This is a genomic window from Bradyrhizobium sp. USDA 3397 (assembly GCF_054060965.1).
On record NZ_JBSSDS010000001.1, the window covers coordinates 6020880 to 6133623 of the forward strand.

At 64.5% G+C, this 112744-nt stretch carries 100 protein-coding genes, 1 tRNA gene and 3 pseudogenes (2 of these 104 only partly in view); 47 read left to right on the forward strand and 57 right to left on the reverse strand.

The window, feature by feature from the left end:
• A protein-coding gene (locus ACVWYQ_RS27825; RefSeq protein ID WP_275497831.1) for an alpha/beta fold hydrolase crosses the window boundary here: on the forward strand, positions 1-729 show its 3' portion. Its footprint begins 219 nt before the window's first position; the window shows 729 of its 948 coding nt (coding positions 220-948); its start codon lies off the left edge, out of view; the stop codon is at positions 727-729.
• A gap of 133 nt (positions 730-862) precedes the next feature.
• Here ACVWYQ_RS27825 and ACVWYQ_RS27830 read toward each other — a convergent pair whose 3' ends face one another.
• A complete protein-coding gene (locus tag ACVWYQ_RS27830; protein WP_404545817.1) occupies positions 863-3628 on the reverse strand; it encodes a di-heme-cytochrome C peroxidase in 2766 nt (921 codons plus the stop codon).
• 182 nt (positions 3629-3810) lie between these two features.
• Entirely contained in the window at positions 3811-5607 is a 1797-nt protein-coding gene (locus ACVWYQ_RS27835; protein ID WP_456726576.1) for an adenylate/guanylate cyclase domain-containing protein, read from the reverse strand.
• Positions 5608-5828: 221 nt separating this feature from the next.
• Here ACVWYQ_RS27835 and ACVWYQ_RS27840 point away from each other — a divergent pair, with 221 nt between their 5' ends.
• Positions 5829-6461 (forward strand): LysE family translocator, encoded by a 633-nt coding sequence (locus tag ACVWYQ_RS27840; RefSeq protein WP_271545699.1) that lies wholly within the window; start codon positions 5829-5831, stop codon positions 6459-6461.
• Between the two features lie 5 nt (positions 6462-6466).
• On the opposite strand, the gene ACVWYQ_RS27845 is transcribed toward ACVWYQ_RS27840, so the two are convergent.
• Positions 6467-7219, reverse strand: a complete 753-nt coding sequence (locus ACVWYQ_RS27845) for a sulfite exporter TauE/SafE family protein (protein ID WP_271545697.1) — start codon at positions 7217-7219, stop codon at positions 6467-6469.
• A 99-nt stretch (positions 7220-7318) separates the two neighbouring features.
• Between ACVWYQ_RS27845 and ACVWYQ_RS27850 the strand changes: the two genes are divergently transcribed.
• Positions 7319-8209, forward strand: a complete 891-nt coding sequence (locus tag ACVWYQ_RS27850; protein ID WP_456726577.1) for a LysR substrate-binding domain-containing protein — start codon at positions 7319-7321, stop codon at positions 8207-8209.
• A gap of 55 nt (positions 8210-8264) precedes the next feature.
• Here the strand turns inward: ACVWYQ_RS27850 and hisN are convergent, their stop codons facing one another.
• The gene (hisN, locus tag ACVWYQ_RS27855) at positions 8265-9047 is read right to left on the reverse strand and encodes a histidinol-phosphatase (protein ID WP_271545692.1); all 783 of its coding nucleotides are present in this window, start codon (positions 9045-9047) and stop codon (positions 8265-8267) included.
• 540 nt (positions 9048-9587) lie between these two features.
• The gene (locus ACVWYQ_RS27860; RefSeq protein ID WP_036021434.1) at positions 9588-10478 is read right to left on the reverse strand and encodes an N-formylglutamate amidohydrolase; all 891 of its coding nucleotides are present in this window, start codon (positions 10476-10478) and stop codon (positions 9588-9590) included.
• Positions 10479-10811: 333 nt separating this feature from the next.
• Between ACVWYQ_RS27860 and cpdR the strand changes: the two genes are divergently transcribed.
• The 3 genes and pseudogenes from cpdR to ACVWYQ_RS27875 form a co-directional block, all read left to right on the forward strand.
• On the forward strand, positions 10812-11171 hold the full coding sequence (cpdR, locus tag ACVWYQ_RS27865) for a cell cycle two-component system response regulator CpdR (RefSeq protein ID WP_007597092.1): 360 nt from the start codon (positions 10812-10814) through the stop codon (positions 11169-11171).
• A gap of 72 nt (positions 11172-11243) precedes the next feature.
• Positions 11244-11318 (forward strand) — tRNA-Val (locus ACVWYQ_RS27870).
• 58 nt (positions 11319-11376) lie between these two features.
• A pseudogene (locus ACVWYQ_RS27875) lies at positions 11377-11592 on the forward strand (L-2-amino-thiazoline-4-carboxylic acid hydrolase); the annotation flags it as partial.
• Positions 11593-11764: 172 nt separating this feature from the next.
• Here the strand turns inward: ACVWYQ_RS27875 and ACVWYQ_RS27880 are convergent.
• Both ACVWYQ_RS27880 and ACVWYQ_RS27885 read right to left on the reverse strand, forming a co-directional pair.
• Complete coding sequence (locus tag ACVWYQ_RS27880) at positions 11765-12238, reverse strand: NUDIX hydrolase (RefSeq protein WP_404545822.1); 474 nt, start codon at positions 12236-12238, stop codon at positions 11765-11767.
• An 80-nt stretch (positions 12239-12318) separates the two neighbouring features.
• Positions 12319-13410 carry an enolase C-terminal domain-like protein gene (locus tag ACVWYQ_RS27885; protein WP_404545824.1) on the reverse strand — a complete coding sequence of 364 codons (1092 nt, stop codon included), beginning with the start codon at positions 13408-13410 and terminating at the stop codon, positions 12319-12321.
• A 192-nt stretch (positions 13411-13602) separates the two neighbouring features.
• Between ACVWYQ_RS27885 and ACVWYQ_RS27890 the strand changes: the two are divergent.
• A pseudogene (locus ACVWYQ_RS27890) lies at positions 13603-15164 on the forward strand (adenylate/guanylate cyclase domain-containing protein).
• A 195-nt stretch (positions 15165-15359) separates the two neighbouring features.
• On the opposite strand, the gene ACVWYQ_RS27895 reads toward ACVWYQ_RS27890, so the two are convergent.
• From ACVWYQ_RS27895 to ACVWYQ_RS27905, 3 genes are all read right to left on the reverse strand, one after another.
• Entirely contained in the window at positions 15360-16586 is a 1227-nt protein-coding gene (locus ACVWYQ_RS27895) for an ABC transporter substrate-binding protein (protein ID WP_271543080.1), read from the reverse strand.
• Between the two features lie 485 nt (positions 16587-17071).
• Positions 17072-17998 carry an alpha/beta hydrolase gene (locus ACVWYQ_RS27900; RefSeq protein WP_404545828.1) on the reverse strand — a complete coding sequence of 309 codons (927 nt, stop codon included), beginning with the start codon at positions 17996-17998 and terminating at the stop codon, positions 17072-17074.
• Between the two features lie 228 nt (positions 17999-18226).
• Complete coding sequence (locus ACVWYQ_RS27905; protein ID WP_157282815.1) at positions 18227-18796, reverse strand: alpha-ketoglutarate-dependent dioxygenase AlkB; 570 nt, start codon at positions 18794-18796, stop codon at positions 18227-18229.
• Between the two features lie 79 nt (positions 18797-18875).
• On the opposite strand from ACVWYQ_RS27905, the gene ACVWYQ_RS27910 reads away from it, so the two are divergent.
• Positions 18876-19016 carry a hypothetical protein gene (locus ACVWYQ_RS27910; protein ID WP_167361649.1) on the forward strand — a complete coding sequence of 47 codons (141 nt, stop codon included), beginning with the start codon at positions 18876-18878 and terminating at the stop codon, positions 19014-19016.
• On the opposite strand, the gene ACVWYQ_RS27915 is transcribed toward ACVWYQ_RS27910, so the two are convergent.
• From ACVWYQ_RS27915 to ACVWYQ_RS27925, 3 genes are read right to left on the reverse strand one after another with little or no spacing between them, the layout of a single operon-like run.
• The gene (locus tag ACVWYQ_RS27915) at positions 19013-20599 is read right to left on the reverse strand and encodes an ATP-binding protein (protein ID WP_404545830.1); all 1587 of its coding nucleotides are present in this window, start codon (positions 20597-20599) and stop codon (positions 19013-19015) included. The two genes, ACVWYQ_RS27910 and ACVWYQ_RS27915, sit on opposite strands and share 4 nt — an antisense overlap.
• The gene (locus tag ACVWYQ_RS27920; RefSeq protein ID WP_109142397.1) at positions 20596-21300 is read right to left on the reverse strand and encodes a response regulator transcription factor; all 705 of its coding nucleotides are present in this window, start codon (positions 21298-21300) and stop codon (positions 20596-20598) included. The genes ACVWYQ_RS27915 and ACVWYQ_RS27920 overlap by 4 nt, the downstream gene beginning before the upstream one ends.
• Positions 21301-21319: 19 nt before the next feature.
• A complete protein-coding gene (locus ACVWYQ_RS27925) occupies positions 21320-22822 on the reverse strand; it encodes a DUF4153 domain-containing protein (RefSeq protein WP_404545832.1) in 1503 nt (500 codons plus the stop codon).
• A 191-nt stretch (positions 22823-23013) separates the two neighbouring features.
• On the opposite strand from ACVWYQ_RS27925, the gene ACVWYQ_RS27930 reads away from it, so the two are divergent.
• The gene (locus tag ACVWYQ_RS27930) at positions 23014-24357 is read left to right on the forward strand and encodes a glycoside hydrolase family 3 N-terminal domain-containing protein (protein WP_404546434.1); all 1344 of its coding nucleotides are present in this window, start codon (positions 23014-23016) and stop codon (positions 24355-24357) included.
• Here ACVWYQ_RS27930 and ACVWYQ_RS27935 read toward each other — a convergent pair.
• From ACVWYQ_RS27935 to ACVWYQ_RS27950, 4 genes are all read right to left on the reverse strand, one after another.
• On the reverse strand, positions 24354-25976 hold the full coding sequence (locus tag ACVWYQ_RS27935; protein ID WP_404545834.1) for an ABC transporter substrate-binding protein: 1623 nt from the start codon (positions 25974-25976) through the stop codon (positions 24354-24356). The genes ACVWYQ_RS27930 and ACVWYQ_RS27935 overlap by 4 nt on opposite strands.
• A gap of 125 nt (positions 25977-26101) precedes the next feature.
• Positions 26102-27373, reverse strand: coding sequence for a DUF892 family protein (locus tag ACVWYQ_RS27940; RefSeq protein WP_157282801.1), 1272 nt, complete (start codon positions 27371-27373; stop codon positions 26102-26104).
• Between the two features lie 118 nt (positions 27374-27491).
• The gene (hydA, locus tag ACVWYQ_RS27945) at positions 27492-28946 is read right to left on the reverse strand and encodes a dihydropyrimidinase (protein ID WP_271542804.1); all 1455 of its coding nucleotides are present in this window, start codon (positions 28944-28946) and stop codon (positions 27492-27494) included.
• Positions 28947-29015: 69 nt separating this feature from the next.
• Entirely contained in the window at positions 29016-29645 is a 630-nt protein-coding gene (locus tag ACVWYQ_RS27950; protein ID WP_271542805.1) for a TetR/AcrR family transcriptional regulator, read from the reverse strand.
• Positions 29646-29748: 103 nt separating this feature from the next.
• Here ACVWYQ_RS27950 and ACVWYQ_RS27955 point away from each other — a divergent pair, with 103 nt between their 5' ends.
• The 3 genes from ACVWYQ_RS27955 to ACVWYQ_RS27965 all read left to right on the forward strand — a co-directional run bounded on the left by ACVWYQ_RS27955 (position 29749) and on the right by ACVWYQ_RS27965 (position 31098).
• On the forward strand, positions 29749-30444 hold the full coding sequence (locus ACVWYQ_RS27955; protein ID WP_404545837.1) for a PspA/IM30 family protein: 696 nt from the start codon (positions 29749-29751) through the stop codon (positions 30442-30444).
• Positions 30445-30496: 52 nt separating this feature from the next.
• Positions 30497-30772, forward strand: a complete 276-nt coding sequence (locus tag ACVWYQ_RS27960; protein ID WP_035997898.1) for a YiaA/YiaB family inner membrane protein — start codon at positions 30497-30499, stop codon at positions 30770-30772.
• 119 nt (positions 30773-30891) lie between these two features.
• Positions 30892-31098 carry a hypothetical protein gene (locus ACVWYQ_RS27965; protein WP_025033895.1) on the forward strand — a complete coding sequence of 69 codons (207 nt, stop codon included), beginning with the start codon at positions 30892-30894 and terminating at the stop codon, positions 31096-31098.
• 83 nt (positions 31099-31181) lie between these two features.
• Here the strand turns inward: ACVWYQ_RS27965 and ACVWYQ_RS27970 are convergent, their stop codons facing one another.
• The 4 genes from ACVWYQ_RS27970 to ACVWYQ_RS27985 form a co-directional block, all read right to left on the reverse strand.
• Positions 31182-31643 (reverse strand): DUF3237 domain-containing protein, encoded by a 462-nt coding sequence (locus ACVWYQ_RS27970; RefSeq protein WP_275497871.1) that lies wholly within the window; start codon positions 31641-31643, stop codon positions 31182-31184.
• A gap of 204 nt (positions 31644-31847) precedes the next feature.
• Complete coding sequence (locus ACVWYQ_RS27975) at positions 31848-33167, reverse strand: TRAP transporter large permease (RefSeq protein ID WP_157283672.1); 1320 nt, start codon at positions 33165-33167, stop codon at positions 31848-31850.
• Between the two features lie 2 nt (positions 33168-33169).
• Positions 33170-33679 carry a TRAP transporter small permease gene (locus ACVWYQ_RS27980; RefSeq protein ID WP_035997911.1) on the reverse strand — a complete coding sequence of 170 codons (510 nt, stop codon included), beginning with the start codon at positions 33677-33679 and terminating at the stop codon, positions 33170-33172.
• 210 nt (positions 33680-33889) lie between these two features.
• Positions 33890-34906: a TRAP transporter substrate-binding protein gene (locus ACVWYQ_RS27985; RefSeq protein WP_157283823.1), complete on the reverse strand. Its 1017-nt coding sequence runs from the start codon at positions 34904-34906 to the stop codon at positions 33890-33892.
• Between the two features lie 414 nt (positions 34907-35320).
• On the opposite strand from ACVWYQ_RS27985, the gene ACVWYQ_RS27990 reads away from it, so the two are divergent.
• Positions 35321-35740, forward strand: a complete 420-nt coding sequence (locus tag ACVWYQ_RS27990) for a PaaI family thioesterase (RefSeq protein WP_035997915.1) — start codon at positions 35321-35323, stop codon at positions 35738-35740.
• Positions 35741-35854: 114 nt separating this feature from the next.
• Here the strand turns inward: ACVWYQ_RS27990 and ACVWYQ_RS27995 are convergent, their stop codons facing one another.
• Positions 35855-36739, reverse strand: coding sequence for a LysR family transcriptional regulator (locus tag ACVWYQ_RS27995; RefSeq protein WP_404546436.1), 885 nt, complete (start codon positions 36737-36739; stop codon positions 35855-35857).
• Positions 36740-36860: 121 nt separating this feature from the next.
• Here ACVWYQ_RS27995 and ACVWYQ_RS28000 point away from each other — a divergent pair, with 121 nt between their 5' ends.
• Complete coding sequence (locus tag ACVWYQ_RS28000) at positions 36861-37493, forward strand: pyridoxamine 5'-phosphate oxidase family protein (RefSeq protein WP_271542809.1); 633 nt, start codon at positions 36861-36863, stop codon at positions 37491-37493.
• A gap of 181 nt (positions 37494-37674) precedes the next feature.
• Here the strand turns inward: ACVWYQ_RS28000 and ACVWYQ_RS28005 are convergent, their stop codons facing one another.
• From ACVWYQ_RS28005 to ACVWYQ_RS28015, 3 genes are read right to left on the reverse strand one after another with little or no spacing between them, the layout of a single operon-like run.
• Complete coding sequence (locus ACVWYQ_RS28005) at positions 37675-38406, reverse strand: ABC transporter ATP-binding protein (protein ID WP_225111652.1); 732 nt, start codon at positions 38404-38406, stop codon at positions 37675-37677.
• Entirely contained in the window at positions 38403-40172 is a 1770-nt protein-coding gene (locus ACVWYQ_RS28010; protein ID WP_404545843.1) for a branched-chain amino acid ABC transporter ATP-binding protein/permease, read from the reverse strand. The genes ACVWYQ_RS28005 and ACVWYQ_RS28010 overlap by 4 nt, the downstream gene beginning before the upstream one ends.
• A 5-nt stretch (positions 40173-40177) precedes the next feature.
• Positions 40178-41218, reverse strand: coding sequence for a branched-chain amino acid ABC transporter permease (locus ACVWYQ_RS28015; RefSeq protein WP_271542811.1), 1041 nt, complete (start codon positions 41216-41218; stop codon positions 40178-40180).
• A 173-nt stretch (positions 41219-41391) separates the two neighbouring features.
• Between ACVWYQ_RS28015 and ACVWYQ_RS28020 the strand changes: the two are divergent.
• Positions 41392-41912 (forward strand): annotated as a pseudogene (locus tag ACVWYQ_RS28020) (MarR family winged helix-turn-helix transcriptional regulator).
• Positions 41913-41943: 31 nt separating this feature from the next.
• Here ACVWYQ_RS28020 and ACVWYQ_RS28025 read toward each other — a convergent pair.
• The 10 genes from ACVWYQ_RS28025 to ACVWYQ_RS28070 all read right to left on the reverse strand — a co-directional run bounded on the left by ACVWYQ_RS28025 (position 41944) and on the right by ACVWYQ_RS28070 (position 53263).
• Complete coding sequence (locus tag ACVWYQ_RS28025; RefSeq protein WP_456726578.1) at positions 41944-43227, reverse strand: glycerate kinase type-2 family protein; 1284 nt, start codon at positions 43225-43227, stop codon at positions 41944-41946.
• Between the two features lie 190 nt (positions 43228-43417).
• The gene (locus tag ACVWYQ_RS28030; protein ID WP_035997932.1) at positions 43418-44647 is read right to left on the reverse strand and encodes an ABC transporter substrate-binding protein; all 1230 of its coding nucleotides are present in this window, start codon (positions 44645-44647) and stop codon (positions 43418-43420) included.
• A gap of 178 nt (positions 44648-44825) precedes the next feature.
• On the reverse strand, positions 44826-46055 hold the full coding sequence (locus ACVWYQ_RS28035; protein ID WP_275497882.1) for an ABC transporter substrate-binding protein: 1230 nt from the start codon (positions 46053-46055) through the stop codon (positions 44826-44828).
• Positions 46056-46299: 244 nt separating this feature from the next.
• On the reverse strand, positions 46300-47526 hold the full coding sequence (locus ACVWYQ_RS28040) for an ABC transporter substrate-binding protein (RefSeq protein ID WP_456726579.1): 1227 nt from the start codon (positions 47524-47526) through the stop codon (positions 46300-46302).
• A gap of 116 nt (positions 47527-47642) precedes the next feature.
• The gene (locus ACVWYQ_RS28045) at positions 47643-48878 is read right to left on the reverse strand and encodes an ABC transporter substrate-binding protein (RefSeq protein ID WP_035997943.1); all 1236 of its coding nucleotides are present in this window, start codon (positions 48876-48878) and stop codon (positions 47643-47645) included.
• Positions 48879-48908: 30 nt separating this feature from the next.
• The gene (locus ACVWYQ_RS28050) at positions 48909-49928 is read right to left on the reverse strand and encodes a branched-chain amino acid ABC transporter permease (protein WP_036021517.1); all 1020 of its coding nucleotides are present in this window, start codon (positions 49926-49928) and stop codon (positions 48909-48911) included.
• 2 nt (positions 49929-49930) lie between these two features.
• On the reverse strand, positions 49931-50809 hold the full coding sequence (locus tag ACVWYQ_RS28055) for a branched-chain amino acid ABC transporter permease (RefSeq protein ID WP_035997949.1): 879 nt from the start codon (positions 50807-50809) through the stop codon (positions 49931-49933).
• 13 nt (positions 50810-50822) lie between these two features.
• Positions 50823-51536, reverse strand: coding sequence for an ABC transporter ATP-binding protein (locus tag ACVWYQ_RS28060; RefSeq protein WP_035997952.1), 714 nt, complete (start codon positions 51534-51536; stop codon positions 50823-50825).
• Complete coding sequence (locus tag ACVWYQ_RS28065) at positions 51533-52330, reverse strand: ABC transporter ATP-binding protein (RefSeq protein ID WP_157283681.1); 798 nt, start codon at positions 52328-52330, stop codon at positions 51533-51535. Before ACVWYQ_RS28065 ends, ACVWYQ_RS28060 begins: the two co-directional genes overlap by 4 nt.
• A 66-nt stretch (positions 52331-52396) precedes the next feature.
• A complete protein-coding gene (locus ACVWYQ_RS28070) occupies positions 52397-53263 on the reverse strand; it encodes an IclR family transcriptional regulator (protein WP_271543085.1) in 867 nt (288 codons plus the stop codon).
• 131 nt (positions 53264-53394) lie between these two features.
• Here ACVWYQ_RS28070 and ACVWYQ_RS28075 point away from each other — a divergent pair, with 131 nt between their 5' ends.
• The 7 genes from ACVWYQ_RS28075 (at position 53395) to ACVWYQ_RS28105 (ending at position 63332) form a co-directional block, all read left to right on the forward strand.
• Complete coding sequence (locus ACVWYQ_RS28075; RefSeq protein ID WP_456726580.1) at positions 53395-55491, forward strand: 3-hydroxyacyl-CoA dehydrogenase NAD-binding domain-containing protein; 2097 nt, start codon at positions 53395-53397, stop codon at positions 55489-55491.
• A gap of 146 nt (positions 55492-55637) precedes the next feature.
• Positions 55638-57332: a dicarboxylate--CoA ligase PimA gene (gene pimA / locus ACVWYQ_RS28080; protein WP_456726581.1), complete on the forward strand. Its 1695-nt coding sequence runs from the start codon at positions 55638-55640 to the stop codon at positions 57330-57332.
• Between the two features lie 19 nt (positions 57333-57351).
• Entirely contained in the window at positions 57352-58542 is a 1191-nt protein-coding gene (pimC, locus tag ACVWYQ_RS28085) for a pimeloyl-CoA dehydrogenase large subunit (protein ID WP_404654835.1), read from the forward strand.
• Between the two features lie 184 nt (positions 58543-58726).
• Positions 58727-59869, forward strand: coding sequence for a pimeloyl-CoA dehydrogenase small subunit (gene pimD, locus ACVWYQ_RS28090; protein ID WP_404654836.1), 1143 nt, complete (start codon positions 58727-58729; stop codon positions 59867-59869).
• A gap of 137 nt (positions 59870-60006) precedes the next feature.
• Entirely contained in the window at positions 60007-60780 is a 774-nt protein-coding gene (locus ACVWYQ_RS28095; RefSeq protein ID WP_456726582.1) for an SDR family NAD(P)-dependent oxidoreductase, read from the forward strand.
• Positions 60781-61029: 249 nt separating this feature from the next.
• A complete protein-coding gene (glpK, locus tag ACVWYQ_RS28100) occupies positions 61030-62535 on the forward strand; it encodes a glycerol kinase GlpK (protein WP_404654838.1) in 1506 nt (501 codons plus the stop codon).
• 203 nt (positions 62536-62738) lie between these two features.
• Positions 62739-63332, forward strand: a complete 594-nt coding sequence (locus ACVWYQ_RS28105; RefSeq protein WP_456726583.1) for a GNAT family N-acetyltransferase — start codon at positions 62739-62741, stop codon at positions 63330-63332.
• 189 nt (positions 63333-63521) lie between these two features.
• Here the strand turns inward: ACVWYQ_RS28105 and ACVWYQ_RS28110 are convergent, their stop codons facing one another.
• From ACVWYQ_RS28110 to ACVWYQ_RS28120, 3 genes are read right to left on the reverse strand one after another with little or no spacing between them, the layout of a single operon-like run.
• Positions 63522-64118, reverse strand: a complete 597-nt coding sequence (locus ACVWYQ_RS28110) for a hypothetical protein (RefSeq protein ID WP_404654839.1) — start codon at positions 64116-64118, stop codon at positions 63522-63524.
• A gap of 2 nt (positions 64119-64120) precedes the next feature.
• Positions 64121-64540: a DUF6636 domain-containing protein gene (locus ACVWYQ_RS28115; protein ID WP_404654840.1), complete on the reverse strand. Its 420-nt coding sequence runs from the start codon at positions 64538-64540 to the stop codon at positions 64121-64123.
• A gap of 12 nt (positions 64541-64552) precedes the next feature.
• Complete coding sequence (locus tag ACVWYQ_RS28120; RefSeq protein WP_404545863.1) at positions 64553-65536, reverse strand: threonine/serine dehydratase; 984 nt, start codon at positions 65534-65536, stop codon at positions 64553-64555.
• A gap of 27 nt (positions 65537-65563) precedes the next feature.
• Between ACVWYQ_RS28120 and ACVWYQ_RS28125 the strand changes: the two genes are divergently transcribed.
• Both ACVWYQ_RS28125 and ACVWYQ_RS28130 read left to right on the forward strand, forming a co-directional pair.
• Positions 65564-65866, forward strand: coding sequence for an ArsR/SmtB family transcription factor (locus ACVWYQ_RS28125; RefSeq protein ID WP_456726584.1), 303 nt, complete (start codon positions 65564-65566; stop codon positions 65864-65866).
• A 142-nt stretch (positions 65867-66008) separates the two neighbouring features.
• Entirely contained in the window at positions 66009-66638 is a 630-nt protein-coding gene (locus ACVWYQ_RS28130) for a glutathione S-transferase family protein (protein WP_456726585.1), read from the forward strand.
• Positions 66639-66999: 361 nt separating this feature from the next.
• Here the strand turns inward: ACVWYQ_RS28130 and metH are convergent, their stop codons facing one another.
• Positions 67000-70842 carry a methionine synthase gene (gene metH / locus ACVWYQ_RS28135; protein WP_456726586.1) on the reverse strand — a complete coding sequence of 1281 codons (3843 nt, stop codon included), beginning with the start codon at positions 70840-70842 and terminating at the stop codon, positions 67000-67002.
• Positions 70843-70848: 6 nt separating this feature from the next.
• Positions 70849-71769 (reverse strand): methylenetetrahydrofolate reductase [NAD(P)H], encoded by a 921-nt coding sequence (metF, locus tag ACVWYQ_RS28140; RefSeq protein WP_404545869.1) that lies wholly within the window; start codon positions 71767-71769, stop codon positions 70849-70851.
• Positions 71770-72141: 372 nt separating this feature from the next.
• On the opposite strand from metF, the gene ACVWYQ_RS28145 reads away from it, so the two are divergent.
• Entirely contained in the window at positions 72142-73161 is a 1020-nt protein-coding gene (locus ACVWYQ_RS28145) for an LLM class flavin-dependent oxidoreductase (RefSeq protein ID WP_404545871.1), read from the forward strand.
• Positions 73162-73318: 157 nt separating this feature from the next.
• Here ACVWYQ_RS28145 and ACVWYQ_RS28150 read toward each other — a convergent pair whose 3' ends face one another.
• Together ACVWYQ_RS28150 and ACVWYQ_RS28155 are read right to left on the reverse strand one after the other, a co-directional pair.
• Entirely contained in the window at positions 73319-74176 is an 858-nt protein-coding gene (locus ACVWYQ_RS28150; RefSeq protein WP_404545873.1) for a prephenate dehydratase, read from the reverse strand.
• 21 nt (positions 74177-74197) lie between these two features.
• Positions 74198-74938: a 3-deoxy-manno-octulosonate cytidylyltransferase gene (locus tag ACVWYQ_RS28155; RefSeq protein ID WP_035998024.1), complete on the reverse strand. Its 741-nt coding sequence runs from the start codon at positions 74936-74938 to the stop codon at positions 74198-74200.
• Between the two features lie 231 nt (positions 74939-75169).
• Here ACVWYQ_RS28155 and ACVWYQ_RS28160 point away from each other — a divergent pair, with 231 nt between their 5' ends.
• The 6 genes from ACVWYQ_RS28160 to ACVWYQ_RS28185 all read left to right on the forward strand — a co-directional run bounded on the left by ACVWYQ_RS28160 (position 75170) and on the right by ACVWYQ_RS28185 (position 83680).
• A complete protein-coding gene (locus ACVWYQ_RS28160; RefSeq protein ID WP_109142421.1) occupies positions 75170-75724 on the forward strand; it encodes a c-type cytochrome in 555 nt (184 codons plus the stop codon).
• Positions 75725-75933: 209 nt separating this feature from the next.
• Complete coding sequence (locus ACVWYQ_RS28165) at positions 75934-77847, forward strand: extracellular solute-binding protein (RefSeq protein WP_271542829.1); 1914 nt, start codon at positions 75934-75936, stop codon at positions 77845-77847.
• Between the two features lie 14 nt (positions 77848-77861).
• Positions 77862-79748 carry an extracellular solute-binding protein gene (locus ACVWYQ_RS28170; RefSeq protein WP_404545876.1) on the forward strand — a complete coding sequence of 629 codons (1887 nt, stop codon included), beginning with the start codon at positions 77862-77864 and terminating at the stop codon, positions 79746-79748.
• Between the two features lie 2 nt (positions 79749-79750).
• Positions 79751-80860 carry a microcin C ABC transporter permease YejB gene (locus ACVWYQ_RS28175; RefSeq protein WP_035998032.1) on the forward strand — a complete coding sequence of 370 codons (1110 nt, stop codon included), beginning with the start codon at positions 79751-79753 and terminating at the stop codon, positions 80858-80860.
• The gene (locus ACVWYQ_RS28180; protein ID WP_271542831.1) at positions 80860-82038 is read left to right on the forward strand and encodes an ABC transporter permease; all 1179 of its coding nucleotides are present in this window, start codon (positions 80860-80862) and stop codon (positions 82036-82038) included. The genes ACVWYQ_RS28175 and ACVWYQ_RS28180 overlap by 1 nt, the downstream gene beginning before the upstream one ends.
• A gap of 4 nt (positions 82039-82042) precedes the next feature.
• Positions 82043-83680: an ABC transporter ATP-binding protein gene (locus ACVWYQ_RS28185; RefSeq protein ID WP_404545878.1), complete on the forward strand. Its 1638-nt coding sequence runs from the start codon at positions 82043-82045 to the stop codon at positions 83678-83680.
• Positions 83681-83687: 7 nt separating this feature from the next.
• Here the strand turns inward: ACVWYQ_RS28185 and ACVWYQ_RS28190 are convergent, their stop codons facing one another.
• Both ACVWYQ_RS28190 and ACVWYQ_RS28195 read right to left on the reverse strand, forming a co-directional pair.
• Positions 83688-84542 (reverse strand): C40 family peptidase, encoded by an 855-nt coding sequence (locus ACVWYQ_RS28190; protein WP_404545880.1) that lies wholly within the window; start codon positions 84540-84542, stop codon positions 83688-83690.
• Positions 84535-85908 carry a leucyl aminopeptidase family protein gene (locus tag ACVWYQ_RS28195; RefSeq protein ID WP_404545882.1) on the reverse strand — a complete coding sequence of 458 codons (1374 nt, stop codon included), beginning with the start codon at positions 85906-85908 and terminating at the stop codon, positions 84535-84537. The genes ACVWYQ_RS28190 and ACVWYQ_RS28195 overlap by 8 nt, the downstream gene beginning before the upstream one ends.
• Positions 85909-86358: 450 nt before the next feature.
• On the opposite strand from ACVWYQ_RS28195, the gene ACVWYQ_RS28200 reads away from it, so the two are divergent.
• Positions 86359-87858 (forward strand): metallophosphoesterase family protein, encoded by a 1500-nt coding sequence (locus ACVWYQ_RS28200; RefSeq protein WP_404545884.1) that lies wholly within the window; start codon positions 86359-86361, stop codon positions 87856-87858.
• 96 nt (positions 87859-87954) lie between these two features.
• Positions 87955-88782: a tetratricopeptide repeat protein gene (locus tag ACVWYQ_RS28205; protein ID WP_271542835.1), complete on the forward strand. Its 828-nt coding sequence runs from the start codon at positions 87955-87957 to the stop codon at positions 88780-88782.
• Positions 88783-88830: 48 nt separating this feature from the next.
• On the opposite strand, the gene ACVWYQ_RS28210 is transcribed toward ACVWYQ_RS28205, so the two are convergent.
• The 10 genes from ACVWYQ_RS28210 to ACVWYQ_RS28255 form a co-directional block, all read right to left on the reverse strand.
• A complete protein-coding gene (locus tag ACVWYQ_RS28210) occupies positions 88831-89805 on the reverse strand; it encodes a type II secretion system F family protein (RefSeq protein ID WP_271542836.1) in 975 nt (324 codons plus the stop codon).
• A 9-nt stretch (positions 89806-89814) separates the two neighbouring features.
• Positions 89815-90792 (reverse strand): type II secretion system F family protein, encoded by a 978-nt coding sequence (locus tag ACVWYQ_RS28215; RefSeq protein WP_057028159.1) that lies wholly within the window; start codon positions 90790-90792, stop codon positions 89815-89817.
• A 16-nt stretch (positions 90793-90808) separates the two neighbouring features.
• Positions 90809-92278, reverse strand: a complete 1470-nt coding sequence (locus ACVWYQ_RS28220) for a CpaF family protein (RefSeq protein WP_128264290.1) — start codon at positions 92276-92278, stop codon at positions 90809-90811.
• Positions 92279-92299: 21 nt separating this feature from the next.
• Positions 92300-93568: an AAA family ATPase gene (locus tag ACVWYQ_RS28225; protein ID WP_036036832.1), complete on the reverse strand. Its 1269-nt coding sequence runs from the start codon at positions 93566-93568 to the stop codon at positions 92300-92302.
• Positions 93565-94299 carry a CpaD family pilus assembly protein gene (locus ACVWYQ_RS28230; protein ID WP_035998073.1) on the reverse strand — a complete coding sequence of 245 codons (735 nt, stop codon included), beginning with the start codon at positions 94297-94299 and terminating at the stop codon, positions 93565-93567. The genes ACVWYQ_RS28225 and ACVWYQ_RS28230 overlap by 4 nt, the downstream gene beginning before the upstream one ends.
• 20 nt (positions 94300-94319) lie before the next feature.
• Positions 94320-95810, reverse strand: coding sequence for a type II and III secretion system protein family protein (locus tag ACVWYQ_RS28235; protein WP_271542837.1), 1491 nt, complete (start codon positions 95808-95810; stop codon positions 94320-94322).
• Entirely contained in the window at positions 95807-96604 is a 798-nt protein-coding gene (gene cpaB, locus ACVWYQ_RS28240; protein ID WP_193760478.1) for a Flp pilus assembly protein CpaB, read from the reverse strand. The genes ACVWYQ_RS28235 and cpaB overlap by 4 nt, the downstream gene beginning before the upstream one ends.
• A gap of 129 nt (positions 96605-96733) precedes the next feature.
• Positions 96734-97258, reverse strand: a complete 525-nt coding sequence (locus ACVWYQ_RS28245) for an A24 family peptidase (RefSeq protein ID WP_271542838.1) — start codon at positions 97256-97258, stop codon at positions 96734-96736.
• 122 nt (positions 97259-97380) lie between these two features.
• Positions 97381-97521, reverse strand: coding sequence for a hypothetical protein (locus ACVWYQ_RS28250; RefSeq protein ID WP_193760509.1), 141 nt, complete (start codon positions 97519-97521; stop codon positions 97381-97383).
• A gap of 77 nt (positions 97522-97598) precedes the next feature.
• Positions 97599-97763 carry a Flp family type IVb pilin gene (locus tag ACVWYQ_RS28255; RefSeq protein WP_025033956.1) on the reverse strand — a complete coding sequence of 55 codons (165 nt, stop codon included), beginning with the start codon at positions 97761-97763 and terminating at the stop codon, positions 97599-97601.
• 272 nt (positions 97764-98035) lie between these two features.
• Between ACVWYQ_RS28255 and ACVWYQ_RS28260 the strand changes: the two genes are divergently transcribed.
• The 4 genes from ACVWYQ_RS28260 to ACVWYQ_RS28275 all read left to right on the forward strand — a co-directional run bounded on the left by ACVWYQ_RS28260 (position 98036) and on the right by ACVWYQ_RS28275 (position 101044).
• Entirely contained in the window at positions 98036-98863 is an 828-nt protein-coding gene (locus ACVWYQ_RS28260) for a sterol desaturase family protein (RefSeq protein WP_271542839.1), read from the forward strand.
• A 249-nt stretch (positions 98864-99112) separates the two neighbouring features.
• Positions 99113-99616, forward strand: a complete 504-nt coding sequence (locus tag ACVWYQ_RS28265) for a pilus assembly protein N-terminal domain-containing protein (RefSeq protein ID WP_036036842.1) — start codon at positions 99113-99115, stop codon at positions 99614-99616.
• A gap of 208 nt (positions 99617-99824) precedes the next feature.
• Positions 99825-100406, forward strand: a complete 582-nt coding sequence (locus tag ACVWYQ_RS28270; RefSeq protein ID WP_035998094.1) for a TadE/TadG family type IV pilus assembly protein — start codon at positions 99825-99827, stop codon at positions 100404-100406.
• Between the two features lie 23 nt (positions 100407-100429).
• The gene (locus ACVWYQ_RS28275; RefSeq protein WP_036036873.1) at positions 100430-101044 is read left to right on the forward strand and encodes a TadE/TadG family type IV pilus assembly protein; all 615 of its coding nucleotides are present in this window, start codon (positions 100430-100432) and stop codon (positions 101042-101044) included.
• Between the two features lie 93 nt (positions 101045-101137).
• On the opposite strand, the gene ACVWYQ_RS28280 is transcribed toward ACVWYQ_RS28275, so the two are convergent.
• The 3 genes from ACVWYQ_RS28280 to ACVWYQ_RS28290 all read right to left on the reverse strand — a co-directional run bounded on the left by ACVWYQ_RS28280 (position 101138) and on the right by ACVWYQ_RS28290 (position 103504).
• Positions 101138-101350, reverse strand: coding sequence for a cold-shock protein (locus ACVWYQ_RS28280; protein WP_027573722.1), 213 nt, complete (start codon positions 101348-101350; stop codon positions 101138-101140).
• A gap of 259 nt (positions 101351-101609) precedes the next feature.
• Entirely contained in the window at positions 101610-101897 is a 288-nt protein-coding gene (gene infA, locus ACVWYQ_RS28285; RefSeq protein WP_035998101.1) for a translation initiation factor IF-1, read from the reverse strand.
• A 23-nt stretch (positions 101898-101920) separates the two neighbouring features.
• Positions 101921-103504, reverse strand: a complete 1584-nt coding sequence (locus ACVWYQ_RS28290) for a DEAD/DEAH box helicase (RefSeq protein ID WP_271542840.1) — start codon at positions 103502-103504, stop codon at positions 101921-101923.
• A gap of 480 nt (positions 103505-103984) precedes the next feature.
• On the opposite strand from ACVWYQ_RS28290, the gene urtA reads away from it, so the two are divergent.
• From urtA to ureC, 10 genes are all read left to right on the forward strand, one after another.
• Positions 103985-105307 carry an urea ABC transporter substrate-binding protein gene (urtA, locus tag ACVWYQ_RS28295; protein WP_035998103.1) on the forward strand — a complete coding sequence of 441 codons (1323 nt, stop codon included), beginning with the start codon at positions 103985-103987 and terminating at the stop codon, positions 105305-105307.
• An 84-nt stretch (positions 105308-105391) separates the two neighbouring features.
• The gene (gene urtB, locus ACVWYQ_RS28300; RefSeq protein WP_271542841.1) at positions 105392-106999 is read left to right on the forward strand and encodes an urea ABC transporter permease subunit UrtB; all 1608 of its coding nucleotides are present in this window, start codon (positions 105392-105394) and stop codon (positions 106997-106999) included.
• Positions 106996-108165, forward strand: a complete 1170-nt coding sequence (gene urtC, locus ACVWYQ_RS28305; protein WP_404545892.1) for an urea ABC transporter permease subunit UrtC — start codon at positions 106996-106998, stop codon at positions 108163-108165. The genes urtB and urtC overlap by 4 nt, the downstream gene beginning before the upstream one ends.
• A 6-nt stretch (positions 108166-108171) precedes the next feature.
• Positions 108172-108933, forward strand: coding sequence for an urea ABC transporter ATP-binding protein UrtD (gene urtD, locus ACVWYQ_RS28310; RefSeq protein WP_018646608.1), 762 nt, complete (start codon positions 108172-108174; stop codon positions 108931-108933).
• Between the two features lie 88 nt (positions 108934-109021).
• Complete coding sequence (gene urtE / locus ACVWYQ_RS28315; RefSeq protein WP_271542843.1) at positions 109022-109717, forward strand: urea ABC transporter ATP-binding subunit UrtE; 696 nt, start codon at positions 109022-109024, stop codon at positions 109715-109717.
• A 32-nt stretch (positions 109718-109749) separates the two neighbouring features.
• Positions 109750-110580, forward strand: coding sequence for an urease accessory protein UreD (locus tag ACVWYQ_RS28320; RefSeq protein WP_271542844.1), 831 nt, complete (start codon positions 109750-109752; stop codon positions 110578-110580).
• Positions 110581-110618: 38 nt separating this feature from the next.
• The gene (locus ACVWYQ_RS28325) at positions 110619-110921 is read left to right on the forward strand and encodes an urease subunit gamma (RefSeq protein WP_007605424.1); all 303 of its coding nucleotides are present in this window, start codon (positions 110619-110621) and stop codon (positions 110919-110921) included.
• 131 nt (positions 110922-111052) lie between these two features.
• A complete protein-coding gene (locus ACVWYQ_RS28330) occupies positions 111053-111358 on the forward strand; it encodes an urease subunit beta (protein WP_026202067.1) in 306 nt (101 codons plus the stop codon).
• 56 nt (positions 111359-111414) lie between these two features.
• Complete coding sequence (locus ACVWYQ_RS28335) at positions 111415-111954, forward strand: HD domain-containing protein (RefSeq protein ID WP_157283712.1); 540 nt, start codon at positions 111415-111417, stop codon at positions 111952-111954.
• Between the two features lie 34 nt (positions 111955-111988).
• On the forward strand, positions 111989-112744 hold the start of the coding sequence (gene ureC / locus ACVWYQ_RS28340; protein ID WP_271542845.1) for an urease subunit alpha. 960 nt of this gene lie beyond the right edge of the window; only the first 756 of its 1716 coding nucleotides appear in the window; the start codon lies at positions 111989-111991; its stop codon lies off the right edge, out of view.

Sequence of the window (112744 nt, forward strand, 5' to 3'; positions counted from 1 at the left end):
GATTGGCGCGGGCAGGGCCATTCGTCGCGCCGCCTGCGCGATCCGCGCAAAGGCTATGTGCGTGACTTCGCCGATTTCGAGATCGACGTCGAGACCTTCGTGCAGCAGGTGGTGCTGCCGGATTGCCCGCCGCCCTTCTTCGCGCTGGCCCATTCCATGGGCGGCACGGTGCTGCTGCGCGTGGCGCATGCCGGCAAGCGCTGGTTCGACCGCATGGTGCTGTCTGCGCCGATGATCGACCTGCCCGGGCGCACCACCTCGTTGCCGGTGCGTGCGCTGCTCAAGACGATGCGCCTCTTCGGACAGGGCGGCCGCTACGTTCCCGGCGGCAGCGACCGCCTCACCGGGCTCGAACCCTTCATCAACAATCCCCTGACCAGCGATCCGGTCCGCTATGCGCGCAACGCCGCGATCCTGGAGGAAGACCCGACGCTTGGCCTAGCCTCGCCGACGGTCGCCTGGGCCGATACCGCCTTCCGCGCGATGCACACCTTCAAGCGCGTGAACTACCCCTCACAGATCCGCCAACCGATCCTGATGCTGGCGGCCTCCAACGATACCGTGGTCTCGACCGCGGCGATCGAGGAATTCGCCTATCATTTGCGCGCCGGCTCCCATCTCGTGATCGCCGGTGCCAAGCACGAGATCCTCCAGGAGCAGGACCGCTACCGCGCGCAGTTCTGGGCCGCCTTCGACGCCTTCGTGCCGGGCACGCCACTGTTCAAGTGAGGGCGGCGACGAGGGGGAGAGTCCTCGTTCTCCAGTCATTGCGAGGAGCTCTTGCGACGAAGCAATCCAGGCTGTTTCCGCGGAGACAGTCTGGATTGCTTCGCTTCGCTCGCAATGACGAGGTACGGGTGCGTTACAGCGTCTTCAGATACTCGATCAGGTCGTAGCGTTCGGCGTCGTCCTTGAACATGCGGCCGATGACGCCGGGGCGCTTCGGCTCGCCGTCCTTGCGCTCGAAGGAATGGCCGAGCACGCTGTTGCCCTGGATCGGCTTGCCGTCGGAGCCGGTCGCGGAGAACTCCGTTTCACCGGTCTTGCAGCGCTCGTTGGCGGCGACTGCGAAACCGACGGTGTCGGGGTCGTAGTCGCGGCGGCCCATGCAGAATTTTTGCGGGCGCTCGTTCTGCGGCTTCAGCAGCCAGTACAGCGAAGGCACCGAGCCGTTGTGCAGGTAAGGCGCGGTGGCCCAGATGCCGTTCAAGGGCCTCGCGCGATAGCGCGGATCGGGCGCCGGATTGAGACAGTTCTTGCGCGCGAGATTCCACATCTGCGCCCGTTCGGCCTCCGGGATCTTCTCGTCGTCCATCCATTTGCGGGCGACGAGATCGACCACCGTCATGAGGCCCAGCGCATAGACCATCTCGTTGGGCGAAGCGCTCGCCGTCGGGATCTCGCATTGCCACCATTTTTGCAGGTCGGCCGTGTCGACCTTCAGAAAGCCGGGCACGTCGACGGTCCGCTTGCTGAGAACCAGGGACTGCTCGGGATCGGTCTTGATCTCGTCGAGCGGGATCGTGACCGCATTCAGCACCTTGCTGTCGCCGCTCGGCTCCCAGCGCTTCGACGACCAGAAGGCCGGGGTGTTGATGTCAGGCAGATGGCATCCGGAGCACATCTCCGCGTAGATGGCACGGCCGCGCTCGACGCGGTCGGGCTTCAGCTTCCAGGCATCGCCGAGGATGTGCGAGGGCCATTTCGGTGCGAGCAGGCCGCCGAACTTCGGACCATCAGCCGCCTTGAATGGATCGGGGCCTCTCAGCATGTCCTCGATCCAGCCGAGCGTCCTGATGTTCACCGAGGAGCGCCACAGCCTGTCCTGCGGATAGGCATCGGACAAATTGAGCAGCGCCGTCACGCCGAGGGCTTCGCCGGCGTTGCGGATCAGCGGCTGCTCGATCGAGGCGTCGTACTGGGCGAACTTGAACCAGGGCACCGTCCAGATCGCGGGATAGCTGACCGGCGCGTCCTGAGCGTGCAGGTTCTTCTCGAATCCCTTGACCCCGCTCATTGCGAGGTCCTGCGAAAACACCTGGTTGCCGATGCGGTTGAGGGCATCGAGCCGGCCGAACCCTTCCTCGGTGTCCTGCTGCTGCTTGCCGTCCCAGGTCGTCTTGCCTTCGATCGTCTTCTCGTAGGTCTTGGCCCAGTCGATCAGGAAGCTGCCGATCGTGCTCAGCTTCTGCTTGAGCGCCGCGCGGTCCGCCGTGCTGGCGTCGGGGCCGAGCACGCGATCGGCGAAACGCTGGAAGCGGAACGGGACGTATAGCGTATAGGCGATCGACAGGCCGGTCGCGAGCTCGAGCTTCTTCAGGTCGGTCATCGCCGGGCCGCCGTCGAAGCGGACGTCGATGCCCTGGTAATGGATCTGGCCGGTATGACAGGCGGCGCAGGTCAGTCCGATCATGTCGTCCTCGCGGCGGCTCGTCGCGGGATCGACCACGCCGGTCATGCGCGCGAAGCCGACCGGCAGGCCGTCGACGTTCTCCGCCGGCGTCCAGCGCGTCGACCAGTCCGACGCTTGCGTGGTCTCGTAGACATTGGCGTAGCCGAAGCGGCGCAGCGTCGCCGTGTCGGTCTGGATCGTCTGCGGGCTGGGGATGAAGCCGAAGCGTTCGAGATAGGCGCTGTCCTTGATCAGACCCGGCTTGGAGAACAGGTGAAGCCGCGGCTGCTCCAGCGCCACGAACCAGTCATAGGGCACCGGGAACGTCGCGGTGCCCTGGCTGGCGTGGTGGAACCAGTGTCGGTCCTTGAGCGACCAGTTTTGCTCGAGCCAATAGGCAGCCTTGGTTTCGGGCATCGCCGGCAGGGGCGGCGGCAGGAGATTCACCAGCACGCCCTTCTGCGGCAGCATGGCGCGAATCTGGTTGGGGAATTCGGCGACCGCGACCAGGCCGGCGAGGCCAAGGCCGATGACGAGCGCCGTGAGCGCGACCGCCCAGCGAAAGCGGAGCTGGCAGGACGACAGCAGCGGCTGCGATACGATGCGCTGGTTGATGCGGTCGGGGAATTGGCGCTGTTCGAACAGCGTGCGCACGTCGGCCACGCTGAGATAGCGCTCTTCGCCCTGCTTGCCCTTGCCGATGATCTTCAAAAGTATGGGCCATTCGAACTTCATCAGCAGCGGGTAGTACCAGCGAGCGGCGCTGCCGGCGCGCTCGAGGTTGTCGCGCATGAAGGTCTTGATTTCCGCGGCGTTGAGGCCGGGCTCGCTGCTGCCGGTGTTCGGGTCGGTGTAGCTCCGGCCGAAGCTCGCGAGCCGCGCGATCTCGCCCTCGTCGACCTTGCCGTCGACGCCGAGGATGCGCGAGCCGGCGCCGCGCTTGTCCAGCGGGCCGCCGCGCAGCGCGTCGAGCTGCGCGCCCGAAAAGATGCTCTTCAGAATGTGCTTGACGCCGTTGGCGATCATCGCGACGCCGCGGACCTGGATGCGGGCCGAGACCTTCTTCAGCCCCGTCTCACCGGTCGCATTGGCGATGGTCTGCGACAGCGTGTTGAGCGGAACGGTGCCTCCCTCGACGAAGCCCTCGCCGACGAGGCCGCGCAGGAACGGGCAGGGATTGTTCGGCGAGACTGGAATCGAGGGATCGAGGGGCGGCTTCGAAGCGGGGTGATGCATGGCCCAAATCCTGAAAGCAGCGAATCTTGAAAAGCAGGCGCGCTGTTAGAGCGCGGAAAGTCCTAACAAACCGACAGCACGATATACTACTTCAGCGTGTGACGAGTGTGGCCCATTTCACTGTCGTGTCAACACGAGCAGGCGGTCGCACCGGAACCACGTCGGGCCTGCGGCCCTTTCGCTCAGGATTCGGCGGCCCGTCTCACGTCGCTCTGCACCAGCGTCAGCTTGCCGAGCGGTACGCCGGCCTTCAGCAGCCCCTCGCGATAATGGGCGATATCCTCGGGCCGCTTCCAGTGGAAGTTGCGCAAGTGCCTGTCGACGTTCAGCGTTGGATAATTTGCCATCAGCACGCTCACGGCTTCGCTGGCCTCGTCGCTTCGCCCGAGCTGCGCCAGCGCCGCGGCGCGGATCGCCAGCGCCTGCATGTGATTCGGGTTGATGTAGAGCTGCTCGCGCGCCCACGACAGGGTCGCGTCATATTGGCGCAACAAATAATGGCTGAACGCGTTCAGCGCCGCCCATTGGTAGCGCGGGTCGCTGTTGTCGCGCTGCGACGCCATCGAGAACAGCTCGATCGCCTCGCGATGCTCGCCGATCATGAAATGGCAGATGCCAAGCACGCCGCGCGCGCCATTGTCGTAAGGATTGAGCGCGACCGCGCGCTTGGCGGCGTCCATTGCCGCCTCGTGATGCCCCTCCAGCGAATGGGCCCAGGACAGGATCGAGAACGCGAAGGAGGAGCGCGGGTCGAGCCGCACGCTGGTCTCGGCGAGGTTCATCGCCTCGGCCCACATCTCGCGCGTGCCCTTGACCCAGCCGAACTGGATGCTCTGGATCTGGATCGTGGCGAGATAGGCATGCGCGATCGACAGCTTGGGATCGAGCCCGATGGCCTCGCGGAATAGGTCGACCGCGGCGGCCAGATCTTCCTTGGTTTGCCGATAGTAATGCGACAGCCCCTTGAGGAAGCGGTCCCAGGCGCTCACGTCGGTCGAGAGCCGCGCCGGCGCGGAGGCTTCGGCACGGACGATCTCGGTAGCGATGGCGGCGGACAAATTGGTGGTGATCTCGTCCTGCATCGCGAACAAATCGCCGATGTCGCGGTCGTAGCGGCCGGTCCAGAGCTGCTCGCCGGTCTCTGGCGCGATCAGCTCGGCGGTGACGCGGATCTTGGCGCCGGCGCGCCGCACCGAGCCCTGGATCAGATAGGTGGCGTCGATCTCGCGCGCGATCAGCCGGGTGCCCACATTCTTGCCCTTAAAGGCGAAGGTCGAGTTGCGGCTCAGCACCCGATAGAAGGATTGCAGCGATAGCGCGTGGATCAGGTCCTCGGTGAGGCCATCGGAGAAATATTCGTCCTGGGCGTCGCTGAGATTGGCAAAGGGCAGCACGCCGACGATCGCGGTGCGGTACTGCTGCGACAGCGCCGAGGCCTCACGAAGCTCGGGGGCAAGCGCCGGCGCGCCCTCCGGCGTCCAGGTAAAGACCCCGATCGCATCCTTGATGTTCTTGAAGCGATGGTTGCCGGCATCGGTCAGCGGCACGGTGAGATGCTTGCTCGCCTCCCGGTAGGCCTTGGCCGAGATCGCGAAGCCGCCGGGGCTCGCCACCGATTCCAGGCGGACGGCGATGTTGACGTCGTCGCCGAAGACCTCGTCCTCGTCGGCGATGACGTCGCCCATGTGGATGCCGAGCCGGAACTGCATGGCGCGGTCGGCCGGCAGATGGCGGTTGCGTTCGGCCATCAGCGTCTGCATCGCGATCGCCGCCTCGGTGGCGCCGACGATGGAGGCGAATTCCAGCAGGAAGCCGTCGCCGGTGTTCTTCACGACGCGGCCGCCGTGATTGAGGATGATCGGATGGATGGCGGCGCGATGGGCCTTGAAGGCGGCATGGGTGCCGGCCTCGTCGCTGCCCATCATGCGCGAATAGCCGGCGACATCGGCGCAGACGATGGCGGCCAGACGTCTTTCCATATCCTCAAAGCTCCAAGGGATCAGGTGACCGGCCACAGCGTGGCGGTTGCCGCGAATCCTGCATTTCAAGAACCCCGCCTTTATAGAGCAGATGCGCCGCAGCGGAAGCATGATCCGCATTGCAAATTCGAGGTAAATCCTGCGCAATCCCGGCAGTGGACGGGAACGGGCGAACCGACTAAGCGGAACCAGGACCGCCAGGACGGCAGCGGAGGACCTTCATGCTGGGCATTCACGAGATCGGGCTTTTCATCCTCTCGGGCGTGCTGCTCAACATCACGCCAGGGCCGGATTCGGTTTACGTGATCGGCCGCAGCATGCAGATGGGCTGGCGGGGCGGCGCCGCTGCCGCCTTGGGCATCAGTTGCGGCTGCTTCGTCCATGTCGCGGGCGCGGCGATCGGGCTTTCGGCTCTGCTGATGGCCTCGTCCACGGCCTTCTCGATCCTGAAGCTGGTCGGCGCGGCCTATCTCGTCGTGACCGGTCTCCAGATGCTGTGGTCGCGCCCGGCGCTGGCTGCAAGCATCGACGAGCCGGCGCGGAGCTCATTGCAGCGGGTCTTCCTCCAGGGCGTCTTCACCAACGCGCTCAATCCGAAGGTCGCGCTGTTCTTCCTGGCCTTTCTGCCGCAATTCGTCGCAGCCGATGCCCCGCACAAGCCGCTCGCCTTCCTGACGCTCGGCCTGATCTTCATCTTCACGGGGACACTGTGGTGCCTGGTGCTGGCGGCGTTCGCCGCCAGAGCCGCCTACCGGCTGCGGCAGTCCGAGGGCGCGATCGCCTGGGTCAACCGCGCTCTCGGCGGCCTCTTCGTCTATCTCGGCATCCGCGTCGCCATGCTGGAGACACGGTAGCTCGTTCAAGCGAATTCCGTCGCCAGCGCGCTGCCGGCCAGATACAGGCCGAGCAGGATCATCGCGATCAGGAACCAGCGGCGAAACGCCTCCGCCGGCATTCGCGCCCGCACCGATTGGCCGACGAACATGCCGGCGAAGGCCATGGCGAGGCCCACGGCGCCCGGCACGACATTGGCGGGCGTGAGCAGTCCGACCGCGGTCAGGTTGAAGGCGAGCGCCAGCGTCGCGGTGGTGAAAAACACCCCGAGCGCCTGCACCAGCTCGTCCTTTTCCATGCCGATCGCCTGCATGAACGGCATCGACGGAATCACCTGCACGCCTGTGGAGGCCGAGATCACGCCGGTGATGATGCCGACCACGCCGCCGACCCATTTCTCGTTCTCGGGCGCGACGCGGAACTGGAACTTGTTCAGGCCGATCACGGCGTAGACGACGAGCAGGGCGCCGAGCACGATCGTGCCGTAGCGCGCATGCGGCCCGGTCAGCGCGCCGGCGTTGAGCCAGCAGCCGACCACGGTGCCGATCATCAGCGGCCACAGCCGCCGCAGGATATCGCGCAGATAAGGACCAACGAAGGTCTGCCAGATGTTGGTGACGATGGCGGGAACGATGACGATGGCGATGGCGCGGCTCGGCGCCATGCTCACGGCGAGCAGGCCCATCGACACCGTCGGCAGGCCGAGCCCGACCACGCCCTTGACGAATCCGGCGAGCAGGAACACGGCGGCGATGAGGATGAGCAGCGGGTCGATCATGCCAGCACATTGACCGAAGCCGCGCGGGGGCACAATCTGGAGGTTACGGAGAGAGCCTTCGGCCTCAACGAAGGCTCAGGGAGCTCAGGGAGACATCGCATGCGCTTCGACCTGGTCGATCTCCAGCTCTTCATCGCGGTCGCCGACCAGCGAAGCATCACCCGCGGCGCGGAGCGATCACATCTCGCCCTGGCCTCGGCCAGCGCGCGTATCAAGGGGCTCGAGGATGCGCTCAGCGTCGCGCTGCTCAAGCGCGGGCGTCGCGGCGTCGAGTTGACCGCGGCCGGCGAGAGCCTGCTCGATCATGCCAGGCTCGTGATCCATCAGATCGACGCCATGCGCGGCGATCTCGCCGGCTTTGCCAGTGGCGTGCGCGCCAGCGTGCATTTCCTCGCCAACACGTCGGGCCTGTCGGAGCATCTGCCGAGGGCACTGGCCGGCTTCCTGCGCGAACATCGCGACGTCGCCATCGACATCGAGGAGCGCGAGAGCACCGACATCGCGGCGGCGATCACCGCCGGCGCTGCCGATCTCGGCTTCGCCGCCGAGCACGCCCTGCCTGAGCATATCGAGCGTTTCCGCTTCAGCGAGGACCGCCTGACGCTGGTGACGTCGAAACGCGGGCCGTTCGCCGGCCGCCGCCAGATCGACTTTCAGGAGGCAGGGACTTGCGACTTCGTCGGCCTGACCAGCGCCACCGCGCTCCAGATGCACATCTCGAAGCACGCCGCGCGGCTCGGCATGCGGCCGCATTTCCGCGCGCGCCTGCGCGACTTCGACGCGATCTGCCAGATGGTCGCGGCCGATGTCGGCGTGGCGCTGGTGCCCGAAGCCGCGGCCCGCCGCTGCGCCAGGACCATGCCGCTCGCCATGGTCCGCCTGCGCGATGCCTTCGCCAACCGCCGCCTCGTGATCTGCGCGCGCAGCTTCAAGGCGCTGCCAAGGCCGGCCAAGCTGCTGGTGGAGCATCTCAGGGCCGAGGCGGTGTGAGCTGGTTGTACGCTGGCGCGCGCGCTTGATCGGCTTCGTCGAGGCGTGAGAGTCGTTATTGGTTCAAAAGCTTCAACGCTGCCTCGTGCACCCGCGCGTCGCCGGCCGCGACGATGCGGCCGCCGCCCTGGGCCGGCTTGCCTTCCCAGGTGGTGACGACGCCGCCGGCGCCGGTCACGATCGGGATCAGCGCCGCGATGTCGTAGGGCTTCAGCTCGGTCTCGACCACGAGGTCGACGTGGCCCGCGGCAAGCATGCAATAGGAGTAGCAGTCGCCGCCATAGCGCGACAGCCGCGCGCTCTTCTCGATGCGGCCGAAGATGGCGCGGTCGCTCTCGTTCATCAGCAGGGGGCTGGTGGTGTAAGTCGTGGCCTCCGACAGCGAAGCGCAGCGGCGGACCTGGAGCCGGCGCTCGCCCGACGGCCCTTTATAATTGGCCGAACCGTTGTCGCCGGAAAAGCGCTCGCCGATGAAGGGCTGGTGCATCATGCCGAACACCGGCGTGCCCTTGTGCAACAGCGCGATCAGCGTGCCCCAGATTGGAAAGCCGCCGATGAAGGATTTGGTGCCATCGATGGGGTCGAGCACCCAGACGTAGTCGGCGTCCTCGCGCTCGTTGCCGAATTCCTCGCCGACGATGCCGTGCTGGGGGAAGTTGGCCTTGATCAGCCGCCGCATCACCGCCTCCGCGGCGCGGTCGGCCTCCGTCACGGGGTCGAAATCCTTGGTCTTGCTCTTGTCGTCGATCGACAGCGAGGTGCGGAAGAACGGCAGGATGGTTTCGCCGGAGGCGGTGGCGAGCCGACCGATGAAGGCGGAGAAGTCGATCACCGTCACAGGCGAAATCCTCGAAGCGAAGTTGGAGAGCTTGCCTCCTGCCTAGCTCAATTCGCCTGCCGCGTGCAGCGCTGTCTTGGCGTTGCGCCCTGGTATTTTGGATGCCGCGGCGGGCTGCCCCATTCCAGTCATCTGCTGGCCAAATATCGATCATGGAGTTGAAATCTTAGTTCCGACCTTGCCTTGTTCGTATGCAAATGACTATCAACCCATTGAATTTCCTTATCAAAGAAACTGAATCTGGGTTTCCATAGAAGCAACTGAGCCATGTGCGATTTGCATGGGAAACCGCGCAAAAGCCCTTGCACTTTGTGCGGCGCGGTCGCATATTGTTGCGGTGCGGTAGCGCCTCGCGTTACCGCTGCCCTCCTTGGGCGTTTCCTCCCTAGACTTGGGCCGCTTGCGTCATTCGCGAGCGGCCCTTTTTTCTGAGCCCCGCCGTTTTCATTTCGCGCGCGCAAGCTTGCGAAGCGAAAACGCAGTCGCGCGCAAAGCTTCTTCGTCTCAGAAGGCCTCGTCGTTTCGGAGAGAAGCTGCGTCCTATTCCGCCGCGGCCTGGAATGGGCCGAGATCGGCGAACGGAATCGTGGTCGCCAGCACGTCGGCGAGAACGCCGAAGTCGGAGGCCACTTGCGCAAAGCGAGCGCTGCGCTCGCGCCGCCGCTCGTCCATGTAGATCGCGCGGTTGAGCTCGAGCTGCACGGCGTGCAGGCCGCTCGCGGGATTGCCGTAATGCTCGGTGATGAAGCCGCCGGCATAGGGCTTGTTGCGGCCGATCGAATAGCCGAGCCCGCTCATGGTCTCCTCGACGCGATCGGGCAAGAGCGGCGTGCAGCTGGTGCCGTAGCGATCGCCGATCACGACGTCGGGCCGGCGCGGCTCGTCCCTGCTGACGCCGACCGACGGCATCGAGTGGCAGTCGACCAGCACCACCGTGCCGAACATCTGGTGCACCTTGTTGATCAGCCGGCGTAGCGCGCGATGGTAGGGCTTGTACAGCGTCTCGATCCGCCCCAGCGCATCGTCGACCAGGAGGCGGTCGCGGTAGATCTCCTGGCCGTCGCCGACCACGCGGGGAATGGTGCCGAGGCCGCCCGCGACGCGCATCGAGCGGGTGTTGGCGAAGCTCGGAAGCCGGCCGGTGAACATGCGCGGGTCGAGCTCATAGGGCTCGCGGTTGACGTCGACATAGGAGCGGGGAAAGTTGACACGCACCGTCGGAAAGCCGCGCGCGCTCAGATGGCCGATCAGCTCGTCCATGAACGAATCTTCCGACCGCCGCAGCGTGGGCAGGTCGATCCGCGACGCCGCCAGGAATTCCTCAGGATAGGTCGAGCCGGAATGTGGCGAGTTGAAGATGACGGGCGCGCGCCATTCGGCAGGCTCGAAGATCTCGAAGGCTGGCGACATGTCGCCGTCAAAGCGGGTCATCTTCTCAGGCTTCGTCCCTTCGTGCCGTCCGATCCGGACAAGCTCCGGGTCCAATGATTCGGCCGATCTCGCGGCTCTTATGTGTCGTCATTGTCCGGAATCGCAACCATTCTGCCAAGCGAAAAGATGTGATGGCCTCTTGGAACAGATCTTAACCGTGCGGCCAGCGGGAAGGGGACGCGCCGGTCCGGCTCGATTGATTCAGACCTCGTTCCGGTCCACAAAGAGCCGGCGGCGGGGCCGGCGCAGGGTTAAGATTTTCACCCCAAATTTACCCTCTGTCGGGCTTAGTGACCTCTGCTGATATCCTCTGGGGATTCGACGTTTCCTGCCATGCCAAAGATCCTGCTCGCCGAAGACGACAACGACATGCGCCGTTTCCTGGTCAAGGCGCTGGAAAACGCCGGTTTTCAGGTCTCGTCCCACGACAACGGCATGGCCGCCTATCAGCGGCTGCGGGAAGAGCCGTTCGAGATGCTGCTGACCGACATCGTCATGCCCGAAATGGACGGCATCGAACTCGCCCGCCGGGCCTCGGAACTCGACCCCGACATCAAGATCATGTTCATCACCGGCTTTGCTGCGGTTGCCCTGAACTCGGATTCGGACGCCCCCAAGAACGCCAAGGTGCTGTCCAAGCCCGTTCACTTGCGCGAATTGGTCAGCGAAGTGAACAAGATGCTGGCGGCCTAAATCGGCCCCGTTCCGTCCTTGCGCAGGGTCCCGTGAGCCGTTATAGGGACCCCACCGATGAAATGACCTCTAGGGCACGTAGCTCAGCGGGAGAGCACTACCTTGACATGGTAGGGGTCACAGGTTCGATCCCTGTCGTGCCCACCATCCTTCGCTCGCGATAGCAGAGTGAAGGATGCCGCGCCGAAGCGCAACGGGCGCGGCGGACGCGTTCGCCTTCGACGTGACGCGCTGCGCCTATGCCGAATTCTACAAGGCCCTCGGCGAGCCCGAACTCGGCTTCCTGCTGATCTGCACCGCGGACTTTGCCACCGCGGAAGGTTTTGGTCCCGACATCAGGCTCACGCGCACGCAGACTATCATGCAAGGCGCCTCCCATTGCGATTTCCGCTACAAGCGCGATGGAGGCGGATCACAGTGACGGCAACGATGCAGGCATGCTGTCGCCCCACATTCCGTCATTGCGAGCGCAGCGAAGCAATCCAGAGTCTTTCGGCGACGGGATTCTGGACTGCTTCGCGGAGCCTGTGATCGGCCGTGCGTTTCGCGCGGACCCGGTGGCTCGCAATCACGACATGGAGGCAGTGCGCGCCTCAGGATGACGGAACGTCGAGTTTGCTCCCGAGCAGCAAGTCCTTCAGCCCCGTCGGATAGAGCCTCGGCCCGCCCTCCAGGTCGAGATCGGCAAGGTCGAACCAGCGCGCGACGATTTGCTCTCCATTGTCCTCGCGGAAGTCGACGCGCTCCTGGCCGGCGAATGCGCCATCCAGAAACGCGATCTCCGCGATGAACATCACCTCGTGCCCGGTCGATGCCTCGTGCACAAAAATGTTCTCAATCACCAGCGGCTCGCCCACGATGCTGACGTCGATGCCGAGCTCTTCGTTGAATTCCCGCACCAAGGCCGCGCGCCAGCTCTCGCCGAACTCGATCTCGCCGCCGAGCGGGCGCACGCCCTTGATCCGCCCCGCATCGTCGCGCACCTCGGCCGCCAGCAGCCGCCCGCCGCGCCAGTGCAGGCCGATCGCGACGACGCGGATATGGGGATGGGGGCGCCATGTGGTCATGGCGGATCGTTAATCCGTGTCGCATGCTTTCGCAACGAGGGAGGAGATGGTGTGCTTGCAATGGCGAGATGAGAGACCCGTCACTCCACCAGATACTTCCTCACCGCCGCCTCGTCCCACGCGATCCCGTTGCCCGGCTCCTCGCTCGGCAGCGCAAAGCCGTCCTTGATCTGCAGCCGCGTTGCCAGCACCGCATCGGCCCAGTCGACATATTCGAGCCAATGCGCGGTCGGCGTCACGCAGAGCAGATGCGCGCTGACTTCCGAGAACAGGTGCGACGACATCTCGATGCCGGCAGCATGGGCGAGCGACGCGGCGCGGAGCCAGCCGGTGACGCCGCCGATGCGCTGGACATCAGGCATCACGTAGTCGCAGGCCTCCGCCGAGAGCGCGGCTTGCATGGAAAACGCGCTGTCGAAGTTCTCGCCGATCTGGACCGGCGTCTGCAGCGCGTCGGCAACGCGGGCGCAGCCGGCATGATCGTCGTGGCGGATCGGCTCTTCAATCCAGCTGAGGCCCTCGTCGTCGAGCATCTCACCGCGGCGGATCGCTTCGGTGACCGTCAGCGCCTGATTGTAGTCGCACATCAGCGTGACCTCGTCGCCGACGGCCTTGCGCACCGCGCGCACGACGGCGAGATCCTCCCGCGCATCGCTTCGGCCGACGCGGATCTTCGCGGCGTGAAACCCCTCGGCCAGCAGCTTGTGGGCTTCCTCCACCGCGGCGCCCGCCGGCATGATGCCGAGCCCTTTCGAATTGTAGGCGCGCACCGGCTTCGGCGCGCCGCCGAGCAGGCGGGCCAGCGGCAGGCCGCGCGTGCGCGCCAGCGCGTCCCATGCCGCCATGTCGATGCCGGATTGCGCCAGCCGCTGCAGGCCGGCGAGGCCCAGCAGCGTGAAACGCTGGCTCAGCTTGCGTTCGATCTCGAACGGCAGCAGCTCGTCGCCGGTGACGAGGTCCGACATTTCCGTGACCATCGCCGCCAGCGGCTTCAAGGCCGAGGGCGTGAGCGAGAACAGATAGGAATGGCCCACCGCGCCCTGATCGGTCTCGCAGTCGATCAGCACCAGCGGCGCCTTGGCGACCGCCCCGGTCGCGGTCTGGAGCGGCAGGTTCATCGGCACGATCACGGGGCGTGCGACAAAGCGCTTGATGCGGACGGTCTCGGTCATGGCTCTCTCCCGGCGGCGCGGATGCGGGTCGGCGCCGATCTTAAGCATCCGTGATCAAACGAAAAGCCGCTTGCTGCGACCACCATAAAATGGGGTTGCGCCGGCCGGCAATTCTTGGCTCTGTGCCGCCGCATGCTTTGTCTCGGATTCCGGAAGGATTTGCGACAAAATCGCACACAACGGAGCCACGACGTGAAACAAGCGATCTCCGAAGAACAGCGCAAGAGCGGCGTCCTCACGGGTGCTGCGATCGTCTTCCTCCTGCTCGCCCTGCCGGTCGCGGTGTGGCTGGACCTGACCGAGCTCAGCAAGACGGCGCTGCGGCGCCAGGCGATCGATCTCAATTCGGTGATCACGAGCGTGCGCAGCTATTACGCCTCCAACGTGGTCGGGCGCGTGCTCGCCAACCCCAATGGCAGCACCAAGGTCGTGCACAACTACGAATCCGTGCCTGGCGCGATCCCGATCCCCGCGACGCTGTCGCTGGAGCTCGGCCGGGTGATCGGCGCGCAGCAGGAGAACATCACCTACCGCTTCGTCTCGGACTTCCCGTTCCAGAACCGCGCCCCGCACCAGCTCGACAAGTTCGAGAAGGATGCGCTGGAGGCGCTGCGCAAGGATCCCGAGCAGAAGATCGTGGAGACCGAGACCTCGTTGTTCAACGACAAGGTTCGTCTCGTTGCCCCGTAACGATGGGCCCGGCCTGCGTCAGCTGCCACAACAGCCATCCCGAGAGCCCGAAGAAGGACTGGAAGGTCGGCGACGTCAGGGGCATCCAGGAGGTCATTATCGCTCAGCCGATCGCCGCCAACATCTTCTCGTTCAAGTTCCTGCTGGCCTATTTCGTGATCGCCGCCGGGAGCGGGCTGGCGTTCCTGTCGTTGCAGCGCCGTCAGGCGCGCCGCATCAAGAACATGAACAAGGAGCTCGAATCCGCCAACGACTTCCTGGCCTCGCTGTCGATGAAGATCTCGCGCTACATCCCGCCGCAGGTCTACAAGAGCATCTTCTCGGGCCAGAAGGACGTCACCATCCACACCGAGCGCAAGAAGCTCACCATCTTCTTCTCCGACATTCAGAATTTCACGGCGACCGCGGAACGGCTCCAGCCAGAGCAGCTGACACAGTTGCTCAACGAATATTTCACCGAGATGTCGGCCATCGCCCACGAATATGGCGGCACCATCGACAAGTTCATCGGCGATGCCATGCTGATCTTCTTCGGCGACCCCGAGACCAAGGGCGACCGCGCCGATGCACAGGCCTGCCTGCAGATGGCCTGGCGCATGCAGCAGCGGCTTGCCGAGCTGAACGCGAAGTGGCGCGCCTCCGGCATCGAGCAGCCGTTCCGCTCGCGCATGGGCATCAACTCGGGCTATTGCAATGTCGGCAATTTCGGCAGCGCCGACCGGATGGACTACACCATCATCGGTGCGGAGGCGAACCTCGCCGCGCGCCTGCAATCGATCGCCGAGCCCGGCGGCATCGTGCTGAGCTACGAGACCTTCGCCCTCGTTAGCGACATCGTCCGCGCCCATGCGCTCCCGGCGATCACGATGAAGGGCATACGCCGCGAGGTGATCCCCTATTCGGTCGACGCGCTGAACGACAAAGCTGCGGAGAACAGCGGCATCATCACCGAGCGCGCGCCGGGGCTCGAGCTCTATCTCGACCCCGCCGTGGTGAAATCAGGCGACGCCGCGCGCGTCCGCTCGCTCCTGGAGAACGCGCTGGCCTCACTGAAGCCGGCGTGAGGCAGGCACAATAGGTCGTCATGCCCGGGCTTGTCCTGGGCGTCCACGTTCTTGGTGCCGCGAAGAAATACGTGGATGGCCGGGACTAGCCCGGCCATGACGCCCTGGAAGCTTCGGTGCACCAACGGTCACGTGCTTGCTTCTTCTGCGGGAAAGGCCGGGGACGGGTAGCCCTGCAAAGGCACAGGTGGAGGCTCACCTTGCCGCGCCTTCCGTGAACGCCGTCTCGATCACGTCCCCGAACGGCTGCCACGACCGCCCGTCGAATTGCACGAGCCGCATCTGCCGGATCGGCAGGTAGCGATTGGGCGAGGTGTTCATCCTGATGTTGGGCAATGCGACCGAAGGCTGATAGTCCCGGAGCGAAGCTGCCTGGCGCATGATGTTGTCGCGCGAAAAATCGTCGCCGCATTGCTTCAGCACCTGCGTCAGCGCCTCGGCCGCGGCGTAGCCATAGACGGCCGCACTGTTGTTGGTGCTTTCGACCCGATGGTATTTGTCCATGAAAGCGAACCAGTCCTTCATGCCGGGATCGTCCTTCCAGGCCGGATCGCTCGGATCCTTCAAAAAGGCCGCCGAAATCACGCCGGCAGAGTTTTCCAGCCCCGCGGGCGCCATCGCGTTGGCGATCGAGGCGGAGGCATCGTTGACGATGAAGACCGGACGCCAATTCAGGGACGCTGCCAGCTTGATCACCTTGGATGCGGTCGAGGGCACGCCGAGGAAGACGAAGATATCGGCGCCGGCGCGCTTGAGGATCGAGACATGCCCGTCGAGATGCTCGTCGGCCAGATCGAAGGCGATGTCGACGAGGACGTGACGGTTGAGATCGCCGAGGCCCTCCTGGATGCCCTTGTAGAGCATGCGCCCGAACTGGTCGTTCTGCCAGAGCACGACGATCTTCTTCCTGGGGTAAGAGGCCTGGATGTAGTTGGCGTAGATGCGCCCTTCCGACCGGAACGACGGCTGCCAGCCCATGGTCCAGGGAAACGCGCTCGGCTGGCTCAGCTCCTCGTCGCCGGAGGCGACGAACAGTTGCGGGATCTTCTTCTCGTTCAGGTACGAGCGCGTGACGAGATTACCGGGCGTGCCGAACGAGCCGAACATCAGGTGCACGCCGTCCTTCTCGACCAGCTTGCGCGTCAGCTCCAGCGCGGTTGCCGGATCGGAATTGTCGTCGCGGGTGATGAAGCGGATCTTGCGGCCGTTGATGCCGCCGCGCGCGTTGACCATGTCGAAATAGGCCGCTTCCGCCTGGCCGATCGCGCCGAACTCCGACAGCGGCCCCGAATACGGCATGACATTGCCGATGCGGATTTCCTCATGGCTTGCGGGTTGATCCGCGTGCTGCTGCAGCGACATCGCGCCCAGCGATGCGACGGCAATCACGGAAACGAACAGCATCCTGCCGATGAAGCGCATGTTCGACGCCTTGTGGTTGGCCCCCAACGAGGTCGGCTCAATCCCCACCAAGGCCGATTGATCTAGGTCAAGCGTTTGGCAATCGTGTGGCTGTCGCGCTTCGATGCGACGCATGGGCCGGAAGCGAAATGGCAGGCGTGTTGACGCGCTGCTTTGATTTCTGATCGAGAGTGTGTGTCGTGTGGCAACCTGCTCTTACCCTCCCCTGGAGGGGTCCGGGACGAGCGTAGCTCGCCCGTGGTCGATCGCGCGTAGCGCGAGCGGGGTGGGGTGATCTCTCGACCCGGGCAGTGTGCGACGCTGATAGACCGTCACCCCACCCCGTCTCACATTGCGCTTCGCTTCATGTGAGCCGACCCTCCCCCTCCAGGGGCCTGGAGGGGGAGGGTACCGACCGCCCACGACGCGAGAAGTGTGCTCCTGCGGCGGAGGGCGGGGGATTGGCCCAGCAAACGGTCAGAGTAGAAACCGCGCTACCGCAACCCCTACGGCAATCCCCGCGCCTCCAACTGCCGCACCAGCAGCAGCGTCGGCTCCGCGAGGCTGTCGCCGGAGCCGTCGAGGCCGAAGGCGTTCGCGATGCCGTCGCGGCTGCGCAGCAGCGTGCTGCGCGGGCAATGGCCGGCGCCGCACAGCGTCTTCTTCAGCGTCTCGCCCTGCGCCACGAGGCCGGCGGAATCGTCCGCGGCCCAGGCCAGCACGATCGGCACGTCGACATTGAGGATACCGGGGAATACCGAGCGCTTGTCGTACTGGGTGGCATCACCGCCGAGATAGGCCTTCTCGCTGTCGCTTGCGTCCTTGCCGACGCGGTAGATCCCGGACACCAGCACCACGCCCGCGACGTCGGCACCGGCGGTCTGCAGCTCGGGATGCGCCAGCATGGTCGCGACGTGGAAGGCGCCGGCGCCGTAGCCGACCGCGACGATCTCGCGGGCATCGCCGTTGAAGAGGTCGATATTGCCATGAACCCAGGACAGCGCCGCGGCCACATCGGCCGCGCCGGCCGGCCAGGTCGCCGCGGGCGCCAGGCGATAATTGACGCGGACCCCGATCATGCCATTGCGCGCAGCAAAGCACATCGCCTGGTCCTGGATCTGGCGCGACAGCTCCGGCGCTCCGCGGTCGCCGGTGAAGGTATCCCCCGTCACGAACAGCAGCACCGGCCGCGGCGTGTCGGCCTTGGTCGCGCTAGTCGCGACATCGAGCACATTGGCCTCGCTCTCGCCATAGCGCAGGCCGCGCGAGAAGGTGACCTGCTCGCACAGCCGCGCGGTGCCGCCGGCGGTGGTGTCGGAATCGGTGAGGCCTGCTCGCACGAGATCGGAGGGCGGCAGCCGGCCCGGCACGGGTCCGTGTGCGGAGGCCGCAGTCATGGTCAGAAACAGGAAAAATGTCAGACAATTCTTCATGGGCGTGGCGGCCTTGCGGGGCTCATCTTGGCTCGCTGATCTGGCCAGAATTCGCCTCATTAGTCAGCCGGTCTTGAGGCGAATTCGCGGCACCTTGGCGGGCAGGTCGCGCCGCCGCCGCTTTATCCCGATCCGTCATGCGGTTGTCCAGCCCAGCCGAGGCTCGCGCCGGCAACGGCTCGCTACTGTGCATGGGGTTGTTTTCGCGGTTTTGTTTTGGATGGTCCGTCAGGCCCGCTTCATCGTCCGGAAGGTGATGGAATAGCGCCGCGCCGCGACCGGGGGGATGCTGTGCTCCCACTGCGACCGCGCCTCGCCGTCCATCATGTAGAGCGAGCGCGGCAGGGCGGTGAGCGTATGGCGCTCCCACTTGGCGCCGTTGCGGCGGCGGAAGCGGAAGTTGCACGGCGAGCCCAGCGACAGGCCGAGAACCTTGTCGAAATGCGGCTTGTCGCGATGCCAGCCGATGCCGACGCCGACCTCGTATTCAGTGCACAGCACCTGCCGGACGCTGCCCTCCGGCAGCGCCGCCCAGGCCTCGGCCTGCCGCGCGACGGGCCGGACCCAGTCCGGGATCGGATCGGCCTCGGCCAGACGCTGCAGCGTGTAGTCGTAGCGATAGCCGAACGACGCCACCCGGCGGTTGCCCTCGAACGCGCCGAACTGAAAGCGCTGGAGCGGCAATGCTGCGATGCGGCCGATCAGATCCTGCTCGGCGGCGTGATCGATAAAGTCGTCCGTGGTGCGAAGGCCGGCCGGGCCTTCCTGCGGGTCGGCGAACAAACCTAGCTGCGTCATGCCTCGCATTTCCGTGATGGAACCTCTTTGCGGCTGATGCGACTTATCTATGACGCGGGAAGAAACGTGCGAGGCTGTCATGGCAGAGAAGCATACCGCCGATCCGGTTGAGATCATGCGGGCGACCGGTCATCCTGAGTTGGAATACGCCGCCGGTTGGACCATCGCCGGTCTCGCCACCATCGGCACCATCGTCGCCGTCTGGGTCTTTGCGATCTAGGCAACCGGAAACTGGAGCTCGAAGGCTGCGCCCTCGTCGGTCGGCTTAAGCCTGATCGAGCCGCCATGGCTCGCCATCACCGCGCGCGCGATCGCCAGCCCCATCCCGGTGCCGCCCTGGTCGCGGCGGGTGGTGAAGAACGCATCGAAGATCCTGTCGCGGTTCGGCGCCGAGATCGGCTCGCCGTCATTGCTGACCGTCACAAGCACGGTCGTCCGTGCGTCGACCGCCTCCAGCCTGATCGTCCCGGCCTTGTGCCGCACCGCATTGTCGGCGATGTGCGACAGCACGATCAGCGCCTTCTCCGAGGACATTCCGATCGCCCGGTCGAGGCTGCCGCTGGCCTCGATCGAGCTTGCCGGAAACCGCCTCCTGAGATCGGCGATCACGGGCGCCAGCTCGGTGCGCTCGTTCTGCGGCAGGCTCTCGGCGCGGGCGAGCTCCCGCAGCCGCTGCGCCATCGCCTCCAGCCGCTGGGTATCAGACAGGATGTTGGCGATGAAGGTATTCTGCTCGGCCGGCGTCAGGCCCTCGGCCTTGCCTTGCACCGAATCCTGCAACAGCTCGGCTGCGCCCTTGATCGAGGTCAGCGGCGATTTCAGCTCGTGGGTCAGATGGGCCGAGAAGGTTGCGATATAGTCGGAGCGCCGCGCCAGCTGCTCGGCCATGCCGAGAAAGCTGTGCGAGAGCTGGGCGAACTCGCGCGTGCCGTAATGCTTCAGCGGCTGGAACGCCTCCCGGTCGCCGCGGCCGATTCGGGCGGCGCGGTCGATCAGCTCGCGCATCGGCAGCGTGATGGTGCGCGAGAACACGAGGCCGATCGCGATGGTGCCGAGGATCACGGCGAGTCCCGCCAGCACGAACTTGGCGCGTTCCTGATAGAGATGGTCGAAAATGTTGCTCGGCGTCCGCGTCGTGTAGATCACCCCGGCGACGTGGTTGTTGACGATGACGGGCATCGCCGAGAACACGTGCACGCCGAGGCCGCGGCTGAAGGAATAGATCGGCGGCGGCGGCTTGTCCGGCACGCGGTTGCGTAAAGTCGCGCGGTATTGCCCTTGCAGAGCCTCCGCGACTTCCTCGATATGGGCGAGCGACTGCCCGACCTCCTGCCGCCCGGCAATCACCACGCCTTGCGGATCGAGGATGCGAAAGCCGGCCAATGTCACCTTCTGGGTCTCGCGGATGATCGGCGTCAGCCTGGCCCCGATCTCGACATAGGCTGCTTGCGCCTGCCTGGCCGCGGGCAATGCGTCGGGCCGCCGCCGCAACAGGTCGTTCGCGGTGAGGTCGAGCGCGGGGCGGATCGGTGTTACCTGGTCGCCGGGATCGGGCAGCACGCCCGGCGGCACCTCGGCGCCGAGCACGAGGCCGCTGTCGAGCCGGGCCGCGACCTCCTGCGCATAGATCGTCGCCAGCACGCGGCTCTGTGCGATCAGCTCGGCCTGGGTCTGGCGGATCAGCTGGTTGTCGTAGAGACGGAAGAAGAACAGGCCGACCAGCGGCAATATGCCGACCGTCGCCAGCACCGTGAAGATCACGAGGGTGAGCGACGGCCGCCATTTGTCGGGCGCAGCGCTCATGCCTCTTTCTCGCAGCGGCCGAGCTTGAAGCCGACGCCGTGGATGGTCTCGATCACGTTGTCGCAAGCAAGCGCCGCGAGCTTGGCGCGGATGTTGCGGATATGGCTGTCGATGGTGCGGTCGGAGACCTGGATGTTGAGCTGGTAGGCCGCGCGCATCAGCTGCTCGCGGTTGAACACCGATGTCGGCCGGGACAGGAACGCGCGCAGGATGCCGAACTCGATCGCGGTCAGCTTCAGCGGCGTGCCGGCAAAGGACGCGACATGCTGTTCGGGATCGATCAGCAGCCCGCCTTGCGTCAGCGCGGTGGGCCCGGCCTTGGCTTCTCCGTTGCGCGGGCTGAGGCGGCGCAGGATGACATTGACCCGCGCCACCAGCTCGCGCGGGCTGAACGGCTTCGTGACGTAGTCGTCGCCGCCGATCTCAAGGCCCAGGATACGGTCGATCTCCTCGTCGCGCGCCGACAGGAACAGGATCGGCACGTCGGAGCCTTTGCGAATCTCGCGGCAGACGTCGAGGCCGTCGAACTCGGGCATGCCGATGTCCAGCACGATGAGATCGGGCCTGTCGGCGGCAAAGCGGAGAAGCGCCTCCTTGCCGTCGCGGGCCTCGATCACGTCCATGCCGGCCTTCTTCAGGGCGACGCGGATGACCTCGCGGATGTGGCCTTCGTCGTCGACGATGAGAATGCGATGCGCCAAGAAACTCTCCGTGTCCTCGTCAGCTCGCCGGCTGGTTGCCGGCCTGAGCTCTTGCCTGGGCGCCCAGCCTGCGCTGGAGCCGCCAGTCGCGAAAGCTCCAGCTTCGCCAGGCCAGATCCTGACGCAGCTGTTCTACAAGGCGGTCGCGGCGGGGCACAAGGCAGCCCTCCCTGGCGGCGGGCCGCAGCGCGAACGCCTTGTCGATGGCGGGCACCGCCTGCGGTCCGAGCGTCATGAGATAATCGATGTCGATGTGCACGCCTTTTCCCGACACTTCCCGGCTATGGGTGACATTGTAGTCGGCGATGAAGGCGTCGAAGTTCACGAGGGAGCAGCCGTAGAGCACGATCGTCAACGCGGCGAGATTGGCGCCGATCAGCCATTGGTTGGACCTGTCGAGCACGATGCGCGCGACGATCAGGATCAGGCCGAGCGCCACCAGCCCCATCCAGATGAAGGCCGCGATGCGCCAATAGGTCAGCATGTAGATGTCGACATAGAGATCGAGCCGGCGGATGGACGAGCCGACCAGAAGCACGTTCTGTCCTACCCAGAGATAGACCAGCGGCCGGATCACTCTCGACTTTTCGGCTGGCCCGCCCCGGCGCATCGCCACCAGTACGAAAGCGGCCGCAAGCAGCGCGGTTGCGATCAGCGGATATGCGCCGCGATGGGCATAGGCCGCGTAGGTCAAACTGTCGGGCAGCGCCACGTGACCCCAGAGATAAATGCCGTCGAGAATCGATTGCGCCGCAAACAGCAGGTTGAACAGGATCAGCGAGCGCAGGACGATGGAGGGGCCGAGAAATTCCGCCGAGACCATAGGCGACAGCGGCAGTGGCACCGGGCCTTCGGCCACGGGGGCGATGTCTATCGTCTTGCGCCGCCAGCTCACATGGATGAACGGCCAGACCAGAGCCAGCATCAAGGTCCAGAACAGGACGCGCCACATGTTGGTATGGTCGAACATGACCTTGGGATTGAGCAGCGACACCCATTGCTCGATCACCGGATTGGCGGCGGCGAACAGGGCGATGAAGACGGTGCCGAGCGCCGCGGGCATCAGCCAGAGCGCGATGCCACGTGCGAAGGCCGACAGGTTGAACATCTGGGGCGCTTCGAGGAAGAACCTGAAGGGACCGAGCAGGAGGAAATTGCGCAGCGCGCGGGCGCGGTCGGTGAGCCCGGTCGTATCGGGATTGGTCGCAAGCAACAGCGCAATCGTCAGCGACGCGACGAGGATCAGGAAGGACAGCGTGTTGAGCTCTTCCATGGCCGGCACAAGGCCGAGCACAAGGATCGCGCCGCTGATCATCGCCCGCCGCCAGTCCAGGGTCGCGTGATTGAACAGCACCGACACGCAGGCGGTCGCGACCGCAAACAGCGTCAGCGACAGCCCGATCCGCTGACCGTAGAACAGCCAGTCGGCGAGCCCAGCCAGCAGCAGCGCCACTGCGAGCTTGGCCGACAGCGCAGAAGGCCTGATCGGTTGGATGTCCGTCGTCGAAGCCAGGCTCGTCATGTCCAGAGAGTCTCCGTGAATGGTGGTGGCATCACGAATTCTGAACGGCACTTGTGCAGACGGCGGGATCATCGTCTGCACGGCTTCAGGAGTTTTTTGCAGTTTTCGTGCAGGCGCGCTTTTGCCTCTCGCGCAGCGTGATTCGCTTTGCTAGGTGCGAAACATTCATCGCCCATCGCACCTGGTGCATCATGCAATTGCTCAACCGCATCGGTCTCGTCCTGCTCTGGCTCGCCGCGCCGCTCGCTGCATTTGTCGCCGCGAACAAGAACGATCCCTATCTGCTCGTGCTGCGTGGCGCCGGAAACATCTCCCTTGTCGTCGCAAGCATCGCAATCGTCGCTCTTTTGCTGTGGGGAGGTCGCTGGCGCACCATCGCCGGCAAGGCGCTCGTCGTGCTCTGGTGCCTGCCGCCGCTCTTGATGTCGGCTGCGCATCTGAAGTTCGAGCTGCGCAAGCACGACGTTCTCAACGCCAGCGCCGTCGAGGCGCGGCAGCTCGGGCCGCACTTCATGGTCGGCTATTCCTCCTTTCCCGAGGTTGCGCGTCTCGCCGAGCAGGGCCTGATCGGCGGCGTCTATGTTACCCGGCACAATATCCGCGGCCGCGCCATCGAGACGTTGCGGGCGGAGATCGCGGCGCTGCAGGATCTCAGGCGCGCAGCCGGCCTGCCGTCACTGATCGTCGCCGCCGATCAGGAAGGCGGCATCGTCGGGCATCTTGCGCCGCCGCTGACGAAGGTGCCGGCGCTGGCAACGCTGACGGGGCTGGCTTCCGATGAGCAGCAGGCCAAGGCCGAGGAGTTCGGCCGCATCCACGGCCGCGAGCTCGCCCACGTCGGCGTCAACCTCAATCTCGCCCCGGTGCTCGACCTCAAGCCGCCGGCGCGGCGCAACCGTCTCGATTTCCACACGCTGATCGGCAAGCGCGCGATAGCGAGCGATCCCGCCGTCGTCAGCACCATCGCGAGCGCGTATGTGCGCGGGCTGGAAGAGACGGGCGTCGGCGCCACGCTCAAGCATTTTCCCGGCATTGGCCGCGTGCGCGCCGACACGCATCATTTCAGCGCCAATCTCGACACGCCGGTGAAGGAGCTGGAGGCAACCGACTGGCTCCCGTTCCGCGAGGTGCTGTCGCGTTCGCGCAGCGCCCTCATGGTCGGCCACGTCACGCTCACAGCCGTCGATCCCGATCGCGCCGCCTCGCATTCGAAGCGCGTCGTCGAGGGGATCATTCGTGGGACGTGGGGTTACCAGGGCGTGGTGATGACCGACGACCTCATCATGGGCGCGATCTACCAGAACGACGTCTGCAAGGCCGCGGTCGAGGCGATCAATGCCGGCGTCGATCTGCTGCTGGTCGCCTATGACGGCGCGCAGTTCTACCGTGTCTTTGCCTGCGCCTTGGAAGGATCGCGACAGGGTAGGCTCGACGCGGCGATGCTGCATGCGAGCGCCGCGCGCCTGGAGCGCGGCTTTTCGACCATGCAGGCAGGAGCTGCCTCACGCGCCATCAGCGTCGCCCGGCAGAACTAGCCCTTCGCAAACTGGCGGTAGTCCGGTTCACGGTGAAACCAGAATTCGTAGCCGGAGACGCTCTTTTGCATGGCAACGTCGTGGATCGGCTGGTTGAGCGGAACCACGGGGACGTCGCGCATACAGAGCGCGATGAAATCCTTCACGGTCTTGTCGTACTCGGCGGCATCGGTGGTGAAGCGCGCTTTGTCGATCAGGGCGTCCATCTCCTTGTTCTTGTACGAGGAGATGTTGAAGATCGAGTTGTTGCCGTGGAAATTCCAGTAGAAGTAATATTCGGGATAATCAAGCCAGCCGCTGAAGCGGTTGAGCGCGAGCGGCAGCTCTTTCTTGTTCAGCGTCGTACGCCAGTTCGCGCCGGGAATCTTTTCGATTCCCGCCTTGATGCCGATCTTGGCGAGATTCTCCTGGATCAGGATCGCGGTCGGCTCGCCGACGGTGGCGGTACCGGTGTCGAGCGACAACGTCGTCTCCAGGCCGGATTCGAAGCCCGCTTCCTTCAGGAGCGCCTTGGCCTTGTCGAGATCGGTGACGTAAGGAAACGGCTGCGGCCACACCGGCTTTGAGACTTCGGCGGCGCCGCCATACATGGGAACGGCGCGGCCGAAGAAGGCGCTGGTCTGGATCTGCTCGTAGGGCATGGCCCACGCGATGGCCTGACGGAGCCTGACATTGTCGAATGGCGGCTTCGCGGTGTTCAGCGCGACGTACCACAGCGCGTTCGGGATCGGCACGCCCGAGACCTTGACCTTGCCCTCCCTGATGATCTGCTCGAAATCGCGTGGTGCAAAGCCGCTGGAGATATCCGCATCGCCCCGCTCCAGCATGGCACGGCGCGTGCCGGCGGAGGGAACGTCGCGGGCGATCACGCGCTTCACTTTCGGCAGCGGCCCGCTCTTCCAGTCGTCGAAGCGCGTCAGCACGGTCTCGCTGCCCGGCTTCCAGCTCTCGATCTTGTAGGCGCCGCCGCCGGCCTCGTTGTTCTTCAGCCAGGCCAGCGCCCACGGGTCTTCCGGCGTCGCGTTCTTCCTGGCGAGCTCGGAATTGATGATGAAGGGCACGACGACGGCGACGTTGAACAGCAGCATCTTGTCCTTGCGGACATAGTCGATACGGAAAGTGTGGTCGTCGACCACCACGAACTGCTCCGGCTTCTCCAGCGATCCCGCCGACATCTGGAAGGTCGGAAACCCGCCGACCTTCACGGCGCGGTCAAACGACCATTTGACGTCCTTGGCGGTCACAGGCGTGCCGTCGTGGAATTTGGCGTCCCTGCGAAGCTTGAAGGTGCAGGACATGCCGTCGGCGGCGACCTCCCAGCTCTCGGCGAGCTCGGGCGCGAGCTTCTCGCGGTCATACGACAACGTGCCGTCCGGCAGTGTCTTGGAGGCGTAGGTGAGCAGGCGGTCGTAACAGTTCCAGGACAGGCCATTCACGGTCTGGTTGGAGCCGACGCCCTGCATGTCCAGCGAGTTCGGCCCGAGCTCCTGCACCACCAGCAACGTCTCGCTGCGGCCCTGCGCCCGGGCGAGACGTGGAGCAAAGGCTGCCATACCGGCGACACCGAGGCCGCCGAGCACGACGCTGCGGCGGTTCAAATCGAGGGGTGAAATGCTCAAGGGTGCCTCCCGTTCCGGAATTGTCCGGCATCGAGAGGCAAGCTGTATGCCACAGCCAGGAAGCACCAAGCCGCCCCGCGAACGCGAGGCGGCGTGGGTTGATAGGTGTTGCGCGTCGGCGCGGACTACTCGGCCTGCTCCAGCGCGGCGGGCATCTTCGCCACCGACATCAGCGATCGCGCGACCTGGTTGAGCAGGAGGTCGGCATTCTCTTCCTCGGCGAGAGATTTGGAGAGCAGGGCGACGATCGCGCTGTGGCGCAGCTGCTGCGCGAGGTTGCGCGCGGTGGTGTAGCCGGCCATCTCGTAATGCTCGACACGTTGCGCCGCAGAGATCAGCGCGAGGTCGGCGGCTGCATCCTCCTTCTCTTGGCTTTCCTTCATGACCTCCTGGCCTTCCTCGATCAGGCCCATCATGCCCTTGCAAGGCTTGGCGCGCGCGTTCTCGCCGAGCAGCTCGAAGCACTCGTTGATGCGCTCGACCTGGTTTTCGGTCTCGGCCAGATGCTGCTCGAACAGTTCCCGCAACTGGTCGAAGCGGGCGGACTGCGCCATCTTCGGGAGCGCCTTCGTCAGCTGCTTCTCGGCATGGAGGATGTCACGCAGCTCATGGAGCAGCAGATCGGTCAGGCCGGCCTCGTCGACAGGCGGTGAGCTCTCCGCGACGATCGGGGTGGCCGCGCCGGGATCGGCGGATTGCAGCGCAGGCGATTCCGTGAACACCCAGTCCTCGCCCTCGTTCCAGGGGCCGCGGGTATCGATTTCGCCGTGGTCGCCGCTGCCGGTGGAATCGTTGAAGTACTGGTTCACGAGGCCGGGCGTCGGCGCGATCCGGCCGATGCTGAAGGCCGGCTTCGACAGGCTCTCGAGTGCGCGCGCGAACGCCTTCATATGCGTGATCTCGCGCGTCATCAGGAATTGCAGCGCGTCCTTGCTGCCGGCATCGTCGCAAAAATTGATCAGGCGCTCGTAGACGATCTTGGCACGCGCTTCGGCGGCGATGTTGCTGCGGAGATCGACGTCGAGCTCGCCCGTGATCTTGAGATAGTCCGCGGTCCAGGGATTGCCTTGCGAGTTGAACAGATTGACGCCGCCTCCGCCGGCAATCGCGATCAGAGGATCGGCCTCTGCCGCCTGGCGGTCGTTCCGCGAGGGCGCAAGATGCATCCGGGCGAGGCAACCGACGACCTCGAGATGGCTGAGCTCTTCGGTGCCGATATCCATCAAGAGGTCCTTGCGGTCGGGATCCTCGCAATTCAGTCCCTGAATCGAATATTGCATCGCAGCCGCAAGTTCGCCGTTGGCGCCGCCGAACTGCTCGAGGAGCATATTGCCGAAGCGCGGATCGGGCTCGTCGACGCGCACGGTGAACATCAGCTTCTTGACGTGGTGATACATGGGAGACTCGCGTGCTGGAGAGAAACTACGCGACAACGAGGCCTCCAGCCGTTCGTTCCTAAGTCTCTCCGAGATCGAGGCTGTCGTTGCCCGGATGTCTGCCAGGGAGCGCGATGGCTTACGGCGTCACCGCACCGCGTGCGACGGCGCGCGGAGCCGTCAGTTCCTTCCAGGCCGAGTTTGCCACATGCACCGGCGAGAATGCGGGACGTTCGACGTATCGCCCATCGCCGGCCTCGGCGCGCAGATCGCCATCCTTCCAGACGATACGGCCGCGCGATAGCGTCGCGGCCGCACCGCCGGTGCAGGCAAAACCCTCGAACACGTTGTAATCGATCCGGCTCATCTGCCGCTTGGCACTGATGGTCTTGCTCGCCTTGGGATCCCACACCACGATATCGGCATCCGAACCCACGGCGATCGCGCCCTTGCGCGGATAGATGTTGAGGATGCGGGCGATGTTCGCCGAGGTCACCGCGACGAATTCCTCTTTGGTCAGCCGCCCCGTGGCGACGCCCGCGGTCCAGAGCAGCGCCAGGCGATCTTCGAGGCCGCCGGTGCCGTTCGGGATCTTCCTGAAATCGCCGCGCCCGAACCGCTTCTGCTCGGTGGTGAAGGCGCAATGATCGGTCGCAACCACCTGGAGCGAGCCGGCTTGCAGGCCGGCCCAGAGGCTGTCCTGATGCTGTTTGTCGCGGAACGGCGGCGACATCACGCGCTGTGCGGCATGATCCCAGTCCTTGTTCTGATATTCACGCTCGTCCAGCAGCAGATGCTGGATCAGGGGCTCGCCATAGACGCGCTTGCCGGCGGCGCGTGCCCGCGCGATGGCCTCATGCGCCTCGCGGCTGCTGGTATGCACGATATAGACCGGCGTGCCGGTCATGTCGGCGATCATGATGGCGCGGTTGGTGGCTTCGCCCTCGACCTCCGGCGGCCGCGAATAGGCGTGCCCTTCCGGCCCCGTGACGCCGCGCGCGATCAGGGCGTCCTGCATCAGGGCGACGACGTCGCCGTTCTCCGCATGGACAACCGGTATGGCGCCGAGATGGGCGCAACGCGCGAACGAGTTGTAGAGCTCGTCGTCGTTCACCATCAGCGCGCCCTTGTAGGCCATGAAATGCTTGAAGGTGTTGATGCCGTAGGTTTTGACCACAATCTCCATCTCGTCATGGATTTGCTTCGACCATGACGTCACCGCCATGTGGAAGCCGTAATCGCCGGCCGCTTTCTCGGATTTGTGCCGCCACTCCTGATACGCTGCCAGCATGGATTGGCCGGGATCGGGCAGGCAGAAATCCACCACCATGGTGGTGCCGCCGCTCAGCGCCGCCTTGGTTCCGGATTCGAAATCGTCGGCGGTGACGGTGCCCATGAACGGCATTTCGAGATGGGTGTGCGGATCGATCCCGCCCGGGATGACATAGGCGCCCCCTGCATCGATGACCTCGCTACCCGTCGGCGCATCGAGCGCTGCGCCGATCGCGACGATGGTCTCGCCGTCGATCAGCACGTCCGCGCGGCGCGAATGATCGTGATTGACGACGGTGCCGCCGCGGATGAGGAGGGGCATGAGGTGCTCCGAGAGGTGAGGGACGGCTCGAAGGCTAAGCGCGCGACTGGCGATGCGACAGGTGAAATTTTAGTCAGCCGCCGCCGCTCCTTTCACGTCGTGCGCGATCAGCCCGTCGATCATCGCACGCACGAGGCCCGTGATCTCCTTGCGCAGCGCCGGCAGCGGCACGGCCACCAGCTTCTGCTCCAGCCCGAGCGCCACCATGCCATGCACGGCCGAGAACAGGCTGCGTGCGGTGATGCCGAGTTCCTCCGGGCTGCGCCCAGGAAACAGCGCGGCCAGCGGCTGGTAGATATGACGGAACAGCTGCATCTGGTCGTGCACGGACCAGTCCGGCACCAGCTTGCCCGTCTCCATCCGGTGCTCGAACAGCGCGCGCCAGAGCTGGAGGTTTTCGGCGGCGAAATCGCAATAGGCGAGGGCGATGCGGACCAGGGATTCCCGTGGCGATGGCTCGCCGGCATTTGTTGCGAGAGTCAGCGCCTCGTCGAGCCGGAGCAGCGTGCGCGAGCCGACCCGCAGGATCAGTTCGTCGACATCAGCGACGAGATTATAGACCGCGCCATTGGCACAGCCGATCTCGCGGGCCAAATCGCGCGTCTTCAGACCTGCCAACCCCCGCTCGGCGATCATCTGTTCTGCCGCCTGGATCAGGGCGTCGCGCAATTTCTCTCGCCGTTCCAAGGCCTTAGTCATTCTTAATCAAGTTTGTGAGCGCCGCTCAAAATAATATTGAACGATGTTCACGTTTCCTGCTACAAAGCTTTTGTGAGCAACGCTCATAGACAGGGAGCAACCAATGTTCAAGACCGTCGTGACCCTCTTCCGCGGCAGCGTCGCCGCTGCGGGCGAGGAACTGGAAGACCGCACCGCCCTTCTGATCCTGGACCAGCAGATGCGCGATGCGGCCGCAGCCGTCGAGCGCAGCAAGCGCACGCTGGCGCTGGCGATCGCGCAGGACCAGCAGGAAGGCCGCAAGCTCGAGGCCACGAATGCGCGCATCGCCGATCTTGAAACCCGTGCCGTTGCGGCGCTGGATGGCGGCCGCGAGGACCTCGCCAAGGAGGCCGCCGAAGCCATTGCGGCGCTGGAGGCCGATCGCGATGCGGCCATGACGGCGCGCGCGCTGTTCGCGACCGAGATCGCGCGGCTGAAGCGCCACGTCGCCAACGCGCAGGCCCGCATCACCGAGCTCGATCGCGGCCGCCGCATCGCCCGCGCCTCGGAAGCGGTGCGCTCGCTTCGCCGCAGCGGCATCGAGGCCGCGCGCCCCTATGAATCGACATTGCCGGAGGCGGAGGGGACCTTGAAGCGTCTGCGCGAGCGGCAGATGGAGGCGCAAGCGGCCGACGATGCCCTGGTCGAGATCGACGCGGCCACCGGTCCGCTCGCCACCGCCGAACGACTCGCCGAGCAGGGCTTCGGCCCGCGGCTCAAGACGACCGCAGACGACGTGCTGGCGCGGTTGAAGTCCAGGCGCATGCCGGCGGCCTGATCTCAAGTTCGAACCCGAACACCATCATCATTCCAATCGACAGGAGACTATCATGAACCAGAACGGCCAGCCCCACAGCGGTGCCTGGGTGAGCTTCACCTACGCGTCCTTCGCAGCGTCCGCCTTCCTCGTTGCCATCGGCATCTTCTTCCTGCCGATCGACCTCTGGATGAAGGGTTATCTCACCATGGGGATCGTGATGATGATCCAGACCTGCGTCACCCTGACCAAGACCGTGCGCGACAATCATGAGAGCAGCCGCCTCGTGAACCGCATCGAGGATGCCAAGGCCGAGCGGCTGCTGATGGAGGTCTCCAAGGCGGCGTAAGGCGAACGGTCGCAGCGCGCCCTCTGGGGCGACAGGGGCGCGCGCGGCAGGCAGGGTGCATTGTGCTTCGCGTGCAGGTGCGATATGGCTCTCGCGCTTTCCAGAGGCGGAGACTAGCTTTGTCGAAACAATCCCTGCGCGAGGAGGCCGAGCGCCTGATCCGCGAATCGATGGAAAAGAAGACCATCGTGGTCAAGCAGGGCACGACCCGCATCGAGGCCGTCTGCGGCAAGTGCGGAGCGCCGAACCGGGTGCAGGCGGAGAAGGGCCAGACCCGCGTCAAGTTCGCCTGCAAGAACTGCGGGCATAAGCAAGAGACGTTGTAGGCGTCTTCACCTCATCCGGGTCGCCCCCGGCGATGCGCAGCATCGTCCGGCGCGATCCGGCTAGAGGCCCTACGGCCTCTCCCTCACATCACCTGATGCACGTCGATCACGACGCGATCCGCATGGCGCGCCGCAGACGCCACGAAGATGTGCTCCATCAGCCAGCGGTACTTTTCGTGCCCGGTCTCGAACCTCGGCACGGTGCGGAAATAGATCAGTTTCGGATCGACCGGCTCGCCGCGCTTGAGCTTTTGCAACAGCTCGACCGGGCCGAAGCGCATACCTCTGTTCTCGACGTAGACGGTCGCACCGTCCTCGGTCTCGAAGGCGTATTTCGCTTCGAGATCGATCAGCTCGTTGGGCCGGATGGTCTGGAAGTCGGCGCCGAAGGGGAGCACCTTTCCGCTGACCGCGCCCGTCACCTCGCCGCCGATGATCGGAATGATCCGGCGGACGCCGATTCCGGTCTCGCCCGCGGTCACGACGTCGCCGATCCGCGCGGTGATGGTGAAGACGTATTTGGTTTCGAGGGTCGGGGTGGTCATCGCTTCACCTCTTAATTGACCATGACGAACGATACCGCGTCTTACCCTCCCCTGGAGGGGGAGGGTCGGCGCGAAGCGCCGGGGTGGGGTGATCTCTCCGCTCGGGCAGTCTTCAATGTGGAGAGACCGTCACCCCACCGCGCTCGCGCTATGCGCGATCGACCCTCCCCCTCCAGGGGAGGGCAAGTAACGGTCTTCGCCAAGCTAATGCGCCATCATGCGCGTCGGCAGCCAGGTCGCCAGCAGCGGCAAGGCGATCAGGATCACGAGGCGCACGAGGTCCGTTGCCACGAACGGGCTTACGCCCCTGAAGATGGTGGAGAAGGAGACGTCCTTCACTACGCTTTTTATGACGAAGACGTTCATGCCCACCGGCGGAGTGATCAGGCCGAGCTCGACCGTCACGACGATGATGATGCCGAACCAGATCGGATCGAACCCCAGATGCATGATCACCGGGAAGATGATCGGCACGGTCAGGATGATCATCGCCATGGCATCCATCAGGCAGCCGAGCACGAGATACATCACCATGATCAGCGCCAGCACGCCGTAGGGGCCGAGGCCGAGCCCGGTGAGGAATTCCGTCACCTTCTGCGGCGTCTGCGTCACCGTCAGGAAATAGCCGAAGATCAGCGCGCCGATCAGCACGGTGAACACCGCAGCCGCGGTGCGCGTCGCCTGCAGCAGCGAGGCCAGCACCTTCTCGCGGTCGAGGCGGCCGGTCAGCACGCCGATGATGAAGGCCCCAGTCGCGCCGACGCCGCCGGCCTCGGTCGGCGTGAAGCGCGGCAGGAAGGGCAGTCCGTAGAGGCCGCCGATGACGAAGATGAACAGCAGCACCGGCGCCCAGATCTCTTTCAATCCGGCAAAGCGCTCGCGCCACGGCGTCACCTTGCCCTTGGGCAGGAAGTCGGGACGGAAATAGCCGATCAGGGAGATCGTGATCATGTACATGGTCATCGCGAGCAGGCCCGGGATGATGCCGGCGATGAACAGCTTGCCGATGTCCTGCTCGGTGATGATGCCGTAGACCGCAAGAACAGTGGATGGCGGTAGCATCGCGCCCAGCGTGCCGCCGGCCGCGATCACGCCGGTGGCGAAGGATTGCGGATAGCCGAAGCGCCGCATCTCGGGATAGGCGACGGCGGAGAAGGTCGCCGCGGTCGCGACCGAGGAGCCGCAGATTGCGGCAAAGCCGCCGCAGGCGCCGACGGTGGCAATGCCGAGTCCGCCGCGCAAATGTCCGACGAAGCCGTTGGCGGCGCGGAATAGCTCGCGGCTCATGCCGGAATTGCTGACGAAGGAGCCCATCAGCAGGAACATCGGGATGACGCCGAAGGTGTAGTCGGTCACGGTCCGCATGGTGACCTGACCGACCATCTTCAGGGCCGGTGTCGAGCCCACGAGATAGCTGAAGCCGCACACGCCGACGAGGCCCATGGCCATGCCGACCGGCACGCGCAGCAGCATCAGGGCGAACAGGGCGACGAAGCCGATGACGGCGACGGCGTCGGTACTCATGGTTACTCCGTCACCTTGATCTTGGGTTCATGCATGTCTTCGGGGTGGAAGATCAGCCGGTACGTGCGGATCGCGATCAGCAGCACGGCGCAGACGTCGCCGATCCACGCGACGAGGAAGAATGGCCATGTCGGCATGTGCAGGTCGAAGGTCTGGACGTTGTCGTTGTAGGTCAGCCGAACCTTGTCGAACAGCGTCCAGGTCTGCACGGTGACGACGAACAGCAGCACCAGGGTCGCGAACACGTCGATCCAGCGCTGATGGCGCGGCCCGACATTGCCCCAGACCAGGTCGACCGTGATGTGGGTGCCGCGATAGGAGGTCGCCGCGATGCCCCAGAAAATGAGGATGCCGAGCAGCATTCGGCCGATGTCGAAGCTGTCGGGGATCGAATAGTTCAGCGTGTTGCGCAACAGCACCGACAGGAAGATGTCGAGCGCGACGATGCCGACGAAGCCGGCCGCGATCCATTCGATCGAATCGATCACGCGATCCATCCAGGAGCGCTTCATGGGGGAAGATTCCTATCTAAATCCAGCGAAGCCGGGTTCAGTTTGTCCGCGAGGGAGGTGCGCTCCCTCCCCCGCTTGCGGGGGGAGGGTTGGGGAGAGGGTGCTTCCACAATCGAGAACCCCCAAGAGGAGAGAGCCCTCACCCGCGCCTTCGGCGCGACCTCTCCCGCAAGCGGGAGAGGTGCAGTGAGCGCGTGCCACTGCTGGGCGTCACTCCGCCAGCGCGTTGTACTTCTTCAGCGAGGCCTTGAGCTCCGCGAGCGCCGCATCCGGTTCGGCGCCGGCCTTCTTGGCGCCGTCGCCCCAGGTCTTGACCAGCGGCTCGGCGGCCTTCTTCCAGGCCGCGATCTGCTCGGGCGTCAGCTTGTAGACCTCATGGCTGGATTCCGCCTTCACCTTGGCGATGCCGGCGTCCTCGAACTTGCCCCAATGCTCGCCGACCGCGCCTGCCATCTCGACCGTGCAGTTCTTGTCGATCGCGGCCTTCTGCTTGTCGGACATCGCATTGTACTTGTCCTTGTTGATCACGAACACGAAGGTCGTGGTGTAGAGCGGCGCCTCCATGTCGTACTTGGTCACCTTGTCGATGCCGAACAGCACCAGTGAGCCCCAGGGGAAGGTGACGCCGTCGGCGACGCCGCGCTCGATGATGTCGCGCACTTCCGGCGCCGAGGATTGCACGTTGGTGCCGCCGAGCGAGGTGACGAAGTTCGCCATGGTGGCGTGGGCGGGGCGGATCTTCATGCCCTTCACGTCCTCGGGGTTGACGATCTTCTTGGTGCGGGAATGGAACGAGGAGGGCGAGTGGACGAAGGCGAGGCAGTATTTGACGTCCTTCATCTCCTTCTCGGCATATTTGCGATACCACGCGTCGAGGCCCATCGAGCCGCCCTTGGCATCCGAGATCAGGAACGGCAATTCCCCGGCGCCGATGATCGGGAAGCGGCCGGGCTGGTAGCCGGGATTGACATAGGTGACGTCGGCGATGCCGTCGCGCGCCATGTCGTAATGGTCGAACGCCTTGCCGAGCTGCTGGGCCGGAAACACCTTGCCGGTAATGGTGCCGCCGGAATCCTTGTTCACCGCAGCCACCCAGTCTTCCAGCGATTTCTGCAGCGGATGCGATGCCGGCACCCAGTGCGAGACCTTCAGCTCAAATGTCTTGTCCTGCGCGAGCGCAGGGCTCACGCTTGCTGCCAGCAGCAAGGCCAGACAGGCTTTCCTCATCACGCGTCTCTCCCTTTTGCGACGGCGGGCTTCGTTGGCCCGGTCTCGTTAATTAACATGTTATATAATTCGCTGACGCGTTCAAGCCGGAACTGAGGCGCGCCGTGTCGCGCCATCTACGTCAGCCATGTTGCATGGATTTGTCGCTGCTCGGGCGACCACCGCCCTCCCTTTGCGCAAACGTTATATGGTATAATTATCGCCTGCGAGCCTCTGCCACAAGCAGGCTGCGACCAAAGCCTAACAGGATCGGAAGCAGCATGTATGCGGACAAAGGTCGCAATCGTCGGGCCGTTGCGGCGATGGCGGGGCTCGTTTCAAACATCTGCACAAATTCCGTTTAAAGCTTTGTAGGTGATGCATTCCTCGCGTCATTCGCTTCCAATGCAGCCAAGGCAATGAAGCGAGACCGCCATGACCCGCACCGACATCCCCGCCGGCTACGAGCCGCATTTCCGCAAAGCCCCGCTGACCGATCCCTGGGAGCCGCTCTATTCGAAGAAGACCGACAAGGGCGTCACCGTCGGACTGCGCCTGGCGACGCCACACACCAACGCCCGCGGACTGATCCATGGCGGGCTGATCGCGGCGCTCGCTGACGCCGCCATGGGCTACAGCTGCGCCCAGGCGACTGGCTGGACCACGTCGTTCGTCACCATCTCGCTGTCGGTCGATTATGTCGGCGCTGCCGAGATCGGCCAATGGCTCGCGGTCGAAGGCGAGGCGATCAAGACCGGGAACACGATCTGCTTCGCGCAGTGCCTGGTGAAGGCGGACGACGCCGTGATCGCGCGGGCCAGCGGCACGTTCCGGGTGGTGCCGAAGAAGGGGTGAGGCCCAACTCTCTCTGTTGTCATGCCCGGGCTTGACCCGGGCATCCACGTGTTTGGCACCGCATGCGTGGTGGCGCGTGGATGGCCGGGACAAGCCCGGCCATGACGGAAAAGATCACCCAAACCTCCACTCCGCCGTCTCCACCACGAGATCGACGAACGCGCGCACCTTGGCCGAGAGCAGGCGCGAGGTCGGGTAGACGATGTGGATCGGCAGCGCCGGCTGCTCGTATTGCGCCAGCACGATCTTCAGGCGTCCGCCCTTCAGGCCCTCGGCGGCCTGATAGGCCAGCACCCGCGTCACGCCGCCGCCGGCCTCGGCATATTGCAGGGCGGCGTCGGCGCTGTTGCTGATGAAGCGAGGCGACAGCGGCAGCCCGATATCGCGGCCGTCGCGCAGGAAACGCCATTCGGACCAGGGGCCGAACTGGATGGTCTGGTGCGTGGCGAGCGCTTCCGGCGTCTTCGGCTCGCCGTTGCGCTTGAGATAACCGGGCGCGGCCACCACGATCCGTCGCATCTCGCCGACCTGGCGTGCGACAAGCGAGGAATCGGCGAGATGGCCGATCCGCACCGCGGCATCGACGGCGTCCTCGACGAGGTTGACGAGATGGTCGGACAGCCTGAGCTCGGCCGTGACCTCGGGATAGCGCTTGAGATAGGCGGTCATGACCGGCCCGACATGCAGGCGGCCGAAGCCGACCGGCGCGGACACGACGAGGCGCCCGCTCGGCCGATGGCGTTCCTCCCGCGCCGAGCCGTCAGCCTCCTCGACGTCGGCGAGGATGCGCCGCGCGCGCTCCAGATAGCGCGTGCCGACGTCAGTCAGCGCCACCTGCCGCGTGGTCCGCTGCAGCAGCCGCGCGCCGAGATGCTCCTCCAGCGCCGCGATCATCCGCGTCACCGCCGACGGCGACAGCCGCAGTTTGCGTGCGGCCGGCGCAAAGCCGCGCAGGTCGGCGACCGTGACGAAGACTTGCATGGCTTCCAGGCGGTCCATGGGCATTATTGCATATATCGCAATGATGAAGTGTCAAGCTGCTCAATTGTTTTAGACGCCGAAGGGCCCAGATTAGGCGCGGAAGACGCAGCAATGCGCCGGAATTTCAGGAGACGTTCCGATGACGGCAATTGATACTTATGCCAGCGACGTGGCCTTTTCGCCGGCGGTGAAGACGATCCAGGCGCGCAAGGGCTCGCGCGAGGCCTATGCGCGCAGCGAGCAGCGCGGCTGGCGCACCGAGGTCGACGACAATCTCGCCGCGTTCCTGGCCGACGCCAACAGCTTCTATTTCGCCACGGCCTCAGCCGACGGCCAGCCTTATATCCAGCACCGCGGCGGCCCGAAGGGCTTTCTCAAGGTGCTGGACAAGCAGACGCTCGCCTTCGCCGACTATGCCGGCAACCAGCAGTTCATCACGCAAGGAAATCTCTCGGAGAATTCCAAGGCCTACATCTTCGTGATGGACTACGCCCACCGCCGCCGTGTGAAGATCTGGGGCGAGGCGCGCGTGGTCGAGGACGACGAAGCGCTGACCACGTCACTGATGCCGAAAGGCTACCGCGCCCGGCCCGAGCAGGTGATCCTGTTCAAGATCGCAGCCTGGGACACCAACTGCCCGCAGCACATCCCGCAGAAGTTTGATGCAGCCGATGTCGCGGCCGCGCTGGCGGCGAGGGATGCGAGGATCGCAGAGCTGGAAGCGGAGGTTGCGGCGCTGAAGGGGGAGAAGACAGCGGGTGTAGCTCCGTAACCACTTCTTCTTTTACCCTCCCCTGGAGGGGGAGGGTCGATCGCGCGAAGCGCGAGCGGGGTGGGGTGATCTCTCAACACGGGCAGTCTACGACGCGGAGAGACCGTCACCCCGCCCCGCTTCGCATTCCGCTCCGCTACATGCGAAGCGACCCTCCCCCTCCAGGGGAGGGTAGGCGACACTAAATCGCACTTTCGCCTTCGTGCTGGAAGCCGAGATAGCTTGCCGCGACCCGTTCGTTGGCGGCGATGTCGCTGGCCTTGCCGCTGAGCACGAACTCGCCGAGCTCCATGACGTAGGCGTGGTCCGCGATCTTCAGCGCGGCCTGTGCGTTCTGCTCGACCAGCAGCACGGAGACGCCGGCGGCGCGGAGCTCGGTGACGATACGGAAGATGTCGGCGACGATGATCGGGGCAAGGCCCAGGCTCGGCTCGTCCAGCATCAAGAGCTTCGGCTCGCCCATCAGCGCGCGGCCCATCGCGAGCATCTGCTGCTCGCCGCCGGAGAGCGTACCGGCGAGCTGCTTGCGCCGCTCCTTCAGCCGCGGAAACAGCGCATAGACCCGCTCCATCGAGGCTTTGGCCTTGCTGCGCTCGATCCGGAACGCGCCCAGCTCGAGATTGTCCTCGACATTCATGGTCACGAACAATTCGCGATGCTCGGGAACGAGACCGAGGCCCATCGCGACACGGTCCTCGATGTCGAGGCGGGCGAGATCCTGCCCGGCAAAGGCGACGCGGCCCTTCAGCGGCAGGATGCCCATGATGGCCGAGAGAAGCGTGGTCTTGCCGGCGCCGTTGGCGCCGACGATGGTGACGATCTCGTTGGCGCCCACTTCGAGCGAGACCGAACGCACCGCCTCGACCTTGCCATAGGCGACATGCGCGTCGGTGACGGACAACAGCGTGCTCATGCCGCCACTCCGAGATAGGCCTTGATCACTTCGGGATTGGTCTTGATCGTCGCCGGCGTGCCCTCCGCGATCTTGGTGCCGAAATCGAGCACCACGATGCGGTCGGCAAGGTTCATCACGAAGCCCATGTCGTGCTCGACCAAAAGGACGGACATGCCGCCGTCGCGCAGCTCGCGGAGCAGTGCGGCCAGCCGTTGCTTTTCCATGTGGCGCAGTCCGGCTGCCGGCTCGTCGAGCAGCAGCAGCATCGGATCGACGCAGAGCGCGCGGGCGATCTCGACGATGCGCTGCTGGCCGAGCGAGAGCGAGCCTGCCAGCTGGTGCATCTGCTCGGCGAGGCCGACGCGCTCGATCTGGCGGGCGGCCTCGGCGAGAAGCTTGGCCTCGTCAGCGCGGTCGAGCCGCAGCATCGAGGAGATCGGGCCGGAATGGCCGCGCAAATGTGCGCCGATCGCGACGTTCTCCAGCACGGTCATGTCGGGGACGAGCTTGACGTGCTGGAAGGTCCTGCTGATACCGAGCTTGACGATCTCCTGCGGCGGCGCGTTGTCGACCTTCCTGCCGAGCACCGAGATCGAGCCCGAGGTTGCCGACAGCACGCCGGTAATCAGGTTGAAGGTCGTGCTCTTGCCGGCGCCGTTCGGGCCGATCAGCGCGACGATCTCGCGGGCCTGCACGTCGAAGGACACGTTGTTCACCGCGACCACGCCGCCAAACTGCTTTCGCGCCTTCTCGACCTGAAGCAGGACGCCGGTCTCGGCGGGCGCGCGGGTGCGATGCTCCAGCTTCAGCGAGGTGTCCGGCTTCTTGCCGTCGGTGCGCTCGGGGAAGAACGACATCAGCCAGGGCCAGAGGCCGCCGGGCGCAAGCTGCAGCAGCGCCACCAGCATGATGCCGAACACGATGGTCTCGACCTGGCCGGAGCCGGGCAGGATCAACGGCAGATAGCTCTGCAGCACCTCTTTCAGGATCACGACGATCGCGGCGCCCAGCACGCCGCCCCAGACATAGCCGGCGCCGCCGACCACCGCGATGAAGAGATATTCGATGCCCATATGCGCGCCGAACGGCGTCGGGTTCACCGCGCGCTGGAGATGGGCGTAGAGCCACCCGGACAGGCCCGCGAGCACCGCGGCATGGATGAACACCAGCAGCTTTGCCCGCGGCGTGTGGACGCCGAACGCTTCGGCGGCGACATGGCCGCGGCGCAGCGCGCGGATGGCGCGGCCGGTGCGGGAGTCCAAAAGGTTCATCGTCAGCAGGGCCGAGAGGATCACGGCGACCCAGATCGCGTAATAGATCGAGCCGGGCGAGAGCATCTTGAAGGCACCGATCGACAGCGGCGGGATCGCCGAGATGCCGTCGTTGCGTCCCAGAAACTCCAGCTTGCTGAACAGGTAGAACAGCCCAAGCCCCCAGGCGAGCGTGCCGAGCGGCAGGTAATGCCCCGAGAGGCGCACGGTGATCAGCCCGAGCAGCACCGCGAGCGAGCCGCTGACCACGAGCGACAGCGGCAGCGTCAGCCAGGGCGACAGGCCATAGGCCGTCGTCAGCACGGCGGTGGTGTAGGCACCGAAACCGACGAACGCGGCCTGGCCGAACGAGGTGAGGCCGCCGACGCCGGTCAGCAGCACGAGGCCCATCGCGACCAGCGCGGCAAGGCCGATATTGTCGAGCAGCACGATCCAGAACGGGGGCACGCCCGGGATGAGCGGGATCGCCGCCATGAGAATCGCAAAGACGAGGATGGGAAACCGGCTCTGCATCGGGCTCAGTCCTTCTCTTCCTCGACCGCGGGCGCGGCGAGCGAGCGCAGCAGCAGCACGGGGATCAGCAGCATGAAGACGATCACCTCCTTGTAGTTGGAGGCATAGAAGGACGAGAACGCCTCGACGATGCCGACCACCAGCGCCGCGACGGCGGTGAGGGGATAGCTGACGAGGCCGCCGATGATCGCGGCAACGAAGCCCTTCAGCCCGATCAGGAAGCCGGAGTCGTAATACAGTGTCGTGATCGGCACGATCAGGATGCCCGAGAGTGCGCCGATCACGGAGGCCAGCAGGAAGGCGATCTGGCCCGACAGCGTCGTGCGGATGCCGGCAAGCCGCGCCCCGAGCCGGTTGACCGCAGTCGCGCGCAGCGCCTTGCCGTAGAGCGTCAGGCCGAAGAACAGCCAGAGCGCGACGATGAAGGCGATGGTGATGGCATAGACGGTGATGCTCTGGCCGGTGAAGCGCAATGCGCCGGCGGTGAAGGCGCCGGACAGCACGGCAGGCCCGCGCTGGCCTTCGGCTCCGAAGAACAACAGGCCGAGGCCCTGCAGCGCGAGATGGACGCCGACGGAGGCGATCAGCAGCACCAGCACCGAGGTGTGCGCCAGCGGCTGGAAGGCGATGCGGTAGAGATAGAGGCCGATCATCGCCACGATCACCAGCGACAGCGCGATGCAGACCGCGACCGGCGGTTTCTGCGCCGCGAGCGACAGGGTCAGCGCCAGCACGATCGCCGGCAGCACGACGTTGGCGATGAAGCTGCGAACGACCAGCCGCCCGTGCAGCGCCTTGCGCGCCACGAACAGGTCGAAGCCGAACGCGCCGATGCCGAGCGCCAGCGCCAGCTTTGCCGTGCCCGGCATCTGGCCGGCGGCCAGCGAGGCATAGGTCAGCGCGCCATAGGTGACGAATTCGCCCTGGGGAATGAGGATGACCCGGGTGACGGCGAACACCAGCACCAGCGCCAGGCCGAGCAGCGCATAGATCGCGCCATTGGTGATGCCGTCCTGCACCAGGAACAGCATGATGGTGGTATTCAAGACCGGACGCTCCCCCTAATCCGGACCGGTCCCCTCGATTGCGGTGGACGGTCCGTTCACAGCCATTGAAAAACGCAGGCGATATTTGGTATGGTCCATAACAATTATCAAATATAACTTCAAGGGTGGGAACGACCCGCCCCGGAATTTAGCGGGATTACGAGCACGAGGCGATGACCGTTTCCAAAACCGCTGAAAGTCCTCCGACAAGCCGGCCGACCCGGCCAAGGGCCGCAAGGACGCAGGCGAGCCGCAGGCGGAGGCCCTCCAACTCGGCGAGCTTTCCGAGCAGCTGGGCTATGTCCTGAAACGTGCACAGCTCAAGGTGTTCGAGAATTTCCTGCGCTGCATGGCCTCGCTCCAGCTGACGCCGGCGCAGTTCTCGGTGCTGCTGCTGGTCGAGAAAAACCCCGGCCGTAACCAGACCGAGATCGCCTCCACGCTCGGCATCCTCAGGCCGAACTTCGTGGCCATGCTCGACAATCTGGAGAGCCGCGACCTCTGCGCGCGGATCCGCTCCACCAACGACCGGCGCTCGCACATCCTGGTCTTGACCGACAAGGGCAAGGCCGTGCTGGCGCGCGCCAAGAAGCTCGTCGCCACCAAGCACGAGGCCCGGCTGAACGACTTGCTCGGCCAGGCCAACCGCGAAGCCCTGATCGGGATGCTCGCGAAGATCGCCAACGAGTTTTGACTCTTACCCTCCAGGGGAGGGTAAGCGAACGTCAATCCACCAAAATCACCCTGATGTCGTTCACGTTGGTCAGCGTCGGTCCAGGCCGCAGCAGGTCGCCGGTCGCCTCGAAGAACGTGGTGGCGTCGTTGTTGTCGAGATAGGCCTGCGGCTCGAGCCCCAGCGCCTTCATCTTCGCGAACGTCGCCGCATCGATCAGCGCGCCGGCGGGGTCGGTCGGGTGGCCCGCGCCGCCATCGGCGCCGTCGGTGTCGCCGGCCAGCGCGGCGATGCCGGAAGTGTCCTTCAAGAGCGAGGCCAGCGCCAGCGCGTATTCCTGGTTCGGCCCGCCGCGCCCGTTGCCGCGCACGGTGACCGTGAGCTCGCCGCCGGAGAGAATCGCGACGCGCTTGCCCTGGCTGCGTGCCTGAAGCGCCAGCCTGGCGTGATCGGCGGCGACCTCGCGCGCCTCGCCTTCGAGATCGGCGCCGAGATCGATGGTCCCGTAGCCGGCCTCGCGCGCGAGCTTGACCGCAGCGTCCAGCGACTGCTTGGGCCGCGCGATCAGCTCGAACGAGGCGCGCGCAAAGGCGGCGTCGCCCGGCTTGCAGCTCTCGTTGTTGGGATCGTTGAGCGCGCGGCGTACCGCATCGTCGATGTCGAGCCTGTATTTCGCCACGATCGCGCGCGCATCCGCCAGCGTGGTCGGATCGGGCACGGTGGGGCCGGAGGCGATCGCGGACGGATCGTCATGCGGCACGTCAGAGATCGCGAGCGTCACGATCTCCGCGGCGTTGCTGCCGGCGCGGGCGAGACGGCCGCCCTTGATCCGCGACAGGTGCTTGCGCACGACGTTCATCTCGCCGATCGGCGCGCCCGAGCGCAGCAGCGCCTTGTTGACCGCCTGCTTCTGCGCGAAGCTGATGCCGTCCACCGGCGCGATCCAGTTGGCCGAGCCGCCGCCGGTGAGCAGCACCAGCAGCAGGTCGTCCGGCCCGGCCTCGCCCGCGAGCGCGAGCGTGTCGGCCGCGCCCTTCAGGCCCGCTTCGTCAGGCACGGGATGACCGGCCTCGACCACGCGAATGCTGCGCGTCGGCACGCCGTAGCCGTGGCGCGTGGTGGCGATGCCGACGAGGCGCTCCGGCGCCAATCCCAGCGCATCGAGATAATGCCGCTCCGCGGCCGCAGCCATCGCGCCGGCGCCCTTGCCGGCCGCAAGGCAGATCACGCGCCCCCTGGGCGCAGGCCGCAAGTGAGGGGCCAGCACCACGCCCGGATGGGCGGCAGCAACGGCCGCGTCATAGAGCGCACGGAGCAGGGGACGTCGGTCGGTCATGGACAATGGCCTTGCGCAGACTGGACTGGCGGCGACGAGGTCGCCGCCATCTGCCTACCGCATCGTGTGCCGAAGCGTAAGCGCCTTCGCCGTCATTCGATTGTGCAATCGCGTGATCATAATTGCCACCCAAAGGAGAAGCCCCCTGCGCGATCAGCGCAGGGGGCTCGTCGTCCGCGCGTTGCAGTTTCTAGCCGCCGGCGTCGGCGCTGATCACCTCGCCGAACAGATCCCACTTGTCGCCCTTGAACTTCATCAGCTGCAGCGAGCTGATCGGCGCGAAGTCGTTCGGCCCGGTACTGATCTTGATGCCGGGCAGCAGCACTTCGGTGCGGAAGTCCTTCAGGCTCGCCGCCTGCTTCATGACGTTCTCGCGCGTGAGATTGTCACCGCACTTCTTCAGCACCTCGACCAGCGTCTGTGCGACGCCGTAGCCGACGATGGTGCCGCCGTCGAGCTTGTCGCCCTCGGGGAAGTACTTCGTCATGAATTCCAGGAACGCCTTCATGCCGGCGTCGTCCTTCCACTGCGGATCGGAGACGTCCTTCAGATAGGCGGCCGAGATGATGTCCTGCGAATTCTCGAAGCCGGCGGGCTTGATCACGCTGCCGACCGAGGCCGAGACGTTGTTGAGGAAGTGGGTCGGCTTCCAGCCGATCTCGGAAATCTTCTTGATCGCCTGCGCCGCGAACTTCGGCGTGGTGATGTTGATGAAGACGTCGGCGCCGGTGGCTTTCAGCTTGACGATGTGGTTGTCGATGGTCGGCTCCGACGTCTCGTAGCTTTCCTCCAGCACGATCATGCTCGCGGCCTTGGCCCCCAAGCCGTCCTTCAGGCCCTTCAGGTAATCCTTGCCGTAGTCGTCGTTCTGGTAGAGCACGCCGATCTTGGCGTTCGGCATGGCCTTGAGGATGTATTTCGCGTAGATCTGCGTCTCGCTCTGGTAGTTGGGTTGCCAGCCCATGGTCCACGGGAAGTTCTGCGGATCGTTCCACTTGGTGGCGCCGGTGGCGACGAACAGCTGCGGCACCTTCTTCGAGTTCATGTATTTCTGGATCGCGGAGTTCGGCGGCGTGCCGAGCGAGTTGAAGACGAGCAGCACCTCGTCGCTCTCGACCAGCTTGCGCGCCTGCTCCACCGTCTTCGGCGGCGAGTAGGCGTCGTCGTAGGAGACGAAATTGATCTTGCGGCCGTTGATGCCGCCCTCTTCGTTGATCTTCTTGAAATAGGCGGCTTCGGTGCGACCGATGATGCCGTAGGCGGAGGCCGGTCCGCTGTAGGGCATGATGTTGCCGATCTTGATCTCGGTGTCGGTCGCACCGGTATCGTATTTCTTCTGGGCCGTTGCGGTTGATGCCGAGGCCGCGATGAGCGCGAGCGCCAATGATGCGGCCGCAAGCTTGCCGGTGACAGCAGGCATTCCAATCTCCCTGTTTTTTCTTTGTGTGTGCGTCTCTTTTCTTGTCTCGTTTTTCTTCGCGACGCGAGCGCAATTCAATACGATTTGCCCGAAAGCTTCAAGGAAAAGCCCCTGCGGCATGGCCGCAGGGGCTGCGTCTTTCGTCGGTTTGGCTACATCTTGAGCAACTGGTTGATGGTCAGCCGCCGACGTCGCCGCTCAGCACCTCGCCAAATGGCACCCAATGCTCGCCCTTGAACCGGATCAGCTGCAGTTGCGAGAGCGGCGCGAAATCGGTCGCCGAGGTGTTGACCTTGATGCCCGGCAACAGGCCCGCCGGCTCGAAGTCCTTGATGTTGGCGGCCTGCTTCATGATGTTCTCGCGGGTGAGATTGTCACCGCAGGCCTTGAGCACGTGAACGAGGCCTTGGGCGACGATATAGCCGTACATCACCGAGGCGTCGGCGCGGTTGGCTTCCGGATAATACTTATCCAGAAATTCGTTCCAGGCGATCATCGCCTTGTCGTTTTTCCACTGCGCGTCGGTGGGATCCTTGAAATATTGCGACGAGATGATGTCCTGCGCGTTCTCGAAGCCGGCCGGCTTGATCACGCTGCCGATCGAGGCCGAGACGTTGTTGAGGAAGTGCAGCGGCTTCCAGCCGATCTCGGCGTTCTTCTTGATCGCCTGTGCCGCGAATTTCGGCGTCGTGATGTTGAAGAACACGTCGGCGTTGGTCGACTTCATCTTGACGATGTGGGAGTCGATGGTCGGCTCGGAGACTTCGTAGCTGTCCTCGATGACGATCATCGAGGCGGCCTTGGCGCCGAGCCCGTCCTTGAACCCCTTCAGATAGTCCTTGCCGTAATCGTCGTTCTGGTAGAGCACGGCGATCTTGGCGTTCGGATGGTTCTTCAGGATGTACTTGGCGTAGATGATCGACTCGATCTGGTAGTTGGGTTGCCAGCCCATCGTCCACGGGAACGTCTGCGGGTCGTTCCACTTCGTGGCGCCGGTGGCGACGAACAGCTGCGGCACCTTCTTCTGGTTCATGTACTTCTGGATCGCCGAGTTCGGCGGGGTGCCGAGCGAGTTGAAGATCAGCAGCACCTCGTCGCTCTCGACCAGCTTGCGCGCCTGCTCCACGGTCTTGGGCGGGGAATAGGCGTCGTCATAGGTGATGAAGTTGATCTTGCGGCCGTTGATGCCGCCTTCTGCGTTGATCTTGCGGAAATAGGCCTCTTCGGTCTTGCCGATCACGCCGTAGGCGGATGCGGGACCGCTATAGGGCATGATGTTGCCGATCTTGATTTCGGTGTCGGATGCGCCGGTGTCGTATTTCTTCTGCGCGGACGCGGTCGTGGAAAGGGTGGTGGCCAGCACGAGGGCAGCCGAGAGGGCCCCCAATCGCACATGCATTGCAGGCATTTTGATCTCCCTGGACAGGATTGAATGTGTCGATTGTTCTTGTTGGGAGCGATCGTTGCCGCTCCGTCGCACATTCAATACCTATCCAAGGCCGTCAGCAAGACAAACGCCGGTACGGGCCTCGCGCGGGCGGCGATCTCTTCGATGGGATAGTGAATATTCCGGCGCGTGAGATTCTTTTTGCGGGGCAAAACTCACCGCTTGAGTTGCCCTGTGAAAACGAAGCTATCCTGAATTGTGTCGTTCAGTGGCTCATCTCGCTCGAGATGATGTCGCCGAACAGCTCCCATTTCCTGCCCTTGAAACGCATCATCTGGAGCTGCTCGATCGGGGCGAAATCGTCGGGCGCGGTGTTGATTTTGATGCCGGGCAGCAGCGTGTCGGGTGCGAAGTCCTTCAACCTGGCGGCCTGCTTCATGACGTTCTCGCGGGTGAGATCGTCGCCGCACATCTGCAGCACCTTCACGATGGTCTGTGCGGCGGCATAGCCGTACACGACGCCGGCATCGAGCTTGTTGGCCTTGGGCTCGTATTGCGCGAGGAAACTGTAGAACTTCTTCATGCCGTCGTCGGCATTCCACTGCGGGTCGGAGCCGTCCTTGGTGTAGGTCGCCGACAGGATGCCTTGCGAGACTTCAATGCCCGCTGGCTCCAATACGCCGCTGACCGAAGCCGAGACGTTGGAGATGATGTGCATCGGATGCCAGTTGATCTCCGCGGCTTTCTTGATTCCCTGCGCGGCGAATTTCTGGTTTGTGAGGCTGATGAAGATATCGGCGCCGGCCGCCTTCAGCTTCACGACTCGCTCGTCGATTGCGGGCTCGGAAGTGTCGTAGGCTTCCTCCCGCACGATCATCGAAGCCTTGGCGCCGAGGCCCTCCTTCAACCCGTTTAGATAGTCCTTGCCGAAATCGTCGTTCTGGTAGAGCACGCCGATCTTTCCGTTTGGCTTCTCCTTCATGATGTATTTGGCATAGATCCGGGCCTCGCTGACGTAGCTCGGCTGCCAGCCGATGGTCCAGGGATATTGCTTGGGGTCGTTCCATTTCGAGGCGCCGCTCGCCACGAACAATTGCGGCACCTTCTTCTCGTTCATGTACTTGCGGATGGCGCTGTTGGTGGAAGTGCCGAGCGAGCCGAAGATCAGCAGCACGTTGTCGCTCTCGACCAGTTTTCGCGCCTGTTCCACCGTCTTTGGCGGCGAATAGCCGTCGTCATAGGAGATGAATCTGATCTTGCGGCCATTGATGCCGCCCTCGGCATTGATCTTGTTGAAGTAGGCTTCCTCGGTCCTGCCGATCGCGGCATAGCCGGAGGCCGGACCGCTGTAGGGCATGATGTTACCGATTTTGATCTCGGTATCGGACGCGCCGCTGTCGTATTTCTTCTGCGCCAGCGCCTCGCCGCTCATTGCAGTGCACAAGGCAAGCGCGGCCCAGAGCGGCGCAACCTGGGAACGAACGGCGGCCATTGCTCTCCTACCCCGGGATGGATCGATCGCATTGAACAAGATTGGCGCCTGTCGTCAACAAAAAGCCCCCGCGACTGTCCGCGGGGGCTCCTCGTCCTCGATCATCGCGTCACGCGTCACTCGGAGGCGACGTCACCGCTGATGATCTCGCCGAACAGTTCCCACTTCTCGCCCTTGAAGCGCATCATCTGCAGCTGCGCGATCGGAGCGAAGTCGGTGGCGCTGGTGTTGATCTTGACGCCGGGCAGCAGCGTATCCGGAGCAAAGTCCTTCAACGAGGCGGCCTGCTTCATGATGTTGGCGCGGGTGAGATCGTCACCGCACATCTCCAGCACCTTGGCCAGCGTCGACGCGGCGCCATAGCCATAGACCATGCTGGTGTCCGACTTGTCGGCACCCGGCATGTACTTGTCGACGAACTCGTTCCACTTCTTCATGCCAGGGTCGTTGGCCCATTGCGGATCCGTGGAGTCCTTGGCGTAGGCGGCCGACAGCACGCCCTGCGCGTTCTCGAAGCCGGCCGGCTTCATCACGCTGCCGACCGAGATCGACACGTTGGTGAGGATCTGGAGCGGCTTCCAGCTGAGCTCGGCGGTCTTCTTGATGGTCTGGGCCGCGAACTTCGGCGTGGTGTAGATCAGCAGCACGTCGGGATTGGCGGCCTTGATCTTGACGATATGGCCGTCGATCGACGGCTCGGAGACCTCGTAGCTCTCCTCCATGACGATCATGGACGAGGCCTTGGCGCCGAGGCCGTCCTTGGTGCCCTTGAGGTAGTCTTTGCCGAAATCGTCGTTCTGGTAGAGGATCGCGATCTTGGCGTCCGGCTTCTCCTTCATCAGCCACTTCGCGTAGATCTGCGCTTCGCTCTGGTAGGAGGGCTGCCAGCCCATGGTCCAGGGGAAGTTCTTCGGGTCGTTCCACTTGGTGGCGCCGGTCGCGACGAAGAGCTGCGGGATCTTCTTGGAGTTGAGGTACTTCTGGATCGCACTGTTCGAGGGCGTGCCGAGCGGGTTGAAAACGACCAGCACCTCGTCGCTCTCGACCAGCTTGCGAACCTGCTCGACGGCCTTTGGCGGCGAATAGCCGTCGTCATAGGTGACGAAGTTGATCTTGCGGCCGTTGATGCCGCCCTTGTCGTTGATCATCTTGAAATAGGCTTCTTCGGTCTTGCCGATGATGCCATAGGCCGACGCCGGACCGCTGTACGGCATGATGTTGCCGATCTTGATCTCGGTATCGGACGCGCCGGTGTCGTATTTCTTTTGGGCGAGTGCAGCGCCGGAGGTGAGAGTGATGGCCGCCGTTGCCGTGACCAGCGCGGCGGCTCGCAGTGTTCTTCCAAAATACAATTCGGTCTCCTTGGTTAATTCAACGGGGCTTCAGTTCTTCCTGAGCTTGCCGACGAGTTGCTGGCCCAGGATCGCGACCTGCCTTGCGCCATGCGGCACGAGGTAGATGACGAGGAATAGCAGCACGCCGAACACCGCGCCGGAGAGGCCCTTGGAGATGCTCTCCGCCATGTTCGGCACGAAGATGATGAAGGCCGCGCCGACGAACGAGCCGGGCAGCCAGCCGACGCCGCCGACCACCATGCCGAGGAACAGCGAGATCGCGAGCGTGATGGTGTAGCTGTCGGGCGCCACGAACTGCACCGCAATGGCGCCGAGCGAGCCGGCAACGCCGGTGATGCCGGCGGACACGCCGAAGGCCAGCGTCTTGTACAGCGCGACGTTGACGCCCATGGAGGAGGCCGCGATCTCGTTGTCGCGGATCGCCATGAAGGCGCGGCCCGAGCGGGAGCGCAACAGGTTCACCGAGAAGATGTAGATCGCGACCGTCACGGCGAGCGTGAAGTAGTACAGCCACATGTCCTGCGACATCGGCAAGCCGAACGGTGCGTCCGGCTTGGTGACGACGAGGCCCTGCACGCCGCCGGTCCAGTGCTCGAGGAAGTTCAGCTTGAGCAACTGCGGCATCGCGGTCGCGAGCGCAAAGGTCGCGAGCGCGAGATAGATGCCCGACAGCCGCAGCGCCGGCTTGCCGAACAGGTAACCGAATCCGAAGCAAATCACGGCGGAGATCGGAATGGTCAGCGCGTAGTTGACATTGGCATGCTCCATCAGCACCGCAGACACATAGGCGCCGACGGCGTAGAACGCGCTCTGGCCGAGCGAGAACTGGCCGCTTCCGCCGGTCAGGATGTTCAGCGCCAGCACCGCGAGCCCGTAGATCAGGAGCATCGTCATCTGGAAGATGATGAAGTTCTTGACGAACATCGGCACGATCAACAGGGCCGCCAGCACCACCAGCGAGGTGCCGGTGCCCAGCGTCATGGCCCGCTTCGGAACCGCCTCGACCGCCTCGTGGCCCTCGGCGACGACTTCTTCTGCTGCGCTCATGATCAAACTCGCTTGACGATATGCCGGCCGAACAGACCAGCGGGTTTGACGACCAGGACGGAGATGATCAGCGCGAGCGCGATCGGGAGTTTCAGCTCATTGCCGACGCCGGGGATGTAGGTACCGGCGAGATTCTCGAACACGCCGACCAGGAAGCCGCCGACCACGGCGCCGAACGGGCTCGACAGCCCGCCGAGCACCGCCGCGGCGAAGCCGTAGATCAGCACGCCGCCCATCATGTTCGGCTCGAGGAATACGACGGGCGCGATCAGCATGCCGGCGATCGAGCCGATCGCGGTCGCCATGCCCCAGCCGAGCGCGATCATCCAGCTCGTGTTGATGCCGACGAGGCGGGCCGATTCCGGCACCGACGCTGCGGCTCGCATCGCAAGGCCGATGCGCGTGTACTGGAAGAAGAAATAGAGCGCGAGCAGCAGCGCCACGGTGACGCCGATCATGCCGGCCTGGTGCGTCGAGATCAGCTGGCTGCCGAGGAACGGTGCGGAGCCGAACGGGGTCGGATATTGCTTGATCGTGAAGTCCCAGATCAGGCCCGCCGAGGAGTTGATGATCGCAAACAGCGCGATGAAGCCGGCGACGTTGGTGAGCACCGGCGCCTTGACGAGCGGCTTGAACAGGATGCGCTCGATCGCGATGCCGGCAACGAAAGAAAATGCCAGCGTGATCAGGAAGGCAGCCCAATAAGACACGCCCCACTGCATCAGCTGCCATGAGATGAAGGTCGAGAACATCGCCATCTCGCCTTGCGCGAAGTTGAGATGGTCGATGGCCTGGTAGATCATGACCACGGCGAGCGCCATGCAGGCATAAATCGCCCCCGTGGCGATGCCGGCCAGGACCTGGTTGGTGAACAGCTCCATTGTGCCGGCTCCCTCAGTAACCCAGATAGGATTTGCGGATTTCTTCGTTGTTCGCGATGTCCTTGGCCTTGCCGGACATCACGATGCGCCCGGTCTCGATCACATAGGCCTGGTCGGCGAGCTCGAGCGCGAGCTGGGCGTTCTGCTCGACCACCAGGATCGAGACCTTGTCCTCGCGGTTGATCTTGCCGAGGATGCCGAACAGGTCGCGCACCACCAGCGGCGCGAGGCCGAAGGAGGGCTCGTCGAGCAGCATCAGCCGCGGCCGCAGCATCAGCGCGCGGGCGACCGCGAGCATCTGCTGCTCGCCGCCGGAGAGCGTGCCGGCCTGCTGGGTATGGCGCTGCTTCAATACCGGGAAATGCGCGTACATGCGCTCGATGTCGGAGACGATGCCGGCGCGGTCCTTGCGGGTGATGGCCCCGAGCTGGAGGTTCTCCTCCACCGTCATGTTGGTGAAAGTGCCGCGGCCTTGCGGCACGTGGGCGATGCCGAACCGCACGATGCTCTCGGTCGAACGGTTGTTCAGCGGCTTGCCTTCGAACTCGACGCCGCCGGTGGAGCGCACCATGTTGCAGATCGCGCGCAGTGTGGTGGTCTTGCCGGCGCCGTTGGCACCCAGCAGCGTCACGAGCGAGCCCTCGTTGAGCGAGAAGGACAGGCCATGGAGCGCCTGGACCTGGCCGTAATAAGCGCGCAGGTCCTTGACGTTGAGCAGTGGCGTCATTGATCCTTGCTCCCGAGATAGGCCTTGATGACGTCCGGGTCCGCCTGCACCTGGGCGGGCGTGCCTTCCGCGAGCTTCTTGCCGAAATTCAGCGCGACGACATGGTCGGCGATCGACATCACGAGGCCCATGTGATGCTCGACCAGGAGCACGGTCATATGGCGCTCGTCGCGGATTTTGCGGATGAGATCGCCGAGCACATGAACTTCCTCGTGGTTGAGGCCGCCGGCGGGTTCGTCGAGCAGCAGGATCTTCGGATCGGCCGCCAGCGCACGCGCCAGCTCGACCCGCTTCTGCGTACCGAACGGTAGGCCGGACACGACGGTATGGGCGACGTCCTCGAGGTCGAGGTAAGCAAGGATCTCGTGCACCTTCTTGTTGATGCTTGTCTCGCTGCGCCGGACCCAGGCAAGCTTCAGGGAGTCGCTGATAATGTCGCTCGAGGTCTTCGAATGGGCGCCGACGCGGACGTTGTCCATCACCGAAAGGTTGGGAAACAGCGCCACGTTCTGGAAGGTGCGGCCGATGCCGATCTCGGCGATCCGGTGCGGCGGCCGCGTCAGGATGCTCACGCCGTCCATCAAGATGTCGCCGGACGACGGCTGATAGAGGCGCGAGAGGCAATTGAAGAGCGTGGTCTTGCCGGCGCCGTTCGGGCCGATCAAGCCGAGGATCTGGCCCTTGTGCATGTCGAAGGACACGCCGTTGAGCGCGACGATGCCGCCGAACACGACGCTGACGTCGCGAACCGCGAGCAGGGGCGATGTACCCTGCGCGAGCTGTGCCTGCGTCATCTCGTCTCGCTCACGTCGTTCAGTGAGCGATGGGGCGATGCGAGCCGCTCCCGATGATGACAAAGGCTATCTGAATCCCTCGGCCACACGCGCAACTTTTCCTCCTGATTTCAGCTTTTTGCTGCTGTCTTTTTTTGAATGCGGCATCAGACCCCCGAGCGCCGCTTCGATGTTCCTTACCATCGCTAAGAGACGCGGTCCAATGTCGTTGATCAAACGCTCTTCCGTGAAACGGAATGCGGGCGCGCCGCAATTGAATGCGTAAGGTCCGGTTCCGTCGTTGAGCTTGAGCGCGACGCCGGCCGCGCCGATGTCGTCGTGCCAATCGCCGACCGAAATCGCAAAGCCGTATTTCGCGACCGTCTCGCCGGAACGTTCCAAGCCCTCGCGCATCTTCGGCCAACGGCTGCCGTAATGTTCGCGCAGGATGCGCGACACTTCGGCGCGACCTTCGTCATCGAGTGCCCAGAAATAGGCGCGACCCATCGCGCTGGTTGCAATCGGCACACGCGAGCCGACGTCAAGTTGAACGCCGACGGTCTCGCTGCCGCGGCTCTGCCCGAAATAGATCATGCTGTGGCGGTCACGGCCGCCGACGGCGACGGCGCCGCCGGTCGCGCGCATCACCTCTTCGCGGAACGGCTCGGACAAATGCCGAACGCCCAGATTGGCCAGCGCCGCGTAGCCGAGCGACATCGCTGCCGGGGCGAGCTGGTACTTCTCGAAGCGGGGAACCGGCGTGAGATAACCGAGCTTGGTCAGCGTGTAGGTCAGCCGCGACACGGTGGGCTTGGGCAGATTGGTACGGGACGCAATCTCCTGATTGCCGAGCAGGCCGTCATTGGGGTGGAACGCGCGCAATACTTCCAGTCCGCGGGAAAGCGCGACGACGAAATTCCGATCGGTCGCGGTCTTCTTTCCTGTACGCTTCATCCCTGATCTGCTTCTTGCGCGGAGTCGTTGACAACGTCCGTGCTTCAAAATAACCCTGCCGTCAAGATGCGGAATTAAATTCCGCAATGCGAAATCGAAACAAAAGTAAATCCCCATCAAGGAGGGACACCGTGAGCGAAGTGGTCAAGCTTGAGCGTCATGACGAAGTCGGGATCGTCACGGTCAACAGCCCGCCGGTCAATGCGCTGAGTGCCGCAGTCCGAGGTGGGATCCTCGAGTGCATCAAGGCCGCGATCGCCGATCCCGCCATCAAGGGCATCGTGCTGACCTGCGCCGGTCGCACCTTCATTGCCGGTGCCGACATCACCGAGTTCGGCAAGCCGCCGAAGCCGCCCGCGCTCAACGACGTGCTGTCCGAGATCGAAAACTCGCCCAAGCCGGTCGTTGCCGCGATCCACGGCACCGCGCTCGGCGGCGGCCTCGAGGTCGCGCTGGCCTGCCATTTCCGCGTCGCGGTGAAAGAGGCCAAGCTCGGCCTGCCCGAGGTGAAGCTCGGACTTCTGCCCGGTGCCGGCGGCACCCAGCGCCTGCCCCGTGCGGTGGGCCCGGAGCTCGCCGTCAAGATGATCGTCGGCGGCGACCCGATCGGGGCTGCGGAAGCGCTGAGGAACGGCCTGATCGAGGAGATCGTCGAGGGCCCGGCCTCCGGTGGCGAAGCCTTCGTGCGCAAGCTGCTCGCGGAGAAGCGCCCGCTGCGTCGCCTGCGCGACGACGATTCCAAGCTCGCCGCCGCCAAGGCCGACCGCTCCATCTTCACCAATGCGGTCGCGGCCATGACCAAGAAGTCGCGCGGCCTCGAGGCGCCCTTCGCCGCCGCCGATGCCGTCGGCTACGCCATCGACCTGCCGTTCGACGAAGGCCTGAAGAAGGAGCGCGAGGGCTTCCTCAAGCTCGTCGCCAGCGACCAGTCCAAGGCGCAGCGCTACGCCTTCTTCGCCGAGCGCGAGGCCAACAAGATCGCCGGCGTGCCTGAAGGCACCAAGCCGCGGCCCGTGAACCGCGTCGCCATTCTCGGCGCCGGCACCATGGGCGGCGGCATCGCCATGTCCTTTGCCAATGCCGGCATTCCCGTCACCCTGATCGAGACTGGCGATGAGCAGCTCAAGCGCGGCATGGGCGTGATGCAGAAGAACTGGGAGGCGACCGCCGCGCGCGGCGGCATCCCGGCCGATGCGCCCGCCAAGCGCATGGCGCTGATCGACGGCAAGGTCGGCATCGAGAATGTTGGCGATGCCGACCTCGTCATCGAGGCCGTGTTCGAGACCATGGCGGTGAAGAAAGAGGTGTTCGGCAAGCTCGACCAGTACGCCAAGCCGGGTGCGGTGCTCGCCTCCAACACCTCGTATCTGAACATAGACGAGATCGCGAAGTCGACCAAGCGTCCGCAGGACGTGCTCGGCATGCACTTCTTCTCGCCGGCCAACGTCATGAAGCTGTGCGAGATCGTGCGCGCCGACAAGACCGCGCCGGATGCACTGGTGACTGCGGTGACCATCGCGCGAAAAATCGCGAAGGTGCCGGCCGTGGTCGGCGTCTGCGACGGCTTCGTCGGCAACCGCATGCTGGCCCAGCGCGGCAAGCAGTCCGAGAAGCTGCTGTTCGAGGGCGCGCTGCCGCAGCAGGTCGATGCCGTCGTCACCAAGTTCGGCATGCCGATGGGCCCGTTCGCGATGAGCGATCTCGCCGGCCTCGACATCGGCTGGCGCTCGCGGAAAGATCGCGGCATCAAGTCGGAGATCGCGGACGCGCTCTGCGAGGCCGGCCGCTTCGGCCAGAAGACCGGCAAGGGCTACTATAAGTACGAAGCGGGCTCCCGTGCGCCGATGCCGGACCCCGAGGTCGAGAAGCTGATCGACGAGACCTTGCTGCGTCTCGGCCGCAAGAAGCGCGTCGTCAGCGACGAGGAGATCCTCGAGCGCATGATGTATCCGATGATCAACGAGGGCGCGAAGATCCTCGAAGAGGGCATCGCCGCGCGTCCCAGCGACATCGACGTGGTCTGGCTCTACGGCTATGGCTGGCCGATCTACCGTGGCGGCCCGATGTTCTGGGCCGACAGCGTCGGCCTCAAGCACATCGCCGATCGCCTGGCCTTCTACGCCAAGGAGACCAATGACCCCAGCCTCGAGCCCGCCCCGCTGCTGAAGAAGCTCGCCGCGGAGGGCAAGACGTTTGCGTCGCTGGCTGCGGAGTCGAAAGCAGCGTGATGGGAGCTTGCACTCTCGATGTCATTCCGGGATGGCCCGCAGGGCCAGGCCCGGAATCCATCTCGCCTCTGAGTGCGCTGCCCGATGGATTCCGGGTTCGCCCTTCGGGCGCCCCGGAATGACGGTTTGTGCGGTTTAAGGATTCCATGACCCATCCCGGCGAACAGTTTTACCCCGAGGGCGTGCGGTGGGACGACACCATCGTCCTGGGCACGCTGCCGGACCTCCTCTCTAAGGCTGCCGCCGATTTCGGCACGCGCATCGCGCTGGAATTCCGCGACCGACCGATCAGCTACACCGAGCTCGCAAGCTTGGCGGATCGTGCCGCCGCGGCATTCCTGCGCGAAGGCATCGGCAGGAACAGCTCGGTCGCGCTGTTCCTCGGCAACACGCCCGATCACCCCGTCAGCTTCTTCGGCGCGCTGAAGGCCGGCAGCCGCGTCGCCCATCTGTCGCCGCTCGACGGCGAGATCGCGCTGACGCACAAGATCACCGATTCCGGCTCGCGCCTGCTCGTCACCTCCAACCTCCAGGCCCTGCTGCCGACCGCCCTGAAATTCCTGGAGAAGGGCCTGATCGACAAGCTCGTCGTCTGCGAGGACGATCATTGGGGCAAGGTCGGCACACCGCAGGCGGCGATCCCCGACGATCCCCGCATCGTCACCTTCAAGGCGTTCGTCGAGGGCGCCACAGCGCCCGCGCAATGGCCTGTCGTCGCGGCCGACGACGTCGCGCTGCTGCAATATACCGGCGGCACCACCGGCCTGCCCAAGGGCGCGATGCTCACCCACGGCAATCTCACCTCGGCGGTGTCGATCTACGACGTCTGGGGCAAGCCGGCCCGCGCCGCCCGCGGCGAGGCAATCGAGCGCGTGATCTGCGTGCTGCCGCTATTCCACATCTACGCGCTCACGGTGGTACTGCTGTCCTCGCTCCGCCGCGGCAATCTGATCTCGCTGCATCAGCGCTTCGACGTCGAAGCCGTGATGCGCGACATCGAGGTCAAGCGTGCGACCTATTTCCCCGGCGTGCCGACGATGTGGATCGCGATCGCCGCGTTGCCCGATCTCGACAAGCGCGACTTCTCCTCGCTCGTCACCATCGGCTCCGGCGGCGCGCCGCTGCCGGTGGAGATCGCGAGCTTCTTCGAGCGCAAGGTCGGCAAGAAGCTGAAGAGCGGCTGGGGCATGACCGAGACCTGCTCGCCCGGCACCGGCCATCCGCCCACGGGCCCCGAGAAGCCCGGCTCGATCGGCCTGATGCTGCCCGGCATCGAGCTCGACGTCGTCGCGCTGGACGATCCAAGGCGCGTGCTGCCGCCGGGCGAGATCGGAGAAATCCGCATCAAGGGCCCGAACGTCACCAAGGGCTACTGGAACAAGCCGGCGGGATCGACCGAGGCCTTCGTCGACGGCCGCTTTCTCACCGGCGACATCGGCTATGTCGATGCCGACGGCTATTTCTTCCTGGTCGACCGCAAGAAGGACATGATCATCTCCGGCGGTTTCAACGTCTATCCGCAGATGATCGAGCAGGCGATCTACACCATCCCGGGCGTGCACGAGGTGATCGTGCTCGGCATTCCCGATCCCTATCGCGGCGAAGCCGCAAAGGCCTTCATCAAGCTAAGGCCCGAGGCAAAGCCGTTCACGCTCGACGAGCTGCGCGCGCAGCTCGCCGGCAAGCTCGGCAGGCACGAATTACCTGCCGCGGTCGAGTTCGTCGATGACCTGCCGCGCACGCCGGTCGGGAAATTGTCGCGCCACGAACTGCGCCAGCAGCAGAAATCGTCTTCCGGGATTCGCGCTGTTGATGCCCCCGCAATGACGAAAATGAAGTAACGTTTCACAGGAGGATCCGATGGATCTCGCATTCACTAGAGAAGAGCAGGCGTTTCGCGACGAAGTGCGGCAGTTCTTCCGCGACAACGTGCCGCCGGATACGCGGCGCAAGCTGGTCGAGGGCCGTCACCTCTCCAAGGACGAGATGGTGACGTGGTGGCGCATCCTCAACAAGAAGGGCTGGGGCGTCAGCCATTGGCCGAAGGAATATGGCGGGACAGGCTGGACCTCGGTGCAGCACTACATCTTCAACGAGGAGCTGCAGTCCTATCCGGCGCCGCAGCCGCTCGCCTTCGGCGTCAGCATGGTCGGTCCGGTCATCTACACCTTCGGCAACGAGGAGCAGAAGAAGAAGTACCTGCCGCGCATCGCCAATGTCGACGATTGGTGGTGCCAGGGCTTCTCCGAGCCCGGCTCCGGCTCCGACCTCGCCTCGCTCAAGACCAAGGCCGAGCGCCGTGGCGACAAATGGATCATCAACGGCCAGAAGACCTGGACCACGCTCGCCCAGCACGCCGACATGATCTTCTGCCTCTGCCGCACCGACAACAACGCCAAGAAGCAGATGGGCATCTCCTTCATCGTGTTCTCGATGAAGTCGAAGGGCGTCACCGTGCGCCCGATCCAGACCATCGACGGCGGCCGTGAGGTCAACGAGGTTTTCTTCGACGACGTCGAGGTTCCCTACGAGAACCTGATCGGCGAGGAGAACAAGGGTTGGGATTACGCCAAGTTCCTGCTCGGCAATGAGCGCACCGGCATCGCCCGCGTCGGCGTCTCCAAGGAGCGCATCCGCCGCATCAAGGATCTGGCGTCCAAGGTCGAATCCGCCGGAAAGCCGATCATCCAGGATTCTGCCTTCCGCGAGAAGTTGGCGGCCTGCGAGATCGAGCTGAAGGCGCTCGAGCTCACGCAGCTGCGCGTCGTCGCCGACGAAGGCAAGCACGGCAAGGGCAAGCCCAATCCGGCCTCGTCGGTGCTGAAGATCAAGGGCTCCGAGATCCAGCAGACCACCACCGAGCTTCTGATGGAAGTGATCGGCCCGTTCGCCGCGCCCTATGACGTGCATGGCGACGACGGCTCGAACGAAGCCATGGACTGGACCGCCCAGATCGCGCCGAGCTATTTCAATAACCGCAAGGTCTCGATCTACGGCGGCTCCAACGAGATCCAGCGCAACATCATCGCCAAGGCGGTGCTGGGGCTGTGATCTGCCACCTCTCCGCGACAGCGGGGAGGGCAATATTTCCACCGTCATTCCGGGGCGCGACGAAGTCGCGAACCCGGAATCCATCGGGCCGCATACGCTGAGGCGAAATGGATTCCGGGCCTGGCCCTTCGGGCCATCCCGGAATGACGAAGTCAAAAAGTCCGGGTACGAGGAACCAAAGAACATGGATTTTGATCTGAACGAGGAGCAGCGGCTTCTCAAGGAAAGCATCGACGGCCTCTTGACCGATTCCTACGATTTCGAGCAGCGCAAGAAGTACATGGCGGAGAAGGGCGGCTGGAGCAAAACGGTCTGGCTCAAGCTCGCCGAGCAGGGCCTGCTCGGTCTGCCCTTCAGCGAGGCCGATGGCGGCTTCGGCGGCGGCGGCGTCGAGACCATGATCGTGATGGAGGCGCTCGGCAAGGCGCTGGTGCTGGAGCCGTATCTCGCCACCGTCGTGATCGGCGGCGGCTTCCTGCGTCATGCCGGCACCGATGCGCAGAAGGCCGCGCACGTGCCCGGCATCATCGACGGCAGCAAGACGCTGGCCTTCGCCCAGCTCGAGAAGAACTCGCGCTACGATCTGTTCGACGTCACCACGACCGCGAAGAAGAAGGGTGATTCTTACGTGATCGACGGCGAAAAATTCGTCGTGCTCAACGGCGAGAACGCCGACACCCTGGTCGTCACCGCGCGCACCAGGGGCGACCGCCGCGACAAGTCAGGCATCGGTGTGTTCCTGGTCCCGGCCAATGCCAAGGGCGTCGCCAAGAAGTCCTATCCGACCCAGGACGGCCTGCACGCCGCCGACATCACCTTCACCGGTGTCGAGATCGGCCCTGAGGCCGTGCTCGGCAATCCCGAGGATTCGCTCGCGCTGATCGAGCGCGTGGTGGACGAAGCCCGCGTCGCGCTCTGCGCCGAGGCGGTCGGCCTGATGGACGAATCGCTCAAGACCACGGTCGAGTACATCAAGACGCGCAAGCAGTTCGGCGTCGCGATCGGCTCGTTCCAGTCGCTGCAGCACCGCGCCTCCGACATGTTCGTCGCCACCGAGCAGGCGCGCTCGATGTCGATGTTCGCGACCATGGCAAGCGACTTCGAGGACGCCAAGGAGCGCAGCAACGCGATCGCCGCGGCCAAGGTGCAGATCGGCAAGTCGCTGAAGTTCGTCGGCCAGCAGTCGATCCAGCTTCACGGCGGCATCGGCATGACCATGGAGGCCAAGATCGGCCACTACTTCAAGCGCCTCACCATGATCGAGAACACGTTCGGCGACACCGACTACCACCAGCGCCGCGTCGCCGACGCGGGCGGGTTGATCTAGTCACACGACGATTGTCATCCCGGGGCATCGCGAAGCGATGAGCCCGGGATCCATCGGGCGGCATCACGCGCGGTGAAATGGATTCCGGGCTCGCGCCTAGTGGCGCGCCCCGGAATGACCAGATAGAGGGACAACAAATGCAAAACACCCCGTTCGATCTCACCGGCAGGGTCGCCGTGGTCACCGGCTCCAGCCGCGGCATCGGCCGCTCCTCCGCCGAGCTGCTCGCCAAGCTCGGCGCCAAGGTCGTGGTCTCCTCGCGCAAGGCGGAGGCCTGCAAGGAGGTCGCCGACGGCATCAATGCCGCTGGCGGCGATGCCATCGTCATTCCCTGCAACATCGCGCGCAAGAACGAGGTCGAGGCGCTGATCGCGGGTGCCACGAAGCACTACGGCAAGATCGACATCCTCGTCTGCAACGCCGCGGTGAATCCATATTACGGCCCGCTGCTCGACATATCAGATGAAGCCTTCGACAAGATCATGGGCTCGAACGTCAAGAGCAACATCTGGCTCTCCGCGCTCGCGATCCCTGAGATGGCCGCGCGCGGCAAGGGCTCGGTGATCATCATCTCCTCGATCGGGGGCTTGCGCGGCTCCACCGTGATCGGCGCCTACGGCATCTCCAAGGCCGCCGACTTCGCGCTGTGCCGTTCGCTCGCCGGCGAATGGGGCCCGAAAGGCGTCCGCGTCAACTGCATCGCGCCCGGCCTCGTCAAGACCGACTTCGCCCGCGCGCTCTGGGAAGACGAAGCCAACCTCAAGCGCCGCACCGCCACCACGCCGCTGCGCCGCATCGGCGAACCCGACGAAATCGCCGGCGCCGTCGCCTACCTCGCCTCGGACGCTTCGAGCTTCATGACGGGCCAAACCATCGTCATCGACGGCGGCGTGACGACGGCGGCGGTGTAGCCGGTTGACTCCCTCGCCCCGCTCTTGCGGGGAGAGGGTTGGGGTGAGGGGCTTCTCTCCACGCGTGATATCGTCGAGGGACCTGTACCCCCTCACCCGGAATCCGCGCTTTGCGCGAATTCCGACCTCTCCCCGCAAGCGGGGCGAGGTGAACAAGACGGCGCCGCTGGTATTGACCTTGCCGCCCTAATCCGCTCCCTTTGGCGCGACACAATGACCCGTCTCAGGGAAACGCCAAGGTAAGCCGCCATGTCTTTCGTCCTCGCCATCGACCAGGGCACCACCTCTTCGCGCGCGATCGTGTTTCGCGGCGATATTTCCATTGCGGCGAAGGCGCAGGCCGAGTTTCCGCAGCATTTTCCGGCCTCCGGCTGGGTCGAGCACGAGCCGGAGGACATCTGGACCTCGACCGTGATGGTCTGCCGCGAGGCGATCGAGCACGCCGGCATTAGCGCAAAGGATATCGCCGCGATCGGCATCACCAACCAGCGCGAGACCACCGTGGTGTGGGACCGTGCGACGGGCCAGGCCGTGCACCGCGCCATCGTCTGGCAGGACCGCCGCACCGCCGACATCTGCGCCAAACTCAAGGCCGACGGCCGCGAGCCCGTGATCTCTGAGAAGACCGGCCTGATCATCGATCCCTATTTCTCCGGCACCAAAGTCGCCTGGATCCTCGACCACGTTCCCGGCGCCCGCGCGCGCGCCGCGCGGGGCGAATTGATGTTCGGCACCATCGATTGCTACCTGCTGTGGCGCCTCACCGGCGGCAAGGTGCACGCCACCGACGCCACCAATGCCTCGCGCACGCTGCTGTTCAACATCCACACCGGCGCGTGGGACGACGAGCTCTTGGAGATCATCGGCGTGCCGCGCTCGATGCTCCCCGAGGTGAAGGATTCCTCCGCCCGCTTCGGCGAGAGCACGCCGGACCTGTTCGGCGGCCCCATCGTCATCTCCGGCATCGCCGGCGACCAGCAGGCCGCCACCATCGGTCAGGCCTGCTTCCGCCCGGGCATGATGAAGTCCACCTACGGCACCGGCTGTTTCGCGCTGCTGAACACCGGCACAACGCCCGTGGTCTCCAAGAACAAGCTGCTCACCACCGTCGCCTATCAGCTCGATGGCAAGCGCACCTACGCGCTCGAAGGCTCGATCTTCGTCGCCGGCAGCGCGGTGCAATGGCTGCGCGACGGTCTCGGCATCATCAAGCACGCCGCCGAGACCGGACCGCTTGCCGATCAGTCGGACTCCATGCAGAGCGTCTATCTCGTCCCCGCCTTCGTCGGCATGGGCGCGCCTTACTGGAATCCGCGTGTCCGCGGCGCGCTGTTCGGCCTCACCCGCAACACCGGCCCCGCCGAGCTTGCCCATGCCGCGCTGGAAAGCGTCTGTTACCAGACCTTCGACCTCTGGGCCGCGATGCGCGCGGACTGGCCGAGCTCGGAAACCGCCAGCGTCGTGCTCCGAGTCGACGGCGGCATGACGGCGTCGGACTGGACCATGCAGCGCCTCGCCGATCTCCTGGACGCGCCGGTCGATCGCCCGGTGATCCAGGAGACCACGGCCCTCGGCGCCGCCTACCTCGCCGGCCTCCAGGCGGGCGTCTATCCCGAGCCGACCAAATTCGCCGACAATTGGCGCCTCGAGCATCGCTTCAAGCCCAACATGAGCCAGGCCACGCGCGAGCGGAAACTCGCGGGCTGGGCGCGCGCGGTGAAGGGCGTGCTGTCGAGCGACGAGGGGGAGGGGTAGCACGGACTCTTAGCTCCAACCTCGCGAGGCGCATTCCACTGTCTCGACCGTCATTGCGAGGAGCTCTTGCGACGAAGCAATCCAGACTGCCTCTGCGGAAAGATTCTGGATTGCTTCGCTGCGCTCGCAATGACGGAGTGTGGCGCTGCTGTGGTGCCTCAAACGGCGCCGCCCGCTAGCCCACAACAAAAGAAGCAAGAAACATGATCGTCCCCGACGGCTATTCCGACGTCCCGAACGGCAAGATCGCCGCAATCGTCACCCATCTGGAGATGACCACTCGCCCCGCGCGCCGCGATGATCCGCCCGGCGCCTGGACCTTGCGCAAGGTCGATGCGCCCGCGCTTCCCTGGTACCGCGACCTCTTCCGCCGCGTCGGCGAAGACTGGCTGTGGTTCTCCCGCGCCCGCATGCGCGACGCCGAACTCGCCGCAATCATCCACGCGCCCGGCATCGAAGTCTACGCCCTCGCCCTCGACGGCCGCGACGAAGGCCTGCTCGAGCTCGACTTCCGCGAGGCCGGCCAGTGCGAGCTGACCTATTTCGGCGTCACCGCTGGCCTCATCGGCACCGGCGCCGCCGGCTTCCTGATGAACCGCGCGCTGGAGCGCGCTTGGTCACACGACGTCCGCCGCGTCTGGGTCCACACCTGCACCCTCGACCACCCCTCTGCCGTCGCCTTCTACCAGCGCTCCGGCTTCCGCCCCTTCCGCCGCCAGATCGAAGTGGCGGATGATCCGCGCCTTGACGGCACGGCACCGCGCGATGCGGCGAGACATGTGCCGATCATTGAATAACGCGCGGCCGCTCCCTCACCGTCATTGCGAGGAGCCCTTGCGACGAAGCAATCCAGAATGTCTGTATGGAGAGATTCTGGATTGCTTCGCTTCGCTCGCAAGGACGGAGTGCTGCGCTGCTGTCAATCTTCCAATTAGCGGCCGTGGATGGGGTAACGGGCTGACCCATTCGGATTGGTGCGCTCCGGACTACTGGAATGCACGAACACTCGGCTCCAGAAGCTCATAAGGAGCGAGACGCCATAATCGCTCGGGGAGCGGCTGCACGGGAGGAGCCTGAAGCTCTCCGTAGCTGGAAAGCAGTGGGAGGCTAGGCATCCACCGATGGATGACGAACACCACGCGATATTGCTTGGCCGCAGGCAGCCTTTGCCTGTAGTCGGTCCTGATCTCCGTCTCGCCGTCTGCCGTCAGGAACATCTCGTTCCACGTCATCTCCGAGTGGTCCTTGGGGTTGGCCGGGTCAATCTGAGCGAAGTCATGGGGATTAAATCGTGGGTCCGGATTCTTCACCAGCACCTCGAGAACCGCGGCGTCGTCCATATAGAAGCGCAGCTCGCTTTCCAGATCCTGTCGCTCCTCAGGAGTCAACGGCACCATCTCGTCACCCCTGCCGCCGAGACGGAGGATATCCTTAACTTCTTCGCTGAAATTAGGCGGATCGTGCGAATCGATCAGCTCCCGGATGAAGCGGGCATAGGTGGCCTTGTCGGCGCTGAACGAGTAGACGCCCAAGATACTGAGCGATGGATTCTCGTCGGCATTCTTGTTGTTCTGGTCGAGCATGCTCAAAACACATCCTGCTTCCCTCGCGCCAGCGAAAACCCCCGCTGCATCGCGTTGAAGCACGTCAGCCCCATCTGCTCCGACCGGCAGGTGAATCCCCCGCGCTGCCACACCTCGCCATAGGCCAGCGCCGGCAGCGACGGGTCCATCACGGTGTCGCCGGCGCAGATGCGCCCCGCAGTGCCCTTCGCGCTCATCTCGAAGGCGTGGCCCCAGTCGAGCTCGCAATCGGCCGGCCGGCGCGGGCGCGCGTCCATGTTCATGATGTCGCAGCGGAGCACGCCCTGACCGTTGTCGGTGAAGAACTGGCAGGCGATGTTCTTCGACGGCGTCAGAAAGCCGATCGGACGGTCCTGCGCGTGACCAGCGCCGATCATCGGCAGCAGGATGGAGAGCAGGATCAGCCCGCGCGGTCCCGTCATGTCATTTCCCGCTCAGCTGTCGAGATTCACCGCCGTCGTATTCGCCCCGCAGACAAGAATCGCGACGCGTTCGCCGGCCGAGGGACGATAGCGGCCGGAGAGCACCGCGGCAAAGGCAGCGGCGCCGCCGGGCTCGGCGACGAGGCGCAAGTGCGACCACAGCGCGGCCTGCGCCTGGCGGATCGCATCGTCGCTGACCAGGACGACACGCTCCACATGGGCCCGCGCGAGCGGAAACATCAGCTCGCCGACCCGGCGCGGCGCCAGGCTGTCGGCGGCGAGACCGCCGGCCGGCGCATCGACCGGCGCGCCCGCCTCGAACGCGGCGTGCAGCGTTGGCGATTGCTCCGGCTCGACCGCGACGATGCGCGTCCTGCCGGCGTACCACGCCGCAATGCCGCCGATCAGCCCGCCGCCGCCGACGGCCACCAGCAGCGTGTCGATGCCGGGAGCATCCTGCTCCAATTCCAATCCGACGCTGCCCTGGCCGAGCAGGGTTTCGGCCTGATCGAAGGCATGGACGGCCAGCGCGCCGGTCTGCGCGACATGCGCCTCGCTCGCGGCGAGCGCATCGGCGTAGCGGCTGCCTGCGATCACGAGCTTTGCGCCATAGTTCCTGATCCGCTCGGCCTTGGCCGGCGAGGTGATGTCGGGCACGAAGATCGTGGCGGGAACGCCGAGTCGCTGCGCCGCATAGGCGACCGCCGCGCCGTGATTGCCGCCGGATGCGGCGACGACACCTGACTGCGGCACCTGCCGCAGCAACAGATTGGCGAAGGCGCCGCGCGCCTTGAACGATCCGGAATGCTGCAGCATCTCGAGCTTGAACGTGACCGGCGCGGCCGGCAGGCCGAAATCGGCGAGGTCGGCCTGAAGCAGCGGCGTGCGCCTGATATGCGGACGGATGACCGGCTCGGTCGCCGCGATCCGCTCCCGTGTGATGTCCATTGTCGCTGTCATGATGCCGTCCAGGATAGCCCAAGTGAGAGTTGACATCAATTAGGTAATTAGCAAAATGGCTAAATGAAGTTTGCCCTCGCATTGCGCGCGCTCGCCAACGAACGCCGCCTGCAGATCCTGGAATGGCTGCGGGATCCGCGGCGGCATTTTCGCGAGCAGGAAGACGGCGATCTGGTCGAGGACGGCGTCTGCGGATTGCTGATCGCCGAGAAGCTCGGGGTCAGCGCGCCGACATTGAGCGAGCACATGCGGGTGCTGACGGCGGCCAAGCTGGTGCGCGCCAAGCGGATCAAGCAGTGGACGATGTACAAGCGCAACGAGCCCGCCATCGCCGCGATCAAGCGCTCGATCCAGGACGGCCTTTGAGCGTGGTGCGCAGTGAGGCCGCCGCGGACGTCGTTGCAGCCGGCGCAATGCTCCCTTTCCGAGATTTTTGTTGCGCCGCGCCGGGCTGGTCGTGGAGACTGATCGGCCCTGCGGTGTTCAATGATCGAGAAGAGCGAGAACCATGTTCCTGATCGGCCAATATGATTCCCCCTTCGTCCGCCGCGTCGCGATTGCGCTCCGGCTTTACGGGCTCGCCTTCGAGCACAGGCCATGGTCGACCTTCGGCGATGCCGACAAGATCGCGCCGTACAATCCGCTCCGCCGCGTGCCGACCCTGGTGCTCGACGACGGTGAGGCTTTGATCGAGAGCACGATCATCCTCGATTATCTCGATGACCTCGTCGGCGCGGACAAGGCCATGCTGCCGCGCGGCGGCACCGAGCGGCGCAAGCATTTGCGCATCTGCGCGCTCGCTTCCGGCCTCGGCGACAAGGCGGTGAGCCTGCTCTACGAGCGCGTGCTGCGGAAGGAGCAGCTCGCGCTGTGGGTCGAGCGTTGCCAGGCGCAGATCGCGGACGTGCTCAAGGTGCTCGAAGCCGAGCGCGCCAAGGTGACGACACCGTATTGGCTGGGTGACCGAACCGGCCACGCCGATGTCGCCGTCGCCTGTGTCGTCCGCTTCACCCGCGAAGCGCATCCGCAGCTGTTCGACGCCGCGCGCTATCCGGCGCTCGCGGCCCATAGCGAGCGTTGCGAGGCACTGGCCCCGTTCAAGGAGATCGCGCAGCCGCTATCCCCGCCGAAGGGGTGAAGGCTCTTACCCTCCCCTGGAGGGGGAGGGTCGATCGCGCGCAGCGCGAGCGGGGTGGGGTGATCTCTCCACTCGGGCAGTTTCAAGGAGGAGAGACCGTCACCCCACCTCGGTTCGCATTTCGCTTCGCTGCATGCGAACCGATCCTCCCCCTCCAGGGGAGGATGGGCACCGTGCGCGTAGAGCGAAAGGCATCCACCACTAGCTCGCTTCAGTCGCCATAGCAGCCGATGATGCCATAATACCCCTGTTTTGCCCGACGTCGCAACACGATTTCGGCAAGGCCGAAAATCTTCAAGCCTTTTCAACCCCATCGCTACTGTGCATGGGGTTGTTTTCCACGTTTGTGTTTCGGCGGCCCCTAACCCACGCCGGCGCGCTTCTTCTGCCAGACCAAGTGCACCGCGCAGGTGCAGCCCGGCGGATGCGAGGCGAGGTCTTTCGGCATCTCGTCGTTCGCCGGCGTGGCGGCGAACGGCTTGTCCTGCGAGGGGATGTAGTTCAGCACCGGCGCGAGCCAGCGCTCGGCTTCGGCCACGCTCATGCCCTTGCGCGCCGCGTAGTCCTCGACCTGGTCGCGCTCGATCTTGCCGACGCCGAAATAATAGCTTTCGGGGTTTGCAAAATAGAGGCCGGAGACGGACGAGCCCGGCCACATCGCAAAGCTCTCGGTCAGCTTCACGCCGGCGGTGGCTTCGGCGTCGAGCAGCTCGAACAGCGTTGCCTTTTCGGTATGATCAGGCTGCGCGGGATAGCCGGGCGCGGGGCGAATCCCGGAGTACTTCTCCAGGATCAGTTCCTCGTTGGAGAGCGCCTCGTCCGGTGCATAGGCCCAAAACTCGCGGCGCACGCGGGCATGCATGCGTTCGGCGAAGGCTTCGGCGAGGCGGTCGGCCAGCGCCTTGCACAGGATCGAGGAGTAATCGTCGTTCGCCATCTTGAAGCGGTCGGCAACTGCATCCTCGCCGATCCCTGCGGTGACGACGAAGCCGCCGATATAATCGGGCACGCCGGCCGGCGCGATGAAGTCGGAGAGCGCAGCGTTGAAGCGGCCCTCGCGCTTCTCCAGCTGCTGGCGCAGCGTGTGCAGCGTCGCGATGCTCTTGGTCCTGTTATCGTCGGCATAGAGCACGATGTCGTCGCCTTGCGCGTTCGCCGGCCAGAAGCCGATCGTCGCGCGCGCCCGGAACCACTTCTCCTTGACGATCGTGTCGAGCATCTTGCGCGCATCGTCATAGAGCGAACGCGCGACCTCGCCGACCTTGGCGTCGTCGAGGATGGCGGGGAATCGTCCGGCGAGCTCCCAGGTCTGGAAGAACGGCGTCCAGTCGATGCAGTCGACGAGCTCGGCGAGATCGTAATCGTCGAAGCTCCTAATACCGAGGAAGGTCGGCTTCACCGGCTTGCTCTTGGCAAAATCGACCGGCACGCGGTTGGCACGCGCGTCAGCCAGCCTCAGCCGCTTCTTGTCGGCCTGCGCGCGCAGATGCGCCTCCGAGATCTTGGCGTATTCGGCCCGCACCTCGGCCGCATAGGCCTCGCGCTTCTCCGGCGAGAGCAGCGCGGAGGCGACGCCGACCGCGCGGCTGGCGTCGTTGACATGCACGACGGGACCGGCGCGATAGCTCGGGTCGATCTTGACGGCCGTATGCACGCGGCTGGTGGTGGCGCCGCCGATCAGGAGCGGCAGCCTCAAGCCTTCGCGCTGCAATTCGCCGGCGAAGAACGCCATCTCGTCGAGCGAGGGCGTGATCAGGCCTGACAGCCCGACGATGTCGGCCTTCTCGGCCTTCACCGTCTCGACGATCTTGGCTGCGGGCACCATCACGCCGAGATCGATCACCTCGAAATTGTTGCACTGGAGCACGATGCCGACGATGTTCTTGCCGATGTCGTGGACGTCGCCCTTCACCGTCGCGAGCACGATCTTGCCGGCGGACGAGGAGCCCTCGGTGCCGATGCCGCTGGCGAGGTTGCGCGCCTTCTCCTCCTCCATGAACGGCATGAGGTAAGCGACAGCCTGCTTCATCACGCGCGCGGACTTCACCACCTGCGGCAAAAACATCTTGCCGTCGCCGAAGAGGTCGCCGACCACGTTCATCCCGGCCATCAGCGGGCCCTCGATGACGTCGAGCGGGCGCGAGGACTTCTTGCGGGCTTCTTCGGTGTCCTGCTCGATGAACTCGGTGATGCCGTGCACCAGCGAATGCGACAGCCGCTTCTCCACCGGCCATTCGCGCCAGGCGAGATCGGCTTCCTTGCCTTCGGTCTTCTTGCCGCGGAACTTCTCCGCGAGCGCGAGCAGCCGCTCGGAGGCGCCCGCGTCGCGGTTGAGGACGACGTCCTCGCACACTTGCCGCAGCTCCGGGTCGATGTCGTCATAAACGATCATCTGACCGGCATTGACGATCCCCATATCCATGCCGGCCTTGATGGCGTGATACAGGAACACCGAGTGCATCGCCTCGCGCACCGGCTCGTTGCCGCGGAACGAGAAGGAGAGATTGGAGACGCCGCCCGAGACATGCGCGCCCGGCAGGTTCTGGCGGATCCAGCGCGTCGCCTCGATGAAGTCGACGCCGTAATTGTTGTGCTCCTCGATGCCGGTCGCGATCGCGAAGATGTTCGGATCGAAGATGATGTCCTCAGGCGGGAAGCCGACCTTGTTCACCAGGATGTCGTAGGCGCGCTTGCAGATCTCGGTCTTGCGCGCGAACGTGTCGGCCTGGCCGACCTCGTCGAATGCCATGACGACGACGGCCGCGCCGTGGCGACGGGCGATCTGCGCCTCGTGGATGAACTTCTCCTCGCCTTCCTTCATCGAGATCGAGTTGACGACCGGCTTGCCCTGCACGCATTTCAGGCCGGCCTCGATCACCGAGAATTTCGAGGAATCGACCATGATAGGCACGCGCGCGATGTCGGGCTCGGCGGCGAGGAGATTGAGGAAGGTCACCATCGCCGCTTCGGAATCGAGCAGGCCCTCGTCCATGTTGACGTCGATGATCTGCGCGCCGTTCTCGACCTGGTCGCGCGCGACCTGGAGCGCGGCCGTGTAATCGCCTGATGTGATCAGCTTGCGGAAGCGCGCCGAGCCCGTGACGTTGGTGCGTTCGCCGACGTTGACGAAGGGGATCGCGTCGGTCAGCACGAACGGCTCGAGTCCGGAAAGCCGCAGGCGCGGGGTGATCTCCGGCACGATGCGCGGCTTGTGCGGGGCCACTGCCGCAGCAATCGCCGCGATATGGTCCGGCGTCGTACCGCAGCAGCCGCCGACGATGTTGACGAGCCCGTCGCGCGCGAACTCGCCGATCAGCCGCGCCATGTATTCGGGCGTCTCGTCATACTGGCCGAACTCGTTCGGCAGGCCGGCATTGGGATAGGCGCAGACCAGTGTGTCGGCGACGCGGCCGATATCGGCGATATGCGCGCGCAGGTCTTCCGCGCCGAGCGCGCAGTTGAAGCCGATGGTAACGGGCTTGGCGTGCCGCACCGAATTCCAGAACGCTTCCGGCATCTGGCCCGACAGCAGGCGGCCGGATTTGTCGGTGATGGTGCCCGACACCATCACGGGCACGTCGATGCCGAGCTCTTCGGTGATCTCGGCGATCGCATAGAGCGCTCCCTTGGCGTTGAGCGTGTCGAAGATGGTCTCGACCAGCAGGAGATCGACGCCGCCGTCGATCAGGCCGCGGATCTGCTCGCCATAGGACTTGCGCAGATCGTCGAAGGTGACGGCGCGGTAACCGGGATTGGAAACATCGGGCGAGATCGAGGCCGTGCGGTTGGTGGGGCCGATGGCGCCGGCGACGAAGCGCGGCTTGCCGTCCTCGGCCGCGACGCGCCGTGCGGCGTTGCCGGCGAGGCGGGCGCCTTCGCGCGCCATCTCGTAGACGATGTCGGTGAGGTCGTAATCGGCCTGCGCGATCGAGGTCGTCGAGAACGTGTTGGTCGCGACGATGTCGGCGCCGGCGCGCAAATAGGCGGCGTGGATGTCCTCGATCGCCTGCGGCTGCGTCAGGATCAGAAGATCGTTGTTGCCGCGCAAGTCGCGATGGAAGTTCTTGAAGCGCTCGCCGCGGAAGGCTTTCTCGTCGAGCTGCAGATTCTGGATCATCGTGCCCATGGCGCCGTCGAGCACCAGGATGCGCTCGCGCGCGGCAGCGAGGAGGGCGGTTCGCTTGGGCGAAGTGGTCACGGTCATTTTCTCTTACGCCGCCTTCTGCGCGCTCTTGGCGCGAATGCCGAGCAAATGGCTGATCGCGAACACGAGATCGGCGCGGTTCATGGTGTAGAAATGGAAGGTGTCGACGCCGTGCTTGGCGAGCTTCTGCACCTGGCCGGCCGCAACGGTCGCGGCCACCAGCTTGCGCGTTTCGGCATCGTCATCGAGGCCCTCGAACTTCGCCGCGAACCAGTCCGGCACCGTGGTGCCGGCACGCGTCACGAAATTGCGCGCCTGCTTGAAATTGTGCATGGGCATGATGCCCGGCACGATCGGAATGTCGATGCCGCGCGCACGCACGCGGTCGAGATAGCGGAAGTAGAGATCGTTGTCGAAGAACACCTGCGTGATCGCGCGCGTCGCGCCGGCATCGACCTTGGCCTTGAGCGTGTCGATATCGGCATCGAAGTCGCGTGCTTCGGGGTGCTTCTCGGGATAGGCGGACACGGAGATTTCGATATCGCCGTGCCGCTTCTTGATCCCGGCGACGAGTTCGGCCGAGCTCTGATAACCCTCGGGATGGCTCGAATAGGGCGTGCCGATGCCACCGACGGGATCGCCGCGCAAGGCCACGATGTGGCGGACGCCGACCTCGTGATAGCGGTCGACGATCTCGTCGATTTCGCCGCGCGAAGCACCGACGCAGGTCAGATGCGCCGCCGGCAGCAGCGCGGTTTCTTTCAGGATGCGCGTGATGGTCGAATGGGTGCGCTCGCGCGTCGAGCCGCCGGCGCCATAGGTCACCGAGACGAATTTCGGCTCGAGCGGGGCCAGCCGGTTGACGGTCTCCCAGAGATTGCGCTCCATCTCTTCCGTCTTCGGCGGAAAGAATTCGAAGGAGATCGCAGCCCGCTTCAGGTGCCCGTCCTGCCGGTCGGCTGTCGCAGGCGTGGTCAGGTCAGTCATGGCACCACTCACTCCAATGTAGGCCGGTGATCGGGGTCTAGCCTCGGAGAGCTAAAATACGGCAAAGGCCCCTTGATCGACAGCCCATCATGCATGGGAAGTTGCCCATTCAGGTGCAGTCTGATGGGTAATTCTTGCGAATCATGTTTTGGGTGGGAAGCGCGCTGCACGACATAATGTGTTGAATTTTCAGATATTATCTCTCGTGAACATCTTTTATGGACCATTTTCTTGGTGGGCAGACCAGAATCGTCTGCAAAGTAGCGGCGGTTGTCCCAACTCCAGTGGCTGGCGTGCCCGCCCGTCCGTACACGTCAGGCCTGCGCAGCCTGCCCATTGCCGCTGCGACCGCCTCCATTAGGTTAAGCCGCCATGATCCCGCTCTCCGTCCTCGACCTCTCCGTCGTCACAACAAGCACCAAGCCCGCCGCGGCGCTGCGCAACAGCATCGATTTGGCGCGTCACGTGGATGGCCTCGGCTATGTCCGGTACTGGCTCGCCGAGCATCACAATCTCGCCTCCGTCGCGAGCCCCGCGCCCGACCTGATGATCGGGCAGATCGCGGCGGTGACGAAGCACCTCCGCGTCGGTTCCGGCGGGGTGATGCTGCCCAACCATGCGCCGCTGGTCGTCGCCGAGCGCTTCAAGATGCTGGAAGCACTGTTTCCCGGCCGGATCGATCTCGGTCTCGGCCGCGCCCCCGGCACCGATGGCGCCACGGCGTATGCGTTGCGGAGTCGGCTCGACCGCCGCGAGGGCGACGATTTCCTGGAACGGCTGCACGAGCTGATCCTGTGGGAGACCCGCGAATTCCCCGCAGGGCACCCCTACAACAACGTCGTCGCCATGCCCGACGACACCGCCCTGCCGCCGATCTGGCTGCTCGGCTCCAGCGATTATTCCTCGGAATTGGCCGCGCAGGTCGGCATGGGCTTCGCCTTCGCCCATCATTTCGCGTCCCACGACGCGATCGATGCGATGGTGCATTACCGCAATCGCTTTCAGCCCTCGGCCTGGCGTGCGAGCCCACATGCCATTCTCGCGGTCGCCGTCATCGCGGCCGATACCGACGAGGAGGCCGAAAGGCTCGCCTCGTCCTTCGACCTCAACCGTCTTCGCCGCGACCGCGGTCAATATCTGCCGCTGCCGAGCGTCGAGGAGGCGATGGCCTATCCGTATACGGACGCCGAGCGCACCTCGATCCTGCGTAACCGTTCGCGCCTGTTCGTCGGCAGTCCCGCGACGGTGCAGAAGAAGCTGCAGCCGCTAATCTACGCAAGCAAGCCGGACGAGCTGATGGTGATCACGGCGGTGTATGACCACGAGGCGCGAAAGAAGTCGTATTCGCTGCTGGCGGAGGCGTTCGGGCTGGCGCGAAGAGAAAACGCGTAACCGCTCTCGTGCCCCGGACGCAGCGCAGCACCATGAGCGCGTTTACGCGCGTCTTCGACGCACTACGGTGATGCGCTGCTGAGCCGGGGCCCATCGCAGCCTCGAGTATTGCCGCTCTTGGGTCCCGGCTCGCGCTTCGCACGTCCGGGACACGCCACTAATCCTGCACTTCGCTGAACGTGGCGCGGAACGGATGGCCCGGATAAACGCCGACGATGCGGAATTCGCGCGAGAAGAACTTCAGCTCCTCGATGGCGAAGGCGAGGCCCTTGTCATCGGGATGGCCGTCGACGTCGGCATAGAACTGCGTGGCGAAGAAATTGCCGTCGACCATGTAGCTCTCGAGCTTGGTCATGTTGACGCCGTTAGTGGCGAAGCCGCCGAGCGCCTTGTAGAGCGCCGCCGGCAAATTGCGCACCCGGAAAACAAAAGTCGTGACGAGCGGCCCGGTGCCTTGGGGCGCCCATTTCGGCTCGCGCGCCAGCACCACGAAGCGCGTGGTGTTGTGGGCCTCGTCCTCGATGTCCTCGGCGAGGATGTCGAGACCGTAGATCTTTGCAGCAAGGCGCGAGGCGATCGCGGCCACCGTCTTGTCCTGGCGCTCCGAGATGTCGCGGGCGCTGCCGGCGGTATCGGCATGCACGATCGGCTTGATGCCGAGCTTGCGGATGATGCGCCGGCACTGGCCGAGCGCATGCACATGGCTCTCGACGCTCTTGATGTCTTCGAGCTTGGTGCCCTTCACGGCCATCAGCTGATGCCGGACCGGCAGGAACCATTCGCCGACGATGAAGAGGCCGGACGCCGGCAGGAGGTGATGGATGTCGGCGACGCGGCCGGCGACCGAATTCTCGATCGGGATCATGCCGAGATCGGCCTCGCCCGACGAGATCGCCGACAGCGCGTCTTCGAATGTGGCGCAGGGCATCGGTTCGGCGTCGGGATAGGCCTCGACGATGGCGATGTGGGAATTGGCGCCAGGCTCGCCCTGGAATGCGATCTTCATCTTGCTCATGCTCGGCCTTGTAGCAGCGGCTCAGGATTTGGAAAGGATGCTGCGCGCGGTCTCGAGGTCCGCCGGCGTATCGACCCCGCGGGGCACGGTGTCGACGATGGTGAAATCGATGCGCATTCCGGCCTCAAGCGCCCGGAGCTGCTCGAGCTTCTCCTGCAATTCCAGCGGAGACGGCGGAAGAGAGACGTAGCGCTCCAGCGCGGCGCGGCGAAAGGCATAGAGGCCGATATGGTGATAACGCGGTCCGTCGCCGGTCGGGGCGGTCGCGCGGGTGAAATAAAGTGCGCGCATCCGCCTGCCGCCAACCGAGGTTCCGATCGCCTTCACCACGCTTGGGGCGAGATCCTCTTCCTCGGTGTGGATCCGCGAGGCCAGCGTCGCGATGTCCACGGCCGGGTCTTGCAGCGGCGGCAGCACCTCGCGGATGTTGTCGATCGTGATGGTCGGGAAATCCCCCTGGACATTGACCACGATCTCGGCTTTGCCCTCGGGATCGAGCTTCTGCATGGCCTCGTGGATGCGGTCGGAGCCGGAGGGGTGGTCGCCGCGGGTCATCACGGCCTCGCCGCCATGGGCGGTCACGACCGAGGCGATCTCGTCGGTGTCGGTGGCCACCGCGACCCTGCCGATTGCGGCGGCCTCGGCACGGCGCAGCACATGCACGATCATCGGCAATCCCGCGATATCGGCGAGCGGCTTGCCGGGCAGGCGGGTGGCGGCCATGCGAGCCGGGATCAGCACCAGGATGCGGGGATCGATCATCGGGTTCAAAGGTCTGAGGTCAAGAGCCTGAAAACGGAGCGTTTTCCGCACCGGGACATGGGATGGGGACGGGCCTGAAGCCGGGTCGCTTATACGGGTTGCCAGACCCCGGGCAAACCGATATCTCAATGGCAAAACTCGGGGAAACAATAAGGAACGTTTGATTCTCCGAGGCTCGTCCTGCGGCCATCCGGGCCGCTGTTTCCTTCTTGCGGTGGGGCCTGGCCGGAAATGGACTCTTTCGAACTCAATAAGATTCTCGGCGCCGTGTTCGGCACCTGTCTCTTCCTACTGGTGACGAGCTTCACCGCGAGTGCGCTGTTCTCCCCCAAGATGCCGGAAAAGCCGGGCTTCGAGATCGCGGTCAAGCAAGATGCCGGCTCCGGCAAGGAGGGCGCCGCTGCCGCCGCACCGTCCGAACCGATCGAAAAGCTGCTCCAAACCGCCTCCGTCGAGAAGGGCTCCGCGGCCGCCAAGAAGTGTGGCGCCTGCCATACCTTCGAGAAGGGCGGCCCGAACCGGGTCGGTCCGAACCTCTACGGCGTCGTTGGCGAGCCCAAGGGCCAGGGCCGTGGTGGCTTCAACTTCTCGGCCGCCATCAAGGCCAAGGGTGGCAACTGGAGCTTCGACGACCTCAACAAGTTCCTCGCCAATCCGAAGGGCTTCATTCCGGGCACCGCGATGGGCTTTGCCGGTGTTGCCAAGGATTCCGAGCGTGCCGATATCATCGCCTATCTGAATTCGCAGTCGGAGAAACCTCAGCCGCTGCCGACGGCGTCAAAATAAGGTCCCAAGAACCGGCGCTCGAATACGGCCAGGCTGAAAAGTCTGGCCGTTTCCTTATCCGGGCCTCGCGGCGACGTTATCGGGGCGTTTGGCCGCATCCGATAGGCCGGCCGGGCTTCCAAGATGAGGAAAAAGCAACATATTCGGTCGAAACCTCGCCTATATTGGGAACTTAAAGGAGTAGCCTCCTTCAAGACAGGGATGTTGATTTGGCCATTACCCGACGCGATCTCCTGCTCACCGGCACTGCAGCCGCAGCGCTTCCAGTCCTTGGCTCCGTTGCGGGCGTTCCCGTCGGCGTGGCGCATGCGCAATCAGCAACTGAACTGACTTCCGGCGGGTTGCCTTGGCGCCACGCGCTGTCGCTGTTCGGAAAGGTCAAGTACCCCGCCGACTTCAAGCGCTTCGACTACGTCAATCCGGACGCCCCCAAAGGCGGTGTCGCGCGCCAGATCGCCGTCGGCACGTTCGACAATTTCAACATCGTCGTCTCGGGCGTGAAGGGCCAGGTCGCCGGCGCCGTCGCATTCATCTATGAATCGCTCCTGACGCAGTCGCTCGACGAGGTCTCGACCGAATACGGCGCGCTGGCCGAAGCGGTCAGCCATCCCGACGACTTTTCCTTCGTCACCTATCGCCTGCGCGCGCAGGCGAAATGGCATGACGGCAAGCCTGTTACGCCCGAGGACGTGATCTTCTCGCTCGATTCCTTCAAGAAGAACCACCCGATGTACTCGGCCTATTACAGCCATGTGGTGAAGGCCGAAAAGGTCGGCGAGCGTGACGTGAAGTTCGTGTTCGACGCACCCGGCAACCGCGAGCTGCCGCTGATCGTGGGACAGCTGATCGTCCTTCCGAAACATTGGTGGGAGGGGACGGACGCGCAGGGCCGCAAGCGCGATATCGCCACCACCACGCTGGAAGTGCCGCTCGGCTCGGGCCCCTACAAGGTCAAGGAATTCGTCGCAGGACGCTCGATCGCGCTGGAGCGCGTCAAGGACTATTGGGGCCGCGATCTTCCCATCAATGTGGGCCGCAACAATTTCGACGAGCTGCGCTACGAATATTTTCGCGATGGCACCGTTGCGATCGAGGCCTTCAAGGCCGACCAGGTCGACTGGCGCACCGAGAACAGCGCGAAGAGCTGGGCGACCGCCTACGATTTCCCGGCCGTGACCGAAAAGCGGGTGATCCTCGAGGAATTCGTCAATCGCAGCTCGGGCGTGATGCAGGCCTTCGTGCCGAACCTGCGCCGCGCCAAGTTCAGCGATCCGCGCGTGCGTCGTGCGCTCAACTACGCGTTCGACTTCGAGGAGATGAACAAGCAGATCTTCTACGGTCAGTACAAGCGCATCAGCAGCTATTTCGACGGCATCGAGGAGCTGATGGCAACGGGATTGCCGCAGGGTAAGGAGCTCGAAATTCTCGAGACCGTCCGCGCCCAGGTACCGCCCGAGGTCTTCACGACGCCCTACACCAATCCGGTCGGGGGTAGTCCGGAGGCGGTGCGCGACAATTTGCGTGAGGCGCTGCGCCTGTTCAAGGAAGCCGGCTACGAGGTGCGAGATCGCAAGCTGGTCGACGTCAAGACCGGTGCGCAGTTCTCGCTGGAATTGCTCAACTCGGATCCCAGCTTCGAACGAATTACGCTGTTCTACAAGCCGTCGCTGGAGCGGCTCGGCATTGCGGTGAGCGTTCGGACGGTCGATCCGACCCAGTATGAGAACAGGACGCGCGAGTGGGACTTCGACATCGTGACGAACTCCTGGGGCGAGTCGCAATCGCCGGGCAACGAGCAGCGCGAGTTCTGGTCCTCCAAATCGGCCGACATCGCCGGCTCGCGCAACATCGCCGGCATCAAGAATCCGGCCATCGACAAGCTGATCGAGCGTGTGATCTACGCCACTGATCGCGACGATCTCGTCGCGGCCACCAAGGCCCTCGACCGCGTGTTGCTGTGGAATCACTACGTCGTGCCGCAATGGACCTACAACAAGGTCCGCACCGCGCGCTGGGATCGCTTCGGCCGGCCGGCGGAATTGCCCAGGTATGGTCTGTCCGGCTTCCCGTTCATCTGGTGGTACGACGCAGACAAGGCGGCACGGATCGCAAAGAAATCGTGAAGGACAATCCCCGCATGACGCAGATGTCACGCCGCCATGTGCTGGTCCTGGGTGTTGGCGGCGCCCTCGGGGCGTCCGTCGGCGCGCCGCTGGCGCGCAGCGCGCGAGCATCGGAAGCGGCGACCGAGGCGCACGGCATGTCGGCATTCGGCGATCTCAAATATCCCGCCGACTTCCGTCATTTCGATTACGTCAATGTCGACGCGCCGAAAGGCGGCACGTTCTCGCTGATCCCGTCGGTGCGGGCCTACAATCAGTCCTACCAGACCTTCAACTCGCTCAACGCCTTCATCCTGAAAGGCGACGGCGCGCAAGGTATGGGTATGACGTTTTCGCCGCTGATGGTCCGGGCAGCTGACGAGCCTGACGCAATGTACGGGCTGGCGGCCAAATCCGTGCAGATATCGCCGGACAAGCTGGTCTACCGCTTCACGATGCGGCCCGAGGCGAAATTCCACGACGGGACCAGGCTCACAGCCCACGATGCGGCTTTTTCGCTGACGACGCTGAAGACTAAGGGGCATCCGTTGATCATCGTGCAGATGCGCGACATGATCAGTGCGGAAGCCCTCGACGATGCGATGCTCGTCGTCACCTTCGCCAAGGGGCGCGCGCGCGACGTGCCGCTCTATGTCGCCAGTCTGCCGATCTTCTCGAAGGCGTACTACGCCTCCCGCCCGTTCGATGAATCGTCTCTGGACATTCCGCTCGGCTCGGGTCCGTACAAGGTCGGCAGGTTCGAGGTCAATCGCTACATCGAGTTCGAACGTGTGAAGGACTGGTGGGCCGCTGATCTACCGCCCTGCCGCGGCAGCTATAATTTCGATGTCGTCCGCTACGAGTTCTATCGCGACCGCGATGTCGCCTTCGAGGGCTTTACCGGCAAGAGCTATCTCTATCGCGAGGAGTTCACTTCGCGCATCTGGGCGACGCGCTATGACTTCCCCGCGGTGAAGGAAGGTCGGGTCAAGTTGGAGGTCGTGCCCGACGATACGCCCTCCGGCGCGCAAGGCTGGTTCATCAACACGCGGCGCGACAAATTCAAAGACCCCCGCGTGCGCGAGGCCCTGATCAACGCTTTCGATTTCGAATGGACCAACAAGACCATCATGTACGGCGCCTATGCCCGCACGGTGTCGCCGTTCCAGAACTCGGACCTGATGGCCGGCAATGCGCCGCCGTCGCCGGAAGAGCTGAAGCTGCTGGAGCCGTTCCGCGGCCAAATTCCCGACGAGGTGTTCGCGGCGCCGTTCACGCCGCCGGCCTCCGACGGCTCCGGACAGGATCGCAGCCTGCTCCGCAAGGCCCAGCAATTGCTGACGGAGGCCGGCGTGCCCATCAAGGACGGCAAGCGGGTGCTGCCGAACGGCGAAACGTTCAAGATCGAGTTCCTGCTGGATGAGCCCTCGTTCCAGCCGCACCACGCGCCTTACATCAAGAATCTCGCGACGCTCGGCATCGAAGCGAGCGTGCGCCTCGTCGATGCCGTACAGCACAAGGCCCGGCAGGAAGATTTCGATTTCGACATGACCATCCAACGCTTCAGCATGTCGGCGACACCGGGCGATGCCATGCGCGCGTTCTTCTCCTCGCAGGTCGCAAACACCAAGGGCTCGTACAATCTCGCTGGGGTCGCCAGTCCGGCGATCGACGCAATGATCGAGAAGATCATGGCGGCCGACAGCCGCGAAGAGCTGACCGTCGCCTGCCGCGCCTTCGATCGCCTGTTCCGCGCCGGCCGCTACTGGGTACCGCAATGGTACAACAAGACGCACCGGCTGGCCTATTGGGATCAGTTCGGCCATCCACCGAGGCTGCCGCGCTATGCCAACGGCGTCGGGGCCCCGGATATCTGGTGGTATGAACCGGCCAAGGCGGCCAAGCTCGAGCAGGCAAAATAGCCATGAGCGCCTATATCGCCCGCCGCCTGCTCCTGATGATCCCGACCCTGCTCGGGATCCTCTTCGTGTCCTTTGTCGTCGTGCAGTTCGCGCCGGGCGGCCCAGTCGAGCGCGTGATCGCGCAGCTCTCGGGCGCCGACACCGGCGGCACCTCGCGCATATCGGGCGGCAGCGATTTTGCGCAGCGCGCCCCGGGGCAGGTCGGTGCGGGCGGCGATTCCGTCAACTCGAAATATCGCGGCGCGCAGGGCCTCGACCCCGATTTCATCAAGAAGCTGGAAGTGCAGTTCGGATTCGACAAGCCGGCGCCGGAACGCTTCCTGCTGATGGTGTGGAATTTCGCCCGCTTCGATTTCGGCAAGAGCTATTTTCGCGACGTCAGCGTGCTGCAGCTGATCAAGGAAAAGCTGCCGGTCTCGATCTCGCTTGGCCTCTGGCTGACGCTTCTGACCTACCTGATCTCGATCCCGCTCGGCATTCGCAAGGCCGTGAATGACGGTGCGCGGTTCGACACCTGGACCTCGACGGTGCTCGTGCTCGGCTATGCCATCCCCGGCTTCCTGTTCGCGATCCTGCTGATCATCCTGTTTGCCGGCGGCTCCTTCTTCAACTGGTTCCCGCTGCGCGGACTGACCTCGGATGGCTGGTCGCAATTTCCTTGGTACTGGAAGATCATCGATTATTTCTGGCACCTGACGCTGCCGCTGATCGCCATGGGGTTGGGCGCGTTCACCACGATGACGTTTCTGACCAAGAACTCGTTTCTGGACGAGATTCGCAAGCAATACGTCATGACCGCGCGCGCCAAGGGCTGTAGCGAGAACCGGGTGCTCTATGGCCACGTCTTCCGGAACGCGATGCTGATCGTGATCGCCGGCTTCCCCGGCACTTTCATCCACGCCTTCTTTTCCGGCTCGCTGCTGATCGAGACCATCTTCTCGCTGGACGGGCTCGGACTGCTCAGCTTCGAGAGCGTGCTCAATCGGGACTATCCCGTGGTGTTCGGCACGCTCTACATCTTTTCGCTGGTCGGACTCGTGATCAACTTGATCTCCGACCTGACATATATGTGGATCGACCCCCGGATCGATTTCGAGGCACGGGAGGTCTGATGACGATCACCGCGCCGACGCCGATCGAGACTACCGCGAAGTCGCCGCTTGGCGATGCCGTTCCTATCACGCGCAAAGCCTTCGTGCCTTCACCGCTCAACAAGCGGCGGTGGCAGAATTTCAAGGCCAACCGCCGCGGCTACTGGTCGTTCTGGATCTTCATCGGCCTGTTCGTGATTTCGCTGTTCGCCGAGCTGATTGCCAATGATCGGCCCTTCCTGATCAAATTCGATGGCCGTCTCTATTGGCCGGCTTTCGTCACCTATTCGGAGACGACCTTCGGCGGGGATTTCGAGACGGCGGCCGACTATCGTGACCCCTACTTGCAGAAGCTGATCAAGGAGAAGGGCGGCAGCATCGTCTGGCCGCTGATCCGTTACTCCTACGATACCCACAATCTCGATCTGCCGACGCCGGCGCCGTCGCCGCCGACCTGGATGCTGACGGAGAAGCAGTGCAAGCCGGTGGTGGAGAAGAAGGGACTGAAGAGCTGCCGCGATCTCGAATACAATTGGCTCGGCACCGACGATCAGGGGCGCGACGTGGTGGCGCGGCTGATCTACGGCTTCCGCATCTCGGTGCTGTTCGGTCTTTGCCTCACCATCGTTTCGTCCGTCATCGGCATCGCGGCGGGAGCGGTGCAGGGCTATTTCGGGGGCCGGGTCGATCTGATCTTCCAGCGCTTTATCGAGATCTGGACGGCGATTCCCTCGCTCTATCTTCTCCTGATCCTGTCCTCGGTGCTCGTGCCGGGCTTCTTCGTGCTACTCGGAATCCTTCTGCTGTTCTCCTGGGTGTCGCTGGTCGGCCTCGTGCGCGCCGAGTTCCTGCGCGGGCGTAATTTCGAATACGTCCAGGCGGCACGTGCGCTCGGCGTCTCCAATCCTCTGATCATGTTCCGCCACCTGCTGCCGAATGCGATGGTCGCGACCATGACGTTCCTGCCGTTCATCGTCTCGAGCTCGGTGATGACGCTGACGGCGCTCGATTTCCTCGGCTTCGGCCTGCCACCGGGATCGCCCTCGCTCGGCGAATTGCTCTCGCAGGCCAAGGCCAATGTGCAGGCACCGTGGCTCGGCTTCTCCGGCTTCTTCTCGGTCGCGATCATGCTCTCGCTGTTGATCTTCATCGGTGAAGCCGTGCGCGACGCCTTCGACCCGCGCAAGACGTTCAGGTAAGGCCATGGATGCGATCAACCAGCCCCTGCTCGCCGTTCGCGACCTCTCGGTGGCCTTTCACCAGGGCGGCGCCACCACGCTCGCGGTCGACAAGGTCTCGTTCCAGATCAAGCGCGGCGAATGCGTCGCGCTGGTCGGCGAGTCCGGCTCCGGCAAGTCGGTCAGCGCACTCTCGATCCTGAAGCTGCTGCCGTATCCGAATGCCTCCCATCCGTCCGGCAGCATCCGCTTCAAGGGCCAGGAGTTGATCGACCGGTCCGAGCAGCAGATGCGGGAGATCAGGGGCAGCGACATCTCCATCATCTTCCAGGAGCCGATGACCTCGCTCAATCCGCTGCACACGATCGAGGCGCAGATCGGCGAGATCATCCAGCTGCACAATCCGACCAGCAATGCGCAGGCGCGCAAGCGGACGCTGGAGCTCTTGACCCAGGTCGGCATTCCCGACCCAGAGACGCGGCTGAACAGCTATCCGCACCAGCTCTCCGGCGGCCAGCGCCAGCGCGTGATGATCGCGATGGCGCTCGCCAACGAGCCGGACCTTCTGATCGCGGACGAGCCGACCACGGCGCTCGACGTCACGGTGCAGGCGCAGATCCTGGCGCTGCTCGCCGAGATCCGCGCGCGGCTCGGCATGAGCCTGCTGTTCATCACCCACGATCTCGGCATCGTGCGCCGCATCGCCGACATCGTCTGTGTCATGAAGGGCGGCCTGATCGTCGAGCAGGGTCCGGTCGAGCAGGTCTTCAAGTCCCCAAAGCATCCCTATACGCGTGACCTGCTCGCGGCTGAGCCCAAGCCCGATCCGGCGCCGCCGCAGCCGAATGCGCCGGTGGTGATGTCGGCCAATGATCTCAAGGTCTGGTTCCCGATCAAGCGCGGCCTGATGCGCAAGACGGTCGGTCACATCAAGGCGGTCGATGGGGTCAGTGTCGCCGTACGCAAGGGCGAGACGCTCGGCGTGGTCGGCGAATCCGGCTCGGGCAAGACCACGCTGGGGCTGGCGCTGCTGCGCCTGATCTCCTCGAACGGACGCATCGTGTTCTTAGGGAACGACATCCAGGGCCTGCGATTCAAGGAGATGCGTCCCTTCCGTCGCGACATGCAGATCGTGTTCCAGGATCCGTTCGGCTCGCTCTCACCGCGCATGTCGGTGGCCGACATCATCGCCGAGGGCCTGTCCGTGCATCAGCCGGCGCTCTCGCGCGAGGAACGCGAGGCGCGCGTCGTTAAGGCACTCGAGGATGTCGGACTCAACCCGGAGACGCGCTTCCGCTATCCGCACGAATTCTCCGGCGGCCAGCGACAGCGCATCTCGATCGCGCGCGCGATCGTGCTGGAGCCTGATTTCGTCGTGCTGGACGAACCGACCAGCGCGCTCGACATGCTGTTCCAGGCGCAGATGGTCGATCTGTTGCGCGAGCTCCAGCGCAAGCGCGAGCTCACCTACATGTTCATCTCGCACGATTTGCGTGTCGTCGCCTCGCTCGCCAGCCACCTCATCGTGATGCGCGGCGGCAAGGTGGTCGAGGAAGGCCAGGCTGCCGAATTGTTCAGGAATCCGAAAACGGATTATACTCGAGCGCTGTTCGCGGCCGCGTTCCGGTTGGAGACGGCCGGGAACGGGGCGGTGGCGACGTAGCGCTCCGTCAGAGCCGCTTGATCGCGACGACCTCGCTGCCAGCCGCCTTGATCCGCGCGATCGCTGGCTCGATCGGCTCGATCACCGTTGCCATGTCATGCGCATTGGCGTGAACCATGGTGGTGGCGTCGCGCACGATGGCGACATGACCTTTCCAGAAGATCAGATCGCCCCGCTGCAAGCTGCTCCATTCATGCGGCTCCAGTGTGCGGCCGAGACCGGCGAGCTGCATGTCGCTGTCGCGCGGGCAGCCGATCCCGGCTGATGTCAGCGAGACCTGGACGAGGCCGGAGCAATCGATGCCAAAGCTGCTCTTGCCGCCCCAGAGATAGGGCGTGCCGACGAAACGCTCGGCCACCGCGACGAAATCGGGCTCGCGATGATCGAGCAGAGCGAGATGCGTTCTTGGCAGATATTTGCCGTCGTGCGTCACGGCGAAGCCGCCGTCCTCGCGCACCACGGCGAGCTTCGATCCCATCACGAGCGCATCGGCAGGCGGCAGCTTGATCGAGGGGCCGGGAAACGCAAGCGTCCGCAGCGCGCCGACCACGTGCGTTGGCGCGGCCGACGGCCTTGCGAGCGCCGCATCCGGCAGCCAGCCGACATAGCCATCGTCATTGAGCTGGCCCCATGCCCAACCCTCGCCGTTGCGGTCGTAGATGGTGACGCGTTCGCCACGCAGTGCCTCGGTCATCAGCATCGCGTTCGAGGACGGTTGCTCGCGCACGGAGGCGATCGGCTCGACCACCTCGAATTCCTCGCCCGTGACGAAACGCTCCGCCTCGACCTTGCCTTCGAGATATTTGGCGGCAAGGTCGCCCCGCGCCGGCGTCAGCCTCGGGTCGTGTCCTGGATCAGGCATAGCGCTCGCTCAGCAGTGCGTAGATGGCGCGTGCGGCCTGGCATTCGCCGCCCTCGGGCCGCGCCGGCTTCGCCGACGGCGTCCAGCCATAGATGTCGACATGGAGCCAGCTCTTGGCGTGCTCGACGAAGCGTTGCAGGAACAGCGCGCAGGTGATCGAGCCGGCGAAACCGCCCGACGGTGCATTGGTGATGGTGGCGGTCTTGGAGTCCAGCCAGGCATCGTAAGGCGGCCACAGCGGCATGCGCCACAACGGATCGTTCTCCTTCATCGCGCAGCGCGCGACGTCGGCGGCCAGCGTCTCATCATGGGTGTAGAAGGGCGGCAGATCCGGCCCCAGCGCGACGCGGGCCGCACCGGTCAGCGTGCCCAGGTCGATCAGCAGATCAGGCTTCTCCTCGTCGGCCAGGGCCAGCGCGTCGGCGAGCACGAGGCGGCCCTCGGCGTCGGTGTTGCCGATCTCGACGGTGATCCCTTTGCGCGAGGTGAAGATGTCGAGCGGGCGGAAGGCATTGCCCGCGACAGCGTTCTCCACCGCCGGGATCAGCACGCGCAGCCGCACCTTCAGCTTTGCATCCATCACCATGCGCGCCAGCGCCAGCACGTTGGCGGCGCCGCCCATGTCCTTCTTCATGATCAGCATGCCGCTCGACGGCTTGAGGTCGAGGCCGCCGGTGTCGAAACACACGCCCTTGCCGACCAGCGTCACCTTGGGATGATCGGGATTGCCCCAGACGATGTCGATCAGCCGCGGCGCGCGGCTGGAGGCCATGCCGACGGCGTGGATCAGCGGAAAGTTCTTCGCCAGCTCTTCGCCGATGGTGCAGGAAAAGCTCGCGCCGAACTCGGCGGCGAGCGCTTGCGCGGCTGCGGCGAGCTCACCCGGGCCCATGTCGTTGGACGGCGTGTTGATGAGGTCGCGCGCGAGCATTGCCGCATCGGCAATCCGCTCGATCTCGGCCGCTTCGACCCCGTCAGGCGGCACCAGCCGGATCTCGGGGCGGTCTGCCTTGCGGTAGCGGGCAAAGCGGTAGCAACCCAGTGCGAAGGCGAGCGCGGCCAGCCGCGCATCGTGCGGTGCATTGGCAAACCGATAGGTGCCGGGCGGCAAGAGGCCGGCCAGGGCGCCGGGCCGAAACAGGTCGCGCGATCTTGCATCCTCTTCCTCCAGCCCGAACAGTACCTGCGCAATGGTGCCGTCGGTCGCGGGCAGCGCCAGATAGCTGCCCGGCTTGGCGGCGAAGGCGCTGGCACGCGCGAACTGGCGTTGCGCCGGCGGCAGCGTCTCGGCGACCTGATCCCAGCTCGATTTGGTGACGAAGGTGATCGGGGTGGCGGCGGATGACGTCTCGAAGACAGAAGGCATTGGCGGGTCCGGATCGTCAGTTCAGGCGAGTCATGCGAACGGACGAGACTTCGCAGAGTTTGGCCGCCGCTGCAATCGGCTTTGCCGTCACCGTTCAGCGAGCCGCTACGCGTCGCAAGGTGGGCATGCGGTTCGATGCGCTCGACGGGATCCGCGAGCGGCTTGCCATCGAATATCGACCGGGCGCGACGAAACCGTCCGCGGACAAATCTCGTATCTCACGCCGAGAGCTGCCGTTCGCAACGCCACGGCCGCAGGGCTTTACTAGCGCTTCGGTTGTGGCATTATCAACGAACATTTTAGATTGTGTCGCTTGCTCTGCATGAACCCGAACGCAGACACGCGGCGGCATGGTGCCCGCCCAGGTTGGGTCGATACGGCTGAATCTGTTCGTCGAAGCATTTTTCTCATTGTTTAGGCGGCGCAGCATGTGCAGATGAGCGGCGCAAAATGGATAGATCGTTCGTTGTTGCGCAGATTTCCGACCTGCATCTGGACGGGTCGGGCCGGCTGCTTCCGGCCATCGAGACGCTCAGGGCCGCGATTTGCGAGAAGATGGCGGCTGCCGCGAATGTTCCCGATCGCATCCTGCTGATCACGGGCGATCTGGTGGACGACCCAACGCCGCGCGCGCTCGACGAGGCGCTCGCCGTCATCGCATCCTTCCGGCAGACAGGGCTGTTCACCGATATCCAGGCCGTGGCAGGCAATCACGACGTCAAGCGGCCGAGCCAGCGTGCGGGCCGTCACGACGCCTACGACTACCTGCACCTGCCGCGGACCGCGAAGAATGTCTATTACCCTCAGGCAGGCCTCGACCTGGTGCTGCTCGATTCCAATCGCGCCAACTTGAAGGCGCTCGCGAGCGGCAAGATCGACGAGAGCGCTTACAAGGCGATGGTCGCCGAGTCCGCCCGGCTGAGCGCCGAGGTCGCGGGAAGCATCGGTTCGACCGGGCGCGCCGACTACGCCGAGCCGGCGGAAAATCTGGTGCGTGTGCTGGCCCTGCACCATCACCCGCTGCCGCAGGCCACCGGCGAAGGAAAGCGCTTTCTAGGCATGCCGGACGAGCCGCTGATGTATCTCGCCGCACCCGCGACCTTCCTCGAGGCCGCCACCTCGCTCAACGTCGATCTGGTTCTGCACGGTCATCGCCATGTCGAGGGGCTGACCCGCTATTCCATCCCCGATCCGCGTGCGACGTCGAGCGAGAGCGGTGAGGCGTTCTGGCGCACGATCTACGTGCTCTCCTGTCCGTCCTCGACCGGGCAAGCCGGCGACGATGCCGGTTTCAACCTCGTTCATTTCGGCCCCGCGGCCGGCCGCAACGAGCACCGCTTCGCGATCACCCGCTACACGAGGCTCCGCAACGATGCGGCCTTCAGGCCGCTCGACTCCAACCTGCCGGGCGGCGTCATCAGGCTGTCGGCGGGGCGGGATTTTTCTCGCGATCCGGCCGTCCAGTCGGCGATCGAGGCGGCCTCGTCCCGCTCACTGAAACGCGACCAGGTCGCGGCGATCGTCCGCCGGCTGTTCATGCGTGGCAGCTTTTACGATGAGGCGGAGCCGAACTGGGCGATAGCGCTCTACACCTACATGGTCTCGGCCCATGCCTGGGCGGAGCTCGAGCGTAAGGCCGCGAGATCCCGGCCGGGATTCGACAGCGACGCGCTCGCCGCGGTGAAAACGCTGCTCAACCGATTGATCGAGCAATCCGCTGACGTGCTCGGCATTGATCGCGCTCGGCTCGATGAGCTCTACGGGAAAGGCCTGATCAATTGTAACGACTTCCTGCGTCAGGTGCCGCGGCTGCCTTGTGATAGTGTCGACGTTCAGCGGCGGGGGCGGCAGCGGCTGCAATTGCTGCGGGAGCTGGATCAGCAGGTGCAGGCGCTCGGCCTCGATCTCGGCCTCGGCGGCAAAGCGCCGCCGCAACCATCGCCGGCGTGAGAGAAGCGCGTCTGAGCGCTGTTAACCGGCCGTTAGGGTTAACATTCTACTGCTGACACGTTCGGCTCGATCGAGCAGCTCGAGAGTCAAAGCGTCATGCGTCAACGGATCAGGCTTACCCGGCTACTTGCTTCGACGTCGCTGGTCGCGACGGTGGCGATGAGCCTCGGCGGCTGCACGGCGATGTCGAAACTCTCGGAGGTGACGGGCTCGGTCGGCCCCCGGGCGGACGCGGCCTCCGCCGATCGCGCGCCCACCGATCCGGCGCGTGCGGTCGAAGCCTATGGCGAGCGCTACCGCGCCAATCCCAAAGATGCCGACGCCGCGCTCGCCTATGGACAGGCCTTGCGCGCCAACGGCCAGCGCGCCCAGGCCGCCGCCGTGCTCGAGCAGGCGACCATCGCCAACCCCGGCAACAAGGCGCTGCTTGCCCAGTACGGCCGCGCACTCGCCGACAACGGCAATTTCCAGCAGGCCTTCGACGTGCTGTCGAAGGCGCATTCGCCCGACAATCCGGACTGGCGCCTGCTCTCGGTGCAGGGCACCGCGCTCGACCAGATGGGCCGTCATGAGGAGGCGCGATCCTATTACGCGAGCGCGCTCAAGATCGCACCGGGTGATCCCGGCGTGCTCTCCAACCTCGGCCTGTCCTACATGCTGTCGAAAGAGCTGCCGAAGGCGGAAGAGGCGCTGCGGCAGGCGCATGCCTCGCCGCGTGCCAGCGCCCGGGTCCGGCAGAATCTCGGCCTGGTCGTCGGCCTGCAGGGCCGCTTCGCGGAGGCGGAGACCATCGTCAAGGCGGACCTGCCGCCGGACCAGGCTGCGGCCAATGTCGCCTATCTCAAGGAGATGCTGAGCCGTAGCGAGGTCCCGCGCGGCGCGCCGAAGCGGATGCCGGTCGCTTCGCTGAGCCAGCCCGGCTGATCATCTGACTTCCTGGCCTTGGTGGCGGACCGTATGGTCCAGCCCGGCTCATTGCATCTCGGTGACCTTGATGGCGGTGGGTCCGAGAATGACCACGAACAGCACAGGCAGGAAGAACAGGATCATCGGCACCGTGAGCTTCGGCGGCAGCGCGGCCGCCTTCTTCTCGGCCTCGTTCATGCGCATGTCGCGATTTTCCTGCGCCATGACGCGCAGAGAATGGCCGAGCGGGGTGCCGTATCGTTCCGCCTGTTGCAGCGCCAGACACACCGACTTGACGCCCTCCAGCCCGGTGCGCCGTGCCAGGTTCTCATAGGCGACCTTACGATCCTGCAGGTAGGACAGCTCGGCCGTGGTCAGGGTGAACTCCTCCGACAGCGCGATTGACTGGCCCACGATTTCGGTCGCAACTTTCCGGAATGCCATCTCGACCGACATGCCGGATTCGATGCAGATCAGGAGCAAATCGAGTGCGTCGGGAAACGCACGCTTGATCGAGAGCTGGCGCTTGGAGATCGCATTTCTGAGGAACAGCATCGGCGCCTGGAGGCCGAGATAGGCGGCGCCGATACAGATGCCGATCTTGATCGGCAACGCCTGTTGCATGTTTCCAATCACGAACACGTAGAGGGCCGAGCCGATCAAGAACACGATCGGGGCGACCATGCGGGCAAACAGGAAGGTGATGTAGGGCGCCTGTCCGCGGTAACCTGCCATGATGAGCTTGTCCCGCGCAGCCTCCTGCGCGAGCCATTTGGTCAGGTTGAAGTCCTCGACCACCTTGGAGACGAGTTGCTTGGGCGTCTGGCGCAGCGAAACCTTCTCGCTCTTGTTGAGACGCTCACGCTCGCGCTGCCGGATGCGTTCACGCTCGCTCGCCACCGCCTTCATGCGCTTGGAGAGGCCCTCGCCGGCGAACAACGGCATCACCAGCGTATAGACGGTGGCGCTCGCGGCGATGGCCGCGAGCAGCATGGTCATGAAACGGACGTCGTGCAGTTTCGAGACGAGGAATTCGACCATGCGACACCGTCAGAAATCGAAGTTGATCATCTTCTTCATCACCAGGATGCCGATCGACATCCAGACGACGCAGCCGACCAGCATCAGCTGGCCGGTGGGATGAGTCCAAAGCACCGAGATGTATTGCGGCGTCGTGAGATAGACCAGGAACATCACGATCGGCGGCAGCGAGCCGATGATGCCGGCCGAGGCCTTGGCTTCCATCGACATCGCCTGGATCTTTTCCTTCATCTTCTTGCGGTCGCGCAGCACCTTGGAGAGGTTACCGAGCGCTTCGGAGAGGTTGCCGCCCGATTTCTGCTGGATCGACACCACGATGCCGAAGAAATTGGCTTCCGGCAGCGGCATGCGCTCGTAGAGCCGCGCGCAGGCCTCGCCCAGCGGCATGCCGATCGCCTGCGTCTCGATGATGGCCAGAAACTCGCTGCGCAGCGGCTCGGGCGAATCGGCGGCTACGACCTTGATCGATTCGAACAAGGGCAGGCCTGCCTTGATGCCGCGGACGATCACGTCGACCGCGTCGGGCAGTGCAGCCAGGAACTTGGTTTCGCGACGCTTCTTGAGGAAGCCGAGTGCCCAGCGCGGCAGGCCGAAGCCGCCGGCAAAGGCAAGACCGGCGGCGCCGATCAGGCCGCCGCCCGCGAACATGGCGGCCGCGAAAAAAACGCCGGCCACCACGGCGGACACGGTCCAGAACTTCTGCGGCGTCCAGTCGAGCCCGGCCTGCGACAGGCGGACGCTGAGCGGGGCGCTCTTCTCCTGGGCGCGCCGCGCCTCGAGGTCCTTCAGCGTGGACTCGACCTGCTCGCGGCGCGAGCGCTGGGTTTTCTCGGCTTGCCGGGCCGTGGGCGCTTCGGCGCGTGCGACCGAGGCACGGCGGCTTTCCGCCTTTCGCTCCCCAGACAGCACCGGATAGAGGAATACCCAGGCGATGCCACCGACTGCTGCGGTGGCGAGGAAGGCGAGGGCGAGGACCTGCATGTTCATGGCGCTGCCGATCTGCTCACGTCTTCGGCGCGACTTCCGCCGCGTCGAGTGCCGCGGCGAGGCGCTTCTCCTCGCCGTAATAACGGGCGCGTTCCCAGAACTTCGGACGGCCGATGCCGGTTGAGCGGTGCCGGCCGATGATCTTGCCGTTGGCGTCCTCGCCGACCATGTCGTAGAGGAAGATGTCCTGGGTGATGATGGTGTCGCCTTCCATGCCCATCACCTCCGTGATGTGGGTGATGCGGCGGGAGCCGTCGCGCAGGCGCGCGGCCTGGATTATGACGTCGATCGAGGCGCAGATCATCTCGCGAATTGTTCGCGACGGAAGGGAAAAGCCGCCCATCGTGATCATGGATTCGCAGCGCGACAGCGCCTCGCGCGGGTTGTTGGCGTGCAGCGTGCCCATCGAGCCGTCATGGCCGGTGTTCATGGCCTGCAGCAGGTCGAAGGCTTCGGGTCCGCGGACCTCGCCGACGATGATGCGTTCGGGACGCATACGCAGGCAGTTGCGCACCAGTTCGCGCATCGTGACCTGGCCCTCGCCCTCGATGTTGGGCGGGCGGGTTTCCAGCCGCACCACGTGAGGCTGTTGCAACTGGAGCTCGGCGGCGTCCTCGCAGGTGATGACGCGCTCGTCGTGCTCGATGTAGTTGGTGAGGCAGTTGAGCAGGGTGGTCTTGCCCGAGCCGGTACCGCCGGAAATCAGCACGTTGCAGCGGACGCGGCCGATGATCTGAAGGATCTCGGCGCCTTCCGGCGTGATCGCGCCGAACTTGACGAGCTGATCCAGCGTCAGCTTGTCTTTCTTGAATTTGCGGATGGTGAGCGCGGGGCCGTCGATCGACAGCGGCGGCACGATGGCGTTGACGCGAGAGCCGTCGGCGAGGCGCGCGTCGCAGATCGGCGACGATTCGTCGACGCGCCGGCCGACCTGGCTGACGATGCGCTGGCAGATGTTGAGAAGCTGCTGGTTGTCGCGGAAGCGGATGCCGGTACGCTGGATCTTGCCGCCGACCTCGATGTAGACGGTGTTGGCGCCATTGACCATGATGTCGGCGATGTCGTCGCGCGACAATAGCGGCTCGAGCGGGCCGTAACCGAGCACGTCGTTGCAGATGTCGTCGAGCAGCTCCTCCTGCTCGGCGATCGACATCACGATGTTCTTGATCGCGATGATCTCGTTGACGATGTCGCGGATTTCCTCGCGCGCGGACTCCGAATCGAGCTTGGCGAGCTGGGCGAGGTCGATGGCCTCGATCAGCGCGCCGAAGATGGTCGCCTTGACCTCGTAGTAATTGTCCGAACGCCGGCTCTCCATGGCCGGAGGCGGCGGAGCCTTGGCGGGCGCAAGCGGCGGCGAGGCGACGGCCGGCGGAGGCGGAGCGCGCGACACCGTCGACGCCTGAGCCGGGGCAGGCTCGAGCGACACGGCGCCGGGCTTGGGCGCCCGAAGGTCGGTGTCTGTTCCGCTACGCTTACCGAACACTTAACAACTCCATGCGGCGGCTTATCTTCCCCGCAACTTCTCAATCAGAGGTGAAAGCAGGGACGACTTTTGCTTCTTGGTCTCGCTACGGCCGGTCAGGCGCTGGGCGATCTGCAGGAACATCTCGATCGACCTGTGGTTGGCGGAGATCTCCGCAATCATCTGGCCGTTGTTGGCCGCCGAGCCGAAGATCTGCGGCTCGAACGGGATCGAGACGACCGGTTGGCTCTCGATCGCCTTGGCGAACTCCGCGGCGGCGATTTCGGGCCGTTTCGGCACGCCGACCTGGTTCAGGCAGTAGAGCGGCGGCCGGTCGTTGGGGCGGGCGGCCTTCAATAGATCGAACAGGTTCTTGGTATTGCGCAGATTGGCGAGGTCCGGGGCGGCCACGATCAGGATGTCGTCCGCCCCGATCAAGGCGCGCTTGGTCCAGCCCGACCATTGATGCGGAACGTCGAGCACGATGCAGGGCATGGTGGAGCGTAGCGTGTCGAATACGGCATCGAAAGCGTCAGTGCCGAAATCATAGACCCGGTCGAGCGTCGCAGGCGCCGCCAGCAGGCTGAGATGGTCGGTGCACTTCGACAGCAGGCGGTCGATGAAGGCGGTGTCGACGCGGTCGGGCGAGAACACCGCGTCGGCGATACCCTGCGGCGGATCCTGGTTGTAGTCGAGGCCGGCGGTGCCGAAGGCAAGGTCGAGATCGGCGACGACGGCGTCCATCGCGAGGTCGCGCGCGATCGCCCAGGCGACGTTGTGCGAGATGGTCGAAGCTCCGACGCCGCCCTTGGCTCCGACCACTGCGATGATGCGGCCGACTGCCTTGGCTTCGGGGGCCGAGAACAGGTTGCAGATCGAGCGTACGACGTCGATCGCGCCAACCGGCGCGAGCACGTAATCGCTGACGCCGCGGCGCACCAGCTCGCGATAGAGCGTGACGTCGTTGATGCGGCCGATCACCACCACGCGGGTCCCGGCATCGCAGACGGTGGCGAGCTGGTCGAGTCCGCCCAGCAGGTCGTTGCGGCCGTCGCTCTCGAGCACGATCACGTTCGGCGTGGGAGCCGAGCGGTAGGCTTCGATCGCGGCCGCCATGCCGCCCATCTGGATCTTCAGGTGAGCCTTGCCGAGACGGCGATCCTCGCCGGCCGACTGCACCGCGGCGGCCGTCTCCACGGTTTCGCAGAAGGCCTGAACCGAGACGCGCGGCGCAGGCGCAATATGCTCCTCGACCGGCGGAGGAGCTGCTGCCGGCTGCTCTTCGTGTGTCTGGCGCGCGTAACTGATCATTTGCCGGTGTCGCTGAGTTTGGCCCTGTCGGCCTCGGGATAGGTGGTCGCCGTCGTCGTTCCCTTGCGATACTTCTCGAACCCGGTGATGCGCCGCGGCGTGTATGACGGAGTTTCGGGCCGCGGCTGCTCAAGATCCGACGGATTGTCGACCATGGCCGCGAGGTTGCGCTGATAAGCGCAGCCGTAATTGTAATAGTCTTTGTTCTCGAACCAGCGCTTGTTCTTCATCGAGGGTCCGATGTCTTCCGGCCACAGGCCGCAGGGACCGGCGACTGCGGCAATCCTGGAATAGGTGAGCCGGATCGGGGGGAGGAAGCGCTTGTCTTGCGGCTGGTAGGGGTGAAGGCTGACGCCGCGCGGCGGAACGCCTGCCGCCGCCAGCATCGCCTGGATCTCACGCATCGTATCGGCGACCGGGCGAGCATTGGGCGTATTGGAAGGCACGTCGATGCGAATCGCGCCGGTGCCTTCTTGCAACCACGCCGATGCCACGCCCATCACGTCAGCGCGCTGGGCAGCGGTCAATCCCCCGCGGGCATGACCCACGAAGACGACGATCGAGCGATTCTGCTCCTCGACCGCGATCGGATGGCGCTGCTTGTAGTCGTCGGGAATGGACGCCGTGAGGACTTCGTCGTGCTGGCAGCCCCCGACCGCGAGCGCGAGGCCGATGAGCGCGCCACCGAGGCTGATGGCGCGCTTGCGAAGCTGGGGTGGTCTCGTGATCATCGTGAAATCCCCGTTCCGCCTCAGTCGGTAATGAAGCCGTAGGTGCCGCGGTAGTTCTTGGCCGGTTCGGTCCGGCCCGGCACGCCATAGATCCGATTGATATTACCGATCAGCTGCGCCTGCGGATCCGCAGGCGGGGCGAAGCCGTCATCCGGCCGCGACAGGTCCTTCGGCGCCACCGCGCGGACCACATAGGGCGTCACGATCACGACCAACTCGGTTGCATTGTTGACGAAGTCGCGGCTGCGGAACAGCGTGCCGAGGATCGGGAGCTGCATCAGCCCCGGCATTCCGTTGACAGCTTGCTTGGTCTGCTGCTGGATCAGGCCGGCCATCGCCATCGCGCCGCCGGACGGAATTTCCAGCGAAGTCTCTGCGCGGCGTGTTTTGATTGAGGGGACCGTCAGCGAGTTGACCGTGTTCGAGGTCACCGCCTGCGACAGCGTGATCGCATTCTCATTGGACAGTTCGGAGACCTCGGTCATCACCCGCAAGCTGATCTTGCCTTCGCTCAGGACCACAGGCGTAAAGTTGAGTGAGATGCCGAACTTCTTGAAGCTGATCTGAGTGGTACAGACGCGCGTGACGGGATCGCACGAATAACCTGCAGGCACCGGAAATTCGCCGCCGGCGAGGAAGGTGGCGGACTCTCCGGAGATCGCGGTCAGGTTCGGCTCGGCAAGCGTCCTGATCACGCCCGCGCTCTCCATCGCACGCAGGGTCGCCTGCACCGAAGGCGTCGCGCCGAAACTCGCAGTGAGATTGTTGCCATCCACCAGATTACGGCCGAGGGCCGTGAACGGGTTGGAGTTGCTGAAGCTCACCACCGAGGTGCCGTAGTTGAGGTTGGCGGTGAGGTCGATACCGAGCTGCTTGACGATCGTGCGCGCGACTTCGGCAACGGTCACCTTGAGCATGACTTGGTCGCGGCCGCGGACCACGATCGAGTTCACCACCTTGTCGACGCCGCCGGCCAGGCGCGCAGCGAGCTCGTTGGCCTGCTGCGCCTCCATAGGGTTGGCGGCCGTGCCGGACAGGACGATACCGTCGCCCAGGCCGTCGATCTGGATGTCCGAATTGGGCAGAACCTGCTTCAGCGCAGCCCGCACGCCGTTGAGGTCGCGCTTGACCGCGATGTCGTAGGCCGCAATCTGCTGCCCGGCGGAATCGAAGAACACGATATTGGTCTGGCCGACCGCGGCGCCGATGATATAGGCGCGCTGTGCGGAGCGGACCACCGCATTGGCGATCTTGGGATCGGCGACCAGCACGTCCTTGATGTCGCGCGGCAGGTCGATCACGACCGACTTGCCGATGCCGAGCGATAGGAAACGCGCGTTGATCTGGCCGTCCGCCGCGGCCTGCGGCACGGGGCGGTAATCGGCGGCGACCGCCGGGGCGATCGTCGGGCTGAGCGCCAGCGTGAGGGCGGCCGAAAACGACAGGGCGCGGACCAGTGAGGTCCGCATCGTCGCCGAATCTGCCCTGTATTTGATGTCGACTGTCTTCATCGTGCCTTAGCCGTCTGACTTGGAATGCCGTAGCGAATGATCGAGACACCCTCGCGCTTCTGCGCGGAGTCATCGAGCGTGATCTCGCTCATCTTGACGTCGACGATGCTGCGCAGCGCCAGCGACAGCGTGCCGCTCTGACGCGCCGCGGAGAGCGTTGCGGTCTGCGCGGGATTGAGCTCGAGGGTAACGGTCTTGCCGATCACCGCGTTCTGCCCGTCCTTCTCCTTGGGTGCCTGGTCGATGGCCAAGACCCGGATATTGGCCAGGATGATCTCGGAGGTGACGATGTCGGGAGCGCCGCTGCTCTGATCCGGGTTCTTCAGCCGGCGGGTGAGCAGGACGTCGACGCGGTCGTTGGGCAGGATGAAGCCGCCCGCGCCGGTCTCCGGCGAGATCTCGGTCGAGATCGCCCGCATGCCGGTGGGCAGGATTGCCGCCATGAAGCCGGAACCTTCGGCCTTGACCAGCTTCTGGTCGCGGATCGGCTCACCCTGGATGAAGGGCGCGCGCGCGATCGAGCCGGTCACCTGGGTCGCACCGTCGGGGCGCTCGTTGCGTCGGATGAAGGTGGCGCTGGCGGTCGCGGTCGGCCAGGTCTGCCATTGCACGTCTTCGGGCTTCACGGTCTGACCGAGGCCGATGTCGTTCTTGGCCACGAGGACGTCGACGGTCGGAAGCTGCGCGACCGGAACCGGAGGCGGCGCAGAATTGTCGGAGCCGCTCGCCAGGTACGCGGCGACGCCGCCGGCGCAGATGGCGACCGTCAGGACGACAATGCGTGCCCTATTCATACGCTTCAACTTTCCAACAATACGCCGCGACGCTGCCGCCGCCGTGATCGGCAGTTGACCAGCTATTCGTCAAAGCATGGTTAATGAGGCGTATCTAAATCGCCTTAACGCCGGGTTTACCCGGAGCGTTCAGCGCAGCGCGAGGCGAGCGAGGTCGATCGCCTTCACCCATTCGGTCTCCGGGTAGACCATCAGCGCGCTCAGCGCGAGCGCGATGCCGTAGGGAATGCCGGTCTCCTTGGCGTGCAGCCGTGCGAGCCAGGCCTGTCCTGCCAGCCCGTAAGGCAGCGGCCACTGCCGGAACTGCAGCAGGAGCAGCGTCAGCGCGCCGCCGAACAGCGAGGCGTAGAGCAGGAAGTTCATCAGATGGGGGAAGCCGAACCAGAGCGCGACGGAGGCCGCGACCTTGGCGTCGCCGCCGCCCACCCAGCCCATGGCGAAGCAGGTGAAGGCCACGACCAGAACGAGCGCACCGGCGCCGACATGACTCAGCATCTCGTAAGGTGCCATGCCCCCGGCGAGGGCGAGCGCGAAGAAGCCCGCCACCAGCGCCAGCGATACGCGGTTCGAGATCGTCATCGTGAAGAGATCGCTCGCGGCGGCGAACGCCATCAGGGCCGGGAAGAGCAGAAGGCGCGCAAGGTCGAGAATCATGGGCTGCGTCTTGAGGCCTGGGTTTGTCGCGGGAGCTGCTTCGGGCGATGCTAGCGCGCGATGCTAAACAAACCGACAACGGCGGCACGGGCGCGCCCGGGCCTCGGCCGACGAACGCGCTTTCACCAGAAGCTGGCAATACGTGCGGCGAGCGCGACCGTCGCAACCAGCAGCGCAAGGCAGATCCAATAGACCGGCGAGCCGGCCTGCGCCGCTTCCGCCTCGTGCGCCGCGACTGCGGCATCGGTTCTGAACTCGTGCAACGCCACTGGAACTCGCCGTCTTCAGAAAAACAAACGCCCCGGAGGTCCGGGGCTTTTGCCGTCGTTCGTGGACCCGCTTACTTCAGCGAGGTGCTGATCGAGCTGAACTTGGCGTTCAGCGTGGTGCCGAGATTGTTGACGACGGTGATGATGGCCAGCGCGATGCCGGCGGCGATCAGGCCGTATTCGATGGCGGTGGCGCCGGATTCATCCTTCGCGAAACGCGCAATCAAGTTCTTCATGAACAAAACTCCGTCTGGGTGGGGACCGCCTCGTTCGGCGCTGTCGTTGACGCGACGACCATGAGAGCCGAGCTCTTTCGGGAGAGTTAATTCGATCGGGTAATCCCACGTCCGGCGCGATGCTTTTGCCCAGAGTGAATTTCACCTTAAGACGGCACCTGCAAATTCGCTTCTGTTCCGGATGCGCCGACAACGCGACGCGCGCTTCACCCTCCCTTAAATTTCGCGGAGTAGGCCTTAAGCTACAGCGGAATTCGCGGAGAGAGGCGACGATGTCGAGCCTGCCCATGCAAGTTGCCTTGATGCTCGGCGAGACCATCGTCAAGGTGATCCCGGTCACCTTGGTGCTCGCGGCGGTCTTCACCGTGCTGGAGCATTTCTGGGCCTGCAATCCCGGCGCGCCGTGGTGGCGCAAGCGGGAGATCGTCACCGACATCTGCTACTGGTTCTTCGTTCCGGTGTTCGCCCGCACCATGCGGATCGGGCTGCTGGTCGTCGGCGCCAGCGTCGTCTTCAACATCCACGACGCCGACGAGCTCATCGCCTTTTACGACAATGGCCACGGTCCGCTGGCGCAGCTGCCGCTGTGGCTGCAGGCCCTGCTGTTCCTGGTGCTGTCCGATTTCATGCTGTACTGGCTGCACCGGCTTTTCCACGACGGCGGCTTCTGGAAATATCACGCCATCCATCATTCGTCGGAGGAGATCGGCTGGATCTCCGCGGCGCGCTTCCATCCGGTCAATCTCTTGCTCGGGACGATCAGCGTCGACGTCGTGCTGCTGATGGCAGGCATCTCCCCGAACGTCATGGTCTGGGTCGGCCCCTTCACCACCTTCCACTCGGCCTTCGTGCACGCCAACCTGAACTGGACTTTCGGACCGTTCAAATACGTCCTGGCGACGCCGGTCTTCCATCGCTGGCACCACACCTCGCTCGAAGAGGGCGGCGACACCAATTTCGCCGGAACGTTCCCGATCTGGGACGTGCTGTTCGGCACCTTCCGCATGCCGGAGGGCAGGCTGCCGCAGGATTACGGCAAGGACGAAGCGGCCATGCCCAAGGAGATCGGGGGCCAGCTCGCCTATCCGTTCCGGCACTAAAGCATGATCCGGAAAAGTGCGAAGCGGTTTTCCGGAAAGATCATGCGTAAACAACAACCTAAATCGCGATGACGATTCATCCAAAACTCATCGCGCTTTAGGGGCGAGCCCGCAAATGTCCGTCCGTTCAAACAATACTCGGCGAGTTTGCGGAACGTTCACGAATTAAAGGCAGGTTAGCCGGGTCGGGCACCGGCTCCGCTGTATTCGGTCGCTTCTGCCGGTCTGTGACGTCCCGGGGGTAAGAGTATGCGTAAAGAAATGCTGCGCCGTCATGTGCGCGTCTGTGTACTGGTTGCCGCTGCGGTGCTGGCCTCGCCGGCCGCCGGCCTCGCCGAGCCTGCCGCCGATACCATCGCCGTCAATGTCGACCAGGCCAAGCTGGTGCGGCTGCCCGGCAAGGTGGCGACCATCGTGGTCGGCAATCCCCTGATCGCCGACGTCACGCTCCAGCCCGGCGGCATGATCGTCGTGACCGGAAAGGGCTACGGGGCCACCAACTTCATCGCGCTCGACCGCGGCGGCGAGATTCTGGTGGACCGCCAGATCCAGGTCGAAGGTCCGAGCGACCGGCTCGTCACCGTCTATCGCGGGGTCGAGCGGGAGTCCTACAGCTGCGTGCCGCTTTGCCAGCGCCGCGTGACGCTCGGCGACAGCGACACCTATTTCAACAACGCGATGAGCCAGGCCGGTACGCTGAGCAGCAGCGCCAGCGGAGGTGCGGGTGCCGGCGCGGCTGCCAAGCCAAACTAGCCGACCGGCGGGCCTCGATCCTGCCAAGCCGCTCTATTCGAGGGCGGCACCTCGTTGCATGCCGTGCTTCCTCCCGCTTGCGGGCGCGCCTGGTTAACACGGTGTTAACGGCGCGGACCGCCGGAAGCGGATCGTCTGAAACACTTAGACAATCAGTTTCCGCTATTGAACGGGCAGATGATCGCCGGTCGCTGGGGAATTTGACGAGATGCCATCGCCTGCACCTACGAGGTTCACGCTCCGGAAAGCGCTGCTCCGGTTTCGCGGCAACCGCCGCGGCTCCGCAGCCGTCGAATTTGCGCTGGTCGCACCGATGTTCTTCGCGCTGCTGTTCGCGATCCTCGAGACGGCTCTCATGTTCTTCTCCAGCCAGGTGCTCGAGACCATCGCGCAGGACTCCGCGCGTGCGATTCTAACCGGCCAGGCTCAGGCACAGGGCGGCTCGGTGGCGGCCTGCCAGTCCGCGCCCAACACCGTCGCTGCATGCGATCAGACGACGTTCAAGACCTTCGTCTGCAGCAAGATTCCGGCGCTGTTCGATTGCAGCAAGCTGTACGTCGACGTCGTCAGCACCAGCTCGTTCGGGACGCTCAGCCTCACCAATTTCGGCAATTCCTGCACCTTCAATCCCTCCGGGATGCAGTACAGTGCCGGAACCTCCGGCCAGGTCGTCGTGGTGCGCCTGTTCTATCAATGGCCGCTCATCGTCACGGGCCTCGGCTACAACGCGGGATGCAGCAACAAGCGGCTGATGGTGGCGACGGTGGCTTTCAAGAACGAACCCTTCTGAGGCAGATGGATCTGGGCGGACCGATGCGGGCGATTGCGAACATCTGGAGGAATGCACGCGGCTCCGTGCGCGGCTTCGTCGCCGACAAGCGCGCGCTGGCGGCGACCGAATTCGCGATCATCGTCCCGCTGATGCTGGTGATGTTCTTCGGCACCGTCGAATTTTCGTCCGCCGTGGCGATCGACCGCAAAATCACGTTGATCGCGCGGACATTATCCGATTTGACCTCGCAGTCGACGACGCTCAACGATGCCGGCATGAAGGATACGTTCACGGCAAGCATCTCCGTCGTCATGCCTTACGACGCTGCGCTCGTGAAGGGCACGATCTCCCAGATCTACATCGACGCCAACAGCATCGCCAAGGTCCAGTGGAGCAGGGCCGGCACGATTGCGAGCGGCGCGACGCAAGCCACGCTTGCGACCTCGGCTCGGAACGCCGGCGACACGGTCACGACGATGATTCCCCCGGCACTCTTGATTCCGTCGAGCTATCTCATCCTGAGCGAAGCCAACTACACTTACACGCCGACTATCGGCTACGTGTTGAAGTCGAGCGTAACCCTGAGCGATCTCTCCTACACGCGGCCGCGTCAGGTCACCTGCGTGCCCTACAACAACGTGCCATCGACGTGTTGAGATTCGTCAGCCGTCGGTGACATGAAAAAAAGGCCGTGCGTCTCGCACGGCCTTTTTGCTTTGGCTCGCTGATCGGGCCGGCGCCCGGCGGGCTCAGCTCGCAGCGCGCAGGTTGTCCGCCGCCGACTTGCCGGAACGGCGGTCGGCCACGATCTCATAGGAGATCTTCTGGCCCTCGCGGAGCGAGCCGAGGCCGGCGCGCTCCACGGCGCTGATGTGAACGAACACGTCCTGGCCGCCATCGTCGGGCTGAATGAAGCCATAGCCCTTGGTTGCGTTAAACCACTTCACGGTTCCCATGCTCACGGGGGTAGTCCCTCTCAGATAACACTATGTCGGAGCCCGCTCGCGCGGGCAGGGTTAGATCGAATTTCTGGAAGGGTCGTCAGCGTGTCTGAACCGGCTGTACCGGTGGATGCCAATGTCGTCCGGCCGAAAATCGATTAATTCATTTTATCGGAAGCAACGGTTCGAAACAATCCGGACACGCACGATTTTTTGATCCGCCGTGATGTCAACGGCGGATCAATCTACAGATCGGAATTCGAACCCGCGCCGCAGCCGACTAGCGGCGGCGGAATTGGCCGCCGCGCTGTCCGGGACGGGGCGGTCCGCCCGGCGTGCTGGGACGTTCGTCCTTGTGGCGGAAAATCAGCCGGCCCTTCTCGAGGTCATAGGGCGACATCTCCACCGTCACACGGTCGCCCGCGAGCGTCTTGATGCGGTTCTTCTTCATCTTGCCGGCGGTATAGGCAACGATCTCGTGTCCGGCGTCGAGCTGCACGCGGTAGCGGGCATCGGGGAGGATTTCGGTGACCAGTCCTTCGAACTGGATCAGCTCTTCCTTAGCCATTGATATCTCCAGGTCGTGGACGGCTAGTGCGAATAGGGTTTGCGGTTCGGTTGGCTGTTTGGCCGACTCTGGCGGCGCAAAAAGGCAACGCCTTGTATCCCATCAGGGGTCCCGGCGCTATGCGCGGAACGCTGTTCCGGACGGTCGACAGGCGCTGAATGCATCTTACCACCGGAGCGGCGGCGGCGAGAACCCTTGGAGGCATTCGGGCCACTGCCGGGCCGTCCGTCGGCATGCCTTGCCTCGGCGTGGCGTCCCTCACCGTGCCTGCCGTCGCCTTGCTTGCCCGCACTATGGTGGCGCCCGTCGGCATGCCGTTCGTCGGCGCGACGTCCGTCACCGTGCCGTGCGCCTTGCGGGCGCTGGCCCGGACGACCGCCCGGCCGGCCCTGTCGTTGCTGCGACGGGCCGGGACCGGGATCGCGGCGGCCGGCGTCGGTGCGGTGGTCCTCCCGCGGCAGGGCGACGCGAATCAGCCGCTCGATGTCGCGCAGATAGCCGAGCTCCTCGCCGCCCGCGACCAGCGAGATTGCGGTGCCGTCGGCTCCGGCGCGCGCGGTGCGGCCGATGCGGTGGACGTAGGTCTCCGGCACGTTCGGCAGGTCGAAATTGATGACGTGGCTGATGCCGTCGACGTCGATGCCGCGGGCGGCGATGTCGGTGGCGACCAGGGTGCGGATCTCGCCCGAGCGGAACTGGGCGAGCGTGCGCTCGCGATGATTCTGCGACTTGTTGCCGTGGATGGCGTTGGCGGCGATGCCGGCCTTGGCCAGCGTCTTCACCACCTTGTCGGCGCCGTGCTTGGTGCGGGTGAAGACCAGCGCGCGGTTGATCGCCTCGTCCTGCAGCAGCTTGGTCAGGAAGGCGGGCTTGGCCGCGAAGTCGACCTGCAGGATGCGCTGGTTGATCCGCTCGGCGGTCGAGGACACCGGGGTTACCGCGACACGGGCGGGGTCGCGCAACATGGAATCGGCGAGTTCGGCGATGTCCTTCGGCATGGTGGCCGAGAAGAACAGCGTCTGCCGCTTGATCGGCAGCTTGGCGACGATTTTGCGGATGTCGTTGATGAAGCCCATGTCGAGCATGCGATCGGCTTCGTCGAGCACGAGGAACTCGACGTTTGAAAGCTTCAAGCCGTTGCTCTGCACGAGGTCGAGCAGGCGGCCGGGGGTGGCGACCAGCACGTCGACGCCCTGCATCAGCGCACGGACCTGGCGGCCCATCGGCACGCCGCCGATCGCGAGCGTCGAGGACAGGCGGATGTGGCGGCCGTAGGCGTTGAAGCTGTCAAGGATCTGGCCGGACAGCTCGCGGGTCGGCGACAGCACCAGCACGCGGGCGGTCTTGGGCTGCGGCTTGATGCGGTTCTCAAGCAGACGATGCAGGATCGGCAGCGCGAAGGACGCGGTCTTGCCTGTACCGGTCTGGGCAATGCCGACGACGTCGCGGCCGGTCAGTGCCAGCGGGATGGTTTGGGCCTGGATCGGGGTTGGGGTGACGTAATTCTCTTCACGAAGAGCGCGCGCGATGGGTTCGGCGAGGCCGAAGTCCTGAAACGAAGTCAAAAGAGGGGTTCTTTCCATGTCAAACGCGAACGCCCGGCGCATCAGCGCGGCGCGCGCAAAAGGGTGTCGAGAAGACACCTGCGTGTTTGGGGTGTCGGATGGCTTGGATGATATGGGGCAAGCCAGAGGCCCGTAGAGGGCTTAAGAACACGCGGCTCGCTACGACCCCTTGATTCGCAAGAGGTCTCGGACGCTCATATGGAACATCGAGGGGGCGCTTTCAAGGCACTTGCCTCCGAAACAGCGGGTGCGGTGCAAAAATACTGCTGCCAGAAATTTAGCCAACATTGGCGATTTGCTTAGAAAGTAGTCTGACTGCCGCTTTCGCATACATTTATGTTGCCTATGATTTAGGCTGCAAGACTGCGGAGAAACTTCGATTTCTGCCAATTAGCTTTGCAAATTCAATCAGTTGATGGGTGCCCAGCCCATGGCATGGTTCTTGCGATTCCATTAACCGCAGGCGGCCGTGGGGCCGTTTCGCAGCGTTTTTCACGTCTGCGTCAGGGAGATGAGGCACTCATGTTTAACAAATCCACTCACGATATAGCGGCGTCATTTAGCCGCCGCGGCGTGCTCGCTGCGACCGCCGGACTGATGCTCGGTCTGGCTTCATTGACTGGCGCAAAGGCCGCCGACGACACCATCAAGGTGGGTGTACTCCACTCCCTGTCCGGCACCATGGCAATCAGCGAAACCACGCTGAAAGACACCATCCTCTTCCTGATCGACGAACAGAACAAGAAGGGCGGCGTGCTCGGCAAGAAGCTGGAAGCCGTCGTCGTCGATCCCGCATCGAACTGGCCGCTGTTCGCCGAAAAGGCGCGCGAGCTGATCACCAAGAACAAGGTCTCGGTCGTGTTCGGCTGCTGGACCTCGGTGTCGCGTAAGTCGGTGCTCCCGGTGTTCAAGGAGCTCAACAGCATCCTGTTCTACCCCGTGCAATACGAGGGTGAGGAGAGCGAGCGTAACGTGTTCTACACGGGGGCTGCGCCGAACCAGCAGGCGATCCCTGCCGTCGACTACCTCATGAAGGACGAGAAGGTGAAGCGCTGGGTGCTCGCGGGCACCGACTACGTCTATCCGCGCACCACCAACAAGATCCTCGAGGCCTATCTGAAGTCCAAGGGCGTCGCCCAGGAAGACATCATGATCAACTACACGCCGTTCGGTCATTCCGACTGGCAGACGATCGTGGCAGACATCAAGAAGTTCGGCTCGGCCGGCAAGAAGACCGCGGTGGTCTCGACCATCAACGGCGACGCCAACGTTCCCTTCTACAAGGAGCTCGGCAACCAGGGCATCAAGGCCAAGGACATCCCGGTGGTGGCGTTCTCGGTGGGTGAGGAAGAGCTCGCCGGCATCGACACCAAGCCGCTGGTCGGCCACCTCGCCGCCTGGAACTACTTCCAGTCGATCAAGTCGCCGGAGAACGAGAAGTTCATCAAGGCGTGGCAGGCCTACACCAAGAATCCGAAGCGCGTGACCAACGATCCGATGGAAGCGCACGTGATCGGCTTCGACATGTGGGTCAAGGCGGTCGAGAAGGTGAAGTCGACCGATCCCGACAAGGTCATCGACGCTCTCCCGGGCATCGAAGCCAAGAACCTGACCGGCGGCACCTCCAAGATGCTCCCGAACCACCATATCACCAAGCCGGTGTTCATCGGCGAGATCAAGGGCAACGGCCAGTTCGACGTGGTCTGGAAGACCCCGAGCCTCGTCCCCGGCGACGCCTGGTCGAAGGAGCTCGACGGCTCCAAGGACCTGATCGGCGACTGGGTCGGCAAGAAGTGCGGCAACTTCAACACCAAGTCCAACAAGTGCCTCGGCTCGGGCTCCTGATCCCGATCTGACGCTCCATTGCAAGACCGGAGAGGGCGGCGATCCCGCCGCCTTCTCCACTCATTTCTGCCGGGGTCATTCACAGTGCCAGCCCATTTGTCTGCTCGTCTCTGTTCGCTTGCACTCTCGTTGTTTCTGATTGCGTTCGCGCTGCCGGCCTTCGCCGGTCCTTTCGAGGATGCGGTCGCCAAATTCGCCAACGATGATTTTTCCGACACGGAAGAGGCGATCGGTGTGATCGCGGGCAGCGGCAGCAAGCTGGCTTTTCCGATCATCAATGCGCTTCAGGACGGTCGCCTCATGGCCGATCCCGACAGCAAGAAGGTGTACGTCACTGATGGAGACGGCAAGTCGATCGACGCTGCGACCGGCGAGGCCGTTGCCAGCGTTCCCGACAGTGCGAGCGCGGTTCGCCTCAACAACCGCCTGCGCCGCAGCGTCGATGCCGCGCTCGGCAGCCTGACGCTGCAGTCTCCGGACGTCGGCACGCGCCTGCAGGCCGCGCAGTCCGTCTTCAAGTCGCACGAGGAGACCGCGCTCGAGGCGGTCGATGCCGCGCTTGCCAAGGAAGCCAACAAATCCGTCAAGGTGGCGCTCGCTGAGGCCCGCGCCGCGATCCTACTGTTCAAGTCCGACGCCACCGAGGTCGAGAAGCTCGAAGCGGTCGCGACCCTCAAGGCGCGGGGCGACCAGGATGCGCTGGCGCTGCTCACCGGCATGGGCGACCAGCCGGCCTCGGTCACCAAGGCCGCCGCGAGCGCGATCGGCTCGATCCAGAATTCGCTCGCGGTCTGGTCGATGGTGCAGAATGCCTGGTACGGCCTCTCGCTCGGCTCGGTGCTGCTGCTCGCCGCGATCGGGCTCGCCATCACATTCGGCGTGATGGGCGTCATCAACATGGCGCACGGCGAGATGGTGATGATCGGAGCCTACACCACCTTCGTGGTGCAGGAGGTGATCCGCACCCGCTATCCCGGCCTGTTCGACTATTCGCTCTTGATCGCCGTGCCGCTTGCCTTCCTCGTCGCCGGCGCGATCGGGGTGCTGATCGAGCGCAGCATCATCCGCTTCCTCTACGGCCGCCCGCTCGAGACGCTGCTCGCGACCTGGGGCCTCTCGCTGGTGCTGCAGCAGGCGGTGCGCACCATGTTCGGCCCGACCAACCGCGAGGTCGGCAACCCCTCCTGGATGAGCGGCGCGTTCGAGCTCGGCCAGATCACCATCACCTATAACCGGCTCTGGATCCTTCTCTTCACGCTCGCCGTGTTCGCGATCCTGCTCGCGATGCTGCGCTACACCGCGCTGGGCCTCGAAATGCGCGCGGTGACGCAGAACCGCCGCATGGCGGCTTCCATGGGCATCGCCACCTCGCGCGTCGACGCGCTGACCTTCGGCCTCGGTTCGGGCATTGCCGGCATCGCCGGCGTGGCGCTGTCGCAGATCGACAATGTCAGCCCCAATCTCGGCCAGAGCTACATCATCGACAGCTTCATGGTCGTGGTGTTCGGCGGGGTCGGCAATCTCTGGGGCACGCTGGTCGGCGCCTTCACGCTCGGCATCGCCAACAAGTTCCTGGAGCCGGTCGCCGGTGCCGTGCTCGGCAAGATCGCGATCCTGGTTCTCATCATCCTGTTCATTCAAAAGCGGCCGCGCGGCCTGTTCGCGCTCAAGGGCCGTGCGGTGGAAGCATGACCCCTCACATGCTGACGCGATCGCTGGACCGCAGCGCGGCGATCTTTCTCGCAATCGTCGCCGCCTGCGGCATCCTCATCCCGCTCTCCAACCTGCTGCTGCCCGCGGGCTCGTTCCTGCAGGTGCCGACCTATCTCGTCGCGCTCTGGGGCAAGTATGTCTGCTACGCCATCCTGGCGCTGTCGATCGACCTGATCTGGGGCTATTGCGGCATCCTCTCGCTCGGCCACGGCGCCTTCTTCGCGCTCGGCGGCTACGCCATGGGCATGTACCTGATGCGGCAGATCGGCACCCGCGGCGTCTACGGCAATCCGATCCTGCCGGATTTCATGGTGTTCCTGAACTGGGAGAAGCTGCCCTGGTACTGGTACGGCTTCGACATGTTCTGGTTCGCCGCGCTGATGGTGCTGGTCGTGCCCGGCTTGCTCGCCTTCTGCTTCGGCTGGCTCGCCTTCCGCTCCCGTGTCACCGGCGTTTATCTGTCGATCATCACGCAGGCGATGACCTACGCGCTGCTGCTCGCCTTCTTCCGCAACGACTTTGGTTTTGGCGGCAATAACGGCCTGACCGACTTCAAGGATATCCTGGGCTTCAACGTGCAGGCGGAGGGGACGCGCGCCGCGCTGTTCGCGCTGAGCTGCCTGGCGCTGATCATCGGCTTCCTGATCTGCCGCGCCATCGTCTCCTCCAAGCTCGGCATGGTCTTGATTGCCGTGCGCGACGCGGAATCGCGCACGCGCTTCCTTGGCTACCGCGTCGAATCCTACAAGCTGTTCGTGTTCACGGTGTCGGCCTGCATGGCCGGCGTCGCCGGCGCGCTCTACGTGCCGCAGGTCGGCATCATCAATCCGAGCGAATTCGCACCGGGCAATTCGATCGAGGCGGTGATCTGGGTCGCGGTCGGCGGCCGCGGCACGCTGGTCGGCGCGGCGCTCGGCGCCGTCGTCGTCAACTACGCCAAGACGTTCTTCACCTCGGGCGTGCTCGCGCCGTACTGGCTGTTCATGCTGGGCGCATTGTTCATCCTGGTGACGCTGCTGCTGCCCAAGGGCATCGTCGGCACCTTCAATGCCTGGTGGGATCAGTCGAAGGAAAAACGCACCCCCGCGACCTCCGTGAGCGCTGCGGCCGAAGACGGCGTCACCGAACCCAAGATGGCGGAGTAAGCGGTCATGAACGTCATGGACACCCGCGCGACCTCCGCGATGCTCTATCTGGACGGCGTGCACGTCTCCTTCGACGGTTTCCACGCCATCAACAATCTATCGCTGACGCTCGAGCCCGGCGAGATGCGCGCCATCATCGGCCCGAACGGCGCCGGCAAGACCACGATGATGGACATCATCACCGGCAAGACCAAGCCGGATGAAGGCACCGTGCTGTTCGACGGCGTCACCGACCTGACGCGGCTCGACGAGACCCGCATCGCCGAGCTCGGCATCGGCCGCAAATTCCAGAAGCCGACCGTGTTCGAGAGCCAGACCGTGCAGGACAACCTCCTGCTGGCGCTCAATGTCGACCATTCGGTCCGCGGCACGCTGTTCTGGCGCGGCAGCAAGGCGGAGTCCGAGCGTATCGACAAGGTGCTGGAGACGATCCGCCTCACCGAGGCTCGCAATCGTCTCGCCGGCAGCCTCAGCCACGGCCAGAAGCAATGGCTGGAGATCGGCATGCTGCTGGCGCAGGATCCGAAACTGCTGCTGGTCGACGAGCCCGTCGCGGGAATGACCGACGTCGAGACGCATCTCACCGCCGAGCTGCTGAAGGAAATCAACAAGACCCACACCGTCATGGTGGTCGAGCACGACATGACCTTCGTGCGCGAGCTCGGCGTCAAAGTCACCTGCCTGCACGAAGGCACGGTGCTCGCGGAAGGGACCATCGACCAGGTCTCGTCCAACGAGAGGGTCATCGAAGTGTATTTGGGAAGGTAGCGAATGGCGAATAGGGAATGGCGAATGGACTGGCCGCTTCTCCTATTCGCTACTCGCCATTCGCTATTCGCCCGCAAAGGTGTTTCCGATGCTTGAAGTGAAAGACATCAACCTGTTTTACGGTGCTGCCCAGGCGCTGCGCGGCGTCTCGATCTCGGCCAAGCCCGGCAAGGTCACCTGCGTGCTCGGGCGCAACGGCGTCGGCAAGACCTCGCTGCTGCGCGCGATGGTCGGGCAATATCCGATCTCCTCGGGCGCAATCGTGTTCGACGGCAGCGATATCACCGGCCTCAGGCCGTACGAGCGGGCGCGCAAGGGCATCGGCTTCGTACCGCAGGGCCGCGAGATCTTCCCGCTGCTGACAGTCGAGGAGAACCTCAAGACCGGCTTCGGCCCGCTCAAGCGCGAGGACAAGCACATTCCGGACGACGTGTTCTCGCTGTTTCCGGTGCTGCAATCCATGCTCGGCCGGCGCGGCGGCGACCTCTCCGGCGGCCAGCAGCAGCAGCTCGCGATCGGCCGCGCGCTGGTGATGCGGCCAAAACTGCTTTTGCTCGACGAGCCCACCGAAGGCATCCAACCCTCGATCATCAAGGACATCGGCCGCGCCATTTCCTATTTGCGCAATCTCGGCAACATCGCCATCGTGCTGGTCGAACAATATCTCGACTTTGCCTGCGAACTCGGCGACAGTTTCGCGGTGATGGATCGCGGCGCGGTGAAGTTCACCTGCGACCGCTCCAATCTCGATCCGGCCGAGATCAGCCGCCAGATGGCGCTGTAGGCCATTCTGCCGCGACCGGCTGGGGGAGGCGGATGCGCAGCGAATTGTCGGCCACGTCCACGCTGTTCGAGGCCAACCGCGCCCGTGGCGCGGTGCGCTTCGACGTGCATGCGCGCGACGGCGTGACGCGTCGCGGCGCCTTGCATGAATCCGGTTCGCTCCGCGTCCGCTTTCCCTCGCCGGAAGATCAGGGTCTGTCCGGCGTGTTCGTCAACACGGCCGGTGGGGTCGCCGGCGGGGACAGTTTTGATATCAACATCGCGGCGGCGGATGGCGCGCGGCTGACACTGACCACAGCGGCCGCCGAAAAGGTCTATCGCACACCCGGAGCGGCAGCGCAGCTCAACATCGCCCTGAAGGTCGGCGCGGGCGCGCATCTTGCCTGGCTGCCCCAGGAGACGATTTTGTTCGACCGTGCCCGCGTCCAGCGCCGCTTCGATATCGATCTCGACGAGGCGGCCTCGCTCCTGCTGTGCGAGATCGTCGTGTTCGGCCGCACCGCCATGGGCGAGCGGATGCAGCAGGGCGAGTTCGTCGACCGCTGGCGGCTACGCCGCGGCGGGCGGCTGGTGTTCGCCGAGACGGTCCGGCTCGACGGCGATATCGGTGCCAAGCTTGCACGGCCCGCGGTCGCTAAAGGTGGCTCGGCGATCGGCACAGCCCTGATCGTGCCCGGCGACGAGGCTCTGGTCGAGCGTATCCGGGAGGCGTCGGAATCGTTCTCCGGCGAGGTCGGAATCTCGGCCTGGAATGGCTTTGCAATGGCGCGGTTCTGTGCCCAAGATGCGGCGCGCTTGCGCGCCGACATGATGACGGTGCTGGCGCGCACCGGTGCGGCCCTGCCGCGGCTCTGGCTGAACTAGACTGGTTGAATTGACGTGTTGAACGGAAGAGATGTCGCATGAATCTGTCTCCCCGCGAAAAGGACAAGCTTCTGATCTCGATGGCCGCGATCGTGGCCCGCCGCCGGCTGGACCGCGGCGTCAAGCTCAACCATCCCGAGGCGATCGCGATCATCTCCGATTTCATTCTGGAAGGCGCGCGCGACGGCCGCACCGTCGCCGAGCTGATGCAGTCAGGCGCGCAGGTGCTGACCCGCGACCAGGTGATGCCGGGCATTCCCGAGATGATCCACGACATCCAGGTCGAGGCAACTTTTCCTGACGGCACCAAGCTCGTCACCGTGCACGAGCCGATCCGTTGAAGCGCGAGATTGTATCAACATCGTCATGCCCGGGCTTGTCCCGGGCATCCACGACTATCAAACCAGACGCCAACACGTGGATGGCCGGGACAAGCCCGGCCATGACGCAGCGGAGCAAGACGAGGTAGCACATGATCCCCGGCGAACTCTTCATCCAGGACGGCGAGATCGAGCTCAACGCCGGCCGCAAGACCGTGACGCTGACGGTCGCCAATACCGGCGACCGCCCGATCCAGGTTGGCTCGCACTACCATTTCTTCGAGACCAACCCCGCGCTGAAGTTCGACCGCAAGAAGGCGCGCGGCATGCGCCTCGACATCGCCGCCGGCACCGCCGTCCGCTTCGAACCCGGCCAGACCCGCGACGTCCAGCTCGTCGCCATGGCCGGCAAGAAGACGATCTACGGCTTCCGCGGCGATGTGATGGGGAAGCTGTGACCTCCGCAGGAACGAGCACGCCGCGGCATGGTTGAGGCGGAAACGGAGGTATTTCCATGCTCTCACCAATCCGCCTCGTCTCGGAAGCTGCCGAGCTCGCCGCGCAGCGCCATAACGGCATGGCGCGCAAGGGCCGCGGCAATGAGCCCTATATTAATCATCTCGCAGAGGTCGCGAATCTGCTCGCGACTGCGACCGACGGCGCCGATGCCGAGCTGGTCGCGGCCGGCTGGCTGCACGACACGATCGAGGACACCGACACCACGCGCGAGGAACTCGCGCAGAGATTTTCCGATCGGGTCGCGTCCCTCGTTGCCGAGTGCACCGATGACATGAGCTTGCCGAAAGCGAAGCGGCGGCAGAAGCAGATCGAGGACGCGCCCCACAAGTCGCCGGGCGCCAAGCTGATCAAGATCGCCGACAAGATCAGCAATACGGGCGCGCGCATTCAAACCGATCCGAGTGCTGGGGAGCGCGAAGATCTCGCCGACTATATCGCCTGGGCCACGAAGGTCGTGGCTGGGTGCCGCGGCGGCAATGCGTGGCTCGACGAAAAATTCGATGATGCCGTGAAAGCAGCAAAGGCCTTGCTGTGACCAACCAGACATTCAATCGCAAACGGGGCTTGTGATGTCCGTCAAGATGAAGCGTTCCGTCTATGCCGACATGTTCGGTCCGACCACCGGCGACAAGGTGCGGCTGGCCGACACCGACCTCATCATCGAGGTCGAGAAGGATTTCACCACCTATGGCGAGGAGGTGAAGTTCGGCGGCGGCAAGGTGATCCGCGACGGCATGGGCCAGTCGCAGGTCACGAACAGGCAGGGCGCGGCCGATACGGTCATCACCAATGCGTTGATCGTGGACCATTGGGGCATCGTGAAGGCCGACGTCGCCATCAAGGACGGCATGATCGCTGGCATCGGCAAGGCCGGCAATCCCGATATCCAGCCGGGCGTCACCATCATCATCGGTCCCGGCACCGACGTGATCGCGGGTGAGGGCAAGATCCTCACCGCCGGCGGCTTCGACAGCCACATCCATTTCATCTGCCCGCAGCAGATCGAGCACGCGCTGATGTCAGGTGTCACCTCGATGCTGGGCGGCGGCACCGGTCCCTCGCATGGCACCTTCGCCACCACCTGCACGCCCGGTCCCTGGCACATCGCGCGGATGATCCAGTCGTTCGACGCCTTCCCGGTCAATCTCGGCATTTCCGGCAAGGGCAACGCGTCGCGCCCCGCCGCGCTGGTCGAGATGATCAGGGCCGGCGCCTGTGCGCTGAAGCTGCACGAGGACTGGGGCACCACGCCGGCCGCGATCGACAATTGCCTGTCGGTGGCCGACGATCACGACATCCAGGTGATGATCCACACCGACACGCTG

What these genes read in the sequence shown, in the direction of transcription:
- ACVWYQ_RS27835 (WP_456726576.1), bottom strand. Translation starts at nt 5,607, where the DNA reads ATGGAAAGACGTCTGGCCGCCATCGTCTGCGCCGATGTCGCCGGCTAT.
- ACVWYQ_RS27880 (WP_404545822.1), bottom strand. Translation starts at nt 12,238, where the DNA reads ATGACCACATGGCGCCCCCATCCCCATATCCGCGTCGTCGCGATCGGC.
- ACVWYQ_RS27975 (WP_157283672.1), bottom strand. Translation starts at nt 33,167, where the DNA reads ATGAGTACCGACGCCGTCGCCGTCATCGGCTTCGTCGCCCTGTTCGCC.
- glpK (WP_404654838.1), top strand. Translation starts at nt 61,030, where the DNA reads ATGTCTTTCGTCCTCGCCATCGACCAGGGCACCACCTCTTCGCGCGCG.
- ACVWYQ_RS28275 (WP_036036873.1), top strand. Translation starts at nt 100,430, where the DNA reads ATGCGGGCGATTGCGAACATCTGGAGGAATGCACGCGGCTCCGTGCGC.
- ACVWYQ_RS27955 (WP_404545837.1), top strand. Translation starts at nt 29,749, where the DNA reads ATGTTCAAGACCGTCGTGACCCTCTTCCGCGGCAGCGTCGCCGCTGCG.
- metF (WP_404545869.1), bottom strand. Translation starts at nt 71,769, where the DNA reads ATGACTGACCTGACCACGCCTGCGACAGCCGACCGGCAGGACGGGCAC.
- ACVWYQ_RS27915 (WP_404545830.1), bottom strand. Translation starts at nt 20,599, where the DNA reads ATGAGCGCTGCGCCCGACAAATGGCGGCCGTCGCTCACCCTCGTGATC.
- ACVWYQ_RS28130 (WP_456726585.1), top strand. Translation starts at nt 66,009, where the DNA reads ATGTTCCTGATCGGCCAATATGATTCCCCCTTCGTCCGCCGCGTCGCG.
- ACVWYQ_RS28000 (WP_271542809.1), top strand. Translation starts at nt 36,861, where the DNA reads ATGACGGCAATTGATACTTATGCCAGCGACGTGGCCTTTTCGCCGGCG.
- ACVWYQ_RS28070 (WP_271543085.1), bottom strand. Translation starts at nt 53,263, where the DNA reads ATGAAGCGTACAGGAAAGAAGACCGCGACCGATCGGAATTTCGTCGTC.
- ACVWYQ_RS28325 (WP_007605424.1), top strand. Translation starts at nt 110,619, where the DNA reads ATGAATCTGTCTCCCCGCGAAAAGGACAAGCTTCTGATCTCGATGGCC.
- ACVWYQ_RS28200 (WP_404545884.1), top strand. Translation starts at nt 86,359, where the DNA reads ATGGATAGATCGTTCGTTGTTGCGCAGATTTCCGACCTGCATCTGGAC.
- ACVWYQ_RS27885 (WP_404545824.1), bottom strand. Translation starts at nt 13,410, where the DNA reads ATGACCGAGACCGTCCGCATCAAGCGCTTTGTCGCACGCCCCGTGATC.
- ACVWYQ_RS28215 (WP_057028159.1), bottom strand. Translation starts at nt 90,792, where the DNA reads ATGAACATGCAGGTCCTCGCCCTCGCCTTCCTCGCCACCGCAGCAGTC.
- ACVWYQ_RS27960 (WP_035997898.1), top strand. Translation starts at nt 30,497, where the DNA reads ATGAACCAGAACGGCCAGCCCCACAGCGGTGCCTGGGTGAGCTTCACC.
- ACVWYQ_RS28255 (WP_025033956.1), bottom strand. Translation starts at nt 97,763, where the DNA reads ATGAAGAACTTGATTGCGCGTTTCGCGAAGGATGAATCCGGCGCCACC.
- ACVWYQ_RS27840 (WP_271545699.1), top strand. Translation starts at nt 5,829, where the DNA reads ATGCTGGGCATTCACGAGATCGGGCTTTTCATCCTCTCGGGCGTGCTG.
- pimD (WP_404654836.1), top strand. Translation starts at nt 58,727, where the DNA reads ATGGATTTTGATCTGAACGAGGAGCAGCGGCTTCTCAAGGAAAGCATC.
- ACVWYQ_RS28260 (WP_271542839.1), top strand. Translation starts at nt 98,036, where the DNA reads ATGTCGAGCCTGCCCATGCAAGTTGCCTTGATGCTCGGCGAGACCATC.
- ACVWYQ_RS27990 (WP_035997915.1), top strand. Translation starts at nt 35,321, where the DNA reads ATGACCCGCACCGACATCCCCGCCGGCTACGAGCCGCATTTCCGCAAA.
- ACVWYQ_RS27860 (WP_036021434.1), bottom strand. Translation starts at nt 10,478, where the DNA reads ATGACCCGCTTTGACGGCGACATGTCGCCAGCCTTCGAGATCTTCGAG.
- ACVWYQ_RS28175 (WP_035998032.1), top strand. Translation starts at nt 79,751, where the DNA reads ATGAGCGCCTATATCGCCCGCCGCCTGCTCCTGATGATCCCGACCCTG.
- ACVWYQ_RS28065 (WP_157283681.1), bottom strand. Translation starts at nt 52,330, where the DNA reads ATGACGCAGGCACAGCTCGCGCAGGGTACATCGCCCCTGCTCGCGGTT.
- urtE (WP_271542843.1), top strand. Translation starts at nt 109,022, where the DNA reads ATGCTTGAAGTGAAAGACATCAACCTGTTTTACGGTGCTGCCCAGGCG.
- infA (WP_035998101.1), bottom strand. Translation starts at nt 101,897, where the DNA reads ATGGCTAAGGAAGAGCTGATCCAGTTCGAAGGACTGGTCACCGAAATC.
- ACVWYQ_RS28195 (WP_404545882.1), bottom strand. Translation starts at nt 85,908, where the DNA reads ATGCCTTCTGTCTTCGAGACGTCATCCGCCGCCACCCCGATCACCTTC.
- ACVWYQ_RS28030 (WP_035997932.1), bottom strand. Translation starts at nt 44,647, where the DNA reads ATGCCTGCTGTCACCGGCAAGCTTGCGGCCGCATCATTGGCGCTCGCG.
- ACVWYQ_RS27970 (WP_275497871.1), bottom strand. Translation starts at nt 31,643, where the DNA reads ATGACCACCCCGACCCTCGAAACCAAATACGTCTTCACCATCACCGCG.
- urtA (WP_035998103.1), top strand. Translation starts at nt 103,985, where the DNA reads ATGTTTAACAAATCCACTCACGATATAGCGGCGTCATTTAGCCGCCGC.
- ACVWYQ_RS28270 (WP_035998094.1), top strand. Translation starts at nt 99,825, where the DNA reads ATGCCATCGCCTGCACCTACGAGGTTCACGCTCCGGAAAGCGCTGCTC.
- urtD (WP_018646608.1), top strand. Translation starts at nt 108,172, where the DNA reads ATGAACGTCATGGACACCCGCGCGACCTCCGCGATGCTCTATCTGGAC.
- ACVWYQ_RS28145 (WP_404545871.1), top strand. Translation starts at nt 72,142, where the DNA reads ATGATCCCGCTCTCCGTCCTCGACCTCTCCGTCGTCACAACAAGCACC.
- urtC (WP_404545892.1), top strand. Translation starts at nt 106,996, where the DNA reads ATGACCCCTCACATGCTGACGCGATCGCTGGACCGCAGCGCGGCGATC.
- ACVWYQ_RS28170 (WP_404545876.1), top strand. Translation starts at nt 77,862, where the DNA reads ATGACGCAGATGTCACGCCGCCATGTGCTGGTCCTGGGTGTTGGCGGC.
- ACVWYQ_RS27980 (WP_035997911.1), bottom strand. Translation starts at nt 33,679, where the DNA reads ATGAAGCGCTCCTGGATGGATCGCGTGATCGATTCGATCGAATGGATC.
- pimA (WP_456726581.1), top strand. Translation starts at nt 55,638, where the DNA reads ATGACCCATCCCGGCGAACAGTTTTACCCCGAGGGCGTGCGGTGGGAC.
- ACVWYQ_RS27850 (WP_456726577.1), top strand. Translation starts at nt 7,319, where the DNA reads ATGCGCTTCGACCTGGTCGATCTCCAGCTCTTCATCGCGGTCGCCGAC.
- ACVWYQ_RS28150 (WP_404545873.1), bottom strand. Translation starts at nt 74,176, where the DNA reads ATGAGCAAGATGAAGATCGCATTCCAGGGCGAGCCTGGCGCCAATTCC.
- ACVWYQ_RS28335 (WP_157283712.1), top strand. Translation starts at nt 111,415, where the DNA reads ATGCTCTCACCAATCCGCCTCGTCTCGGAAGCTGCCGAGCTCGCCGCG.
- ACVWYQ_RS28185 (WP_404545878.1), top strand. Translation starts at nt 82,043, where the DNA reads ATGGATGCGATCAACCAGCCCCTGCTCGCCGTTCGCGACCTCTCGGTG.
- ACVWYQ_RS28225 (WP_036036832.1), bottom strand. Translation starts at nt 93,568, where the DNA reads ATGATCAGTTACGCGCGCCAGACACACGAAGAGCAGCCGGCAGCAGCT.
- ACVWYQ_RS27950 (WP_271542805.1), bottom strand. Translation starts at nt 29,645, where the DNA reads ATGACTAAGGCCTTGGAACGGCGAGAGAAATTGCGCGACGCCCTGATC.
- ACVWYQ_RS27910 (WP_167361649.1), top strand. Translation starts at nt 18,876, where the DNA reads ATGGCAGAGAAGCATACCGCCGATCCGGTTGAGATCATGCGGGCGACC.
- ACVWYQ_RS28035 (WP_275497882.1), bottom strand. Translation starts at nt 46,055, where the DNA reads ATGCCTGCAATGCATGTGCGATTGGGGGCCCTCTCGGCTGCCCTCGTG.
- ACVWYQ_RS28115 (WP_404654840.1), bottom strand. Translation starts at nt 64,540, where the DNA reads ATGACGGGACCGCGCGGGCTGATCCTGCTCTCCATCCTGCTGCCGATG.
- ACVWYQ_RS28105 (WP_456726583.1), top strand. Translation starts at nt 62,739, where the DNA reads ATGATCGTCCCCGACGGCTATTCCGACGTCCCGAACGGCAAGATCGCC.
- ACVWYQ_RS28235 (WP_271542837.1), bottom strand. Translation starts at nt 95,810, where the DNA reads ATGAAGACAGTCGACATCAAATACAGGGCAGATTCGGCGACGATGCGG.
- hydA (WP_271542804.1), bottom strand. Translation starts at nt 28,946, where the DNA reads ATGCCCCTCCTCATCCGCGGCGGCACCGTCGTCAATCACGATCATTCG.
- ACVWYQ_RS27845 (WP_271545697.1), bottom strand. Translation starts at nt 7,219, where the DNA reads ATGATCGACCCGCTGCTCATCCTCATCGCCGCCGTGTTCCTGCTCGCC.
- ACVWYQ_RS27905 (WP_157282815.1), bottom strand. Translation starts at nt 18,796, where the DNA reads ATGACGCAGCTAGGTTTGTTCGCCGACCCGCAGGAAGGCCCGGCCGGC.
- ACVWYQ_RS28055 (WP_035997949.1), bottom strand. Translation starts at nt 50,809, where the DNA reads ATGGAGCTGTTCACCAACCAGGTCCTGGCCGGCATCGCCACGGGGGCG.
- ACVWYQ_RS27985 (WP_157283823.1), bottom strand. Translation starts at nt 34,906, where the DNA reads ATGAGGAAAGCCTGTCTGGCCTTGCTGCTGGCAGCAAGCGTGAGCCCT.
- ACVWYQ_RS28095 (WP_456726582.1), top strand. Translation starts at nt 60,007, where the DNA reads ATGCAAAACACCCCGTTCGATCTCACCGGCAGGGTCGCCGTGGTCACC.
- ACVWYQ_RS28040 (WP_456726579.1), bottom strand. Translation starts at nt 47,526, where the DNA reads ATGGCCGCCGTTCGTTCCCAGGTTGCGCCGCTCTGGGCCGCGCTTGCC.
- ACVWYQ_RS28180 (WP_271542831.1), top strand. Translation starts at nt 80,860, where the DNA reads ATGACGATCACCGCGCCGACGCCGATCGAGACTACCGCGAAGTCGCCG.
- ACVWYQ_RS28005 (WP_225111652.1), bottom strand. Translation starts at nt 38,406, where the DNA reads ATGAGCACGCTGTTGTCCGTCACCGACGCGCATGTCGCCTATGGCAAG.
- ACVWYQ_RS27940 (WP_157282801.1), bottom strand. Translation starts at nt 27,373, where the DNA reads ATGTATCACCACGTCAAGAAGCTGATGTTCACCGTGCGCGTCGACGAG.
- ACVWYQ_RS28330 (WP_026202067.1), top strand. Translation starts at nt 111,053, where the DNA reads ATGATCCCCGGCGAACTCTTCATCCAGGACGGCGAGATCGAGCTCAAC.
- ACVWYQ_RS28120 (WP_404545863.1), bottom strand. Translation starts at nt 65,536, where the DNA reads ATGTCAACTCTCACTTGGGCTATCCTGGACGGCATCATGACAGCGACA.
- ACVWYQ_RS28290 (WP_271542840.1), bottom strand. Translation starts at nt 103,504, where the DNA reads ATGCGCCGGGCGTTCGCGTTTGACATGGAAAGAACCCCTCTTTTGACT.
- ACVWYQ_RS28160 (WP_109142421.1), top strand. Translation starts at nt 75,170, where the DNA reads ATGGACTCTTTCGAACTCAATAAGATTCTCGGCGCCGTGTTCGGCACC.
- cpdR (WP_007597092.1), top strand. Translation starts at nt 10,812, where the DNA reads ATGCCAAAGATCCTGCTCGCCGAAGACGACAACGACATGCGCCGTTTC.
- ACVWYQ_RS27900 (WP_404545828.1), bottom strand. Translation starts at nt 17,998, where the DNA reads ATGAAGAATTGTCTGACATTTTTCCTGTTTCTGACCATGACTGCGGCC.
- ACVWYQ_RS27930 (WP_404546434.1), top strand. Translation starts at nt 23,014, where the DNA reads ATGCAATTGCTCAACCGCATCGGTCTCGTCCTGCTCTGGCTCGCCGCG.
- ACVWYQ_RS28010 (WP_404545843.1), bottom strand. Translation starts at nt 40,172, where the DNA reads ATGCAGAGCCGGTTTCCCATCCTCGTCTTTGCGATTCTCATGGCGGCG.
- ACVWYQ_RS28205 (WP_271542835.1), top strand. Translation starts at nt 87,955, where the DNA reads ATGCGTCAACGGATCAGGCTTACCCGGCTACTTGCTTCGACGTCGCTG.
- ACVWYQ_RS27995 (WP_404546436.1), bottom strand. Translation starts at nt 36,739, where the DNA reads ATGGACCGCCTGGAAGCCATGCAAGTCTTCGTCACGGTCGCCGACCTG.
- ACVWYQ_RS28155 (WP_035998024.1), bottom strand. Translation starts at nt 74,938, where the DNA reads ATGATCGATCCCCGCATCCTGGTGCTGATCCCGGCTCGCATGGCCGCC.
- ACVWYQ_RS28110 (WP_404654839.1), bottom strand. Translation starts at nt 64,118, where the DNA reads ATGCTCGACCAGAACAACAAGAATGCCGACGAGAATCCATCGCTCAGT.
- ACVWYQ_RS28025 (WP_456726578.1), bottom strand. Translation starts at nt 43,227, where the DNA reads ATGACCGACCGACGTCCCCTGCTCCGTGCGCTCTATGACGCGGCCGTT.
- pimC (WP_404654835.1), top strand. Translation starts at nt 57,352, where the DNA reads ATGGATCTCGCATTCACTAGAGAAGAGCAGGCGTTTCGCGACGAAGTG.
- ACVWYQ_RS28245 (WP_271542838.1), bottom strand. Translation starts at nt 97,258, where the DNA reads ATGATTCTCGACCTTGCGCGCCTTCTGCTCTTCCCGGCCCTGATGGCG.
- ACVWYQ_RS28320 (WP_271542844.1), top strand. Translation starts at nt 109,750, where the DNA reads ATGCGCAGCGAATTGTCGGCCACGTCCACGCTGTTCGAGGCCAACCGC.
- ACVWYQ_RS27830 (WP_404545817.1), bottom strand. Translation starts at nt 3,628, where the DNA reads ATGCATCACCCCGCTTCGAAGCCGCCCCTCGATCCCTCGATTCCAGTC.
- ACVWYQ_RS28050 (WP_036021517.1), bottom strand. Translation starts at nt 49,928, where the DNA reads ATGAGCGCAGCAGAAGAAGTCGTCGCCGAGGGCCACGAGGCGGTCGAG.
- ACVWYQ_RS28125 (WP_456726584.1), top strand. Translation starts at nt 65,564, where the DNA reads ATGAAGTTTGCCCTCGCATTGCGCGCGCTCGCCAACGAACGCCGCCTG.
- ACVWYQ_RS28230 (WP_035998073.1), bottom strand. Translation starts at nt 94,299, where the DNA reads ATGATCACGAGACCACCCCAGCTTCGCAAGCGCGCCATCAGCCTCGGT.
- ACVWYQ_RS28190 (WP_404545880.1), bottom strand. Translation starts at nt 84,542, where the DNA reads ATGCCTGATCCAGGACACGACCCGAGGCTGACGCCGGCGCGGGGCGAC.
- ACVWYQ_RS28265 (WP_036036842.1), top strand. Translation starts at nt 99,113, where the DNA reads ATGCGTAAAGAAATGCTGCGCCGTCATGTGCGCGTCTGTGTACTGGTT.
- ACVWYQ_RS28060 (WP_035997952.1), bottom strand. Translation starts at nt 51,536, where the DNA reads ATGACGCCACTGCTCAACGTCAAGGACCTGCGCGCTTATTACGGCCAG.
- ACVWYQ_RS27895 (WP_271543080.1), bottom strand. Translation starts at nt 16,586, where the DNA reads ATGCGCTTCATCGGCAGGATGCTGTTCGTTTCCGTGATTGCCGTCGCA.
- ACVWYQ_RS27925 (WP_404545832.1), bottom strand. Translation starts at nt 22,822, where the DNA reads ATGACGAGCCTGGCTTCGACGACGGACATCCAACCGATCAGGCCTTCT.
- ACVWYQ_RS28210 (WP_271542836.1), bottom strand. Translation starts at nt 89,805, where the DNA reads ATGGTCGAATTCCTCGTCTCGAAACTGCACGACGTCCGTTTCATGACC.
- cpaB (WP_193760478.1), bottom strand. Translation starts at nt 96,604, where the DNA reads ATGAATAGGGCACGCATTGTCGTCCTGACGGTCGCCATCTGCGCCGGC.
- metH (WP_456726586.1), bottom strand. Translation starts at nt 70,842, where the DNA reads ATGACCGTGACCACTTCGCCCAAGCGAACCGCCCTCCTCGCTGCCGCG.